Source organism: Nonomuraea endophytica (assembly GCF_014203235.1).
Lineage (GTDB): Bacteria > Actinomycetota > Actinomycetes > Streptosporangiales > Streptosporangiaceae > Nonomuraea > Nonomuraea endophytica.
Genome location: NZ_JACHIN010000001.1, coordinates 1,241,404 through 1,352,571, shown reverse-complemented (window position 1 = coordinate 1,352,571; position 111,168 = coordinate 1,241,404). Strand labels below are relative to the sequence as shown.

The 111,168-nt window shown below is 69.3% G+C and carries 113 protein-coding genes and 3 tRNA genes (2 of these 116 cut by a window edge); 66 read left to right on the top strand and 50 right to left on the bottom strand.

Going from position 1 to position 111,168, the window contains the following annotated elements:
* Positions 1-592 carry the final stretch of an MptA/MptB family glycosyltransferase gene (locus HNR40_RS06505; RefSeq protein WP_246508357.1) on the top strand. Its footprint begins 794 nt before the window's first position, so the window shows 592 of its 1,386 coding nt (coding positions 795-1,386); its start codon lies off the left edge, out of view; its stop codon occupies positions 590-592.
* Here HNR40_RS06505 and HNR40_RS06500 read toward each other — a convergent pair.
* Positions 474-2,672: a hypothetical protein gene (locus HNR40_RS06500; RefSeq protein ID WP_184959001.1), complete on the bottom strand. Its 2,199-nt coding sequence runs from the start codon at positions 2,670-2,672 to the stop codon at positions 474-476. The two genes, HNR40_RS06505 and HNR40_RS06500, sit on opposite strands and share 119 nt — an antisense overlap.
* Positions 2,673-2,732: 60 nt before the next feature.
* Between HNR40_RS06500 and HNR40_RS06495 the strand changes: the two genes are divergently transcribed.
* From HNR40_RS06495 to serS, 4 genes are all read left to right on the top strand, one after another.
* A complete protein-coding gene (locus HNR40_RS06495; RefSeq protein ID WP_184959000.1) occupies positions 2,733-3,914 on the top strand; it encodes a glycosyltransferase 87 family protein in 1,182 nt (393 codons plus the stop codon).
* A gap of 35 nt (positions 3,915-3,949) precedes the next feature.
* The gene (locus HNR40_RS06490; protein WP_221339935.1) at positions 3,950-4,351 is read left to right on the top strand and encodes a DUF4446 family protein; all 402 of its coding nucleotides are present in this window, start codon (positions 3,950-3,952) and stop codon (positions 4,349-4,351) included.
* An 18-nt stretch (positions 4,352-4,369) separates the two neighbouring features.
* The gene (gene pheA / locus HNR40_RS06485; RefSeq protein ID WP_184958999.1) at positions 4,370-5,290 is read left to right on the top strand and encodes a prephenate dehydratase; all 921 of its coding nucleotides are present in this window, start codon (positions 4,370-4,372) and stop codon (positions 5,288-5,290) included.
* Between the two features lie 224 nt (positions 5,291-5,514).
* Positions 5,515-6,777: a serine--tRNA ligase gene (gene serS / locus HNR40_RS06480; protein WP_184958998.1), complete on the top strand. Its 1,263-nt coding sequence runs from the start codon at positions 5,515-5,517 to the stop codon at positions 6,775-6,777.
* Here serS and HNR40_RS06475 read toward each other — a convergent pair.
* The 3 genes from HNR40_RS06475 to HNR40_RS06465 form a co-directional block, all read right to left on the bottom strand.
* The gene (locus HNR40_RS06475; protein ID WP_184958997.1) at positions 6,741-8,195 is read right to left on the bottom strand and encodes a hypothetical protein; all 1,455 of its coding nucleotides are present in this window, start codon (positions 8,193-8,195) and stop codon (positions 6,741-6,743) included. The two genes, serS and HNR40_RS06475, sit on opposite strands and share 37 nt — an antisense overlap.
* On the bottom strand, positions 8,192-9,559 hold the full coding sequence (locus tag HNR40_RS06470; protein WP_184958996.1) for a hypothetical protein: 1,368 nt from the start codon (positions 9,557-9,559) through the stop codon (positions 8,192-8,194). The genes HNR40_RS06475 and HNR40_RS06470 overlap by 4 nt, the downstream gene beginning before the upstream one ends.
* Before the next feature lie 467 nt (positions 9,560-10,026).
* Positions 10,027-10,569 carry a TetR/AcrR family transcriptional regulator gene (locus HNR40_RS06465; RefSeq protein ID WP_184958995.1) on the bottom strand — a complete coding sequence of 181 codons (543 nt, stop codon included), beginning with the start codon at positions 10,567-10,569 and terminating at the stop codon, positions 10,027-10,029.
* Positions 10,570-10,658: 89 nt separating this feature from the next.
* Between HNR40_RS06465 and HNR40_RS06460 the strand changes: the two genes are divergently transcribed.
* A complete protein-coding gene (locus tag HNR40_RS06460) occupies positions 10,659-11,804 on the top strand; it encodes an FAD-dependent oxidoreductase (protein WP_184958994.1) in 1,146 nt (381 codons plus the stop codon).
* Between the two features lie 71 nt (positions 11,805-11,875).
* On the opposite strand, the gene HNR40_RS06455 is transcribed toward HNR40_RS06460, so the two are convergent.
* Entirely contained in the window at positions 11,876-12,079 is a 204-nt protein-coding gene (locus tag HNR40_RS06455) for a cold-shock protein (protein ID WP_157248489.1), read from the bottom strand.
* A 223-nt stretch (positions 12,080-12,302) separates the two neighbouring features.
* Between HNR40_RS06455 and HNR40_RS06450 the strand changes: the two genes are divergently transcribed.
* Complete coding sequence (locus HNR40_RS06450; protein WP_184958993.1) at positions 12,303-13,100, top strand: HAD family hydrolase; 798 nt, start codon at positions 12,303-12,305, stop codon at positions 13,098-13,100.
* On the opposite strand, the gene HNR40_RS06445 is transcribed toward HNR40_RS06450, so the two are convergent.
* Both HNR40_RS06445 and HNR40_RS06440 read right to left on the bottom strand, forming a co-directional pair.
* Positions 13,091-13,603 carry a bacterial proteasome activator family protein gene (locus HNR40_RS06445; RefSeq protein WP_184958992.1) on the bottom strand — a complete coding sequence of 171 codons (513 nt, stop codon included), beginning with the start codon at positions 13,601-13,603 and terminating at the stop codon, positions 13,091-13,093. The genes HNR40_RS06450 and HNR40_RS06445 overlap by 10 nt on opposite strands.
* A gap of 5 nt (positions 13,604-13,608) precedes the next feature.
* The gene (locus HNR40_RS06440) at positions 13,609-14,565 is read right to left on the bottom strand and encodes an NAD(P)H-quinone oxidoreductase (RefSeq protein ID WP_184958991.1); all 957 of its coding nucleotides are present in this window, start codon (positions 14,563-14,565) and stop codon (positions 13,609-13,611) included.
* A 150-nt stretch (positions 14,566-14,715) separates the two neighbouring features.
* Here HNR40_RS06440 and HNR40_RS06435 point away from each other — a divergent pair, with 150 nt between their 5' ends.
* Entirely contained in the window at positions 14,716-16,776 is a 2,061-nt protein-coding gene (locus HNR40_RS06435) for a MinD/ParA family ATP-binding protein (protein WP_312896204.1), read from the top strand.
* A gap of 1 nt (position 16,777) precedes the next feature.
* On the opposite strand, the gene HNR40_RS06430 is transcribed toward HNR40_RS06435, so the two are convergent.
* Positions 16,778-16,864: transfer RNA gene (locus HNR40_RS06430), tRNA-Ser, on the bottom strand.
* 58 nt (positions 16,865-16,922) lie between these two features.
* Here HNR40_RS06430 and HNR40_RS06425 point away from each other — a divergent pair.
* On the top strand, positions 16,923-17,249 hold the full coding sequence (locus HNR40_RS06425; RefSeq protein ID WP_184958990.1) for an STAS domain-containing protein: 327 nt from the start codon (positions 16,923-16,925) through the stop codon (positions 17,247-17,249).
* Positions 17,236-18,084, top strand: a complete 849-nt coding sequence (locus HNR40_RS06420) for a BtrH N-terminal domain-containing protein (RefSeq protein WP_184958989.1) — start codon at positions 17,236-17,238, stop codon at positions 18,082-18,084. Before HNR40_RS06425 ends, HNR40_RS06420 begins: the two co-directional genes overlap by 14 nt.
* 46 nt (positions 18,085-18,130) lie before the next feature.
* Here the strand turns inward: HNR40_RS06420 and HNR40_RS06415 are convergent, their stop codons facing one another.
* The 3 genes from HNR40_RS06415 to HNR40_RS06405 all read right to left on the bottom strand — a co-directional run bounded on the left by HNR40_RS06415 (position 18,131) and on the right by HNR40_RS06405 (position 21,140).
* The gene (locus HNR40_RS06415) at positions 18,131-18,919 is read right to left on the bottom strand and encodes an NUDIX hydrolase (RefSeq protein WP_312896203.1); all 789 of its coding nucleotides are present in this window, start codon (positions 18,917-18,919) and stop codon (positions 18,131-18,133) included.
* Positions 18,920-19,059: 140 nt separating this feature from the next.
* A complete protein-coding gene (locus HNR40_RS06410) occupies positions 19,060-20,340 on the bottom strand; it encodes a tyrosine-type recombinase/integrase (RefSeq protein WP_184958987.1) in 1,281 nt (426 codons plus the stop codon).
* Complete coding sequence (locus HNR40_RS06405; protein ID WP_184958986.1) at positions 20,340-21,140, bottom strand: helix-turn-helix transcriptional regulator; 801 nt, start codon at positions 21,138-21,140, stop codon at positions 20,340-20,342. The genes HNR40_RS06410 and HNR40_RS06405 overlap by 1 nt, the downstream gene beginning before the upstream one ends.
* A gap of 95 nt (positions 21,141-21,235) precedes the next feature.
* Here HNR40_RS06405 and HNR40_RS06400 point away from each other — a divergent pair, with 95 nt between their 5' ends.
* The 11 genes from HNR40_RS06400 (at position 21,236) to HNR40_RS06350 (ending at position 29,629) form a co-directional block, all read left to right on the top strand.
* Positions 21,236-21,460: a helix-turn-helix domain-containing protein gene (locus HNR40_RS06400; RefSeq protein ID WP_184958985.1), complete on the top strand. Its 225-nt coding sequence runs from the start codon at positions 21,236-21,238 to the stop codon at positions 21,458-21,460.
* Positions 21,447-21,698 carry a hypothetical protein gene (locus tag HNR40_RS06395; protein ID WP_184958984.1) on the top strand — a complete coding sequence of 84 codons (252 nt, stop codon included), beginning with the start codon at positions 21,447-21,449 and terminating at the stop codon, positions 21,696-21,698. The genes HNR40_RS06400 and HNR40_RS06395 overlap by 14 nt, the downstream gene beginning before the upstream one ends.
* Positions 21,698-22,024 (top strand): hypothetical protein, encoded by a 327-nt coding sequence (locus HNR40_RS06390; protein WP_184958983.1) that lies wholly within the window; start codon positions 21,698-21,700, stop codon positions 22,022-22,024. Before HNR40_RS06395 ends, HNR40_RS06390 begins: the two co-directional genes overlap by 1 nt.
* Complete coding sequence (locus tag HNR40_RS06385; protein WP_184958982.1) at positions 22,021-23,508, top strand: YfjI family protein; 1,488 nt, start codon at positions 22,021-22,023, stop codon at positions 23,506-23,508. Before HNR40_RS06390 ends, HNR40_RS06385 begins: the two co-directional genes overlap by 4 nt.
* Positions 23,509-24,068: 560 nt before the next feature.
* A complete protein-coding gene (locus tag HNR40_RS06380) occupies positions 24,069-24,560 on the top strand; it encodes a hypothetical protein (RefSeq protein ID WP_184958981.1) in 492 nt (163 codons plus the stop codon).
* Positions 24,553-26,025: a terminase large subunit domain-containing protein gene (locus HNR40_RS06375; protein ID WP_184958980.1), complete on the top strand. Its 1,473-nt coding sequence runs from the start codon at positions 24,553-24,555 to the stop codon at positions 26,023-26,025. The genes HNR40_RS06380 and HNR40_RS06375 overlap by 8 nt, the downstream gene beginning before the upstream one ends.
* The gene (locus HNR40_RS06370; RefSeq protein ID WP_221339934.1) at positions 26,022-26,792 is read left to right on the top strand and encodes a hypothetical protein; all 771 of its coding nucleotides are present in this window, start codon (positions 26,022-26,024) and stop codon (positions 26,790-26,792) included. The genes HNR40_RS06375 and HNR40_RS06370 overlap by 4 nt, the downstream gene beginning before the upstream one ends.
* Positions 26,793-26,834: 42 nt before the next feature.
* Positions 26,835-27,161, top strand: coding sequence for a hypothetical protein (locus tag HNR40_RS06365; RefSeq protein ID WP_184958978.1), 327 nt, complete (start codon positions 26,835-26,837; stop codon positions 27,159-27,161).
* Positions 27,162-27,993: 832 nt separating this feature from the next.
* Positions 27,994-28,206, top strand: a complete 213-nt coding sequence (locus HNR40_RS06360; RefSeq protein WP_184958977.1) for a hypothetical protein — start codon at positions 27,994-27,996, stop codon at positions 28,204-28,206.
* Positions 28,203-28,736, top strand: coding sequence for a DUF6879 family protein (locus HNR40_RS06355; protein ID WP_312896202.1), 534 nt, complete (start codon positions 28,203-28,205; stop codon positions 28,734-28,736). Before HNR40_RS06360 ends, HNR40_RS06355 begins: the two co-directional genes overlap by 4 nt.
* Positions 28,737-28,750: 14 nt before the next feature.
* Positions 28,751-29,629, top strand: a complete 879-nt coding sequence (locus HNR40_RS06350; RefSeq protein WP_184958976.1) for a helix-turn-helix domain-containing protein — start codon at positions 28,751-28,753, stop codon at positions 29,627-29,629.
* A gap of 84 nt (positions 29,630-29,713) precedes the next feature.
* Here the strand turns inward: HNR40_RS06350 and HNR40_RS06345 are convergent, their stop codons facing one another.
* The 5 genes from HNR40_RS06345 to HNR40_RS06325 are packed head-to-tail and all read right to left on the bottom strand — an operon-like array spanning position 29,714 to position 33,326.
* On the bottom strand, positions 29,714-30,424 hold the full coding sequence (locus tag HNR40_RS06345) for a M15 family metallopeptidase (protein ID WP_184958975.1): 711 nt from the start codon (positions 30,422-30,424) through the stop codon (positions 29,714-29,716).
* 23 nt (positions 30,425-30,447) lie between these two features.
* A complete protein-coding gene (locus tag HNR40_RS06340) occupies positions 30,448-30,906 on the bottom strand; it encodes a universal stress protein (protein ID WP_184958974.1) in 459 nt (152 codons plus the stop codon).
* Between the two features lie 13 nt (positions 30,907-30,919).
* Positions 30,920-31,162 carry a hypothetical protein gene (locus tag HNR40_RS06335; protein ID WP_184958973.1) on the bottom strand — a complete coding sequence of 81 codons (243 nt, stop codon included), beginning with the start codon at positions 31,160-31,162 and terminating at the stop codon, positions 30,920-30,922.
* Entirely contained in the window at positions 31,159-31,545 is a 387-nt protein-coding gene (locus HNR40_RS06330) for a hypothetical protein (RefSeq protein ID WP_184958972.1), read from the bottom strand. The genes HNR40_RS06335 and HNR40_RS06330 overlap by 4 nt, the downstream gene beginning before the upstream one ends.
* Positions 31,542-33,326, bottom strand: a complete 1,785-nt coding sequence (locus HNR40_RS06325; protein WP_312896201.1) for an MDR family MFS transporter — start codon at positions 33,324-33,326, stop codon at positions 31,542-31,544. The genes HNR40_RS06330 and HNR40_RS06325 overlap by 4 nt, the downstream gene beginning before the upstream one ends.
* A gap of 85 nt (positions 33,327-33,411) precedes the next feature.
* Between HNR40_RS06325 and HNR40_RS06320 the strand changes: the two genes are divergently transcribed.
* From HNR40_RS06320 to kstD, 4 genes are all read left to right on the top strand, one after another.
* The gene (locus tag HNR40_RS06320; protein WP_184958971.1) at positions 33,412-33,981 is read left to right on the top strand and encodes a TetR/AcrR family transcriptional regulator; all 570 of its coding nucleotides are present in this window, start codon (positions 33,412-33,414) and stop codon (positions 33,979-33,981) included.
* Positions 33,982-34,034: 53 nt separating this feature from the next.
* Complete coding sequence (locus tag HNR40_RS06315) at positions 34,035-34,370, top strand: hypothetical protein (RefSeq protein WP_184958970.1); 336 nt, start codon at positions 34,035-34,037, stop codon at positions 34,368-34,370.
* Positions 34,361-35,290, top strand: coding sequence for a WXG100-like domain-containing protein (locus HNR40_RS06310; protein WP_184958969.1), 930 nt, complete (start codon positions 34,361-34,363; stop codon positions 35,288-35,290). The genes HNR40_RS06315 and HNR40_RS06310 overlap by 10 nt, the downstream gene beginning before the upstream one ends.
* Positions 35,291-35,381: 91 nt before the next feature.
* Entirely contained in the window at positions 35,382-37,109 is a 1,728-nt protein-coding gene (gene kstD / locus HNR40_RS06305; protein WP_184958968.1) for a 3-oxosteroid 1-dehydrogenase, read from the top strand.
* 58 nt (positions 37,110-37,167) lie between these two features.
* Here the strand turns inward: kstD and HNR40_RS06300 are convergent, their stop codons facing one another.
* From HNR40_RS06300 to HNR40_RS06290, 3 genes are all read right to left on the bottom strand, one after another.
* Entirely contained in the window at positions 37,168-37,566 is a 399-nt protein-coding gene (locus HNR40_RS06300; protein WP_184958967.1) for an SsgA family sporulation/cell division regulator, read from the bottom strand.
* 8 nt (positions 37,567-37,574) lie between these two features.
* The gene (locus tag HNR40_RS06295; protein WP_184958966.1) at positions 37,575-37,997 is read right to left on the bottom strand and encodes a hypothetical protein; all 423 of its coding nucleotides are present in this window, start codon (positions 37,995-37,997) and stop codon (positions 37,575-37,577) included.
* Between the two features lie 64 nt (positions 37,998-38,061).
* Positions 38,062-38,457, bottom strand: a complete 396-nt coding sequence (locus HNR40_RS06290) for a hypothetical protein (protein WP_184958965.1) — start codon at positions 38,455-38,457, stop codon at positions 38,062-38,064.
* Between the two features lie 315 nt (positions 38,458-38,772).
* Between HNR40_RS06290 and HNR40_RS06285 the strand changes: the two genes are divergently transcribed.
* Positions 38,773-39,216, top strand: a complete 444-nt coding sequence (locus HNR40_RS06285; RefSeq protein WP_184958963.1) for a hypothetical protein — start codon at positions 38,773-38,775, stop codon at positions 39,214-39,216.
* A gap of 325 nt (positions 39,217-39,541) precedes the next feature.
* Positions 39,542-40,588: a trypsin-like serine peptidase gene (locus tag HNR40_RS06280; protein ID WP_184958962.1), complete on the top strand. Its 1,047-nt coding sequence runs from the start codon at positions 39,542-39,544 to the stop codon at positions 40,586-40,588.
* Position 40,589: 1 nt separating this feature from the next.
* Here the strand turns inward: HNR40_RS06280 and HNR40_RS06275 are convergent, their stop codons facing one another.
* Positions 40,590-40,787, bottom strand: a complete 198-nt coding sequence (locus tag HNR40_RS06275) for a hypothetical protein (protein ID WP_184958961.1) — start codon at positions 40,785-40,787, stop codon at positions 40,590-40,592.
* A 2,062-nt stretch (positions 40,788-42,849) separates the two neighbouring features.
* Here HNR40_RS06275 and HNR40_RS06270 point away from each other — a divergent pair.
* Positions 42,850-43,659, top strand: a complete 810-nt coding sequence (locus HNR40_RS06270; protein WP_184958960.1) for a protein phosphatase 2C domain-containing protein — start codon at positions 42,850-42,852, stop codon at positions 43,657-43,659.
* Positions 43,660-43,919: 260 nt separating this feature from the next.
* On the opposite strand, the gene HNR40_RS06265 is transcribed toward HNR40_RS06270, so the two are convergent.
* Positions 43,920-44,009: transfer RNA gene (locus tag HNR40_RS06265), tRNA-Ser, on the bottom strand.
* 132 nt (positions 44,010-44,141) lie between these two features.
* Positions 44,142-44,702 (bottom strand): YceI family protein, encoded by a 561-nt coding sequence (locus HNR40_RS06260; protein WP_184958959.1) that lies wholly within the window; start codon positions 44,700-44,702, stop codon positions 44,142-44,144.
* 94 nt (positions 44,703-44,796) lie between these two features.
* Between HNR40_RS06260 and HNR40_RS06255 the strand changes: the two genes are divergently transcribed.
* The gene (locus HNR40_RS06255; RefSeq protein WP_184958958.1) at positions 44,797-45,294 is read left to right on the top strand and encodes a MarR family winged helix-turn-helix transcriptional regulator; all 498 of its coding nucleotides are present in this window, start codon (positions 44,797-44,799) and stop codon (positions 45,292-45,294) included.
* Here HNR40_RS06255 and HNR40_RS06250 read toward each other — a convergent pair.
* Positions 45,248-45,757: a SigE family RNA polymerase sigma factor gene (locus HNR40_RS06250; protein WP_184958957.1), complete on the bottom strand. Its 510-nt coding sequence runs from the start codon at positions 45,755-45,757 to the stop codon at positions 45,248-45,250. The genes HNR40_RS06255 and HNR40_RS06250 overlap by 47 nt on opposite strands.
* Before the next feature lie 200 nt (positions 45,758-45,957).
* On the opposite strand from HNR40_RS06250, the gene HNR40_RS06245 reads away from it, so the two are divergent.
* Both HNR40_RS06245 and HNR40_RS06240 read left to right on the top strand, forming a co-directional pair.
* Positions 45,958-46,905: a hypothetical protein gene (locus HNR40_RS06245; protein WP_184958956.1), complete on the top strand. Its 948-nt coding sequence runs from the start codon at positions 45,958-45,960 to the stop codon at positions 46,903-46,905.
* A 6-nt stretch (positions 46,906-46,911) separates the two neighbouring features.
* Complete coding sequence (locus HNR40_RS06240) at positions 46,912-47,694, top strand: MauE/DoxX family redox-associated membrane protein (protein ID WP_184958955.1); 783 nt, start codon at positions 46,912-46,914, stop codon at positions 47,692-47,694.
* A 103-nt stretch (positions 47,695-47,797) separates the two neighbouring features.
* Here the strand turns inward: HNR40_RS06240 and HNR40_RS06235 are convergent, their stop codons facing one another.
* Entirely contained in the window at positions 47,798-48,979 is a 1,182-nt protein-coding gene (locus HNR40_RS06235; RefSeq protein WP_184958954.1) for an ATP-binding protein, read from the bottom strand.
* A 272-nt stretch (positions 48,980-49,251) separates the two neighbouring features.
* On the opposite strand from HNR40_RS06235, the gene HNR40_RS06230 reads away from it, so the two are divergent.
* Genes HNR40_RS06230 through HNR40_RS06220 form a run of 3 tightly spaced genes read left to right on the top strand, consistent with a single transcriptional unit; the run spans position 49,252 to position 51,452 of the window.
* Positions 49,252-49,707, top strand: a complete 456-nt coding sequence (locus HNR40_RS06230; protein WP_184958953.1) for a MaoC family dehydratase — start codon at positions 49,252-49,254, stop codon at positions 49,705-49,707.
* 39 nt (positions 49,708-49,746) lie between these two features.
* A complete protein-coding gene (locus tag HNR40_RS06225; protein WP_184958952.1) occupies positions 49,747-50,223 on the top strand; it encodes a SigE family RNA polymerase sigma factor in 477 nt (158 codons plus the stop codon).
* Positions 50,220-51,452, top strand: a complete 1,233-nt coding sequence (locus HNR40_RS06220; protein WP_184958951.1) for a hypothetical protein — start codon at positions 50,220-50,222, stop codon at positions 51,450-51,452. The genes HNR40_RS06225 and HNR40_RS06220 overlap by 4 nt, the downstream gene beginning before the upstream one ends.
* Before the next feature lie 25 nt (positions 51,453-51,477).
* On the opposite strand, the gene HNR40_RS06215 is transcribed toward HNR40_RS06220, so the two are convergent.
* Positions 51,478-52,110 (bottom strand): response regulator, encoded by a 633-nt coding sequence (locus tag HNR40_RS06215; RefSeq protein WP_184958950.1) that lies wholly within the window; start codon positions 52,108-52,110, stop codon positions 51,478-51,480.
* A complete protein-coding gene (locus HNR40_RS06210; RefSeq protein WP_184958948.1) occupies positions 52,107-53,195 on the bottom strand; it encodes a sensor histidine kinase in 1,089 nt (362 codons plus the stop codon). The genes HNR40_RS06215 and HNR40_RS06210 overlap by 4 nt, the downstream gene beginning before the upstream one ends.
* Positions 53,196-53,378: 183 nt before the next feature.
* Between HNR40_RS06210 and HNR40_RS06205 the strand changes: the two genes are divergently transcribed.
* Positions 53,379-53,454: transfer RNA gene (locus tag HNR40_RS06205), tRNA-Arg, on the top strand.
* Between the two features lie 260 nt (positions 53,455-53,714).
* The gene (locus HNR40_RS06200; protein ID WP_184958947.1) at positions 53,715-54,077 is read left to right on the top strand and encodes a hypothetical protein; all 363 of its coding nucleotides are present in this window, start codon (positions 53,715-53,717) and stop codon (positions 54,075-54,077) included.
* A 27-nt stretch (positions 54,078-54,104) separates the two neighbouring features.
* Here the strand turns inward: HNR40_RS06200 and HNR40_RS06195 are convergent, their stop codons facing one another.
* Positions 54,105-55,394, bottom strand: a complete 1,290-nt coding sequence (locus HNR40_RS06195; RefSeq protein ID WP_184958946.1) for a TIGR04013 family B12-binding domain/radical SAM domain-containing protein — start codon at positions 55,392-55,394, stop codon at positions 54,105-54,107.
* A 54-nt stretch (positions 55,395-55,448) separates the two neighbouring features.
* On the opposite strand from HNR40_RS06195, the gene HNR40_RS06190 reads away from it, so the two are divergent.
* Together HNR40_RS06190 and HNR40_RS06185 are read left to right on the top strand one after the other, a co-directional pair.
* Positions 55,449-56,210, top strand: coding sequence for a MerR family transcriptional regulator (locus HNR40_RS06190; protein WP_184958945.1), 762 nt, complete (start codon positions 55,449-55,451; stop codon positions 56,208-56,210).
* Positions 56,211-56,378: 168 nt separating this feature from the next.
* Positions 56,379-57,203 (top strand): SCO6745 family protein, encoded by an 825-nt coding sequence (locus HNR40_RS06185; RefSeq protein ID WP_184958944.1) that lies wholly within the window; start codon positions 56,379-56,381, stop codon positions 57,201-57,203.
* 220 nt (positions 57,204-57,423) lie between these two features.
* On the opposite strand, the gene HNR40_RS06180 is transcribed toward HNR40_RS06185, so the two are convergent.
* The 4 genes from HNR40_RS06180 to HNR40_RS06160 form a co-directional block, all read right to left on the bottom strand.
* Positions 57,424-57,795: an STAS domain-containing protein gene (locus HNR40_RS06180; protein WP_184958943.1), complete on the bottom strand. Its 372-nt coding sequence runs from the start codon at positions 57,793-57,795 to the stop codon at positions 57,424-57,426.
* Between the two features lie 548 nt (positions 57,796-58,343).
* The gene (locus tag HNR40_RS53490) at positions 58,344-59,273 is read right to left on the bottom strand and encodes a YbaK/EbsC family protein (protein WP_221339931.1); all 930 of its coding nucleotides are present in this window, start codon (positions 59,271-59,273) and stop codon (positions 58,344-58,346) included.
* Positions 59,263-59,565 (bottom strand): ArsR/SmtB family transcription factor, encoded by a 303-nt coding sequence (locus HNR40_RS06165; protein WP_184958942.1) that lies wholly within the window; start codon positions 59,563-59,565, stop codon positions 59,263-59,265. The genes HNR40_RS53490 and HNR40_RS06165 overlap by 11 nt, the downstream gene beginning before the upstream one ends.
* A 182-nt stretch (positions 59,566-59,747) precedes the next feature.
* Positions 59,748-60,398, bottom strand: a complete 651-nt coding sequence (locus HNR40_RS06160; protein ID WP_184958941.1) for a TetR/AcrR family transcriptional regulator — start codon at positions 60,396-60,398, stop codon at positions 59,748-59,750.
* 137 nt (positions 60,399-60,535) lie between these two features.
* On the opposite strand from HNR40_RS06160, the gene HNR40_RS06155 reads away from it, so the two are divergent.
* Positions 60,536-60,997: a nitroreductase/quinone reductase family protein gene (locus HNR40_RS06155; RefSeq protein WP_184958940.1), complete on the top strand. Its 462-nt coding sequence runs from the start codon at positions 60,536-60,538 to the stop codon at positions 60,995-60,997.
* Positions 60,998-61,239: 242 nt separating this feature from the next.
* Here HNR40_RS06155 and HNR40_RS06150 read toward each other — a convergent pair whose 3' ends face one another.
* On the bottom strand, positions 61,240-62,361 hold the full coding sequence (locus HNR40_RS06150) for an epoxide hydrolase family protein (protein ID WP_184958939.1): 1,122 nt from the start codon (positions 62,359-62,361) through the stop codon (positions 61,240-61,242).
* Between the two features lie 281 nt (positions 62,362-62,642).
* Positions 62,643-63,842 (bottom strand): FAD-dependent monooxygenase, encoded by a 1,200-nt coding sequence (locus HNR40_RS06145; RefSeq protein ID WP_184958938.1) that lies wholly within the window; start codon positions 63,840-63,842, stop codon positions 62,643-62,645.
* Between the two features lie 93 nt (positions 63,843-63,935).
* Between HNR40_RS06145 and HNR40_RS06140 the strand changes: the two genes are divergently transcribed.
* On the top strand, positions 63,936-64,568 hold the full coding sequence (locus HNR40_RS06140) for a TetR/AcrR family transcriptional regulator (protein WP_221339930.1): 633 nt from the start codon (positions 63,936-63,938) through the stop codon (positions 64,566-64,568).
* Between the two features lie 17 nt (positions 64,569-64,585).
* On the opposite strand, the gene HNR40_RS06135 is transcribed toward HNR40_RS06140, so the two are convergent.
* Positions 64,586-64,987: a hypothetical protein gene (locus HNR40_RS06135; protein WP_184958937.1), complete on the bottom strand. Its 402-nt coding sequence runs from the start codon at positions 64,985-64,987 to the stop codon at positions 64,586-64,588.
* Positions 64,988-65,156: 169 nt separating this feature from the next.
* Here HNR40_RS06135 and HNR40_RS06130 point away from each other — a divergent pair, with 169 nt between their 5' ends.
* The 6 genes from HNR40_RS06130 (at position 65,157) to HNR40_RS06105 (ending at position 73,827) form a co-directional block, all read left to right on the top strand.
* On the top strand, positions 65,157-65,729 hold the full coding sequence (locus tag HNR40_RS06130; protein ID WP_312896200.1) for an RNA polymerase sigma factor: 573 nt from the start codon (positions 65,157-65,159) through the stop codon (positions 65,727-65,729).
* On the top strand, positions 65,722-66,798 hold the full coding sequence (locus HNR40_RS06125; protein ID WP_184958936.1) for a CU044_5270 family protein: 1,077 nt from the start codon (positions 65,722-65,724) through the stop codon (positions 66,796-66,798). The genes HNR40_RS06130 and HNR40_RS06125 overlap by 8 nt, the downstream gene beginning before the upstream one ends.
* On the top strand, positions 66,779-67,612 hold the full coding sequence (locus HNR40_RS06120; RefSeq protein ID WP_184958935.1) for a CDP-alcohol phosphatidyltransferase family protein: 834 nt from the start codon (positions 66,779-66,781) through the stop codon (positions 67,610-67,612). The genes HNR40_RS06125 and HNR40_RS06120 overlap by 20 nt, the downstream gene beginning before the upstream one ends.
* Before the next feature lie 134 nt (positions 67,613-67,746).
* Positions 67,747-69,690: a GTP-binding protein gene (locus tag HNR40_RS06115; RefSeq protein ID WP_184958934.1), complete on the top strand. Its 1,944-nt coding sequence runs from the start codon at positions 67,747-67,749 to the stop codon at positions 69,688-69,690.
* A 47-nt stretch (positions 69,691-69,737) separates the two neighbouring features.
* Complete coding sequence (ligA, locus tag HNR40_RS06110; RefSeq protein ID WP_184958932.1) at positions 69,738-71,825, top strand: NAD-dependent DNA ligase LigA; 2,088 nt, start codon at positions 69,738-69,740, stop codon at positions 71,823-71,825.
* A 184-nt stretch (positions 71,826-72,009) separates the two neighbouring features.
* Entirely contained in the window at positions 72,010-73,827 is a 1,818-nt protein-coding gene (locus HNR40_RS06105; RefSeq protein ID WP_184958931.1) for an MFS transporter, read from the top strand.
* Here the strand turns inward: HNR40_RS06105 and HNR40_RS06100 are convergent.
* The gene (locus HNR40_RS06100) at positions 73,788-75,755 is read right to left on the bottom strand and encodes an nSTAND1 domain-containing NTPase (RefSeq protein ID WP_376773456.1); all 1,968 of its coding nucleotides are present in this window, start codon (positions 75,753-75,755) and stop codon (positions 73,788-73,790) included. The genes HNR40_RS06105 and HNR40_RS06100 overlap by 40 nt on opposite strands.
* A gap of 238 nt (positions 75,756-75,993) precedes the next feature.
* A complete protein-coding gene (locus HNR40_RS06095; RefSeq protein ID WP_184958929.1) occupies positions 75,994-76,170 on the bottom strand; it encodes an FxSxx-COOH-like cyclophane-containing RiPP peptide in 177 nt (58 codons plus the stop codon).
* Positions 76,171-76,458: 288 nt separating this feature from the next.
* On the opposite strand from HNR40_RS06095, the gene fxsT reads away from it, so the two are divergent.
* Complete coding sequence (gene fxsT / locus HNR40_RS06090; protein WP_184958928.1) at positions 76,459-78,963, top strand: FxSxx-COOH system tetratricopeptide repeat protein; 2,505 nt, start codon at positions 76,459-76,461, stop codon at positions 78,961-78,963.
* Here fxsT and HNR40_RS06085 read toward each other — a convergent pair.
* From HNR40_RS06085 to HNR40_RS06075, 3 genes are all read right to left on the bottom strand, one after another.
* Positions 78,960-80,186, bottom strand: coding sequence for an FxsB family cyclophane-forming radical SAM/SPASM peptide maturase (locus HNR40_RS06085; RefSeq protein WP_312896199.1), 1,227 nt, complete (start codon positions 80,184-80,186; stop codon positions 78,960-78,962). The genes fxsT and HNR40_RS06085 overlap by 4 nt on opposite strands.
* 136 nt (positions 80,187-80,322) lie before the next feature.
* Positions 80,323-80,511, bottom strand: coding sequence for a hypothetical protein (locus HNR40_RS06080; RefSeq protein ID WP_184958927.1), 189 nt, complete (start codon positions 80,509-80,511; stop codon positions 80,323-80,325).
* A 42-nt stretch (positions 80,512-80,553) separates the two neighbouring features.
* The gene (locus HNR40_RS06075; RefSeq protein WP_184958926.1) at positions 80,554-81,012 is read right to left on the bottom strand and encodes a MarR family winged helix-turn-helix transcriptional regulator; all 459 of its coding nucleotides are present in this window, start codon (positions 81,010-81,012) and stop codon (positions 80,554-80,556) included.
* 78 nt (positions 81,013-81,090) lie between these two features.
* Between HNR40_RS06075 and HNR40_RS06070 the strand changes: the two genes are divergently transcribed.
* The 6 genes from HNR40_RS06070 (at position 81,091) to HNR40_RS06045 (ending at position 86,300) form a co-directional block, all read left to right on the top strand.
* The gene (locus HNR40_RS06070) at positions 81,091-81,600 is read left to right on the top strand and encodes a VOC family protein (protein ID WP_184958925.1); all 510 of its coding nucleotides are present in this window, start codon (positions 81,091-81,093) and stop codon (positions 81,598-81,600) included.
* A gap of 101 nt (positions 81,601-81,701) precedes the next feature.
* Positions 81,702-81,950: a hypothetical protein gene (locus HNR40_RS06065; RefSeq protein WP_184958924.1), complete on the top strand. Its 249-nt coding sequence runs from the start codon at positions 81,702-81,704 to the stop codon at positions 81,948-81,950.
* Between the two features lie 86 nt (positions 81,951-82,036).
* Positions 82,037-82,693 (top strand): DUF998 domain-containing protein, encoded by a 657-nt coding sequence (locus tag HNR40_RS06060; RefSeq protein WP_184958923.1) that lies wholly within the window; start codon positions 82,037-82,039, stop codon positions 82,691-82,693.
* 63 nt (positions 82,694-82,756) lie between these two features.
* The gene (locus tag HNR40_RS06055) at positions 82,757-84,913 is read left to right on the top strand and encodes a sensor histidine kinase (RefSeq protein WP_184958922.1); all 2,157 of its coding nucleotides are present in this window, start codon (positions 82,757-82,759) and stop codon (positions 84,911-84,913) included.
* Complete coding sequence (locus HNR40_RS06050; RefSeq protein ID WP_184958921.1) at positions 84,910-85,287, top strand: DUF742 domain-containing protein; 378 nt, start codon at positions 84,910-84,912, stop codon at positions 85,285-85,287. The genes HNR40_RS06055 and HNR40_RS06050 overlap by 4 nt, the downstream gene beginning before the upstream one ends.
* 44 nt (positions 85,288-85,331) lie before the next feature.
* Positions 85,332-86,300, top strand: a complete 969-nt coding sequence (locus HNR40_RS06045; RefSeq protein WP_184958920.1) for a DUF4331 family protein — start codon at positions 85,332-85,334, stop codon at positions 86,298-86,300.
* On the opposite strand, the gene HNR40_RS06040 is transcribed toward HNR40_RS06045, so the two are convergent.
* Genes HNR40_RS06040 through HNR40_RS06025 form a run of 4 tightly spaced genes read right to left on the bottom strand, consistent with a single transcriptional unit; the run spans position 86,297 to position 89,712 of the window.
* Positions 86,297-86,869, bottom strand: a complete 573-nt coding sequence (locus tag HNR40_RS06040; RefSeq protein WP_184958919.1) for a GTP-binding protein — start codon at positions 86,867-86,869, stop codon at positions 86,297-86,299. The genes HNR40_RS06045 and HNR40_RS06040 overlap by 4 nt on opposite strands.
* The gene (locus HNR40_RS06035) at positions 86,850-87,206 is read right to left on the bottom strand and encodes a DUF742 domain-containing protein (protein ID WP_184958918.1); all 357 of its coding nucleotides are present in this window, start codon (positions 87,204-87,206) and stop codon (positions 86,850-86,852) included. The genes HNR40_RS06040 and HNR40_RS06035 overlap by 20 nt, the downstream gene beginning before the upstream one ends.
* The gene (locus tag HNR40_RS06030; RefSeq protein WP_184958917.1) at positions 87,203-87,610 is read right to left on the bottom strand and encodes a roadblock/LC7 domain-containing protein; all 408 of its coding nucleotides are present in this window, start codon (positions 87,608-87,610) and stop codon (positions 87,203-87,205) included. Before HNR40_RS06030 ends, HNR40_RS06035 begins: the two co-directional genes overlap by 4 nt.
* On the bottom strand, positions 87,607-89,712 hold the full coding sequence (locus tag HNR40_RS06025; RefSeq protein WP_184958916.1) for a sensor histidine kinase: 2,106 nt from the start codon (positions 89,710-89,712) through the stop codon (positions 87,607-87,609). Before HNR40_RS06025 ends, HNR40_RS06030 begins: the two co-directional genes overlap by 4 nt.
* A gap of 153 nt (positions 89,713-89,865) precedes the next feature.
* Here HNR40_RS06025 and HNR40_RS06020 point away from each other — a divergent pair, with 153 nt between their 5' ends.
* Positions 89,866-90,633, top strand: coding sequence for an SDR family NAD(P)-dependent oxidoreductase (locus tag HNR40_RS06020; protein WP_184958915.1), 768 nt, complete (start codon positions 89,866-89,868; stop codon positions 90,631-90,633).
* Here HNR40_RS06020 and HNR40_RS06015 read toward each other — a convergent pair.
* Positions 90,614-91,444 (bottom strand): PrsW family intramembrane metalloprotease, encoded by an 831-nt coding sequence (locus HNR40_RS06015; protein ID WP_184958914.1) that lies wholly within the window; start codon positions 91,442-91,444, stop codon positions 90,614-90,616. The genes HNR40_RS06020 and HNR40_RS06015 overlap by 20 nt on opposite strands.
* Positions 91,441-93,408 carry an NAD(P)-binding protein gene (locus HNR40_RS06010; RefSeq protein ID WP_246508355.1) on the bottom strand — a complete coding sequence of 656 codons (1,968 nt, stop codon included), beginning with the start codon at positions 93,406-93,408 and terminating at the stop codon, positions 91,441-91,443. The genes HNR40_RS06015 and HNR40_RS06010 overlap by 4 nt, the downstream gene beginning before the upstream one ends.
* 192 nt (positions 93,409-93,600) lie before the next feature.
* On the opposite strand from HNR40_RS06010, the gene HNR40_RS06005 reads away from it, so the two are divergent.
* The 3 genes from HNR40_RS06005 to HNR40_RS05995 all read left to right on the top strand — a co-directional run bounded on the left by HNR40_RS06005 (position 93,601) and on the right by HNR40_RS05995 (position 95,965).
* Positions 93,601-93,741, top strand: a complete 141-nt coding sequence (locus HNR40_RS06005; protein ID WP_221339929.1) for an NfeD C-terminal domain-containing protein — start codon at positions 93,601-93,603, stop codon at positions 93,739-93,741.
* Positions 93,742-93,750: 9 nt separating this feature from the next.
* Positions 93,751-95,226, top strand: coding sequence for an SPFH domain-containing protein (locus tag HNR40_RS06000; protein WP_184958913.1), 1,476 nt, complete (start codon positions 93,751-93,753; stop codon positions 95,224-95,226).
* 121 nt (positions 95,227-95,347) lie between these two features.
* Complete coding sequence (locus tag HNR40_RS05995) at positions 95,348-95,965, top strand: hypothetical protein (protein WP_184958912.1); 618 nt, start codon at positions 95,348-95,350, stop codon at positions 95,963-95,965.
* Here HNR40_RS05995 and HNR40_RS05990 read toward each other — a convergent pair.
* A complete protein-coding gene (locus HNR40_RS05990; RefSeq protein ID WP_184958911.1) occupies positions 95,955-96,893 on the bottom strand; it encodes a quinone oxidoreductase family protein in 939 nt (312 codons plus the stop codon). The two genes, HNR40_RS05995 and HNR40_RS05990, sit on opposite strands and share 11 nt — an antisense overlap.
* Positions 96,894-96,989: 96 nt before the next feature.
* Here HNR40_RS05990 and HNR40_RS05985 point away from each other — a divergent pair, with 96 nt between their 5' ends.
* Positions 96,990-97,850, top strand: a complete 861-nt coding sequence (locus tag HNR40_RS05985; protein ID WP_221339928.1) for a LysR family transcriptional regulator — start codon at positions 96,990-96,992, stop codon at positions 97,848-97,850.
* Positions 97,851-97,863: 13 nt separating this feature from the next.
* On the opposite strand, the gene HNR40_RS05980 is transcribed toward HNR40_RS05985, so the two are convergent.
* Together HNR40_RS05980 and HNR40_RS05975 are read right to left on the bottom strand one after the other, a co-directional pair.
* Positions 97,864-98,292 carry a MarR family winged helix-turn-helix transcriptional regulator gene (locus tag HNR40_RS05980; protein WP_184958909.1) on the bottom strand — a complete coding sequence of 143 codons (429 nt, stop codon included), beginning with the start codon at positions 98,290-98,292 and terminating at the stop codon, positions 97,864-97,866.
* A 68-nt stretch (positions 98,293-98,360) separates the two neighbouring features.
* A complete protein-coding gene (locus tag HNR40_RS05975; protein WP_246508354.1) occupies positions 98,361-99,101 on the bottom strand; it encodes an SDR family oxidoreductase in 741 nt (246 codons plus the stop codon).
* Between the two features lie 102 nt (positions 99,102-99,203).
* Here HNR40_RS05975 and HNR40_RS05970 point away from each other — a divergent pair, with 102 nt between their 5' ends.
* From HNR40_RS05970 to HNR40_RS05950, 5 genes are read left to right on the top strand one after another with little or no spacing between them, the layout of a single operon-like run.
* The gene (locus HNR40_RS05970; protein ID WP_184958907.1) at positions 99,204-100,061 is read left to right on the top strand and encodes a helix-turn-helix transcriptional regulator; all 858 of its coding nucleotides are present in this window, start codon (positions 99,204-99,206) and stop codon (positions 100,059-100,061) included.
* Between the two features lie 52 nt (positions 100,062-100,113).
* Positions 100,114-100,911 (top strand): DUF1206 domain-containing protein, encoded by a 798-nt coding sequence (locus HNR40_RS05965; RefSeq protein WP_312896198.1) that lies wholly within the window; start codon positions 100,114-100,116, stop codon positions 100,909-100,911.
* Positions 100,908-102,464 carry a phospholipase D family protein gene (locus HNR40_RS05960; RefSeq protein WP_184958906.1) on the top strand — a complete coding sequence of 519 codons (1,557 nt, stop codon included), beginning with the start codon at positions 100,908-100,910 and terminating at the stop codon, positions 102,462-102,464. The genes HNR40_RS05965 and HNR40_RS05960 overlap by 4 nt, the downstream gene beginning before the upstream one ends.
* The gene (locus HNR40_RS05955; protein WP_184958905.1) at positions 102,464-103,171 is read left to right on the top strand and encodes a phosphatase PAP2 family protein; all 708 of its coding nucleotides are present in this window, start codon (positions 102,464-102,466) and stop codon (positions 103,169-103,171) included. Before HNR40_RS05960 ends, HNR40_RS05955 begins: the two co-directional genes overlap by 1 nt.
* Positions 103,164-103,814, top strand: a complete 651-nt coding sequence (locus tag HNR40_RS05950; RefSeq protein WP_184958904.1) for a phosphatase PAP2 family protein — start codon at positions 103,164-103,166, stop codon at positions 103,812-103,814. The genes HNR40_RS05955 and HNR40_RS05950 overlap by 8 nt, the downstream gene beginning before the upstream one ends.
* On the opposite strand, the gene HNR40_RS05945 is transcribed toward HNR40_RS05950, so the two are convergent.
* On the bottom strand, positions 103,807-105,846 hold the full coding sequence (locus tag HNR40_RS05945; protein WP_184958903.1) for a glycosyltransferase family protein: 2,040 nt from the start codon (positions 105,844-105,846) through the stop codon (positions 103,807-103,809). The two genes, HNR40_RS05950 and HNR40_RS05945, sit on opposite strands and share 8 nt — an antisense overlap.
* A 74-nt stretch (positions 105,847-105,920) precedes the next feature.
* Positions 105,921-107,051, bottom strand: coding sequence for a non-hydrolyzing UDP-N-acetylglucosamine 2-epimerase (wecB, locus tag HNR40_RS05940; RefSeq protein ID WP_184958902.1), 1,131 nt, complete (start codon positions 107,049-107,051; stop codon positions 105,921-105,923).
* A 56-nt stretch (positions 107,052-107,107) separates the two neighbouring features.
* On the opposite strand from wecB, the gene HNR40_RS05935 reads away from it, so the two are divergent.
* From HNR40_RS05935 to HNR40_RS05925, 3 genes are all read left to right on the top strand, one after another.
* Positions 107,108-108,772, top strand: a complete 1,665-nt coding sequence (locus HNR40_RS05935; protein WP_312896197.1) for a glycosyltransferase family 4 protein — start codon at positions 107,108-107,110, stop codon at positions 108,770-108,772.
* A 115-nt stretch (positions 108,773-108,887) separates the two neighbouring features.
* The gene (locus tag HNR40_RS05930; protein WP_312896196.1) at positions 108,888-110,165 is read left to right on the top strand and encodes a nucleotide sugar dehydrogenase; all 1,278 of its coding nucleotides are present in this window, start codon (positions 108,888-108,890) and stop codon (positions 110,163-110,165) included.
* 18 nt (positions 110,166-110,183) lie between these two features.
* On the top strand, positions 110,184-111,168 hold the 5' portion of the coding sequence (locus tag HNR40_RS05925; RefSeq protein ID WP_184958901.1) for a glycosyltransferase. Its footprint extends 104 nt past the window's final position; the window shows 985 of its 1,089 coding nt (coding positions 1-985); its start codon is at positions 110,184-110,186; its stop codon lies beyond the right edge, outside the window.

Below are 111,168 nucleotides of genomic sequence, written 5' to 3'. Positions count from 1 at the left end.
ACGGCTGGTCGTGATGGCGGGGGTGGCGCTGGCCGTCGTGGTGGCCGGATACGCGCTGACCGGGCTCGCCGCGCTGGAACCCGTGAGCAGGACCAGCAAGGCGATCTCGCACGCCTCTTACTGGAAGACGTTCCAGGGGATGTTGCAGGCCTTGGTGGGGGAGGGCAGCGCGTACCGGGGCGAGATCCAGGTGGCGTCGCTGCTCGTGCTGGCGCTGCTGGCGTGGGCGCTGTTCCGGGCACTGCCCGGCCGGGACGCCCTGGCCGTGGCCGCGGTGCTGTCGGTGGCCTACGTGTTCGCCACGCCGTACATCCTGCCCTGGTATGACGGGCTGGCCTTCGCGATGGTGGCGATGGCGGGGGCCTCGCTGGTGGACAGGTTCCTGGCGGGGCACCTGGTGATCCTGTCGCTGGCGTACCTGCCTGCCCGGGTCGAGATGCAGCCCACCGACCTGGAGTGGCTGCGGACGGTCATCAGGCAGCAGGTGGCGCCGTGGGCGCTTCTGGCTCTGACGCTGGCTCTGGCGGGGTGGGCGTGGACAACTGCAGCGCGCGCACGGACGCGGCCACAGCCAGCGGCACCGCCACGGTGAGCGCCATGGCCGGGATCGCGATGCCCGAGTCGTTGATCAGGAAGCCGACGAAAGCGCAGGTCAGCGCACCGAAAAGGCCCGCACGCAACGGCGGGGCCAGCTTGTACGCCTGACCGAGCGCCGAGGCGCCCCACCGGGACGGCCGGTTGAGCACCAGGAAGAGGAAGGCCAGCGCCACCAGCGACAGCAGCGTCAGCGACCAGTTGCCGACGGTCACCCCGATCATCGCGCTGAACTTCCTGCCGACCACCGTCCAGGCCTGCCCGTCCAGGATCTGCTGGACGAAGTTCCCCAGATGGGTGCGCTGCGCCGCCGGCCGCATGAAGTCGAACACCATGATCGAACCGATCAGCAACGCCCCCACGACACCCACGACCAGCAGCTTGCCCACCGAGACCCGGCGACCGGACAGCAGGATCAGGAAGACCGCCAGCCCGATCACGAACGCCGGCACCCCGCCGAAGTCCGCCCCCCACGCCGGCCACCCGTCCGCGAACACCGCGAACATCCCGTACGCCGCGCACACCCCCAGAGCCAGCCAGGTACGCGCCCTGAGCAGCCAGGCGACCCCGGCCAGCGCCAGGATCGTGCCGGTGGACTGGATGGCGAAGGCGATGTTGCTGAACCCGTAGAAGCGGCCGCCGGTGACCGGCTCGTAGCCGCTGACCGCGTTGACCTGCAGCCTGGAGCCGGTCATCACGTCGATGAGCAGGGCCAGCGACGTCACGCCCGCGACCACGGTGAGCGGCCCGAGCACCGCCGCCCGCCACGGCCCGGCGAACGCCAGCCCGGTGATCAGCCCGGCCGCCGCCACGATCGTGACGATCAGCGCGACCATCGGCGCCGACAGGCTCCACCAGGGCACGAGCTGGGCCAGGAACGTCGCCACCGCGATCGAACCGGCCAGCACCGACACCACCTGAACGACCACGAGCAGCCGCGAAGCCGCCGCCTCGCCATCCTGTGGAGCGGGCTGGGCGCGACGACGGCGCAGGGCGATGGCGGCGAACAGGTAGAAGAGCAGCTGGACCACGACGAACACGGCGAAGAACGGCCCACGCACCTCCCGCAGCACCTGGCTGGCCAGATCGGCGTCGGCCAGCTGGGTGACGGTCTCCTCGGTGGTCGCGGGCGCGTCGCCGCCGTCGCTCCAGGCCCGCCCGACGACCGCGCGGGGCGCCTCAAGACCCAGCGCGCCGATCGCGGTGGCGGTCAGGTCGGTGATGGTGACGAGCGCGTCCTGCCGCGTCGAGGCCGCGGTGAGGAAGCCACGACGGTACGGCGGGCCGCCGGGAGAAGGCCCGGCGGCCATGGCCACGTGGAGATGGGCGGCCGGGGAGGTGTCGGAGATGCCGCCCACCAGGACCGTGCTCCCCTGGGGAACCCGGGCCAGCAACGTGCCCACCCGCTTGTCGGCCTCGGCCGCGGCGGCCGCGCGCTGCTCGGCGGGGAGCCCGGCGGGCACCCCGGCCTCGTCCTGGGGCATGCGGGCCCAGGCGGCGGCCAGAGCGTCGGCCTCGAAGACGACCAGGGCGTAGCCGGTCAGGTCGCCCAGCCCCTCCACGTTGTCCGCATATTTCTGGATCCGGCCGTTCTTGTCGGCGGCAGCCAGCGCCGCACCGGGACCCACGGCCCCCACGACGCCGCCCGAGTCGGCGACGAGCTGGCCCAGCGTCCCGGGCACCGCGTTGTACCCGGTGCCGGACTGGTAGGCGGCCAGCGACTCCCAGCCCGGGACCCGGGCGCCCGCGCCGTCCGGCTCCGGCCGCGGCATCGGGGCGCAGCCCTTGCCCGCGGTGCCGGAGCGCTGCCCGGCCGAGACCGTCAGCCAGCCCGCGACCGTGCAGGTGACGCCGCGGTCCGGCGGTGGCACAGCACGGGTCGACATCGAGGCGGAGCCGCCCTCGGCCACCAGCTTCCACAGGTTGGGGGTACGCGACGGGTGGAGGTCACCCCATTCCAGACCGGGCACGCCCAGCAGCACGACCCTGCCCTTGGGGGCGGCGGAAGCCGTACCGGCGCCGAGGACGCAGGCCAGGACGGCGCCCAGCATCAGAGCCGCCAGGAACCGACGTGCCATGAGCGCAACCCCCGCAGTGTGCGTCCTCGATCGACTGGAGCCACGGTAACGTGCCAGACCGTGACAGGTGGCAAGCGGCAGTGGTGGACGTGGTTGCCGGCGGTGGCGCTGGTCGTGCTGGCGGCGTGGCCGCTGGTCGACTACTGGCTGACCAACCCCGACGACCAGCGGCTGGTCGACCTCGACGTCTACCGCACCGGTGGCGAGATGATCCGGGAGGGGCGGCCGGTCTACGAGTTCTTCACGCCCGCGCCGCAGCTGCTGCCGTTCACCTATCCGCCGATCGCGGCGCTGCTGGCCGTACCGCTGGCGATGATGTCGTGGACCACCGCGCAGTGGGTGTGGACGATCGGCGTCTTCGCGGCCCTCGCCGTGACCGTCTGGTTCTCCTTCAAGCAGGCGGAGACGGACAGGAAGCCGCTGCTGTTCGCGCTGGCCATGGTCTGCTGCACCTACCTGATGCCCATCCGCGACCAGGTGCGCTTCGGGCAGGTGGACATCCTGCTGGTGGCGTTGTGCGTGGCCGACCTGCTGGCGGTCCGGCCGAAGTGGCCGCGCGGCTTCCTCATCGGCCTGGCCACCGCGGTCAAGCTCACGCCCGGCGTCTTCCTGATCTACCTGCTGATCACCCGGCAGTGGCGCACGTTCTGGATGGCCTGCTTCGTCGCCGCGCTGCTCACGGTGCTGCCCTTCGCCGTCATCCCGCAGGACGCGGCCCAGTTCTGGTTCTCCGCGCTGCTCGACCCCGAACGCCTGGGCTCCAACGCCGCCACCACCAACCAGTCCGTGCGCGGCATGCTCATCCGGCTATACCTGCCCGACCTGCTGACGTCCGCGATCTGGGTGGCGATCATCGCCTTCATCGGCTGGTACGGCTTCCGCGGCGCCTACCGGGCGTACCAGGCGAAGGACATGGTCACCGCGGTCGCCCTCACCGGCCTGATGGCGGTGCTGCTGTCGCCGGTCGCCTGGATCCACCACCTGGCCTGGGTCGTCGTCGTGCTGGGCGCGATCGTCGGCGACGGGCGCGACCGGGTCAGGCTGTGGGTGGCGGCCGGGGTCTGGGTGTACTACGTCGTCCCGGTCCCCTGGTGGGGCGTCTCGCTCAAGGCGCTGGAGATCCCCGTCCTCAGCCCGGTCCTGGGCAAGATCGTGCAGAACGGATACGGGCTGGGCGCGATCGCGCTCGTCTGGCTCCTGGCCGCCTGGTTGCCCAAACGCCGCGGGATCTTGGGCAACTGATTACCCTATGTGTTGTGCTCGTTACCGTATGGGTCATGATCGGCGTCCTCGCGGGCGTCAGCGGCGTCGTCATCGGCTACGTCGCCCTCAAGCAGGCCAGGCTGGCCGTGCAGGACTGCCAGCAGATGCTGGCCAGGCAGTCCACCGTCAGCACCATGGGCGGCGACCTCAAGGCGATCCGCGACGTCGCCGTCTACCGCTACGACGCCCTTGAGGAGATGACCGGCAGGCTCTCGTTCTCGATCGCGATGATCAACGGCCTGGGCGACGGCATCGTCCTCACCTCGATCAACGGCCGCTCCGAGACCCGCACGTACGTGCGGCCGGTCGTGGGCGGAAAGGGGCAGACGCCGCTGGCCCCGGAAGAGGAGGAGGCGGTGCGCGCGGCCAGACTCGGACTCGGCCCGGAGATAGAACCACAGATGGCACGCCGCTGAGCTGGTTACTCTGGTGTCATGCCCAGAATCGCCTATCTCGGACCCGAGGGCACCTTCACCGAGGAAGCCCTGCGGCTCATGGAGCCCGACGCCGACCGCATGCCCTGCGCCACCGTCGGTGCCGCGCTCAACGCCGTACGGTCCGGTGAGGCCGACGGCGCGGTCGTCCCGCTGGAAAACTCGCTGGAGGGCGGCATCACCACCACCCTCGACGAGTTCGCGTGGGGCGAGCCGCTGCTGATCACCGCCGAGTTGCTGCTGCCCGTGCAGTTCTCGCTGCTGGCCCGGCCCGACACCGAGATGGTGCACATCAAGCGCGTCTACACCCACCCGGCCGCCATCACGCAGTGCCGCGGCTACATCAACCGCGAACTTCCCGACGCCTTCGTGGTCTCCGCCCCTTCGACGGCCGCCGCGGCCCAGGAGGTGTCGCTGCCCGGCTCGCCGTACGACGCCGCGATCGCCGCCCGCATCGCCGGAGAGCACTACGGCCTGGTCGAGATCGCCGCCAACATCGGCGACCGGACCGACACGGTGACCAGGTTCGTCCGCGTCGCCCGCCCCGGCACGCTGCCGGAGCCCACCGGCTCCGACCGCACCACGCTCGTGGTCTTCCTGGCCGACGACCACCCGGGCGCGCTGCTGGAGATGCTGACCGAGTTCTCGGTGCGCGGGGTCAACCTGACCCGGATCGAGTCGCGGCCCACCGGCGACGGGATCGGCCGCTACTTCTTCCACTTCGACTTCGAGGGGCACGTGGCCGACGCGCGCGTCGGCGAGGCCATCTCTGGACTGCACCGGATCTGCGGCGAGGTCCGCTTCCTCGGCAGCTACCCGCGCGCCGACGGCATCACCACCCAGATCAAGCCCGCCACCACCGACGCCGCCTTCACCGAGGCCACCACGTGGCTAGCCCAGATCCGTCGCGGTGGATTGTGAGTGCTTGTTCTGTCACAAGCCCTTCTTTCCGTTACAAGCCCTTTTTCCATTACGGCAAGCCGCACCACCGCCACCCGCCGACGTAGGTGACCGCCGATCGTGAGGGTCGCTTCTCCCGTCGGACGGGCTGCCCGCCGCAACGGCCCACGTCGGCCGGTTAGTGGGTTGGGGGCGGTGGTTTTATTTGGTCCTGCCGCAACTGGGGGACCGAGTACGCTTGGCCTGTGATTGACCTGCGGACACTTCGGGAGGACCCTGAGCGGCTGCGAGCGTCGCAGCGCGCCCGGGGCGAGGACGACTCGATCGTCGACAAGCTGCTGGCCCTTGACGAGCGGCGGCGATCCGCGCTGACCTCGTTCGAGACCATGCGCGCCGAGCAGAAGTCCATGGGCAAGTCCGTGTCCAAGGCGCAGGGCGAGGAGAAGCAGGCGCTGCTGCAGCGGGCCAAGGAGCTCGCCGCGCAGGTCAAGGCCGCCGAGGTCGAGGCCGAGCAACTGGGTGCCGAGCTCGACGAGATGGCCCACGCGGTGCCCAACATCGTGGAGGAGGCGGCTCCGCACGGTGGCGAGGACGACTTCGTCGTGCTGGAGACGATCGGCGAGCCGCGGGTGTTCGACTTCGAGCCCAAGGACCACCTGGAGCTCGGCGAGGCGCTCGACGCCATCGACATGGAGCGCGGCGCCAAGGTGTCGGGTTCGCGGTTCTTCTTCCTGAAGGGCGTCGGCGCCCGCCTGCAGCTTGCTCTGCTCAACATGGGCATGCAGCACGCGATCGAGGCCGGGTTCACCGCGATGATCACCCCGGTCCTGGTGCGTCCGGAGACGATGGCGGGCACGGGTTTCCACGTCGCGCACGACAAGGAGATCTACCGGCTGCCCGACGACGACCTCTACCTCGTCGGCACCTCGGAGGTCGCGCTCGCCGGCTACCACGCCAACGAGATCCTCGACGGCGCCGAGCTGCCCCTTCGTTATGCGGGCTGGTCGTCGTGCTTCCGGCGCGAGGCGGGCTCCTACGGCAAGGACACGCGCGGCATCATCCGGGTCCACCAGTTCGACAAGGTGGAGATGTTCACCTATGTCCGCCCGGAGGACGCCGCTGCCGAGCACCAGCGCCTGCTGGCCTGGGAGAAGGAGATGCTGGCCAAGATCGAGGTGCCGTACCGCATCATCGACACCGCCGCGGGCGACCTGGGCATGTCGGCGGCGCGCAAGTTCGACTGCGAGGCCTGGATCCCGTCCCAGGGCCGCTACCGCGAGCTGACCTCGACCTCCAACTGCACCGAGTTCCAGTCGCGCCGCCTGGCGGTCCGTTTCCGTGACAAGGACGGCAAGCCGCAGCACGTCGCGACCCTCAACGGCACGCTGGCCACGACCCGCTGGATCGTGGCCATCCTGGAGAACCACCAGCAGGCCGACGGCTCCGTGGTGGTTCCCAAGGCGCTCCGCCCCTACCTGGGGCTGGACGTGCTGGAGCCGGCCAAGTAACCGATCGCGGCGGAACGCCGGACCGCGTTCCGCCGCAAGATCACCAGCCCGGCCGCGCCGATGCCGAGGCCGAAGAGCCCCGCGAGGACGAGCGCCGCCGTGTAGCCGTCCGGCCAGCCCGCGCTCCAGCCACGGAACGGCAGCGCCACCCCGGCCGAGACCAGCACGGCCACGTACAGCGCTTCCCGCACCGAGTCGACCGCGGCGCCTTCCCGCCAGGTGGCCAGCGCCGCAATCACCAGCGTGATGCCCAGTAGGGTCCCGCCGTTCACCCCCACCGCCGCGCCCACGACGCCGGGCAGGTTGAACGGCGAGTAGTAGCCGAAGAACTCCTCATACCGCCACGGCAGCAGGAGCAGCACCCCGATCAGCCCGCAGCTCAGGATGACCCGGCCGGAGCTGACCACCTCCGGCGTCACGGCCACCAGGCCCGCGAGCAACATCCACAGCCCCGCCAGGACGGCCACGCGCATCTCGCCGTCCACCCGCTCGCCCGGCCCGGTCAGCGGAGTGGCCTCGCCGGTGCTCAGGCCGCCGTCGGCGCCGTAGCCGTGGCGTCGCCAGGTGCCGCCGGTGTCGCGGACCACGATGCCGTCCCGGCCGTTGGCGACGACGACCACGTGGCCGTCCGGGCGTTCCTGGAGGGCGAGGGCGAGCGAGCGCGGGTCCCGGGGACGCCCGTCGCCGACGTGACCCCGCTTCAGCCACTCCGTACGCCCGGGTGACACCTCCCATGCGGACGTCCACGTTCTTTCCCCGTCGGCCGACCGCTCGACCTTGAGCCGGCCGGGGGCGATCCGGTAGCAGAACTCCGCGCCGCAGACGGAGGTCCGCGGCGCGAGGATCTGGGGCTTGGGGGTTGTCCCGTTCCCGGTCACCGCACGCCAGGTCCGCCCGCCGTCAGAGGAGACCGTGCCGAAGGTCCAGCGACCCGTGACCACGATGTGGCCGCCGTCCAGGTAGACGTTCTCGGCGGAGGGCGGCCCGCCCGCCGGCCCGGTGGCCGCCACCGCCAGTACGGCCAGCGGCACCCCCACCACCGCCGACCACCTCCGGGGCGCCTCGTGCTTCCTGATCCACCACGCCAGCCCGAGCGCGGGCAGGGCCAGCAGGTCGGTGGGGTCGGCGAGCACCCGCGATGGTCCGGCGACCAGCGTCCAGGCAGCCGACGCCAGCTCCGCGCCCGCCCCGGTCGTCTTCACCAGCGTGAACACCACCCCGGTGAGCACCGTCGCGGCCAGATCCGCCCGGCGCGCGAACAGCAGGGACACCAGCGGCGCGGCCACCACCAGCCCGGCGACGTCGCTCAGTTTCCCGGTCACGAGGCCGGGCCAGGCCGCCTTGAGCACGTGGTCGTTGATCAGCAGGACCAGTGCCGAGGCGAGCGTCGCCGGGTGGCATAACCAGGCGCGCCTCATGTCCGCTCGGCGGGGTCGCGGACGCTCCGCCGTACCAGGGTCAGCCCGAGGGCGCCGATGGCGACGGCGAAGAACGCGGCCATGGCGAGCGCCACGTCATAGGAGTCGGGCCACCCGAACGCCCACCCACGGAACGGCGCCGCGATGCCCAGCGCGACCAGCACCCCCGTGCCCAGGGCCCGCCAGAGTGCGGTGGAGGGGATCTTCGCGAGGACCGACTCCACGATCGCGAGCACGACCGCGGCGAGCAGGAGCGGCCCACCGGCCAGCCACAGCAGAGCGGGGACGCCGCCCTCCTCCGGATCGAGCAACAGGTAAGGCAGCACGCCCATGGTCGCCAGTGCGGGCGCGACCCAGTGGGTGGCGATCCTGCGCCTGCCCCTGGCCGCGACCATGAGCCCCGTCACGGTCACCCACAGCCCGGCCAGCAGCGCGACGGCGAGCTCGCCGGAGACCTCCGCACCGCCGTCCACCGCCGTGGCGGCCCGCACGGTCAGCTCTCCCGACGGGTCGTACCCGAGCCGCGTCCACCGCCCGCTCTCATCCCGTACGGCCACGCCGTCCCGCCCGTTCGCCACGACGACCACGTGACCCCGCGCCGTCGCCTGAACCGCCAGCGACACCGAGGACACCCGCTCGCCATAGGCCCGTTCGAGTATTTCGAGCCGTCCGGGGGAGAGCTCCCACGACGGTTGCCAGGTCACGCTGGCATCGTCCGACTGCATGACCCTGACGCCGTCGCCGCGCACCCAGTAGCAGCGCCGCGGCTCCCGCGGCACGCACATCGACCTCTGCCCCTTCGTGTCATGGGCGTTGTCGGGCGCGAGCCGCCAGGTGCGCCCGCCGTCCGTGGAGACGTTGCCGGACGCCCAGGTCCCCGTCACCGTGATCCGCTCGCCGTCGACCCGCACCACGTCCGCCGCGGGCGGACTCTCCACCGCGCTGGTGGCGGTCACGGCCAGTACGGCCAGCGGCACCCCCACCACCGCCAGCCACCTCCGGGGCGCCTCGTGCTTCCTGATCCACCACGCCAGCCCGAGCGCGGGCAGGGCCAGGAGGTCGCTGGGATCGGCCAGAACATGCGAGGGCCCCGCGACGAAGCTCCAGGCAAGGGAGGCGGCCTCCGCGCCCGTCTCGGTGGTTTTCACGAGGGTGAACAGCGCACCGGTGAGCAGGGTGGCCGCCAGGTCCGCCTTGCGCAGCAGCAGGAGGGACAGCAGGGGAGCGGCGACGACCAGCCCGGCGACGTCGCTCAGCTTGCCGGTGACGAACCCCGGCCAGGCCTGCTTGAGCAGGTGGTCGTTGACGAGTAACAGCAACGCGGCGACGAGCGTCGCGGGATGGCACAGCCACGCGTACCTCATGCACTCATCGACGGCTCCGGATTTGCGGTTGTTCGGCCGGCAAGAGCTTCGAGTCACAGTCGTGATCCCCCCGTAACGCCCCCACCCACCCCAAACCTCCCCCAGCCCCCCTCCCAGCCACTCCGGCCACCCCTTCCAGCCCGCCTCTCCCGATCGCCCTCGCCGCCCTCCTCGCAGCCCCCCGGCCCGCCCCCGGCCCGCCCCCGGCCCGCCCCCGGCCCGCCCTCGGCCCGCCCTCGGCCCCCTCTGCCCTCCTCGCCTGCCCAGCGTCCTGTCCGCCGGCCTCTGAGCATTCGGCCGGTTGGCGATCCCCTACGCCCGCCCTGAGCGCCTCAGGCCGAGGCTCTCGTGACGCTGACGGATCGGGCGCGCCTGACGGGGTGTCCGCGCGGGCGTGCCTCACGTGTGGGTCGCCCCGAGGGTGCCGCTGGGCCGGGGCGCGTCGTGTGGGGAGGGCGGCCGCGGGGTCAGTCGCAGAGGTAGCGCTGGATGGTGGGGGCTATCCAGTGGATGAGGTCGTCGCGGGGCATGGCCACGATGGGTGGAAATTTCAGGATGTATCGGGCGAGGGCCAGCCCCAGGATCTGGGAGGCGGCCAAACCGGCGCGGATGGGGGCCTGGTCGGGGCCGGTCAGGGTGGCTATGACGGGGGCCAGCTGGGTGGCGAAGATGTCGCGCATGCGTTCGGCGGCCGCCTCGTTCGTGACGCCGGTGCGCAGGAGCACCTGGAGGGCCTCGTTGTGCTCCCACAGGCCGAGGAAGTGGGCTACGAGCCGGGCGCCGATCTGGTCCCGCGGCACAGCCGAGAAGTCCGGAAATTTCAGGTCGATGTGTGCGGCGGCGGCGAACAACTTCTCCTTGTTGCCGAAGTAGCGCATCACCATCGCCGGATCGATCCCGGCGTCACCGGCGATTGACCGGATCGTGGCCTTCTCGTAGCCGTCGGCGGCGAAGCGTTCCCTGGCCGCGGCCAGGATGACGGCCTTGGTGTCCGCGGAGCTCCTTCTCATGTCAACGATTGTAGGCCAACAAGTGTTGACATCGCCAGCACGCCGGGCGCAGACTGATGCCAACAAGCGTTGACAAAGAGGAGAACGAGATGCTTCCCACCGCCACCGACGTCCTGGTCATCGGCGCCGGCCCCACCGGCCTCACGCTGGCGATCTCGCTCACGCTCAAGGGCCTCGACGTCACCGTCGTGGACAACCAGGCCGAGGGCGGCAACACTTCCCGCGCCGCCGTCGTGCACGCCCGCACCCTGGAGCAGCTCGAGCCGCTCGGCGTCACCGGGCCCATGGTCGAGCGGGGCATCCACGCCAAGCGCTTCACGATCAGGGACGGGGACCGGGTGCTGGTGCCGGTTCCGTTCGGGAACCTGCCGACGGACTACCCGTACACGCTGATGATCTCCCAGGCGGAGACCGAGCGGATCCTGCTGGACCGGCTGGTCGCGCTGGGCGGGCGGGTGGCGAGGCCGTACACGCTGACAGGGCTCAGCCAGGACGGCGCGGGGGCGACGGCGGTCTTCGCCGACGGAAGCAGCGTGCGCGCCCGTTATGTGGTCGGCGCCGACGGCATGCACAGCACGGTCAGGGAGCAGACCGGGATCGGGTTCAGCGGCGCTTCCTACCCGGAGTCGTTCTCGCTGGCGGATGTACGGCTCAGCGGCGGCGTGCCCAGCGAGGAGGTCGTGCTCTACTTCTCGCCGGCCGGGCTGGTCGTGGTGGCGCCGTTGCCCGACGGGACGTTCAGGATCGTGGCCACGGTCGACGAGGCGCCCCAGGAGCCCGACGTGGCCTATGTGCAGCGCCTGCTGGACGAGCGCGGCCCGCGGCGCCGGAAGGTCGTGGTGAGCGAGGTCGTGTGGGGTTCGCGCTTCAGGGTCCACCACAGGGTCGCGGACGCCTATAGAAGCGGCAGGGTCCTGCTGGCTGGGGACGCGGCGCACGTGCACAGCCCGGCGGGCGGTCAGGGGATGAACACCGGCATTCAGGACGCCGTGGAGCTCGGTACGGCCCTGGCGGAGACGCTCAAGACCGGGCACGAGGCGCCCCTGGACGCCTACGCGGCGGCCCGCCGCCCGGTCGCCCAGCAGGTCGTGGCCTTCGCCGGCCGGCTGACCCGCCTGGCGACGATGAGCCGGGCGCTGCGGCCGGTCAGGAACGTGGTGCTGCGGCTGCTGGCCACCCTGCCCCCGTTCCGCCGGGCGCTGGCCTGGCGGCTGTCGGGGCTGATCTACCGGTGACCCGGAGCCTGGACAGCGGAAAGGGCGAGGTCCGCTGGAAGCGAACCCCGCCCTACTTCGCTTACTTCAGATCAGATGGCGCGGACGGCAGAAGCCTGCGGCCCCTTCTGTCCCTGCGTGATCTCGAACTCGACCCGCTGGCCGTCTTCGAGGCTGCGGTAGCCGTTGCCCTGGATCTCGGAGAAGTGCACGAACACGTCCGGTGCACCGCCGTCCGGAGCGATGAAGCCGAAGCCCTTTTCAGCGTTGAACCACTTGACGGTTCCCTGAGCCATAAAAGCTCTCCCTCAGGATGTGAATCTATGGGACCCACACCTCATGGGTCCCGGTGTGTCGTACAGCAGCAACCCGGGGTGGCTCAGACAAAGTCATGCTGGTTTTCACTACGGGATCAGCTAATACAACGCCATCACATCTAACACCATTCCACCGCCTTGGTGTTCCCCTCGCTAGGAAGATTTCTGTTGGACGGCATCACCGGGCAAACTGGAACCCGTTATGAACACCCCTCGCCTTGTGGCCACCGACCTCGACGGAACCGCCCTGCGCTCCGATGGAACGGTCTCTTCCCGAACCGCTGCTGCCTTCGCCAGGGTAGAGGAATCCGGGGCTGTGCTGGTACTCGTCACGGGCCGCCCGCCTCGGTGGATGAGGGAGGTGGCCGAGGTGGTCGGGCACCGCGGGGTGGCGATCTGCGCGAACGGGGCGCTTGTCTACGATCTCCACACCGAACAGATTCTTGAATCCCACCTGATCCAGGCCGACGTGCTCGTGGAGGTCGTGGATCAGCTAAGAGCGAACATCCCCGGACTGGCATTTTCGGTCGAGTACGAAGGTGGTTTTGCGCACGAGTCAGATTTCCGGCTCGGCGGGCTGGACCGAAGGAGCGGCCGCGGCAGCGGCGTCGCGCCGGGGATCCTCACCTCGCGGCCGTGCGCCAAGCTGCTCGCCCTGCACCCGGAGATGGACCCGGACGGGCTTCACGGGGCCGTGCACGAGCTCGTGGGGCATCTGGTGACCGCCACCCACTCCAGCCGCAGCGCGCTGGTCGAGATGAGCGCGCACGGCATCACGAAGGCCACCGCGCTGGCGGCGCTGGCCAGGCGGCACGGCATCGGCCCCGAGGACGCCGTGGCGTTCGGTGACATGCCGAACGACCTGCCCATGCTCGCGTGGGCGGGCAGGTCGTACGCGGTGGCCAACGCGCATCGCGACGTGCTGGCCGTGGTCGGCCAGACGACCGAGGCCAACGACGAGGACGGCGTCGCCCGCGTGCTCGAAGAGCTCTACAGGTAGGGGCCGGAGCCGCCGGGCTGCTGCTGGCCGTCCTGCGGCACTCCGGGCAGCGCCCTGCGCATCTGCTCCAGCTGGGCCCTGGCCGCCATCTGCTGGGCGAACAGCGTCGTCTGGATGCCGTGGAAGAGCCCTTCCAGCCAGCCGACCAGCTGGGCGTGCGCGATCCGCAGCTCGGCCTCGCTGGGCGGGGCGCCGTTGTCCTCGGTGAACGGCAGCGACAACCGCTCCAGCTCGTTGACCAGCTCGGGGGCGAGGCCGTCCTCAAGCTCCTTTATGGAGGACTCGTGGATCTCCTTCAACCGCTTGCGGCTGGCCTCGTCGAGGGGAGCCGCGCGGACCTCCTCGAGAAGCTGGCGGATCATGCTGCCGATGCGCATCACCTTCGCGGGCTGCTCGACCAGGCCCGCCACCGAGCGCTCTTCTTCGCCGCCGTCGCCCTGCTGCCCCTGGAAGTCAGGCCCGACCACCACGATGTGGGGGGTGTTGTTCTCCTCAGCATTCATACGTCTCACCGTACTAGCAGGATCTTGCCGACGTGTTCCCCGGAATCGAGCATTTCGTGCGCCCGCGCGGCCTCGGCGAGCGGCACCTCCGCGTAGATCACCGGCCGCACCGCACCCGCGCTGACCAGCGGCCACACGTTGTCGACGACCCCGCGCACGATGACGCCCTTCTCGTCTGTGGGGCGCGAGCGCAGCGTGGTTCCGTGTACGGCCGCGCGCTTGTTGAGCAGCATCCGCAGATCGAGCTCGGCCGAGATCCCGCCCTGCAGGCCGATGATCACGAGCCGCCCACCCGTCCGCAAAGCTTTGATATTTCGGGACAGATACTTTGCGCCCATGATGTCCAGGATCACGTCGGCCTCCGCCTTCTCGGCGAAGTCCTCCTCCCGGTAGTTGATCACCTCGTCGGCGCCCAGCTCCCTGAGCCGCGCCAGCTTCTCCGCGGTGCCGGCGGTCGCGATCACCCGCGACCCGAACGCCTTCGCCAGCTGGATCGCCATCGTCCCCACGCCGCTGGCCCCGCCGTGCACCAGCAGGGTGTCCGAGCGCCGCAGCCGCGCGGTCATGAACACGTTCGACCACACCGTGCAGGCCACTTCGGGCAGCGCGGCCGCTTCGGTCAGGGAGACGTTGTCGGGCACCGGCATCACCTGCTGCCACGGCACTGTCACCTGTTCGGCATATCCGCCGCCGCCGAGCAGCGCGCAGACTCGGTCGCCGACCTGGAAGTGCTCCACGTCCGCGCCGACCTCGGCCACGACGCCCGAGCACTCCAGGCCCGGATACTCCGAGTCGCCGGGAGGCGGGTTGTAGAAGCCGAGCCGCTGGAGGACGTCCGCCCTGTTCACCGCCGAGGCGGCCACGTCGATGAGCACTTCTCCCCGCCCGGGGCGGAGATCCGGCACCTCGCGCCACTCCAGAACCTCAGGCGCGCCGTTCTTGGAGATCACAATCGCTCGCATGCTGACCAAGATAGGCGCGTGGCGCTCCGCCGAGCCTCTGAGAGCGGGTGCCGGGCAAAGAAGTTGAGGGTTGCCGCCGTCCGGCGCGACGCTTGACGTTAACCTGCAATGTATTTGCTGCCCCTTTAGACCCACCCGAGGGGGAACACGGTGGCAAGGCACGATCGCGAAGAATCTCTCGAAGAGCAGCTGGCCTGGCTCGACGCCATCAAGGAAACGGAAGAGGCGCCGGTGGCTGTGAGCGCCACCGCCGAGGCCGCGGCTTCGCCGTACCCGAAGGACCCATGGCTGTCGGTGCCGTCCGCGCAGGAGACGCCGACCCCGCCGCTGTTCCGCGCCGCCGTCGACTCCGTGTATGGCTCCGCCGCCGCGGAAGAGCTGCCCGCCACCGAGAGCGAGGCCGCCGAGTGGCTGGGTGAAGAGGCCCCGCCGGGCAAGGAGGCGGTCGGGTCGGTGACCGACGAGGCCGAGAGCTTCCTGGCGCCGCTGAAGCCGCTGCCGAGGCCGGACGACACCGACAGCTACACGCCTTCCCCGGCTCCCGCCCCGGCGGAGGAGGAGACGCCGCCCAAGGCTGAATACTCCGAGGCCGACACCCAGCCCGACAACCCGTGGCCGAAGCCGCCCGAGTGGTCCAGGTCCGCGTTCGACCTGCCCAAGCCCGCGTTCGACGAGCCGAAGTCCGCCTTCGACAAGGACTTCGACAGTCCCTTCACGCAGGACCTTCCCCTCGACTTCGAACGTTCCCGCGCCGCCGTGGACCTGCCCGAGACGGACCCGCCGGAGATCCCCGAGGACGCGGCGGAAGAGGAGCGGCTGCAGAAGCGCTTCGAGGCGTTCAAGCCCGACTGGTCGCCGCGCAACGACCCGTTCGGCCAGCCCCCCGACCGGCCCGCCACCGAGCGGCCGGCCCCGGAGCAGCAGCCCGCCGAGCCGCGGCAGCCCTTCAACGAGCGGCCCTTCGACGAGCGCTCCTTCACCGAGCGGCCGCAGCCCGCCGACCGGGGCTTCGAGCGCCCGGAGCCCGCCCGTTCCGAGCACGCGCGCACCGAGCCCGCTGCCCGCACCGAGCCCGCCCGCGCTGAAGCAGCTCGCGCTGAGGGCGCCCGCGCTGAGTCCGCCCGCGCTGAAGCAGCTCGCACTGAGCCTGGCGTCCGGCCCGAACCCGCCGTCCGTCCCGAGCCGACCGTGCGGCCCGCCTCCGAGCGGCCCGCGGCGCGACGCCGGGCCGCGCCCGTGCCGGTGTTCACCTCGCCGCCGCGCCCGCCGGTCACCGGCCGTCCCACCGCCGACAGCCTCGACCCTGAGTCGCTGCTGCGCGGCCGCCGCAACGCGCCGTCCAAGGGCTGGCGCAGGCTGGTGTACAAGGCTTCCGGCGGCTGGATCAAGCCCGGCGAGCCGGCCGAGGTGCGCCGCCGCCGCGAGCTGCTCAACCGGGCCCGCACGCCGGTGGCCACCGGTCACCACCGCGTCGCCGTACTGAGTCTGAAGGGCGGGGTCGGCAAGACCACGACCACGGTCGGGCTGGGCGCGACGCTGGCGCAGGTGCGCGGTGACCGGGTGATCGCCGTGGACGCCAACCCCGACCGCGGCACGCTGTCGGACAAGCTGGAGCTGGAGACCTCCGCGACCGTGCGGGACCTGCTGAACGAGCGCGACCAGGTCAAGCGCTATGTGGACATCAGGGCCTTCACCTCGCAGGCGCCCTCCCGGCTGGAGGTGCTCGCCTCCGACCGCGACCCGTCGGTCTCCGAGGCGTTCAGCGGCGCCGACTACCAGGCCGCGGCCCAGGTGCTGGAGAACTTCTACTCGATCTGCATCACCGACTGCGGCACCGGCCTGCTCCACTCGGCCATGGGCGGCGTCCTGGGCCTGGCCGACCAGATCGTGCTGGTCAGCTCGCCCTCCGTGGACGGCGCCAGGGCCGCGTCGGCGACGCTCGACTGGCTGGAGGCGCACCACTACGGCGACCTGGTCAGGGACGCCACCGTGGTGCTCTGCAGCGTACGGCCGCGCTCGAAGTCGGCCGTCGACATCAAGAAGCTGGAGGCCCATTTCGCGGCACGGTGCCGGGCGGTGGTCCGCGTGCCGTACGACCCGCATCTGGAGGAGGGCGCGGAGATCGACCTGGACCGGCTGCAGGAGGCGACCAGGGAGTCTTATCTCCAGCTGGCGGCCAGCGTGGGGGACGGCTTCGCCGGCCAGGAGTGAGCGGAGGGTGTGGGATTCGAACCCACGAGACCATCGCTGGCCTGGCCGCTTTCAAGGCGGCTGCACTCGTCCACTATGCGAACCCTCCAGTGCGCACACCACCTTAGCGGCTGTTCCGGTCCTGACGCTCGCGGTAAGTTCGGTGGGTGGATCTCAGGGTCGCGGTCGAACGCGCCGGTAGGGACGCCATCGTGCGTCTTGAGGGGGATCTCGACAAGCTGTCGGCCCCCCGGCTGAAACAGCGGCTCGTGGAGCTGTCCGATGACGGCTGCCACGGGCTCGTGCTGGACGTTGCGCTGCTCGACTTCTGCGACTCCAGCGGGTTGTGGGTGCTGGTCGAGCACCACCGGCACCTGACCGCGCTCGGCGGGACCATGCGGCTGAGCGGCGTGCACGGCATCCTGCAGCGTGTTCTCGACATCACGGGCCTCAGGGCCGTCTTCCACCCGGTGAGGGCACATGACCCACTATGAGGCGGCGCTGCTGCGCCGCGTGCTCGGCGAGGAGCTGTCCGAGGCCATGTGGTTCGGCCTCGGCGGCGGGATCGGCTTCATGTACTTCGTCTTCGAGTACTCCGGTGAGCCGCCGCACCTGTCGATCATCGCCCAAGCGCACCCGGAGCCGATGGTCGCGCGAGCCCTGGACCGGGCGGGGGTGCAGCATGAGATCCGCCACACCGGCTCGGCCAAGGTGGCCGAGCGGAACCTGCGGGCGGCGCTCGGCGCCGGGCACCGGGTGGTCTGCCGGGTGGACCGGCACCGGCTGCCCTGGCGGCCAGACTTTCCTTTCCCCGAGCCCATCGACGTGGACGTGCTCGGCCTCGACGGCGACCGGGTACGGCTCGGCGACGGCGACCTGCCGCTGGAGGCGTTCCTCGACGCCTGGTCGGCGGCCAAGAAGGAGCGCCACCAGCTCATCGAGATCACCGGGACCGGCGGCGGGCGGCCGGACGTCGCTGGGGCGGTCAAGGAGACGGCGGCCAGGCTGACCGGGCCGGTGCTGGGCAACAACTTCGACGTCAACTTCGGGCTGTCGGGCATGCGCAAGCTGGCCGACCAGCTCGGCGACACCTCGACCAAGCAGGGCTGGACGCGCCGGTTCACCGACGCCGAGGTGGCGCTGGGGCGGTTGGCGGCGTGCCTGGACGTGGAATACACGGCTCCGGCGGCGTCGCGGCCGCTGTTCGCGGAGTTCCTGGCTGAGGTGGGGGGAGGATGCCGCTGCCCGGATTTATCGGGCGTCGGGGGAAATCTGGGCGGATGTGGTGAGTGCGGCGCGGGCCGGGGAGTCCTACCCGCGCATCGGTGAACTGGTGGCCTCCGCCGTACGGGAGGAGGAGCGTGGGGTCGCCCGGCTATGAGCTGAGCTGGGAGAGCAGCCATCGGGGTCCGGACGTCTCGGCGCCGAGGGCTGCCACGCGTTCCTTGAGGCCCCGGTCGGCGGTGACCACGCGGTAGCGTTCCCACGGTCTGGCCTGCCGTACCAGCTCGACGATGGTGTCGTCGCCGCTGCCGGCGGCCGCGACCACCTCGACCTCGCCGGCGGGCGGCGTCTGCCTGGCGGCGCCTTCCACGACCGCCACGATCCGCGGGTACCACTGCGTGAGCAGCGGGTGCGTGAGGCCGCTGCGGGCGGCCACGTCGCGCACCAGGCGGGTGGCGGCGCCGAGGCGGTCGTTCCACCAGCCGTGCTCGGCGCGGGCGCCGACGATGTTGGCCACGTCCAGCACCACGGTCTCGGGGACGAGCACGCCCTGGACCTCGTCCCACGTCTCGGCGAAGCCCGGGTGCAGCTTCCTGGCGGCGATCTCGGGCAGGGGCAGCCAGAGGAGTTCCGAGCTCTCGGAGTTGGCGGGCGCCGCGTCCAGCAGCGCGCCGGCCTCGGCGATCACCGTCTCAAACGTCCATCCGCCGTGGTCGTCGAGGTAGACGCCGCGCACCCGCAGGCCGTCGGCGCCGAGCGCCGCCTCCTCGTGGGCCTCGCGCAGCGCGCTGACGATCGCGTCCTCGTGGCTGTCGCGGGCGCCGCCGGGCAGGCCCCACGTCCCGCCGTGATGGCTCCACCACACGCGTTTCTGCATGAGGACGTGCGGGGTGCCCTGTTCGTCATGGTGTACGGCCAGCAGCCCCGATGCCCCGTGCACCCCCCAATGCCGGTGTCCACGCGCGCATTGGGCCCATCCGTCACCATCTTTCGCCGCCATACGAATATTCTGTCAGCCCCCGCCCTTGCTGAAATGCTGGTAGTCGCGCTTCAGGCTATTAATAACGCCCTGACCTGTGGTTAAGCTTCCCGGTTGCCCGCTGCGGGCACAATCAGGGCACTTGCCGGGGAATTGTGTGCCCCGAAAACCGCATCGACGGCCTTGCGAGTACGGTCCTCGCTGGACGGCATCAGGTGCGTATAGGTACGCAAGGTGAAGCCTGGGTCATGGTGGCCGAGATACTCGCTCAGGGCCTTGATGGACTCTCCGCCGTCCAGCAGAACCGAAGCGTAGAAATGCCGGAGAGCGTGCATACCGTGCTCCCGGTACGACTTGCGCTTCTCGCCCTTGGCGGGCGGCGGAACGACGCCAGCGGTGACGAGGCCGGGTCGCCAGAACGTTTCGTTGAAGTAGTCGCGGTGGACCGCCTTGCCCGTGACCGTAGTGAAGATCAGGCGGTGCTGCTTGTGCTCGCCGTCCAGGCGATCCCACGGCAGATCGACTTTCACGGCAGGAGTCGCGGCCAGGTGCGCCGACAACCGCAGCGCGACCGACTCCGGGAGGGGAACATCCCGTTCCTTGTCACCCTTGGGCAGCCCGTAGACCAGCCGTCCACGGATGACCTTTACCTGTCGCCGCACGTGGACCACACGGCGCAGAAAGTCCACGTCATCCACCGACAAGCCGAAGATCTCGCCTTGCCGCAGGCCGAGCCCCGCCCCGATGTCTGTCATAGCCTCGTACCGCTCGGGGAGCGCGGCCCGCATGGCGTCCACCCACTCGAACAACCAGGGCTGGACCTTGCCCTTGACGATGGGGGGCAGCTTCATCCCCTTGGCCTGGCATGGATTCCGGGGGATGACCCTGTCCTCCACGGCGGCGGAGAAGACGGCGGAGACGTGGGCGAACAGGACCTTGATGTAGGTCGGTGCGAGCTTTCCCTGAAGGCTCTTGATCCACTTCTGGATCAGCGACGGCTGGTTAGCGAGGATGCGCATCTCCAGGTGGCCGAAGGTCGGGTAGATGTGGACCCGGAGCCGCATGGCGATGTGGTCGGACACGGCCTGCCCGAAGGTGGCGGAGGCTAGCCACATGTCGCCCCGTTGGCGGAAGGTGACCTTGCCCGCCTTGGGATCGACGTAGTCGCCGGTCTTGAGGTCGTTCCTGACCTTGGCGTCGTAGGCGTCGGCTTCGGCCTTCTTCTCGAAGTTCCGCTTCTTCTGGTCGCCCTGCTCGTCACGCCAGCGGACCTGCCAGCGTTCGCCTTTGCCGTGGTCGGTGGTGGGGGGCTTGTCGTGCTCCTTGCACGTCGGATCGCCGGGCTTGGCGCGGGACTTGTGCCAGCGGTCGTAGACGGCCATCAGATCTCCTTGGAGAGGGTGGGGGTGCGCTGCTCTTCGAGCCTGCGGATTACGGGGTTAAGTTCGTTGATCAATTCGCGGGTGACGTGGCCACGCGCGGCCTGGAGGGCGCGGCGGTCGGCGGGGGTGTCCGGGCGTCGGTTGAGCCGGGTGTCTCGCTCTTCGGTAAGGCCGTGGCCCCACGTCATGCGGGCCGCATAAGCGACGTAGTGCGGGGTGGTGTCCAGACGCTTCGCGGCCTTCATTTCGGCCTCGTCCGGGGTAGCGATGTGGGCGGCTACGGCCTCCAGCGGCCAGGGGTTGGGCTTGTCTAGCAGGGCTTGGACGAAGCGCCCAACGCGCTCCTCTTGCCCCTTGAAGTGGAAGCGTCCAGGCCGGTGAAGCGGGCCGGAGCCCGGCTGGTCCCACACCTCGCCCGTGATCGCGAAGGCTACGAGGTAGCTGATATTCGCGGCGGTCGTGTCGGTCAGATGGGTTACCTCGCTCGGCAGGAGCTTCACGAGCGGTTCGCCGTACAGAAAGGGCAGCATCAGTAGCTCGATGGCGCTTAGAGCGCGCTTGCCCAACTCGATTTGCCCGACCGTCGTGCGGTGCCAGCCAAGACCGTACCCCTGGGCAGATGTGGCGATGTCCTCCGTCGTCCAGCCCTTCCTCTCTCGGACCGTCCGGAGCTTCTGGCCCAGGGCGACGGAGAACGGTGGAGCTTCCGCCACTGCATTGCGCCACTCCTCCTTCGACCAGCGACGCGGCTTGTCCTTCAAGCCGGTATCGCGAGTGCTTTCACCTCGTGTTTTGCTCATGAAGCGAAGCCTAGCCTCTCGCTTGACTTGAAGCCAGCCTTTCGAGACCCTTAGGGATGAAGAGAGAGAAATTCATCCGTTTCAAACGAAAGGTGATGGCGATCCGTAAGACCTCAATCAAGGAGCCGAGTGGCCCACTCCCCGGGACTCCGGAGGTGGCCGACTACCTGGGCATCCCGCAGAAGACTCTCGTCCAGTGGCGCTGGCGTGGTGTCGGACCGAGGTACATCAAGGTCGGCAGGCACATCCGCTACCGCTGGGTGGACATCGAGAAGTGGCTCGACCAGCATCAGGGCGGCGGTGCCGATGTCGTCGCCTAAGAAGCAGTGCGGCCCCGGGAGCTCCACCTCCCAGGGCCGCCAGAACGTCGCTGCGCCCAGCAAGCTCAACGACAACGAGGCCAGGGTAGCCCGTACGGCCAAGCCGGGCACGGCTCATCTCCTCGCCCGGCTCCACCCGCGCGACCGTGACCGCCTGCTCCGTCGCATGAACGAGCTGGCCGCCCTGAACCGCCTCCTGCGGGAGCCCGGCTCCCTGGCCATGCCGGAGGTGGCGTGATGGGCGACCTGGAGGAGATGCGCAAGCTGGTCAACGACCTCGACGGCCAGCACAAGCGTGAGGCCCAGATGTACGCCGGTGGCTACCGCGCCGGCCACCTGTCGGGGTGGGAGGTCGGCTACACCCACGCCCACCACGAGATCGCCCAGGTGTGGAAGGCGCTGGCCGAGCGGGTCCGCCGAACGGCCAGCCAGCCGACCTACGCCGAGCTTCAGGCCCGCCGCCTCGTGGTCCTGGTCCGCCCGCGCGGTGACCACGAGGGCGGTCCGGTCTGGTGGGGCGCCGAGCGTCCCGCCGTGGTCGGTGCCGTCGAGGAGGGCAAGTGAGTAACCCGTTGGACCACGTCCCCGGCTTCGAGGCCGGGGACGTGGTTCCCGCCGAAGGCTGGGAGGAGCCCGTCCCGCTCGGTACCCGTCAGGCGCTTCCGGCTTTCCCCACCGATGTCTTCCCCGACTACATCGCCGAGATGGTCCGAGGTGTGGCCGAGGAGGTGCAGGTTCCCGAGGATCTGCCGGGTGGGCTGGCTCTGGCGGTGCTGGCCACTGCTGCGGGTGGCCGCGCGGAGGTGGAGGTTCGTGGGCAGTGGCGTGAGCCGCTGAACCTCATGGTGGCCATCGCCATGCCGCCGGGGTCGGGCAAGTCGCCCGCCTTCCGGTCCATGCTCGGACCGGTGTTCGCTGCGGAGACGGCTCTGAAGGAAACCGTCGAGGAAAAGGTCAAGGAGGTGGCGCGGGAGAAGCGTAAGGCTCTCGCCCGCGCGGAAGCGGCTCGGAAGAAGGCCAAGAACCCCGACGAGGTCGAGACGGCGGTGGACGCCGCGGGCATGGCCGAGGAAATGGAGATCCCCGTCCTGCCGCGCCTGAGCGCTGACGACATCACCCCCGAAGCCGCCGCGACGCTGCTGGCCGAGCAAGGAGGTCGTCTGGCGATCCTCAGCGCGGAGGGCACGTTCTTCGAGGTGATCATGGGCCGCTACACCAATGGTCATCCCAACCTTGAACTCGTGCTCAAGGGCCATGCCGGGGACAGGCTGGTGATCGACCGGCGAGGCCGCAAGGAGTTCGTGGAGCGGCCCGCCCTGACCATGGGTATCTGCCTTCAGCCGCAGCTCCTGCGTGACATCGCCGCCAAGAAGCAGATGCACGGACGAGGCGCTCTCGCGCGGGTCCTGTTCGCCGTGCCGCCGGACATGGTGGGGTGGCGCAAGCTCTCTCCCGACCTGCTGGATCAGGAGGTGCTGGACCGCTACCGCGACACCGTGATGGGCCTCGTCATCGGCCTGTCCCACTGGACGGACCCCGCCGTCCTCAGCCTGACGCCTGGGGCGCTGAAGCTGCACACCGAGTGGCGCGCGGAGATCGAGCCCAGGCTCCGGCGCGGTTCGGGAGACCTGGAGAACCTCCAGGAGTGGGCCGCCAAACTCCTGGGCCACACGGTCCGGCTGGCGGGCCTGCTCCACCTCGCTGACAACCCGACGCAAGGGGTGCAGACCGCGATCAGCGAGGTCATCATGAGCCGCGCCATCGAACTCGCCCGCTACTACACCGAACACGCCATGGCCGCCTACGGCGTGATGCGCGCCCACCCGAGGCTGGAGGACGCCCAGGCGGTCCTGACGTGGATAGGGGAGCGCAAGGACTTCACGCAGCGCGAGGCGCACCGAGGCATGCACCGCAAGTTCAAGACCGCTGCCGACTTGACGGCGGTCCTGGCTCTGCTGGAGGACCACGGCTACATCCGCCGCAAGGTGGAGCCTTCGACCGGGGGCCGTAAGCCCACCCGGTACGAGGCCAACTCGAAGGGGTGGTGACACGGTGACAGAAGTGTCGGATACCGCTCCTGAGCTGGTCAGGCAGGCGTCACCAGCCAGCGGTGACAAGCGGCTGACAGAAGGGATCGGCGGTGATGCATCGGCGGATCGGGGTGCATCTCCCCGGCCGGTGACAGATGTTTCCGCAGATCACGGTATGAATTCTTGGTTCTGTCATCTAAGTGTCCACGCCCGTAATGACAACGAACTTGCAGGTCACGAGGGCGAATCGTGGCTCTGTCACCACCGTCACCGCTCCGAGGTCGGGAAGGGCCGGGGTCAGTCCCACCCGAACACCCGTGGGCGGGTGAAGCGGCGGGGGCGTGCCGTCCGGGTGATCGGTAGAAATGCCGCGCGCGCGAGGAGACGAGACGAGTCCTCGTTGATCGAGGTTCCTCATAAGCCGCTGAGCTGCGAGAACATGCTGTGGCACTTGCGTAGGTGCCCTACCTGTGCCCTCGTCCTCATGGGTCAGCAGTGTTTGCCCAGTTCAGAAGCCATGACGACGCCATGTTCAGGGAGAACTCCATGTTCTCCATGGACCTGGGGAGGGGACCGTGATGACTGAGGGATGGACGCCCCGGTTTCCCGGGCAGCGTCCCCCCTTCCAGCCAGGACACGAGCTGTCGGTCAGGCACGGGGTCTACTCGCTGCGCAAGGTCGATCCGGTGGCGCGGGAGTTGGTGGCCGAGGTGCTGGCCGACCCGGAGTGTGCCTACCTGGGTAAGCCGCGTTGGCGGGGTGCTCTGGAGGCGTGGGCGCGGGCGGAGGCTCAGGTCCGGTTGCTGATGGCCTACCAGGAGGGGCTGGCCGAGGTGTCCGGCGATGGGGTCGGGGACCTGGCAGACGAGCGCGTACGGGCCGCCTACGCGCTGCTGCACCGGGCGGAGAACCGGGCGGCCCGCGAACGGTCCCGGCTGGGGCTGGACCCACTGAGCGCCGCGCGGTTGGGGCGGGACGTGGCCGCCGCCGGGGTGGACATGGCCAAGCTGCTGTCCGGCTTGGACCACGAGGGCAACGACAACGACGACAAGGGGGTGAAGCATGGTTGACGGACTGCGGGACGTCCGGGTGTTCGCCGAACGGCTGATTGGGGAGCCGTTGTGGCCTCACCAGGCGCAGGTGGCGTTGAGCCCGGCACGGACGCGGGTGATGTGCTGCGGGCGGCAGGCGGGTAAGTCCAGGACGCTGGCGGTGATCGCTCTGCACGGGGCGTTCACTCAGGCGGGTTACCGGGTGCTGGTCCTGAGTGCCGGGGAGGACGCGGCCAAGGATCTGATGGCCGAGATCTCCGGGCTGGCCTCTTCGCCGTTGCTGGCGGGGTCGGTGGTGGATGACAACGCCTCGCGGGTCACCCTGACCAACGGCAGCACGATCCGGTGCGTACCGGCCAGCGAGAAGCAGGTGCGGGGCAAGTCGGTGGACCTGCTGATCCTGGACGAGGCCGCCCAGATCCCGGACGAGCTGTGGCGGGCCGCCCGGTACTCGATCATCGCCCGGCCGGAGTCGCGGGTGGTGCTGGCCTCTACCCCGTTCGGGGGCCGTGACCGGTTCTTCGCCCAGCTTTACCACCTGGGCACCAACGGCGCGGAAGGATACGCCTCCTTCCACTGGCCGAGCACCGTCTCCCCGCTGGTGGACGCCGCCTTGCTGGAGGACTGGCGCAGGCAGGACCCCGAGTGGGTGTTCCGTCAGGAGGTGCTGGCCGAGTGGGTGGAGGACGAGGCGGCCTACTTCACGGCCGAGGAACTGCTTGGTGCCGTCGCCGACTACGAGCTGTGGTCGCCGGAACGGGTGAAGGCCGCCTACGGCCATCACCGCCCGCTGGGCGGAGCGGCGGGGCTTGACTGGGGGTTCGCGCAGGATGCCAACGCCGTGGTGCTGATGGCTCCGCTGGACGACCGGGGGTGGAACCACCAGGTTCTCGGGGAGGATGTGCCGTTCTACCTGCCGTGGCTGGAGTCGCATGCGCGGATGCCGTACGGCGACTTCATCGACCGGCTGGTGACCATCGGGTCGGCGTTCGACGTGCGGTGCTGGGCATCGGAGACGAACGGGGTCGGCGGTGCTCCCACCCAGACGTTGACGGAACGGTTGTGGCGGGCCGGGGTCCAGTCCTGGGTTGCTCCGGTGTGGACCGACACGCGTCGCAAGCAAGCCGGGTTTGGCGCGATGAAGGTCCTCCTCCAGCAGGGCCGCCTGGTGCTGCCCCGGCACCCGGAACTGCTCCGTCAGCTCCACGGTCTCCAGTTCACCCACAGCGCGTCGGGCATGGTGCAGATTTCGGTGCCTGCCCGCATCGGTCATGACGACTTGGCGATGGCCGCCATGCAGGCAGTGAGCTGCCTGAGCACCACCTACGCCCGCAGGTCCGTCCGCCGGGTACGGCGGCCGGAGGAGGACGCGCTCAAGACCGGCTACGGCCTCCTGATTCCGCAGGAGGCCGTGCCGCTGGCCATGCCCGCCGCCATCACCGCGCCCAGCGGGGGCGAGAAGTCGCCGGAGAACGCCTGGTGACCGACACGACGAACCACATGAAGGAGATCAACATGTCCACGCAGATCCACGCCCAGGCCAAGAAGATGGATCTCGACCTGCTGCCCGGTCGGGTCACCGCCGTCCGGCAGGACCTCGTGTCTGCCCTGGGCAAGGTTGCTCGGGACGACCGGTACGCCCCCGACTACTGTGCCCAGCAGGCCGCCCGGCTCCGTCAGGAGGCCATGGCACAGCTCGACCAGATCGAGCAGGAGGCTCGCCGTGCCCGTGACGGGGTGGAGGAGTGGGTCACCGCTCAGCCCACCGCCGACGACCCGCAGACCGAGACGCTGCGGGAGATGCAGCGGCAGGCGGCATGGTCGCGCGTACGCCAGCAGCTCGACCACGGCGACCACGTGGACGACCTGGTGAAGGCCGCCGTCCAGGCGGGCGACCTGGCGACGCTGGCCGCGATCAAGACCGAACTGCCCACCTACGCGCGCGGCAGCAGGGAGATGTCGGCCCCGGCCCTGAACAAGACCATGGACCAGGTGGAGCGCGGCCTCGCGCAGGCCACCCCGGGCGAGCGGGGCGCGGCGGCTCGGCTTCAGCTCCAGGCCGGCGAGTCGTGGGAGGCCCTGACCCGCGCCCTGTCGCAGGTCCGCGAGCAGGTCCGTCGCCTGGAGGAGGACCCCGAGCGAGCGCTCCGTAAGGCGGAGCTGATGGCCGACATCGAGGCCAACGGCAGCGGCAGCACGATCGTGGACGGCCAGGTGGTCAAGACCGGGCGGGCCGGTAGCCGTGCCTGACTCCCAATCCGCCACGCAGGATCAGCGAGGAGAAGAGGCTTCATGACCACGGGCAAGACCATCGGCGAGGTTGTAGCCGAGCTTCGCCAGAACCTCCATCAGGCCCACGCCAGCGGCGACCCGATGCGGGCCGCGTCCGTCAGGGCGAACGCCAAGCAGGTGCTCGACCGGCTGGCCGCCCTCCTGGACGAGGCCGAGCAGGCGCGCAGCAAGATCGAGCTGTGCCGGGAGTACCTGGACCGCCTGGAGACCGCCGCCGCCCGGCAGGAAGCTTCGCGCGACAGCGGCGCTGCCGGGCGCTCCGGCGGAGACTTCACCGGCGGGCAGGACAGCCGCAGCGTGGACGACTTCCGCAAGGCCCGCCAGTAGTCAGTAACCCCGTGTTCCGCCCTCCATGGCCAAGAACACGGGGTCACCAAGCGCGGCGGATGCCGGGTGACGCCGTACCCCCGCGCGGCTATCGGGCTTGACCGCCCACGATCATCTGCCACCACCGCCGAGCTTCGCGGCGCGGCCAAGGTCCCGCCCACGTGTGAGTCGGTGGTTCGCCCTGCACGGTCTTGCGAACCCAGTACGCCCCACCAGTGTTGGCCAGCTCGAACACGAGGGCTTGGCAGTGGCAAGTCCACTCGACGGTCCGCCACCGGTCTGGCCCTCCCTGGTTGCACCAGTGAACCTGGGTGTACCCCGCCATGGTGCGCGCCGGATGTGACGCCAACTCGACACCGGGACACTCATGCCCCGGGACCTCGGCGGAGCCGCGCACGATGCCGACGTTCATGGGGTCCACGCCGTTCACCGGTCGTCACTTGCTGCGCGCCAGGTGTGGACCACGCGCTTGGCCAGTGCCCGTAGGGCGAGTTGGCGTGGGCATTCTGCACGGATGAGCGCGCCGGACTCACGATGCCGACCATGCAGCTTGCCGTCATCACCAGGCCAGGTATCGAACTCCGACACCGCTAGTGGGTCAGAGGATGATTCAACGATGGCCAGCGTGCGCTCTGGTGGGGGCGAGGGAGGCGGCATAGCCGTGACGCTAGGTAGAGACCGTTAATTGTCTCAACGAGGTTGCCCGCCTTTGCGGGGCTCACCCGAGAGAACGAGAATTCCGGGAAAGGCTGGCAAACTTCGGCAATCTTCTTGATCGGGGTGTCGGGCGGACGCAAACTCAGGCACAGAAACCGCGACCATGGAGGAACCAATGGCGCTTCAGTTCCTTGGCCAGGACCCCCTAAGCCCGAACGGCGGCTCGCCTACGTTCTGGCTCGACACTGAGACCGGTGACATTCTCGCTCAGGGATACACGAGCATCGCCCACGCCACCCTCGCGGAGATCGGCAGCATCCCGGAAGGCGAGGCCATCATCCGATTCCCCCAGCGAATGATCCAGTTCCTCCCGGCGGTGCCCGAGTGATCCAGGCCGTCAGCCCGGCGTCACAGATCGACCGCGCGCTCCGCCAGTGCCGTGAGTCTGCGCTGCACCTGGAGATGCGCGACGGCTACATGCTGGACGATCCCGACTATGACGCGTGGCAAACCGGGCACAGGTTCGATCCCGACGACCGCTCATCCTGGTGGAGGCCCTGGCTCCAGAACATCGTGGACGCCGTAGAACGCGGCGTCGCGGTGAGACGGGCGCGCATCGTCTCCGAGCCCATCAGTTCCTACATCCACTACGAGTACGACATCACGTTCCCCAACGTCCGTGTGGGCGAGGACGTGCGGTGGCTCCCTCGTCGGCACGCCACCGACCTGTTGCTGCCAGGCAACGACTTCTGGCTCTTCGATCATGAGACGCTGCTGGTCAACCACTTCAACGGCAACGGCGACTGGATCGACGTGGAGCCCGTCACCGACCAAGACGTGATCGACCGGTGTGCTTCGGCATTCGAGGCCGTCTGGCAACGCGCCATCCCACACGGCGACTACAAGCCCGCCGTCTGAACGCCCCACCGCTCGTGCCCTTCTCATCCTCCAGCGCCCAGCAAGCACTCGACGTTCTCGCCACCCGCCTCCGCCAGATCCGGCTTGATGCTCGACTGACGGGCCGGGATCTAGCGCGGTTGGCGGGCTGGCACTCCTCCAAGGTCAGCCGCATCGAACACGGCCATCGCCCACCCTCGGCTGAGGACATCACTACGTGGTGTCTGCACTGCAACGCCCCTGATCAGGCCGTCGATCTGGTCGCCTCTCTCCAGTCGATCCAGGGCATGTTCGTGGCATGGCGGGACATGGAGCGCACCGGGCTGAAGGTCGCACAGGAGGCCGTGGTGCCCCTGTGGGAACGGACTCGGCACTTCCGTATTTACTCCTCGCAACTCATCCCCGGGCCGTTGCAGACAGGGGCATACATCGCCGCTCTCCTGACTGCGCTCATGCGTCGGCGCGGTATCCCGGACGACATCGAGGAGGCCGTACGAGTCCGTCTGGAAAAACAGCGGATCATCGAGACGGGTGACCACCGGTTCGCGGTGGTGCTGGAGGAGAGCGTCCTCCGTCACCCGATCGGCGGAGCTGAGGTCATGGTCGGACAACTCGGCAACCTGCTCACGATGAGCACTCTGCCGTCGATCTCTCTGGGCATCATCCCGCTGGGCGCAGACCGTACCTCTATGTGGCCTCCCGAGGGCTTCTTCATGTTCGACACCGCCGAAGTGACGGTTGAGCTCGTATCAGGCCACCTGACGATCACGCAGCCGCACGAGATCGCTATGTACGCGATGACGTTCGCCGAACTGGCCGAGCTTTCGGTGTACGGCAAAGCCGCCCGCGCTCTGATCACGGCCGCGATCCAGTCACTGGACGAGGACGGGCCAGGGCACAACCAGGGCACATGAGGTCGAGATCACGGGGGAATCGGTGAGACCTAGCGAGACAACAAATACCAGGTCAGGGCCAAGACCAGAAGATCGTTCCTGGTCTCAGCCCCCGCCCTTGCTGAAATGCTGGTAGTCCTTGGTGCCCGACCAGTAGCCGCCCCACTCCCATCCGACGGCGGCGAAAGCCTTCACCACCTTGTCACGGGGATTTATGGCGCCTTTACCATCCATTGGCCGCTCGGTGAATTTCTTCGCGTTTAGGTGGGCTGTGCCGCCGTCTGCGGTGACGTATGGGTTTTCGCGGGGATTGATGTCGATTGCCTGGCCGTAGGCGTGCTTCGACCAGTTGCTCGACCCGGTGGCAGGACGGCAGTTGAAGGCCGAGGTGTTGTCGGCGTCGATCGAGTCGTAGTCGTCGCCCTTGTAGGCGTCGACCAGCTCCATCTTCTTGATCGGCCAGCGCTGGGCGTACAACTTCTCGAAGACCGTGACGATGTCGTCGGTGACGTTCGCGCGCACGATCAGCTCGCCGGTGTGCGCCTTGTCGTCGAAGCCCCAGTAGGTCATCGTGATCAGCCGCAGGTCGCCGAGCGGCACCGGGCAGCCGGGCCGCCACGAGTACGGGACCTGGTCGCGCGAGACCTTGGAGACCTTGGCGGTGAACTCCGGCGGGCCGGGCGGCGTGCTGGGGATCTCCGTCGGTGGTGCGGTCGTAGGCGGAGTCGGAACCTGCGCGGCAGAGGCGACCGGTTTCTGCTGCCCGGCGCACGCTGCCGCCGCAAGCACCATGACCAGGGCTGATACACGCTTCATCCAGCCACGATACGTGCTTTCCGCTAAGGCACGATGAGGACGGTACGCCGCGAGCGCCTGGCGAGTCCCACCGAGACCGAGCCGGTGAAGCCACGCCAGACCGAGCGGGAGCGGCCGACCACGATCGCGTCGGCCATGCTCGCGTCGGCCAGCGACTCCAGCGCGCGGGTGGCGTCGCCGCGCATGGCGATGAACTGCCAGGGCACGCCGACGCCGCGCATCTCGTCCCGCAGATCCTCGGCCAGGTCGCCGGCCGGATCGGGGACGATCGGCGAACCGGCGAAGAACCAGAGCGTGGCGCTGTTCAGCGACTCCACGAACGCCACCAGCAGTCCGGCGTTGTCCCGGCGGGCGAGCCCGGCCGCGTACGCGAGCGCGTTGCGGCTCGGGCCCGAGCCGTCGTAGCCGACCACGATCAGGCCGGCGCCGTCCTTGCCGATCTCGAACCCGGGGTCGGCCAGCGGCTCCCCTTGGGGAAACACGGCACGTCCCTGGTCAGCGCTTCTCGGCCACGTGGCGGCCGCGGCGGGCCAGGTCGCGCAGGGCGTCGGCCGCGTAGGCCACCAGCGCGGCGAACGACAGGCCGGCCAGGATGCCGCCGAGCCACAGGTCGTTGACGGTCGCGTCGGTGTACGCGGCGCCGCGCGGCTGGTAGCCGACCGCGAACGGGGCCGCGACCAGCCAGAGGCCGCCGAGGAACAACAACACCAGGGCGCTCACGCCCAGCTTCGCCTTCATCGCTTCTCCTCCACCAGGGAGCCGTTCTGCCGGGTCCTCATGTCCTCGCGCAGCGCCTCGACCAGCGGGGCCAGCATGGTGGCCAGTTCCGCTGAGGAGGCGCCGGCCGGGGCCGCGGGGGCGGGCTCGGGTTCGGCGGGGCGCTGCCGTACCGTCACCAGACCGCGCGCGACGAGCTCTTCATAGATCGCGGCGATGAACGCGCCCGCGCCGGCCAGCGCGACGACGGCCAGGCCGAGACCGGTGAAGAACTCAGAGTTGGTGGTGTTCGTCCAGTCGGTGCCCTCGGGCTGGGTGCCCAGGGCGAACGGGGCGATCATCAGCCACAGCCCGGCGAGCAGCGCCAGGGCGGCCGTGACCGCGCCCACGAACTTGCGGATCATAGGGTGACTCTCTCTTTCTCGGGTGGCGCCGCCTGTGCGATGAGCGCCCGCGAGGTCGGGCGGAGCACGTCGTGGGCCACGGATCTGGCGCGCTCGCGTTCCGGGCGCTCGTCCGGCGGCGCCATCCTGGCGACGGCGCTCAGCAGGGCGGAGGGGTGGCCGTTGGTGTTCTCGACGCGCTGGGCGATGAGTTCGAGCAGCAGACCGGCCAGGACCATGTCGTCCTTGGTGAGCGTCTGGGGGGCGGCGACGGGCTGGTTGGTGCGCAGCGGGAGTTCCTTGAGGAACAGCGTGGCCACGAAGCCGAGCACCGCGATCGGCACGCCGACCAGGAACACGGTCTCCAGGCCGCGCGTGAACGACTCCAGCACGATGCCCTTGACCGGCTCGGCCAGGTGCTGGATGGCCTCGGGACTGCCCAGCTTCGGCGTGCCTCCGGCGGGCAGGTTGATCCCGGCCGCCTGAAGCATCCGCGCCATCTCGTCCTTGAGGCGGTTGGTGAGGATCGCGCCGAACGCGGCCACGCCCACAGCGCCGCCGAGCGAGCGGAAGAAGGAGACGCCCGAGGTGGTCGAGGCCATGTCGCGCGGCTCGGAGGCGTTCTGCGCGGCGAGGATGAGCATCTGCATGGACAGGCCCAGGCCGATGCCCAGCACCGCCACGTCGAAGCCGATCAGCCACTCGCTGGAGTCGACGTGCAGCCGGGACAGCAGGAAGAGCCCGATCGCCACGATCAGCAGTCCGGCGACCGGGAAGATCTTCCACTTGCCGGTCTTGGTGACGATCTTCCCGGAGATCACGCCGGACAGGAACAGCGCGACCACCATGGGCAGCGTCATCAGCCCCGAGTTGGTCGGGCTGAGCCCCTTCACGATCTGCAGATACTGCGGCAGGTAGATCATCGCCCCGAACATCGCCATGCCGACCAGCAGCGAGGCGATGCTGGTGAGGACGAACGTGGGGTTGCGGAAGAGCCGCGGCGGCAGGATCGGGTCGCGCGACTTCTGCTCGGCCAGTACGGCCAGCGCCAGCATCAGCAGGCTGATCGCGGCCAAGGCGTAGGTCCAGAAGGAGTTCCACTCGAACTCCTGGCCGCCCAGCGTCAGCAGCAGCATGAGCGCGCTCGCGCTCGCGGTGATCGTGAAGGCGCCCCAGATGTCCACGGTCGTGTCGCGCCGGACATGCTCGATCTTCAGGAACTTCTGGATCACGAAGAACGCGACGGCGGCGAACGGCACCACGACGTAGAAGCACCAGCGCCAGCCGAGCCAGTCGGTGTCGACGATGAAGCCGCCGAGCAGCGGCCCGGCCACCGTGGACAGCCCGAAGACCGCCCCCATGTAGCCGGAGTAGCGCCCGCGCTCGCGCGGGGAGACGATGTCGCCGAGGATCACCTGCGACAGCGCCGACAGACCACCCACACCGAGCCCCTGTACGGCTCGCGCCGCGATGAGCTGGCCCATGTCCTGGGAGAGCCCGGCGGCCAGCGACGCGGCGACGAACAACGCCAGCGACGTCTGGAAGAGCAGCTTCCTGCCGAACAGGTCGGACAGCTTGCCCCAGAGCGGGGTCGAGACCGTCATCGTGAGCATGGTGGCCGAGGCCACCCACGAGTACTGATCCTGGCCGCCGAGCTCGCCGACGATCGTCGGCAGGGCGGTGCCCACGACGGAGGTCGAGATCATCGAGGTGAGCATCGCGAGCATGAGCCCGGCCATCACCTCGAGGATCTCGCGATGCGAATACTGCCGCCGTTCGGCCTGGGCTACCAAGCGCCCCACCCCCTTCAACGTGTGAACACCAGGCGAGTATACGCTCGTTTACTAGCCGCGCGGCAAGTGGCCCTTCCGCGGGTAGAGTTCGGTCATGAACGCCGAGGCGGCCACCGAGGCCAAGCCGCGTGATCGCGAGGCCACCCGGCAGCGCCTCCTGCGCGCCGCGCGCTCACTGTTCGCCGAGCACGGCTACGAGCAGGTGACCGTCCGCATGATCGCGGCGGCGGCCGACGCCAACATCGCGCTGGTGGGGCGCTACTTCGGCTCCAAGGCGGGCCTGTTCGGCGAGGTGCTGGCCGGCGAGCCCACCGTCGCCCGGGTCATCGAAGGCGACCCGGAAGGCCTGGCCAGACGGCTGGGGGAGTATGCGGCCGAACGGATGTACTCCGACCCGGAAAGCCCGATCCTGCGCTCCCTCGAACGCTCGGCCGGAGACCCGGAGATCCAGGAGCTCGTCCGCGAACGGCTCCGCAACGCCATCATCGCCCCGATGACCGCCGGGCTCGACGGGCCGGACGCGCAGGCGCGGGCACGGCTGGCGACCGCGGTCTTCCTGGGCATCGGGACCATGCGGCGCCTGCTCGGGCCCGAGGTGCCCACCCCGGCCGACGTCGACCGGATCACCGCCGTCTTCGAGCTCTGTCTACGCCCGCACACGTGATCGTTACCTGGGTGAGGCGGTAGCCGTAACATCTGGGCCGCAGCATGTCCGGCATGCGAGACACGTCCATCGCGCACGAGCAGCTCACGAAGCAGTCGGCGCCCGCCTTCACGGACCTGGCCGACGACCTGGCCGGCGCGGTGCGGCGAGCCGAGGACATCCTGGGACGGCTGGGCTCCTGGCCCGTGGGCGAGGAGGCGGACGAGGCGTTCGTCGCCTGGTACGCCCCCAAGCGCCGGGAGATGCCGGAGATGATCGACGAGTTCGCCAAGGCCTACCGCGACCTCGCCGAGGGCCTGCTGCTGATGCGGCGCAACGTCGCCACCGTCGACTGGGGCATCGCCGACGACCTGCGCATCACCGACGTCCCGGTCTACCGATGGCCGTGAACGCGCTGCTGCTGGCCCTCATGGCCGGCGGCACGGGCTCACTGGTCGCCCTGCGCGTCTACGCGGGGGTGACCGCGCCGGAGATCCCGCCCGGCGAACTGCGCAAGGCCGCCAAGGCCTTCCGCGAGCTGGCCGACGACCTGGACAAGGGCGACGAGGCCATCGCCACCAGGGCGAACGCCGCCGCCTCCAAGGTCTGGCTCAACAACTCGGGCGAAGGCGTGGACGCCTTCTCGAAGCTCTACCTCACCAACCTCAGGTTCTTCCCCTACGCCTTCGCCAACGACTGCCGGGTGATCGCGGTGGGCTGCGAGGCGTACGCGCGCATGGTGGAGGACGTGCGCGAGCGGTTCGTCGCGCTGGAGAAGGCCATCATGCAGCTGCTGTGGCTGGTCGCCTTCCAACCCCTCACCACCGCCCTGTACGGCGTGGCCCAGGCGATGGCCGCCGCCCAGCTCGCCCGCCTGATCAAGCTGGCCCAGACGCTGAAGTCCGTCTTCCTCCTCAACGTGGCCAAGATTCTCCAGCTGACCTTCCCGAAGTACGTGCTGACCACCCTGAACTACGCCGTGGTGGACGGCGCCGCCTACGCCGCCGGCTCGATGGCCGCCGACGCCTCCGTGGACGTGGCCCACGGCAAGGACGTGGACCTGTCGGCCACCGAGTTCGGCAAGATCGTGACGGCCAACACCGGCTACATCCTGGGCTACGACGCCGCCAAGCTCGCCATGCCCGGCCCGGCGACGCGCGGTGGCGAGCTGGTCGCGCGGTTGTTCGGCTCCGGGTTCGGCTACACGCCGGTGAAGAGCGCGCTGGACGGCGATGGCACCATCCTGCCGACGGGCGACGAATGGATCAGCAAGCTGGAGGGCCACGGCATGCGAGCCCTCATCTTCCCGCCGGGCTGGAGGTACCGCTGACGGTTGACAGGTGATCGAACCAAACGCATGCTTGGGTGGCTGTGGCCCTTGGCGCGAGGCCGTACTCGTCTCCGTTGCGAAGGGTTTCGCCATGCCTGCACACCCCCACCCCACCCGCCGGACCGTCTTACGCGGCACCGCGGCCGGAGCCGGGCTGCTGATCCTCGGGGCCAACGCCGCCCACGCCGACGCCACCCAGGAGTTCGACGTCGTCGTGGTCGGAGCGGGAGCCGCCGGGATGACGGCCGCGCTCACGGCCGCCAAGCGCGGGCTGAGCACGCTCGTCGTGGAGAAGGCAGCGACGTTCGGCGGCTCGGCGGCCAGGTCGGGGGCGGGGATCTGGGTTCCCAACAACGAGACGATCCTGGCGGCGGGCGTGCCGGACACCCCGGCCAAGGCGGCGGCGTACCTGGGAGCCGTGGTCGGGCCCAGCGGGGTGCCGGCGGACAAGCAGGCGGCGTTCCTCGCCAACGGGCCGGCGATGATCTCCTTCGTCACCCGCAACAGCCCGCTGCGCTTCCGCTGGATGGAGGGCTACTCCGACTACTACCCCGAACTCCCCGGCGGCCTGCCCAACGGACGCTCCATCGAGCCCGACATGTTCGACGGCAACCTCCTCGGCGCCGAACTGGCCAACCTGAACCCCGCCTACATCCCCGTCCCCGCCGGCGAGGTCATCTTCAGCGCCGACTACAAGTGGCTCAACCTCGCCCTCGTCAACGCTCGCGGCGCCGCCGTGGCCCTGGAAGGCGCGGCCCGCTGGCTGGCCGCCAAGGCCCGCGGCATCGAGCCCCTGACGATGGGACAGTCGCTGGCCGGCGCCCTCCGCGTCGGCCTGGCCCAGGCCGGAGTCCCCGTCTGGCTCAACACGCCCCTGATCGACCTGCGCGTGGAGAACGGCCGCGTGACCGGCGTCCTCGTCACCCGCGACGGCACCCAGACGCTGGCACGCGCCCGGCGCGCGGTCATCCTGGCCTCCGGCGGCTTCGAGCACAACGACGCCATGCGCGACCAATACCAGGAACAACCCGTCGGCACCGACTGGACCGTCGGCGCCGCCGCCAACACCGGCGACGGGCACCGGGCCGGGCTCCAGGTGGGCGCCGCCGTGGAGTTCATGGACGACGCCTGGTGGGGACCGTCCATCCCGCTGCCCGGCGAGCCGTACTTCTGCCTGGCCGAACGCACCCTGCCCGGCAGCCTGATCGTCAACCAGGCCGGGCGGCGGTTCGTCAACGAGGCGGCGCCGTACAGCGACGTCGTGCACGTCATGTACGAACGGGACGCGATCCCCGCATGGCTCGTGATCGACCAGAACTACCGCAACCGCTACCTCTTCAAGGACATCCCCCCGACACTGGACTTCCCCAGCGCTTGGTACAACGCGGGCGCGGTGGTGAAGTCATGGTCATGGAACGGCCTGGCCGCCAAGATGGGCGTCCCCGCCTCCGCCCTGAGCTCGACCCTGCTCCGCTTCAACGGCTTCGCATGGACCGGCCGGGACCTGGACTTCCGCCGCGGAGACAGCGTCTACGACCACTACTTCACCGACCCCGCCGTCATCCCCAACTCCTGCCTGGCCCCCCTGCTCCTCCCGCCCTTCTACGCCCTCAAAATCGTCCCCGGCGACCTGGGCACCAAGGGCGGCCTGAAGACCGACATCCACGCCCGAGTCCTGAACACCACCGGCGCCGTCATCCCCGGCCTGTACGCCGCGGGCAACGCCTCATCCCCGGTCATGGGCCGCAGCTACGCCGGCGCCGGCTCAACCCTGGGCCCCGCGATGACCTTCGGCTACATCGCCGCCCGCCACCTTTGACCTGGGAAGATCACACACATCTCGTCGTCCTCCTCGGAGCGGTAGACCTGCGCGGCCCTCAGGGCGACTCGGTTCGCTCTATCAAAAGGTCGTACTCCTGATCCCACTTGATCTGCTCGTCCTCTTGACCTGCCGGAACCACCGCATATGTCTCCGCGAGGAACACGCCGAGCGACTCGCGGAGAATCAGGAACGTCAGAGCTGAGTCCGCGGGCATCTCGATGAACAACAAATCAGGGTCGTCGGACGGGGCAACCCGGACATCCTTGGATTCAACCGACCGATTGAGCCCTTCCGACAATACGGATCTGGCGATATCAAGGTGCCCTGGGACGCCGGGAATCTCGATACGGATGAAGTGTGGATCCCGTGAGTGATACTGCAGAAATACGGTGAGGACGTCTTGGTGATTCGCTCCGCCGTACAGCTTGGCGTAGTGGACGATGCTGGGGGACATGTCAACTCCTAAGGATCGGTGATTGCTACCGGGGCGCTAATGACTAGAACGTCCAGCGGTTTCACTGCTCTGGTGCCCTTTTCGAAGCCCTGCTCGTACGCGTCCCGCAGGGCGTCAGGCTCTTCGGCATCTGCGGTAGTGCCGTACATCGTCGTGAGGTTGTCGAAGAAGGGGATAGAGATGTCGTCGACAAGCTCGCTGCGCGAGACGGGCTCCTTGGTCTCGCCGGAGATTGTCCGCAGATCCTCAATGGACGCGGTCTTTCTGGCCCACTTGATGCCTGGCCTCGAACCGGGATTGCATGATCTCGGCGACCGCGCTGATGTCCCCATGACCTTCTCCCGGAGCTGCGCTCGCTCTATGGCGACTTGGAATGCTGCCTGAGCTCCTTCTGAGATTGAGATCCCGTACGCCTTGATCTGCTCAGCCATGGCATCCGGGATGTAGAGCGAGGTGCGCATGTCCGGGCCGCGGATACTTCGACCAATCGCCTGCTCACTCCGGGCGGACCGTCTGGAGCCAGACGCGAGGGCCGCCTCCGTTGTCGATCGCCCAGAACATCCAGCCGTTGCGGCTGTCGTTCACCTCCGGCTGGTAGTGCCTGACGACGGCCCGGGCCGCCCCGGTGGGGGACTTGTAGGACTTCCCTTCGAGGGGACCGTCGACGATCTCGACACGGGCAGGGGCAATGAACCGTGCACGAGTTCGATGCCCTGCGTAGTCGGCATAGATGCGGATGCCCTCTCCCTCTACCCGGGGGGATGCGGCATCCTCGCCCTCCGAAAAGTCGGTGATCAGGCGCCGCACGATCTCCCCTTCGGAGATGCCTGCCATGCGCGCGGCGAACGCCACCATTTCCTTGGTTTCCTGCGATACGTCGATGAAGGCCATCAGTGATCCCCTTTCCAAGTAGAGCATACAGAGGAAAGTGAGTGCTGTACACAGCATTCACAGCAAAACCAAGCATCCAGGCGGAGGACCTTCTGCGGGCGAGGTTGCGCGCTTCCACCTCGGTCGGCGTGCCCATGGCGTGATGCGGTTGGATGCACTGGTGCAGGTGCCGGTGGCGAGCGAAGAGCACTCGCATGTGATCTGGGCGTCAGTGGCGGCCAGTATGCGCCCTTTGTTCTTCCAGAAAGCCCACGTCAACCTACCTGCAGGCGTCCACGCCCACACTCCGTCCCTGGAACAATCCAAGGAGTGATCATGCGGTGCCTCGCCCCCCTTTGTGGCCTCGCCCTCGCCGCCGCGCTGGTCTCCGGCTGCGGTCAGATCGACACAACAACTGCGGTCCGGGCCGACCCCACCACGTCAGACAGCTTCACGCCCCTCGCTCCCACGCCGACGCCTGACTCGATTCCGCCCAAGCCCGAGGACTTCAGCCTTCGTGTGAAGACGCTCAAGAAGGAGTGCTTCGGCTCCGCCGGTTGCAACGTCACGTACTCGATCAGAGTGACGCTCCTCAACGAGATCGAATCCGAGGACACCGAGTACGAGGTGACCTACAAGGTGACCGGCGGCGAGGATCCGGTGATCAACACCTTCACGATCCAGGGCACGGAGGTCTCGTACGAGGAAGAGGAGTTTGTCGGGACCTCCAGCTCATCCTCGAAGCTCAAGGCCGAGGTCATCGAGGTCGAGGAGAGTTGAATTCGCAACTGTAGGCGCATTCGGCCATCCGTGACGTCTTCTCGGTAGCGGCAGCCACGGTCTCACCGTGACCCACCACAAAAGGATAAATAGCACCGTTGCCCGGACATTCGGCGCAATTTCCACTCTCCAAGATTTCACCTTTGACAGCCTTGACCTCCTCACCGCAACAAATGATTGTTGATGTGCGCATCTCGGAAATGAGTAGGCGCATACAGGGAGGTCAAGGCGGACCTTTGGGTGGGATGCGCAAACTCGGGCCACGCTCGAAGTGGGAGTGACTGAGAAATTTAGCCAAGAAACTCGGACAAGAAGGACATCACGGATGGCTCACGATAATTTCGGGACAGCAAGAAAGCGCTTCTTCGTCATCCTCGGCGTGCTGAGCCTCGCCATAAGCACAGTGAACGCCACCGCCGCGACCGCGAGCAGGGCCGACCCGGACCAGGCAGCCGTCAAACAGGCCGGCCAGACCGCGGCACAGCTCACCGCGTACTGGACCCCGGCCCGCATCAGAGGCGCGAAAGAGACCAAGCCCACGACCCGAGGCGCCGGCAACAGAAGCACCTCAGCACCGAAAACCAGCCTCCCGTCCCTCTCCTCCGCCGGCACGCGACCCGCCAGAGCCTCCAGGCCGGGCCCCCGCGACGTCCGCGCCGCCATCGTCAAGGCGCAGCGCTGGAACAGCCACGGCGTGATGCCGGCCACCACGATCGGCAAACTCTTCTACACCAACGACCAGGGCGCGGACCGCTACTGCTCCGCCTCCGTGATCAACGCCAACAACCGCAACACCATCTGGACCGCCGGCCACTGCGTCCACCGCGAAGGCGGCGGCGGCGCCCAGGGCTGGTTCACGAACTTCCTGTTCCGCCCCGACTTCGACGCCGGCAGCTCCCTGGGCGCCTGGGGCTGGCGCACCGCGTCCTCACCCCGAGGCTGGACCGAGAACGGCGACTGGGCCTACGACATCGGCGCCATAGCCCTGGCCCCGAACTCCCAGGGCAACGTCCAGGACATCACCGGATCCCAGGGATACCACTTCAACAGCGGTCGGCACGACTACCAGGTGCACGCCTTCGGCTACCCCGAGGACGCCGCACCGGAGGACCGCCCGGAAATGGACGGCCAGCGCCTCTGGTACTGCACCGGAGCCACCTGGAAGCCCGCAGGAGACAGCCGCATGGGCTTCCACTGCGACATGTTCCACGGGGCCAGCGGCGGACCCGTACTCTACGATCTCCAGTTCCCGCGCGGCTGGGGCTACATCATCAGCGCCAACAGCTGGCACTTCTTCGCCAACGACGAATGGCGAGACCCGTATCTGGGCGACGCCGCCGTCAACGTCTACAACACCGTCAAGGACCGCTAGCTCACCCTCCGGTGGCGTCGCGCTGCCGCTCTTCCGTCCAGTAGTCCAGCACCTGTCCGGGATCCCCGTCGTTCTCCAGTACGGCCGGCAAGACAGGAGACCTGGAGTCGGCCTGAGCGGCCAACACCACCCGATGCACCCCGAACCCGACCGCGACGGCCACCACGAACACCGCAACAGCCCTGACGGACACCTTCATCGACATAAGCGTCACTCCCCGCCTCAATCCTCCGACGCTGAGTGACCAATGGCAACCGCCCCTGCCGAACCGGTCTAACAAGACCCCAACCAACCACCGCCCCAAACGAGCTCAGCCAGCCACATGTGGGCCTGGCTGAGCTCACCAAGCCCGAGGCGAAACGCGCCGATCACCCACGCGAACCAGCGCTCTAGGCACGTCCGCGCAACGACCATCGAGCGCTGTATCCGCGTGGCGAGCCCCTGATGCGCGACACCGGCGAACGACCCGCGCCAGCCCTGTGAGGCGACAGTTGCAACGAGGTCTGCAACCACGACATCCAGGAAGATCAAAAAGGCCCTCCCTCGATGATCGGAGAAGGGCCTCTGTACTGCGGAGGCTCGGGGATTTGAAACCCTGGATGGGCGGTAAACCCAACCCGCATTAGCAGCTCGGGGCCTGCCTCGCGGGACCTGCGTCAGCTCGGCAAATGCTGAATCCGCACCACATAGGACGCCTATGAACCGACCCGGATTGCAACTAGCGCTGCAACTGAAACACCTTGTTCCCCAGGCCGCCAGCGTCGTCGGCCTTTGAACTCCAGCGCGGACACACACGCTCCTCCCCCGCCTGATCATCCCGTCTGCCGTCGACCCGCCCAGACGAGTCCCGGTCTGCTCGGCTTGTCCCAGGTCGACGGCCGACGGGATGATCAGACTTCTTACTCCAGCCACTTACGAGCCCGAGGTCTGTGCGGCGATCGTCCTGGAGCCGGAACGCCTCCCGCCGGAGGCATGGTTGGTGTCCGTGGAGACGGGTACCGGTACCCATTCCACTGACCTGCATGGACTCTCCAGGACATGGCTTGCCAGGACTCTGCGCACTCGTCGCTCGGCTGAACTCACGGTGGACGGTCTCTGTCTGCGCTGTCCAGCAATATTCCGAACCTAGATTCGGCGCGCAGCCTGCAGATAGAGATCCAATTCGAACCAAGATCTTGTGGTCGAAACGAGCGCTTGATCCATTGGGTGGTCGGTAATGAAATTACATCTCTGTCATTCATGGCTCGGTCTAGGAGGACCCGGTTTGCTGAGATATAAGGAAGAGTGGATCACTAATCGGCTGATCGCGAACAGGGAGTGCACTGCAATTGAGTGCATAAAGAAGAACACTAAAAGGAATTCAGCCTTCTTCGTCCTAATAGTCGAAGCTCTCGCCATCGCCCTTGGTGTATATTTTGTTGGTCGGCGTGATTGGACGAGCGCTATCTGGTCCTTATCTACTGCAGTAGCAATTCCACTCTGGATCGCTGGATTCAAGGTCCGCACACGCTGCAGAGTTATCACCGCCAAAGGGCGTCGTTGCCCGAATCCCACAACGGGAGTTGTGTTCGGTTGCAGTCAGGCCAACCATACGTGGGCCAAGCTTCTCGCCCGTTTCGGGTTAGATCGGAGGCCGACAGTTATGCATGCTGAGGATAGCGAACCACGCTCAACTGCTACTGCTAGCCCTGCGGGTGTGTTCGATGAATCGGCGCCGCCTATCCGAGTACAAGTGGAGAATGGTCGCAAAGATACGGTGCTGTTCTGGTTCGCGACTTGCGCCACCGTGTCTGGCTTTGTGTCTGCCACGGTCGACGTTACGGGACTATTGGCCAAATAGGAGTCACCAATGTGAAGCGGGAGCGTGATTAGTAGATCCTGGTGTGGATGTCGCTCTACATTAACTGCGGAGAGCCTCGCTAAATAGATGCTCTTCAATGCTTTGCAGGAGAGTAATTACCTCGACGGCCGACCTCGAAAAGGCTTCTCTTGCCTCAACTTCGTTCCTATCGCGCCATTTCTTCACCTTGTTTACGAGAGTCCTCTTTGCCTTCCGCTTCGCATCGTGAGACATTGAGAGCGCGGCAGTGGTCTCATCGGTAAATCTGGCCGGAAAGTAGTATTCGAAGTCGGTAGCCTTGAAGGTTTGAAAGTGTTTCTCCGGCCACTTTGCACCGTAAGTTTCACAGAGCTGTTCAACGAGAACCCGTGAAGGCAGAGCTGGCCAAAGTCCGCTCTACCTACATGAGGAGGCATAGCTGGTGCGGGTCACCTTCGCCACCGAAGCCGCTCCCGGTCGTTCGAACGAGGACTTCGTCGCTGCGACGCCCGAAGCTGTCGTGCTGCTCGACGGCGCCGGCACACCAGCGGGCTCTGACTCAGGCTGTTCGCATGGAGCGGCCTGGTTCTCCCGGACACTCGGCTCCGCAGTGCTCGCCTCGATGACCCAATGCAAGGATGCCCTGGCAAGCCTGCTGGCCGAAGGGATCAAGTCGGTCGCCTCACTGCACGACGGCACCTGCGACCTGTCCCATCCCGGCTCACCGTCCGCGACCGTGGTCATGCTCCGGCGTACGGCTGACGCCGTGCAATGGCTGGTCCTGGCCGACTCCGTGCTCGTCCTGGACGCGGGGGAGCCCATGGTCATCTGCGACGACCGCGAAGCCCAGATCGGTGCCTCCCATCGGGCAGAGATGGACGCTCTACCATCTGGCACCCCGGAGCACACCCAAGCCCACCGCCACTACGTCGAGACCCTGCGCTCCTACCGCAACCGCGACGGAGGCTTCTGGGTGGCGGCCACCGACCCGCACGCGGCCGACCAAGCCCTCACCGGCAGCATGCCACTAGACAAGGTCCACGCGGCGGCGCTCCTCAGCGACGGCGCATCCCGGCCGGTCGACCGCTTCGCCATCACCACCTGGCCCCACACCCTCGACCTCCTCGCCGACCAAGGTCCCCAAGCCCTGCTCAGGCAGGTCCGAGACGCCGAACACTCCGACCCCGAAGGCAAACGCTGGCCGCGAGGCAAGGCATACGACGACGCCACGGCGGCGTACTGCCTCATATAGGAAATGGGTCCAAGATTCGTCACCCGGAGAGCCGGCCGACCTTGTCGGTGTGCCCCCCGCGTAGGAGCGGTGGGCGCAAGCGACACAATGAAAACGCGCGGAGCACCTTTGACCAGGGCGGGATCCAACTGCCCAACCACTTGGCCGGGCAACGGGCGGTCCAGAAAAAGGGCGTCCGACCGAAAGGAGGCCCTTTCGACTGGAGAGACAGCCATGCCCCCCACGCGCGAAGCGCGCATGAGGGGCAAGACCATGCCGTGCGGAGGCTCGGGGATTTGAACCCCGGATGGGCGGTAAACCCAAACCGCATTAGCAGTGCGGCGCCATAGACCTGACTAGGCGAAGCCTCCCGGTAGCCACGTGGCTTCCGACAGCGTACCGGCCTTCTGCCGAGGCAGCAAAGCGGTTACGCGACGCATGTTGTCCACCGCCTGTGGATAACCCTGTCCACACCTGTGGACAGGGTCGCGAGGGGCGTCGGCTCAGGCAGGATTGGCCTCGCCCTCGATCTCGATCTTGACCTTCTTGCCCACCAGTACGCCGCCGGTCTCCAGGGCCTGGTTCCAGGTCAGGCCGAAGGTCTCGCGGTCGAACTCGGCGCTGATGCTGAAGGCCCACACCTGCTGGCCCCACGGGTTGGTGCCGGCGCCGTTGTACTCGACCTTGAGCTCGATCTCCTTGGTCACGTCGCGGATCTTCAGGTCGCCGACGACGGTGAACTCCTCGCCGGAGTGCCCGGTCACGCGCGTGGTCCGGAAGGTGAGCTCGGGGAACTTCTCGGCCGCGAGGAAGTCCTCGCTGCGCAGGTGGCCGTCGCGGTCGGGCTGGCCGGTGCTGATGCTGGCGGCCTTGATGGTGATCTCGGCCGAGGATTCGAGCGGGTTCTCCGCGATCGTGACCGAGCCGTCGAAGTCGGTGAACTGGCCGCGTACCTTGCTGACCATCATGTGCTTGGCCGTGAAGCCGACGTTGGTGTGGGCGACGTCGAGCTTGTAGGTGCCGGCGGCGGGGATGTCGAGGCCGTCCCAGGTACGAGTGCTCATTGGGGTCTCCTTGAGATCAAGTCAGTGCGGATGCTTGCGCCAACAAATGTCTACACGAGGAATATTCCTCGCGTCAACTATCGTCAGATACAGTATGAGCGTGAGCCCCTTTGATGACCCCCGCCTTACCGCCATGGGCCTGATCGCCGAGGTCCATGCCGGCCTGTCCGCACGGATGAACCCGGTCTTCCAGGCGGCCGGGCTGTCCTGGATCGACTTCGAGACGCTGATAAGGCTGTCGCGATCGCCCGAGCAGCGCCTGCGTATGACCGATCTGGCGACACAGACCGGTCTGTCCACGAGTGGGGTCACCCGCGTGGTCGACCGGCTGGAGCGTGAGAGCCTGGTCGCGCGGATGGCCTGCCCGACCGACCGCCGCGCCTCCTACGCGGTGCTGACCGACGCGGGCCGTGAGCGGCTGAGCGACGTGCTGCCGCGGCACCTGGCCGACATCGACGACTGCTACACCACCCTTCTCGACGACGACGAGCGCGCGACCTTCCTGTCCGCCCTGCGCAAAATGCGCGATGTCGTACGGCCCGGCGCTACGGCTGGGGCGGCGGCTGAGCGGGAATGCACAACTCCAGCCTGAGCTTGGCCATCGCCCGGGAGACGGTGCTCTTGACCGTCCCCACGCTGATCCCGAGCGCCCTGGCGATGTCGGGCTCGCTCATGTCCTCGTAGTACCGCAGCACGATCGCCTCCCGCATCCGCGCGGGCAACTGGTCAAGCGCCTGTTCGAGCCGCACGTGGACCTCGCCGCAGGACTCGGCCTCGGAGAAGGTCTCCGGCAGTTCGTCGGAGGGGTACTCCTCGAGCTTCCGCCGCCGCCACTGGGAGATGTTGATGTTGACCATGGCCCGCCGTACGTAACCGTCGAGGGAAGCACGGTCCTGGATCCGGTCCCACGCCAGGTACGTCTTGGCCAGCGCGCTCTGCAGCAGATCCTCGGCGTCACAGGCGTGCCCGGTGAGCTGGTGGGCGGTGCGCAGGAGGGCGGGACCGCGAGACGTCACGTACTCGCGGAACTCCTCTTCCCGGCTGGCAGTCTGCATCGTGGCCAGAATCGCAGGGTGCGGGCCTGTTCGGGCTGAACCGGAATTCAGGATTCGGTCTACCAAACATAAAGGTCGGGACATGCCGGTGGCAGTTTGTTCGTCACCGGGTGTCTACACCTTCCCCCGGGGTTGCGTATTTTGCTCTCATCTGGGGTGTCCGGTGCCTGCCGTACCGGATCTCGTGTGAGGCTATGCGCGTGGGGTTTCCGAGTGCTGAGCGGCGCAGAGCGCTCGCCGCGGCCGCGTTGGGCCGGGAGGCGGGCGTGCCGGGCCCGGATCCCGGAGACGGCGCGCCGTTAACCGCCGTGGCCGGCGAGATCCTCGACGTGAGCCCGCATCTGATCATCATCGAGACCGTGGACGGCGAGGAAGAGCGGCTGGTCATCGCGCCGTGGGCGACGGCGTGGCGGGGCGGCGACGTGGCGCCGGCCGATCTGCCCGTGGGCGGCCGGGTCATCCTGCGCGCGCTGCGCGACGGCCGGGTCGTCGAGCGGATCTGGGGTGATGTGACCCGGATGACCGGCACCATCGTCTCCATCGACGGTCGTAGGGACCTGTCCGTCGAGCTCGACTGCGGCGCCCACCGCGGCCGTCGCACCATCGTCATCCCGTATCGCACCACCGGGCGGTTGCGGGTACGGCATCCGCAGTTCGAGCCCGGCTACCTCTTCGACGCCATCGGCATCAGGGACGAGGGCGAGACCCGCGCCCTGCTGCCCGCCACCTCGCAGCCCGCCTACCCGGCCAGGTCCGTGCCGTCGCCGCCGCCGGCCTACGCCGGGCAGCAACCGCGCATCTCGGGCACCGCGACCTGGGCCGACGCCTTCGACGAGGACGAGCGGGGCGCGGCCTATCCCATGCTGGAGCGTTCCGACGCCGGATGCCCGGACGCGGCGGTGTCCTGCGTCGGCCTGCCGTACCTGGCGATCGGATCGTTGTTGCAGGTCAAGAACCTGTGCACGACGCGTAGCGCGAACGTGCCGATCGTGGCGTGCGGCTGCCTGGCCGGCCGCTTCTGCGACCGGTGCGTGGAGTGCGGCACCTCCCCGCGGGGGCGGATCACCGAGCTGTCGCCCTCGTCCTTCGTGGAACTGGGGGGCGAACTGACCAAGGGCTGCTTCAATGCCCAGATCGGATTGGGGTGACCGCACATGCTCGAATCACAGCTGCCGGTGCTGATCGTCCTCCTCGTCATGGGTACGGTCGCCAAACTCGCCACGGTGTACACCGGCGGCGAACCTGGCGCCCTCAGCCGCCTCGGCCCCGCCGTGCTGGTCCCCGAGAGGCTGCAGTCTTCCGCGCTGGTGTGCTGCGCGGTCGGTGAGCTGGTGCTGGTGGCCGGCCTGCTGCTGACCACGCACCCGCTGTTCCGCTGGGGAACGGTGCTCTTCTTCGCGCTGTCCACCTATGTGCTCATGGAGCTGCGCCGGCGCCGCCCCGACGCGGGCTGCGGCTGCTTCGGCGAGGTCAGTTCGGCGCCGGTGGGCCTCCGGTCGATCGGGCGCACGCTCGTGCTGACCGGGATGGCGTTGATGTCGGTATGGGCGCCGGTGCCGGGCTGGATGGCCTTCGTGAACCCTTCGTGGTTCATCCTCGCCGGCGTGGCGGTGCTGGCCGTGCTCTCGCCCGAGATCGAGGAGGCGGTCGACCGGATCCGGTATCGGGCGCCGTGCGAGCAGCGTCCGGCGCCACCTGAGGGCCACACGCTCGCGCGGCTGCGCGCCTCCGGTGCCTGGCGTGCCCACCGAGACGGGCTCGTGGTGGCGGAGCCGTACGACAGCTGGCGTGAGCTTTGCTGGCGCTTCTTCGCCTTCCAGAACCAGGCGGGTGACGACGTGGTCTTCGCCGTCTACCTCAGCGGACGCCGACCGGCCGTGCGCATGGCAGTGGTCAGCACGGACTCCATGCCGGAATATACGCCAGTCTCGGCCTGACGCTAGACCGCCCTATAAAGCGGTAGGACGGCATGACGATTTGGCTCTATTGGGTTGTCTAGCTTCCCCACTAGACAACCCAATAGAGGACTAGGAGTGCCGGTTAGATCGGTTGTGCACGTAGGAACCTCCCGAAATGCGGCACTGTGAACGCGATCTGACCGCGTTCGGCGCTGTAGATGAGACCCTTCTTGATCAAACTGTCGCGGGCCGGTGAGAGGCTGGACGGCTTGCGGCCCAGGGCGTCGGCCACGTCGGAGGTGGCCACCGGCTCGTCGCCGATCTGGGCCATCGCATGCATGTAGTCGCGCTCGGCCGGCGTCGCCCGCTCGTAGCGGCTGCCGAAGAAGCCCACCGCGAGTTCCTCCTCGGCCTCCGGCGCCGCGACCTTGACGTCGTCGGCGGTGATCGGGCTGCGCGGCGCGAGGTCCCACGCCACCTTGCCGTAGGCCTGCACGAAGTACGGGTAGCCGTCGGCCGCCTCGTAGAGCGCGTCGAGCGCGTCCTGGGTGAACTCCACCTCTTCCTCCCGGGCCGGGAGGATCAGCGCCAGATCGGCGGCGTCACGGTCGAGCTTGTCGATGCGGGCATAACGGAAAAGCCGCTCGGAGTAGCTCTTGCTGGCCGACAGGACGCTCGGCAGGTGCGGCAGCCCGGCGCCGACCACGATCAGCGGCCCGCCGGTCTGCGACAGCTCGTGACAGGCGGCGCACAGGGCGGAGATGTCGGCGGCCTGCACGTCCTGCATCTCGTCGATGAACAGCGCGACGCCGACGCCGAGGTCGGTGGCGACGCTGGCCGCGTCGACGAACAGCTCGGTGAGGTCGATCTCCAGGTCACCGGAGTCGGCCCGGCCGCGGCTGGCCGGCACCTCGATGCCGGGCGACCAGTGGGAGGTGCCCTTGGCGGCGGCCGGGTCGCGCATCGCGAACGCCTTGAGCACGCCGAGGAACTCCTCGATGCGCTCGGGCGCGCGGTGGCGCGGGGCCAGCTCGCGGATCGCCATGTGCAGGGCGGCGGAGACGGGGCGGCGGATCGACTGGTCGGGCCTGGCCTCGATCTTGCCGGTGCCCCACAGCCGCTGCATCGCCATGGACTTGAAGGTGTTGAGCAGGACGGTCTTGCCCACGCCGCGCAGGCCGGTGACGACCATGCTGCGCTCGGGGCGGCCGCGGGCCACTCGCTCCAGCACCACCTCGAACTGCTGCAGCTCTCGATCACGGCCGGCCAGCTCTGGGGGACGCTGTCCGGCACCGGGGGCGTAGGGATTGCGCACGGGGTCCACGCTCTCGGACTTTATTGCCGGGTATAGCGGTCGTCGTAGATTTGGGAAGAAACAGCTACGGCGTGTCTGGACGAGCATGGCACCCCCTCTCACCTGGCCGAACCCGTGTTCGATTCGATACCCAGAACTGTAGCGCGCACTCGAACACCTGCGCGATGCTTTCGAGTAAAGATCTTCGCAACACCACCCCCGACGCAAGGAAGTACTCACCCGCGAGCTAGCAAGTGGTTGAACTTGGCAGCCACGCCGACCGCCCAATAGCGTTCCGACCCATGCGGACCTTCGCGAACCTTCAGGAGCTCAAGGCGAGCGCCGGCGAGACCTTCGGCCCGACCGAGTGGCGCACCGTCACCCAGGAGCAGGTCAACCTCTTCGCCGACGCCACCGACGACCACCAGTGGATCCACGTCGACGTCGAGCGGGCCGAGCAGAGCCCGTTCGGCGGCACGATCGCCCACGGCTACCTCAGCCTGTCGCTGCTGCCGTCGTTCCTGGAGGAGCTGGTCGAGGTCCAGAGCATCGCGATGGCGGTCAACTTCGGCCTGAACAAGGTCCGCTTCCCCAAGCCCATCCCGGTCGGCTCGCGCGTGCGCGCCACGGCCGAGCTGGCCGCGGTCAAGGGCAGCCCCGCCGGCCAGCTCACCACGCTGAACGTCACGATCGAGGTCGAGGGCGAGCGCCGCCCGGCCTGCACCGCGGAAGTGCTCTTCCTGTACGTCCCCGAATAGCCGTGCAACAGAAGCGCGCGTCCGCCGCTCCTTGGATACGTGGACCACACAGCTGATTTCGACGAGTTCGTCCGAGCGAGGGGGGACGCCCTCCTCCGGTACGGCTATGTGCTGTCCGGAAACTCGGAGGACGCGGCGGATCTTGTCCAGGAGGCACTGGCGCGCCTGGGTGACGCCTGGCATCGCGTGCAGAACAAACAGAACCCCGAGGGGTACGTTCGCACGACGATGACCAGGCTGCACATCAGCGCCTGGCGTCGGCGGCACCGGGAGGACCTTGTCGCCGACGTACCGGAAGAGGGCAGGTCCGACAGGTACGGCGACGCCGACCTGTGGGCCGAGCTCCAGGAGCTGCCGCGCAAACAACGAGCCGTGCTCGTGTTGCGCTACTACGAGGACCTCGCCGACGCCGAGATCGCCGAGATCATGGGCGTCTCGCGGGGGACCGTACGCAGCCAGGCGGCCCGCGCCCTGGACAAGCTCCGCATCAAGCGAGTGCTTCAGGAGGCGCGATGAGAAGCGAAGAAGACCTGGTGCGGACGCTCCGAGCGGCCGCCGACCAGGCCAAACCCCTACCGGGCGGACTGACGGAAGCGGTGGCCGCCCGCCGCCGAGGGCACAAGAAGGGGCAATGGGCGCGGATGGCGCTGGCCGCCGCGGCGGTCGTCGTCCTCGTCGGGGGTACGGCTTTCGCCCTGTCCAGCGGGGGCGGACAGGCCGGACCGGCGACCCAGATCACCACGACCAGCACAACGAGCCCGATCGAACACGTCACCGTCGTCTGGCCGGAGGCGATCGCCAAGGTCCCGCGCGTAGCGTCCAACGGGTGGAAATACCGCCCGGTCGCCACGATCAGCCCGACGGAGATCCTGCTGGCCGCGGACAAGTCATTCGAAAAGGCCGGCCGCGTGGTCGTCTACGACATGACGACCAAGACCACACGCGAACTGGGCGAGGTACCCGAACCCAGGCGCGGATACTTCGTCCAGGAATGGGGGTCCAACGACCAGCAGATCGTCTGGTACGGCGAAACGCCCAACAACAAGGACGTCTGGGCCGACATCTGGGTCATGCCGCGGGCCGGCGGCGAGCCCCGCCGGCTCACGGAACTGACCGGCGACCAGGCGCGGATCGAAGTCCTGAGCGTCACCGCTGACCACGTCGTCTGGTCGGTACGCGCCGGCGGCGTCTACCGCATCCCGCTGACCGGAGGCGAACCGGAGAAGATCCAGGGCACCGACGACCTCCACCTGAACGCCTGGCCATGGGCGTACGCCTTCGGCCCCGGCCCGCAGGGCAAACGCAACCAGACCCGGCTGGTCAACCTGGAGACCGGCAACTCCATCGACATCTCCGTGGACAAGGGTGACGAAGGCGTCCTCTGCAACGAGCACAAGTGCATCGGCACCCGGGACGACCGCATGTTCTCGCAGGGGCCCCAAGGCGACTCGCGGAAGCTTCTCCCCAAGGGGATGGCCATGCACACGCCCGAGGAGCGGCTACAGGACGACGTTCTCAGCGTCGTGGGCGGCGGCTCGAATGGGCAGCAGGCCTACGACCTCAGGAGCGACCGGCTGGTCTCCTTCGGCAAGGAAGGGCTCGGCTACTGGACCCTGCCCGGCCTCCTCGCCTGGGACGACGACGCCGAGGGCGTCCAGAAGTGCGAGAACGACTCGTGCACGACCGAGGAGAAGGGCGGCGGCAAGGAGTTGACCGTCGTCAACCTGAAGGCCATCCGCAGGTGACGCTGAGGCGCGTCCCTGACGCGCCTCAGCCACCCTCCGAGTAGTAGATCGCCGCCTGTACGCGGCTGCGCAGCCCCAGCTTGTTGAGCACCCGGCTGACATGGGTCTTCGTGGTCGCCTCTGCCATGTCGAGCTCCTTGGCGATCTCGGCGTTGGACAGACCGCGCGCCACGCAGGCCAGCACCTCCCGCTCGCGTGGCGTCAGGGTCTCCAGTTCCTGGGGCTCCCGCCGTTCCGGCTGCTGGGCGAACGCCGAGATCAACCTGCGCGTCACCGACGGCGAGATCAGCCCGTCACCCTTCGCGACCAGCCGCACCGCGGCCACCAGCGCGTCGGCGTCGGTGTTCTTCAGCAGGAACCCCACCGCGCCCGCCCGCAACGCCCCGAAGACATACTCGTCGAGATCGAACGTGGTCAGGATCAGCACGTCACTGACCCCGGCCAGCTCGCGGGCCGCCGAGATCCCGTCCATCCGCGGCATGCGCACGTCCATCAGCACCACGTCCGGCCGCAACTCCCGCGCCATCGCCACGGCCTCGACGCCGTCGGCCGCCTGACCGACCACCTCGATGTCGTCGGTGCCGCCGAGTATCAGCACGATCCCCGCCCGGACCGCCGCGTGATCGTCGGCCACCAGCACCCTGATGCCGCTGCTCATCCACTCTCCTCAATCGTGGGCAGTCTGACCTGTACGCGCCATCCGTCGGCACGCGGACCCGCCTCGATCTCCCCGCCCACCAGCGCGGCACGCTCGGACATCCCCACCACCCCCGCCCCGGCACCGGGCAGCCGCGCCTTCCGCCCGTTGACCGGATTGTCCACGGTCAGCACCACGTGCTTCACTTCATAGACAACGCGCACGGAAGCCGGCGGATCGCCATGCTTGAGCGCGTTCGTCAAAGCTTCCTGAAGAATCCGATAGCCCGCCAGATCCACCGAAGCAGGCAACTCCCGAGGCTCCCCGACGACCTCCAGCTCGGCCGGCATGCCCGCCTGCCGCGACCGCTCGACCAGGCTCTCCGCGTCGGCCAGCCGCAACCGCATCGCCTCGGTCTCCTCCCCTTCCTGCCGGAGGAGGCCGATCATGGTGCGCATCTCGTCCAGCCCCTTCACGCTGTTTTCCCGGATCGACTCCATGATCGTGCGGATCGTCTCCGCGTCGAGATCGCGCCGCGACAACGCCGCCGTGGACTGGATCGCGATGGCGCTGAAGTGGTTGGCGATCATGTCGTGCAGCTCGCGCGCCATCCGGTTGCGCTCGGCCGAGATCGCCGCCTGCCGATCCAGCTCGACCAGCCGCGCCACCTCTTCGGCCCTGGCCCGCTCGGCGGCGGCCAGATCCCGCTGCTGCCGCAGCACCATGGCCGTCGTCACCGGGATGACCAGCAGCAGCCCAAGCTGGATGGAGATCACCACCAGCTGCCAGAGGTTGTCGACGAAGAACCCCGCCCCCAGCCCGGCGGTGATGGCGATGCTCGCCGTGATCCCCAGCAGCCAGCGCGCCAGCCGCGCCGGCCCATAAAGCGCCGCCGAATACAGATTGTCGGTGAACACCAGCACGGTCCCCAGCGAAGGCCCGACCGCGATGTCGATCCCCACCCCCACCAGCCCGAGCACCAGCGACCAGATCGGCGCGTGCGTCCGCACCACCACCCCGGCACACACGAACGCCAACGGAATGAACAGCAGCCACGTGGGACCCCGCTGGACGTGCGCACCACCCGCGATCAGCGCCGCGCCCATGGCGAACGCCAGGACCGCCCCAAGTGCCGCACGCTTCATTGCCCTATCTCATCACTCTCCGTCGCCCCTTCCCTCCTTCGCCCGGCCAACCTGTGGATACACACTTCGATGTATCCACAGGGCCGAATCGACCATCCGGTTCTGGGCACCCCACGGGGTCCGCTATGCTTTCTTACGAAGCGAGCGGCCGTAGCTCAATGGATAGAGCATCTGACTACGGATCAGAAGGTTGGGGTTTCGAGTACCTCCGGCCGCACCACAGCTCAAAGGCCCTCCGGGATCATCCCAGAGGGCCTTTTTCCATCTTGTACAGCTACTGGGGTCCGCAGGCTGTCGTTGATGTCCATGGGCATGGAGATCTGGCTGTGGCGGAAGATCTGCATCGCCACGCGAGGGTGCACCCGAGGGCGGCCAGGAGTGACGCGCGGGTGTCGTGGACGTGGATGCGCGGGACGTCTGTCCGGTGAACATCTCAGCCTCAGCGATCCGGCAACGCTGCGAGCGGTACTAGCCACCACCGTGCGTAAGCGGCCCGCCGGGGTCTATGACGGCGTGCCCACAACCCTCCACGAGGGGAGCATCACCTTCGCCCAGCTTCACAAAGTGAACCCGGGCATGCGCATCGGCTACCGCAACGTCCCGCCCACCGGCAAATACGCCTCCTGGAAGGTGTCCTGGCGGTTGTGGATCGGCCGTGACCAACTCGTCCGCAGGGCGTCGAGCTCCTGGCGCGAGCCGAACGACAGCCCCGGCAGGACCGCCAACGACGAGCCGTACTTCACCTTCACTAAGGACCTCCAGCTGTCACGCTGGGGGATGAAGGTGAACATCCAACCACCACCCGCAGATGAGACGGTGGCGTCGAAGGACCTGCTCAACTGACTCGGCCTGCGCCGGCCGCGCCGGCGGTCAGGTGCGGCGGCGGGGGGTTCTTCGGGGGTATGACTTGGCGGTCTCGGCCAGGCGGGTGGCGTGTTCGGCCTGTTTGCGCCAGTGGCCGTAGGCGTCGCCGCGCTGGGCCAGGCGGTCGAGTTCGGTCATGGTCGAGATGGGGATGAAGGCGGGCTCGGCGTCGCGCCATGGGGTGCCGGGCAGGGGCATGAAGGTGTGGGTGTGGATGCGGGCGCCCATTCCGGCCAGGTCGGTGGCCAGCTTCAGGGAGTCGGACTGGTCGGCCGCCGACTCGCCGGGCATGCCGAAGATGAAGTCGACGTTGGGGCGGAAGCCGTACTCCATGGCGATGCGCACCGCGGCGCGCACGGGCTCCACGCCGTGGCCGCGGCCGGAGGCGTCGAGGACGCGGTCGGAGCCCGACTGGGCGCCGATGATGATGTTGTCGTTGGCCACGTACCGCTTCAGCAGGCGCATCGACTCCGGCGTCACGTGCTCGGGGCGGATCTCGGAGGGGAAGCTGCCGAAGAAGACGCGGCCTTGGGCGGGCAGTTCGGAGTGGACGCCGTCTAGGAGCTCTTCGATCCGGTCAAGGTCGGGGTTCGGGCCTTGCGTGCCGTACGAGAGAGAGGTGGGGGTGATAAAGCGCACGTCCTTCAGGCCGTGCGCGGTCATCAGCCGGACGTGCTCGCGCACCGACTCTACGGAACGGTGGCGGAACTGCGCGCCGAACATGAACGGCGTCTGGCAGAACCGGCAGGTGTAGCGGCAGCCGCGGGTGATCTCGATGGGGCCGAAGTTGCGGCGCCGGTCGGGGAAGGACGGGTAGGCGTCCAGGGGGAGTTGCGGGGCCGGGCGGGTGCGCAGGGCCACGCCGTCGTGGTCGCGCAGGGCCAGGCCGGGTACCTCGCGCAGCGGCGTGTCCGCGCGCAGCGCCGCCACCATCGCCACGATCGTGGACTCGCCCTCGCCGATCGCGGCCAGGTCCCAGCCGGCGTCGATGACCTGCTGGGGTTCGGCGGTGGCGTGGACGCCTCCGGCGATGTGAAGGGCGCGCGGGTCGTCGGCCAGCTCGCGCACGACCGCGAGCTCGGCGGCCATCGCCTCGGCGTCGGGGGAGTAGAACGACCACAGCACCAGCACCCGCTCGCCGCCGCTCGCGGCGATCAGCGCCGCCGTCTCCGCCGCGGTCGCGCCGAAGTGGATCTCGCACTCCGCGCCCGCGCGCTCCAGCGCGGCCAGCAGCGCGTGCACGCCGTAGGTCACCGCTTTGCGGTAACGCACAACCACGCTCACTCGGTACGGCATGCGGCCAGGCTAGTCGTTTGACCCTCACGTAGCGTGAGGCCGCAGACTTCTGCCATGAGCTACTCCGTCGGCCAGGTCGCGAGGCTCGCCGGTGTCACCGTGCGCGCCCTCCACCACTACGACGAGATCGGGCTGCTCAGCCCGGGTGAGCGGACGGCGGCGGGGTACCGCAGGTACACGGAGTCCGACCTGGACCGCCTGCAGCGGGTGCTGTTCTACCGCGAGCTCGGGTTCCCCCTGGAAGAGATCGCGGTCATCCTCGACCGGCCGGACGCGAGCGCGATGACGCACCTGCGGCGCCAGCACGAACTGCTCGTGCGCCGCATCGACCGGCTCACGAACCTGACCGCGGCCATCGAGAAGGAGATGGAGGCACGGACGATGGGCATCAACCTGACGCCCGAGGAGCGTTTCGAGGTGTTCGGGGACTTTCGCCCCGAGGACCACGCCGAGGAGGCGGAGCAGCGCTGGGGCGGCGGCGCCGCCTTCGAGCAGTCCCGCGAGCGCATGGCGAACATGACGAAGGCCGACTGGGTGAGGTTCACCGAGGAGGGCGGGGCCGTGGCTCGGGCGCTGGCCGAGGCGTACACGTCGGGCGCGCCCGCCGACGGGCCTCGCGCCATGGACCTGGCCGAGGAGCACCGGCAGCACATCAGCCGCTGGTGCTACGACTGCACCTTCGAGATCCACCGCGGGCTCGGCGACATGTACGTGGCCGACCCCCGGTTCGCGGCCAACTACGAGCCGCTGGCCGAGGGTCTGACCGAGTACGTCAGGGACGCCATCCACGCGAACGCGGCGCGGCACGACTCCTAGGAGCGGCCGGAACTCTTGCCTGACCTGTGACAACGGCTGCTCTCTCAAGGCGGCGGGGGACCTGGGCCGCTGACTACCTTGTCGCGGCGGCGGAGTTTTGTCGTATCCAGGCGACATTGTTCGTAGCCAGGATGAGAGGCCGCTGCCACGACCGGAGGAGATCCGACCATGCCGCACCCACAGGTCAAGATCCACCGCATGTTCGAGCTCGTCGAGCCGATCGCCACCGTCACCTTCTCCGAGGCGCCCAACGAGGCGTTCCTGGCCGTCGGCATGCGCAACTACTGGGACGGGTATTTCGCGGGCCGGGCCGCGCCGCTGGGGACGGCACCGGCCGAGGTGGTGCACGCGGTCTTCTACAACTTCGCCGACGGTGAGGTGGCGCGCCACATCCCCTGGGTGTGGGGGAAGATCACCCCGCGGGAGGCGATCGCCGTACGCGAGCGGGGCAGCGCCACCGCCCTGCGGCAGATGCTCGGGGAGCTCGCCGCCTCCCCCACTCTGGTGCGGGCCGCCGACCTCGCCACCCGCGCGGCGGTCAGCGCGCCGAGCGAGGGCCGAGTGCTGTACGCCGGGCTGCGCGCGCTCGACGTGCCCGAGGAGCCGGTCGCCAGGCTCTGGCACGCGGCGACGCTGCTGCGCGAGCACCGCGGTGACGGCCACAACGCCGCCCTCCTCGCCCACGGCATCGGCGGCACCGAGTCCCACGTCCTCTTGGCCCTGTCCATGGGGATGAGGGCGGAGGAGTTCGGCCGGATCCACCACCTGCCCAAGACGCGCCTGGCCGCCGTCGTCGACGGGCTGCGCGGCCGCGGCCTCGTGAACGCCGCCGGCGGGCTCACCCACGCCGGCCGGGAGACCAGGCAGCGGATCGAGTCCCTCACCGATGAGCTGGCAATCCCGGCGTACGACGTGCTCAGCGCGGACGAACTCGACGAGCTGATCGCGGGGCTCGACCCGATCGCCGCCGCGGTACGGGCCGCCGGCGACTGAACGGCCCGTCACGGGGTTGAACTCAGATGCCGACTCCTTCCTGCCGCTGTTCCCGTGCCGGACAACGTGATGATCCCCGAACCGTAACCGAGACCGGAATTGGCGGCAGGCGAGGGAACCGCATCGGCCCCGGGCACCCCCAGCAGCTCGGCGAACCGGTCACGGGCCGTCGGTGCCCTGGACCGGGGGGGTCCTGCGCTGAACGGCTGGTATCTGGTGCTCAGGCGCCGCGGGCCGATGAGAGGGTGAGGCGGGCGGCGGTCAGGGCCCGCTGCAGCGAGGGGTGGGTGTGGAACAGCCGGTCGGTGCCGGTGATCTGCAGGAGGCGGCTGACGCGGGCGTGCGGGGCGGCCAGGTGCAGGCGGCCGCCGTGTTCGTGCTCGCGGTGGTGCAGGCCGATGAGCAGGTGCAGGCCGGTGCTGTCCATGAAGGTCAGCGCGGCCAGGTCCAGCACCAGCGGCAGCGCCCACTCCGGGTGCTGTCCTTCGATATAGGTGCCGAGGTCGGCGGCGTTGGTGGCGTCGAGTTCCCCGGCCACGCCAACCAGCGTGAGCCCGTCGAAGGGGCGGCAGGTCAATAGAAGGGTGGGCATGACGCCCTCGTCTCCAGCCGGAACCCCGGCGGCCGCGGGCGACAGAATCTCGGCCGTGCCTCCTGCCGCCGAGGTGTTCGCAGGCGGCGGGAGCTCCCGCTACGACCGACACTACGCCAGAAGTGCATTACAGGAAAGACACTTCCTTAAACGAGGGGGACGTCACCCAACCGGTACTGTCCGTCACGACGGGCAGTGGGGAGGGTGCGAGCCCTGACCTGCCGGAATCTGCGGTATCCGGTGAAAGGTCGGCTCGGCCAGGGGTCACTCGATGACGTCGTCAACCCAGGGCAGCAAGAACGAGACCCCCGCACCGCTATGTGCTACGTCAGCTCGGGCCAGAGACCATCGCCAAGGTCACCGGGCACCTCGCGCCGCCGTACAGACTGAACACGCAGCTCAACCCTGAACGGCGGCTGGTGCGAGCCCGCGGTGACGATGCCACGAGGGCATGGCTCCGGAAGCGCGCATCCTGCTTGGGCTCAGCAGAAAGAACGTCGCACGTGCGGTCGGGCCTGGCGGCAGTTGGGCGTTCAGGATGGCGGGGGTCAGTCGCCGGTGGCGATGACACCGGCCTTTTCGATCATCAGGACGGCGCTGCGGACCGGGACGACGGGACGGTGCAGCATTCCCGCCGGAACGGTGAACGCTTGCCGCGGGCCGAGTTCGACGGTGTCGGTGTGCTCCAGTTCGATATGGAACAGTCCGTCCAGGACGAAGAAGAACTCATCCTGTTCATCGTGCTTGTGCCAGTGGAACTCGCCCTGCATGACACCCAGCCGGACCAGCACGTCTCCCACCTGGATGAGGGTCTGGTTGTACCAGGGGTCGTCGGTTTGGTCGATCAACGCTTGGACGTCCATGGTCTGCAGGGTGGTGAACAGGGGCTGGTAGTGAATGGCGTAGTCGCTCTGTGACATGGATTTCCTCCTGGCGGAAGGCTCTCGAAGCTGCACAGCGGTGATGGGGGCGAGGCGAGGGGCGGCCAGGCGTTGGTAGTCGTCGGTGGCCAGGGCGATCGAGCGGTCCAGCCGGGCGGCGTTGAAGAACAGCTCCGGTGCTCGCAGCAGTGCCGGATCGGCGATCACCTCCAGCCGGGGGTGGTAGCTGAAGGGCAGCACGGTGCCGCTGACGCTGCCGGCCAGTTCCTCGGCCTTGGCACGCTCGGCGAAGGCGGCGTAGCTGCCCTCCAGCAGGGTTTTGACCGCGTGTAGATCCAGGCGGGCATCTCCGGGCACCACGGCCAGCACGTACCTGGTCCGCTTCTTGCCGATCTTGACCATCACGATCAGGCACTTGGCGGCCTGCGCGACATCGTGTCCGCGCAGCGCGCTGACCACCTCGGTGCGGCCCTCGGGCGGGTGGTCGATCAGGCGGTAGCGCGCTCCAGCTGCTTCCAGATCGGCGATCAACCGCTCGTAGAGTCCTGCGTCCAGACTCTGGGGCGCGGCGACGGCGCCGCTCGACTCACCACTCACCGCTCAGCAACTCCTTCGCCTCGCCGATGCGGTCCTCATCGCGCTGGTAGAACACCCACTGTTTGATCTTCTTGCCGCGCACCAGCCCCGCCTGTGCGAGCACCTTGAGATGTTCACCGCAGGTCGGCTGGCTCACCCCCAGCTTCTGGGCGATGAACAACGAGCAGACCCCGTCGTCCACCAGATCGCCGTCACGCTGCGGCGGAAAATGGCGTTCCGGGTCGCGCAGCCACTCCAAGATCAGCAAACGCTTGTCGCTGGCCAGCGCCTTCACAAGATCCACGTCCAACACAAAGGCATTATGGCAATTAGCTAACTACCTGTCTAGAGCGACGGCCGTTGCTCGGCTGACGAACCATCCACCGTTGTCGGGTGGTGAGCGCCGAACTCATCCCCGAACGCCCGGAGTCGGGCACTGCAGCCGCTGTGGCCTGCGGCAACCCGAGTGCCGGGCCTTGTCGACGGGGTGGGGTTTCAGCGCGGTGCGGTGTCGGTGGGTGGTGGCAGGTGGCGTTGGAGGCCGGTCCAGCAGAAGTCGAGGAGACGGTCGACGAGTTCGTCGCGGGGGGTGTCGCGGTGCTCGTACCACCAGACCGCGAGGCCGTGCTGGGCCATCTTGAGCATCTGGGCGAACATCTCGATGGCGCGGTCGCCTTCGGGCCGCCCGTGCGCGGAGGGCGCGTGGGACTTCAGGAACGCCACGATCGCGTCGGTGGCCTGTTGGTGGATCCGGTCGTGGCAGGCGGCCACGGAGGGCTCGCCCGGGGGGTCGCGGAAGAGCATCCGCCAGGCGTAGGGATGTCGCTCGACGAAGGCGAAGAACGCGTCCGCGCCGGCGCGCACGCGCGGGGCGAGGCCGGCGGGCGCGGCGGCGACGGCGGCCTGGGTGGACTGAAGCAGCTCAGCGGCCTGCCCTTCCAGCAGGGCGACGTGCAGGTCCGCCTTGGACGGGAAGTGGTCGTAGATCACCGACGCGGCGATGCCGGCATCGGCGGCGATCTCGGCCATTGAGGCCGCGTGGTAGCCGCGCTGGGCGAACACCGCCATGGCTGCCTGCAGGATCCGGCGCCGCCGGTCCTCGGCGGACAGCCGGCGCCTCCTCGGGGCGGGCCGTTGGGTCGTCATCGACGCCAGCCTAGTTGACCGAATGGCCATTCGGTACGTAGCCTGCCCACTAACCGAATGAGCATTCGGTTGTACGGCGTGCCGTCGCGCCTGACCATATGGCCGACCTGCGGAATCAAACGAAGGCGATAGCGTTGATGACCACAGCCAAGACGCCCCCGACAGTGTCACCGGCCGCCAATCTCGTGGTGCGGGCCCTGCTGCGCTCGCCCCTGCACCGCGTCATGAGTGGCGCGACCATGATCCTGTCGCTGACCGGGCGCAAGACCGGCAGGGCCTACACCTTCCCGGTCCGCTACGAACGCCACGGCGACACGATCACGTGCTACACCGACAGCGCTTGGTGGAAGAACCTCCGCGGCGGAGCCCCGGTGACCATGCTGGTCAAACGCCGACGACTCCACGGGATCGCGGAGCCGGTCACCGACGAGCAGGCCGTCGCCGACAGCCTGCTGGGCTTCCTGCGACGCACGCCCCGCGACTCCAAGTACTACGGGGTGCGACGCGACCCCACCGGCCGACCGGACCCCCACAGCGTCGCGCGGGCGGCCGGGCGCACCGTGATGGTGACGATCCAGCTCACCAGCCCAGCCCCCTAGGGGGCCGGTAACAAGGGGCGAAATCCACCGGATACATCCCTGAGCTGTGGCAATTCGGCCGTCGCCGAGGAGGCGGTCGCCCTGGAACCTGCCGCCTGACCCCGAGGTACGGACGCGCCAACCTTACTTGCCTCACATGGCTGACTACTGAGAGTCCAAGGCAACCCGCCGCCGAATCGGACAACGTTCGCCCCATTGCGCCGCCCCACAACGTGATTTGCCGGTAACCCGGGCACGGGCAGTCAGCGGAACAGGCGGAAGAACCCGCGTACCTGCTCGACCAGCGACTCCGGCTGCTCCAGCGCGGCGAAGTGGCCGCCATGCGGCAGCTCCTCGAACCAGCGCAGGTCGGTGAACCGCAGCTCGGCCTCCCGCCTCGACGGGCGGGTTATGTCGCGCGGGTAGATCGACAGCCCGGATGGCGCGGTCACCTTGTCCCGGAAGTGGGCGAAGCTCTCCCAGTACAGGCGCGCCGACGACGTGGCCGACGCGGTGAACCAGTAGACCGAGATCTCGTCGAGGATCGTCTGCCGCGACAACGCGTCCTCGGGATGGCCGTCGTTGTCGGTCCACGCCCAGAACTTCTCGGCGATCCAGGCGGCCTGCCCCGCCGGGGAGTCGGTGAGGCCGTAGCCGAGCGTCTGCGGCCGGGTCGCCTGGATCGCCGAGTACCCCCGGCCGGTGCGCCGCATCTCCTTCTCGGCCTCGAGATTCGCCAGCTCCGCGGGCGTCGGGTCGTCGAACGTGCCCGCCGCGACGGATCCCAGGTTCAGGTGCACGCCGGCGACCCGCTCGGGCGCCTCCTCACCCAGCGCCGCGGACACCGCCGAACCCCAGTCACCGCCCTGCGCGCCGTACCGTTCGTAACCCAGCGAGACCATCAACGTGTCCCAGGCGCGCGCGGTGCGAGTGATGCCCCACCCGGTCGTCGACGGCTTGTCGCTCCAGCCGTACCCGGGCAACGACGGCGCGACCACGTGGAACGCGTCCGCCGGGTCACCGCCGTGCGCGCGCGGGTCGGTCAGCGGGCCGAGGACCTCCAGGAACTCGAGCACCGAACCCGGCCAGCCGTGCGTGAGCACGAGCGGGAACGCGTCCGGCTCCGGCGAGCGGACGTGCAGGAAGTGGATGCCCAGCCCGTCGATGGTGTCGCGGTACTGCGGGAACACGTTCAGCCGCTCGGCGAACCCGAAGTCGTAGTCCTCGGCCCAACTGCGGCACAGCTCCTGCGCATACGCCAGCGGCAAACCCTGTGACCAGTCGTCCACCGGCTCGCGCTCGGGCCACCGTGTCCGTCGCAGTCGTTCACGCAGGTCCGCGATCTCGGCTTCGGTGATGCTGACCTCGAACGGCTCGGCGGACATGGCAAGGCTCCCTACTGGTCAAGGCGTTATCGGATCAGATGCGGGTGGATCGTCATCGCGGGCTCCCTCGGGTGGCGTCGGGTTCGAGGCGGCGGTCGGCGGTAGGGCGCCGGGACAGGCTGAGGTCGAGTCCGGCCAGGGGAGTGCCGCGAGCGCGGGGCTGCGAGGCCGAGATCCAGGGTGGCCATGTCGATGGTGTCGTAGAGGTGCCCATCCGCGGGCGGCATCTAACCGAATCCCGGCCGCTGCTGTAGGCGCCGGGCATCCGGGCGCCGGTTCGGTCAGGGGGTGGGGGGCTGGTAGTCGCGTACGGGGAAGGTGTCGAACAGCCGCACTCCGCCGGAGTTGAGTGTGGCCAGCCACCGGGTCATGCCGCTGGGCAGGCGGGTGGCCAGTTCGGTGCCGTTCACCAGCAGTGACAGGCCCAGCCGGTTCGAGGGCAGCAGGGTCTTCGCCATCCCGCGCGCGAAGGCGCGGCTTCGCTGGACGAATTCTTCCAGCTCGCTCTGGTAGGCGGCGTACGCGCGAACGTGGTCGCCTGCGGCCTCGGCCAGCTGGCCGGCGAGCACGTACGCCGACAGCACCGCCAGGCTGGTGCTGGCGCCGATCGCTGGGCCGGGCGAGAGGCCGGCGTCGCCGACCAGGGCGACCCGCCCTCGCGACCAGGTGTCGAGCCGGACCTGGGTGATCGAGTCGAAGTAGAAGGACGGGGTCTGGTCCAGTTCGGCGAGCCAGCGCGGGACGTGGCCGGCGAAGTGTTCGCGCAGCAGGGTCTTCTGCCGGTCGGCGTCGCGGTGGTGGTAGTCGAGCGGACGCTCGGTGCGGAACAGGAACAGCACGCGGGCGTCCTGCAGGTGCGGCGCCGTGTACATCATCGCGGTCCTGCCGACGTCGAAGTGGGCGATGATGACGCCGTCGCGGGCCATGTCCCTGGGCACCGAGGCCACCGCGAGGTAGGCGCCGACCCAGTCGGTGAACCGCGACTCGGGGCCGAAGGCCAGGCGCCGGACGGTGGAGTGCAGCCCGTCGGCGCCGATCACGAGGTCGAACCGTCGTGGCCGGCCGTGTTCGAAGGTGACGTCGCCGCTTTCGGAGATGGAGGCGAGGGAGTCGGCGAAGACGTACTCCGTGGTGTCGCGGGTGGCGTCGTAGAAGATCTCGCTCAGGTCGTCGCGCATGATCTCGAGGTGCCGGTCGGAGACGGCCGTGAAGATCTTGGTGTTGTCGATCGAGGCGGGACGGCGGACGCCGGGGCGGTAGGCGAGCGTGCGTTCGGTGGTGATGGACCGTTGCCGGACGGCCGAGAGGAGGCCCATTCGCTCGACGATGTCCAGCGCCGGGCGCCACAGGTCGACGGAGTGACCGCCGGTCTTGCGCGGTTGCGGCGCGCGTTCCACCACGGTCACCTCGTGGCCAAAGCGGGTGAGCCAATAGGCCAGCACGGGACCGGCGATGCTCGCGCCGGAGATCAGGACTCGCATGGGTGCCTCCGTCAGGGTCAGCCAATAAGTGAAAGTAGATCCGCCACTTAAGCTACATCAAGCGGAGTAGTTTCTCCCACATATACTGTTGTCGTGAACCCTGACCCGAAGCTGCGCGCCGACGCCCGCATGAACCGCGAGCAGATCATCGCGGCCGCCCACGTCCTCATCGCCGAGCACGGAGCGGAGGTGCCGATGGAGGAGGTGGCCCGGCGTGCCGGCGTGGGCACCGGCACCCTCTACCGGCGGTTTCCCAACCGGAACGCGCTGATCCGCGGGGTGGCCCTGGACAGCTTCCATCGCGTGATCGCCATCGCCAGGGCGGCCGAGGACGAGGAGCCGGACGCCTGGACGGCGCTGTCGCGGTTCGTCCATCAGGCCGGCGGCGACCTGCGCCTGGCCGCGGGCCTGGCCATGCGCTTCGCCGGCACGTGGGCCGCGCTCCGCGACGACCCGGAGAACCTCCGGCTGCGCGGGACCCTGCTGAAGATCCTCGACCGGCTGGTCCAGCGCGCCCAGGCCGACGGCATGATGCGCGACGACGTCGGCACCGCCGACCTGTCGATGATGATGGCCCTGCTTCTACGGCCGATGCCCGGCCTGAGAGAGGACCTCACCCCCGCCGGCGCCGACCGCTATCTCACGCTCATGCTCGACGGCCTGCGCCCCCACCCGGGCGCCGGCCCCCTCCCCGCCCCGGAGGTCACGCGCACCGACCTGGCATGAACCGGATCGTCGGTACGTCATCCGCGCCCATGCGGCATGGCACGAGCAGTAGGGCAGTTCTTGAGGAAGATGTCGCCGCCGGCCAGCTTGATGTTGTCGATCGACATCCAGCCGTTCGTCCGGGTGCCCTTGACCCGGGCGTAGACCCACCTGTTGCCGTACTCGTTGGTCGTCCAGCACTGGAAGTACAGGGTGGTGCCCTTGGCCAGCTTGGTGATCGTGGCGCAGCGGGGGCCCTGGTAGGGGCCGCGTTTGAGGTTGGCGGTGACCTTCATGACGGCCGCGCCGTGGTCCACGTTCGCGGTCGGAGGGGCGACGCAGCGCTTGCCGTACCCGGTGGCGGCCGAGGCGGCGGGGGCCACGGTGAGCGTGAGGGCGGCGACGGTTCCGGCGATCGTGATGATCCGGTGAAGTGTCATGCCGGGTGTGACGCCCGGGGTTGGATCTTTGTTCGCCCCAAGGGCCAAAGCGGGCATGCTATGAAATTTCTATGAAAAAAGCGTGAAGGCGAATCGGGGGTTCGGCGGAATACCAGGTGTAACCCACAGAAGGGACACCATGCGAATGGCCGCTCCCCCGGACGTGCCTGTGACAGTCGATGACGCGGCACTCATCGAGCAGTCGTGGCGCCGCCCGGACGTGTTCGCGGTGCTCTACGACCGGTACTTCGACGAGATCTACCGCTATCTCGCCGGCCGGCTCGGCCCGCACATCGCCGACGACCTGGCCGCCGAGACGTTTCTCGTCGCCTTCAGGAAGAGGCGGAGCTACGACGCGGCCCGCGGAGCCGTACGGCCGTGGCTGTACGGCATCGCCACCAAGCTCCTCGCCCAGCACCGCAGGAGTGAGACCCGCCGGCTGTCCGCCTTCCAGCGCGCCCCGGTGGACGTGTTGGCCGACGACGGCCCGGAGGACAGGGTGACCACGCGGGTCGCCGCCGCGAACGCACAGGGGCGGCTCGCGTCGGCGCTGGAGCGCCTGTCCCATGGGGACCGTGACGTGCTGCTGCTCATCGCGCTGGCCGATCTCAGCTACGAGGAGGTCGCCCAGGTGCTCGACATTCCCTTCGGGACGGTCGGATCGCGCCTCAACCGGGCCCGCAAGAAGTTGCGCGCGGCTCTGGGCGGCACCAATCCCATGATCGGAGGGTCCGATGGATGACGACCTGACCGCGGTGCGCGATCTGCTCTCCGCTCCGGGTCCCACCCGGGAGACGGCCGACAAGGGTCGCGCGCGCCTGCGTGACGAGCTGTCGCGCCGGCCGAGGAGGTGGGTCACGCCGCTGCGTACCGGCATGGTCGCGGCCGCGCTGGCCACGGCGCTGGGGGTGGCGGTCATCATGCCCTCGGACGACCTGGTCCTGCTGACCCCCGACCCGACCACCGCCTCCACCGCGCCGACCGCCAGACAGATCCTGCTCGCCGCCGCCACGGCCATGGCCAGGACGCCGTCGGACGGCGACTACTGGCGGGCGCGCACGGTGACCGGCAAGCTGATCGTCAGCCCTGATCGCGGGTACGTGCTGCGCCGCGACTCGGCCAGCGAGACCTGGCTGACCCGGGCGGCGGGCGGGCGGAGCGGGTCGTTCAACCAATATCTGGGCGCGAGGCCGGCCACGGAGAAGGACAAACTGGCCTGGCAGGCGGCGGGCGGCCCGGTGAGCTGGCGATACCCGGACGACGTCACCGGCATGGGCTTCATCGGCGCGGGCGAGACCGTGCAGTCGGCGCCGGGGGCGCGGGTGGGCGGAGCGCCGAAGGAGCCGGTCGACTGGGACGAGGTCAACCGGATCCCGGCGGGCGCGGCGCCGCTGCGCTCGTACCTGGAGGCCAGGATCGGGGCGGTCAGCCCGCGGGAGCTGGATTCGCGGCTGCGCAAGAGCTGCATGGAGATCCTGTCCGGGTTGCCGGTCTCGCCGGAGGTGCGCGCCTCCGCGTACCAGGTGATGGCTTCGCTGCCGGGGATGACGGCGGAGGGAGAGGTGACCGATCCGCTGGGCCGTACGGGACAGGCGCTGCGCTACCAGGTCAACCGGCCGGAGGGGCAGGTCAGCGACGCCCGCTTCGTGGTCGATCCGGACAGCGGCTTCCCGCTGGCCAACGAGACCAAGGGCGTGGGGCGGCTGGCCGACGGCCAGAGCGTGGAGGTCAGCTCCTTCACCGCCTACCAGCAGATCGGCTGGACGGACGAGGAACCGGACTGGGGGAGCGATGGCGTTCACGCTGAATGAGGTCAGGGAGCGCACGTACAAGCCGCGCGACGCGTGGTGGACGGTGTTCCTCGTCGATCCGCTGGCCGGGCGGCTGGTGGTGGCCGCGTCCAACCGCACCTCGATCACCCCGAACCAGGTGACGTGGGCGGCGTTCGTGCTCGGGCTGGGGTCGGCGGCCTGTTTCGTCATGGGCGACTGGAGCTGGCTGGCGGCCGGGGCGGTCATGTACCACCTGAGCTTCGTCCTGGACTGCGTGGACGGCAAGATCGCGCGGCTCAAGGGGACCGGGACGGTCTTCGGCGGCTGGCTCGACTACGTCTTCGACCGGATCCGGGTGCTGGCGTGCGCCGTGGCGCTCATGTGGGGGCAGTACCGGCTGACCGGCCAGGACCTCTACCTGATCCTCGGCATCCTGGTGGTCTTCCTCGACATGCTGCGCTACGTCGACGCCTTCCAGGTGGCGAAGGTACGCCGGGCGATGCGCCGCCAGCTCGACGAGGCGATCGGCGGCCCGGACGAAGAGCACGACGAGGAGCACCACGTGGAGCCGGAGGAGCTGATCGATCTGCAGCGCGGCTTCCGCAGCCGGTTCTCCTGGTACCTGGTGGCGCGCGATTGGCTGCGCGACCACCGGGTGCGCACGCACCTGATGAGCGGCATCGAGTTCCAGATGGCGGTGTTCATCGTGGGGCCGCTGCTGGGGCTGGTCGTGCCGGTCACGCTGGCCGCGGCCGGGCTGCTGCTGGTCTTCGAGGTGGCGATCATGTACAAGCTCTGGCTGTCCTCGCGTGACCTGACCAAGGTGCTGTCCGGCATGAGAGCAGGGGGTTAATTGCGTTGAGGGTAGGGGTGGCCGTCTGCTCTACTCGAACGGACGGCCGCCCAGCTCAAGGAGCCCCAAGATGCGCGAAGCGTACATGTTTCCACAAAAGGTAACTTTCACCTCTTCTAGGGACATGACGCTTCGTGAGAATGCTCAACTTGGGGATTTTGGCGCATGTAGACGCCGGTAAGACCAGCCTGACCGAGCGGCTGCTCTACGCCGCCGGGGTCATCGACGAGATCGGCAGCGTCGACGACGGCAGCACCCAGACCGACTCGCTCGCTCTCGAACGCCGCCGCGGCATCACGATCAAGTCCGCGGTCGTGTCCTTCGCGATCGGCGATGTCACCGTCAACCTGATCGACACCCCCGGCCACCCCGACTTCATCGCCGAGGTGGAGCGGGTGCTGAGCGTGCTCGACGGCGCCGTGCTGGTGATCTCCGGCGTGGAGGGCGTGCAGGCCCAGACCCGCGTGCTCATGCGTACGCTCAAACGCCTGCGCATCCCGACGATCCTGTTCGTCAACAAGATCGACCGCCGCGGCGCCAGGACCGACGCCGTCCTGCGCCAGATCGCCGAACGCCTCACCCCCGCCGCCATCCCGCTGGGGACCGCGCGCGACCTCGGCACCCCCGCCGCCTCCTTCCATCGCATGTACGGCGGAGCCGACGTGCTGGCCGACAACGACGAGGCCCTGCTGGCCGCGTACGTGGCCGACGCCGTCCCTGAGGACCGCCTGCGGAGCGCGCTGGCGGCCCAGACCGCCGCCGCCCTGGTCCACCCGGTCTTCTTCGGCTCGGCCATCACCGGCGCGGGTGTCGACGAGCTGAGCGACGGCATCCGCGAACTGCTCCCGCCGGCGAAAGGCGCGCCCGACGCCCCGCTCTCCGGCACCGTCTTCAAGATCGAACGCGGCCCGGCCGGCGAGAAGATCGCCTACGCCCGGCTGTTCACCGGCGCCGTGCGCGTACGCGACAAACTGCCCTTCCGCACCGAGCAGGAGGGCAAGGTGACCGCCGTCGCCGCCTTCGAAAGCGGCGCCGCGGTCCCCAGGCAGGAGGTGCGCGCGGGCCAGATCGCCAAGCTCTGGGGCCTGGACGACATCAGGATCGGCGACCGCATAGGCGAGCCGGCCCCGGGCACGGACGCCCACCACTTCGCCCCGCCCTCCCTGGAGACGGTCGTCATCCCCGACCGCCCCTCGGAGAAGGGCGCCCTGCGCGCCGCGCTCGCCCAGCTCGCCGAGCAGGACCCGCTGATCAACCTGCGCCAGGACGACCTGCGCCAGGAGATCTTCCTGTCCCTTTACGGCGAGGTGCAGAAGGAGGTCATCGAGGCCACGCTGGCCGACGAGTTCGGCCTCGCGGTCACCTTCCGCGAAACCACCACGATCTGCGTCGAACGCCCGTCCGGCGCCGGCTCGGCGGTCGAGTTCATCGCCAAGGCCCCCAACCCCTTTCTGGCCACGGTCGGACTGCGGGTGGACCCGGCGCCGGTGGGCAGCGGGGTGGAGTTCCGGCTGGGGATCTCGCTGGGCGACATGCCGTACGCGTTCTTCAAGGCGGTCGAGGACACCGTCCACGAGACGCTCCGGCAGGGGCTCCATGGGTGGCAGGTCGTGGACTGCACGGTCACGATGACGCACTCCGGCTACTACCCGCGCCAGAGCCACGCGCACCAGAGCTTCGACAAGAGCATGTCGAGCACCGGGGCCGACTTCAGGGGGCTGACGCCGCTGGTGCTGATGAGCGCGCTCAGGCGGGCGGGGACGCGGGTGTGCGAGCCGCTGCACCGCTTCCGGCTGGAGATCCCGGCCGACGCGCTGGGGCCGGTGCTGCCCTTGCTGGCGCGGCTGCGGGCCGTGCCCAGGACACAGGGCGAGGGCGTGATCGAGGGAGAGATCCCCGCGGCCAGGGTGCACGAGCTGCAGCAGCAACTGCCCGCGCTCACCCGCGGCGAGGGCGTGCTGGAGAGCTCCTTCGAACGCCACCACGAGGTCTCCGGCCCGCCACCCGAACGCGAGCGCACCGACCACAACCCACTCAACCGCAAGGAGTACCTGCTCCACGTGGAACGGAGGGTCTGAGCAGCTCAGGGCGTGGAAATGTCGGTGGCGAACGGCATGATGAACCCATGAGCGACGCGCCTCCCCTCACCCTCATCGCCGACCACGCCGCCTACGCGGAAGCGGTGCAGCTGGCTCTCGACGCCTCCGCGGCCTACTACGCCGACGGCACATCCACGCTCGACGACGACTCCTACGACCGGCTGCTGCGCGGCATCGTGGCCTACGAGGAGGAGCATCCCGACGAGGTGCTGGCCGACTCGCCCACGGGCAAGGTGGCGGGCGGCGCCGTGGTCGGCGACGTGCCGCACAGCGTGCCCATGCTCAGCCTCGACAACGTCTTCGGCGCCGAGCAACTGGCCGAGTGGGCCGCCTCGGTGGAGCGCAGGATCGGCAGGCCGGTCGCGGAGTGGAGCGTGGAGCCCAAGCTCGACGGCCTGGCGATCGCCGCCCGCTATCGCAGGGGCCGCCTGGTCCAGCTCATCACGCGCGGCGACGGCACCGCGGGCGAGGACGTCAGCCACGCCGCGGGCACGATCGTCGGGCTGCCCGAGCGGCTGGCCGAGCCGGTCACGGTGGAGTTGCGCGGCGAGGTCATGATGACCGCGGCGCAGTTCGAGGACGCCTGTGCCAAGCGCCAGGCCCACGACGGCACCACGTTCGCCAACCCGCGCAGCGCCGCCGCGGGCACCCTGCGCGCCCAGGACCGGCCCTACACCTGCGAGCTGACGTTCTTCGGCTACGGCGCGCTGCCCACCCCCGATGACGTCTCCGAGCTGGCCGTGCGTCTGCGCGAGCTGCCGCACAGCCAGGTCATGGAGTGGGTGGCCGCCCAAGGTGTGCAGACCACGGCGGCCACCTCGGTCGCCGGGGTCGTCGCGCACACCCTGGAGCGGGTTCAGGAGCGCGTCGAGCAGATCGCCGCGGCGCGCGCCGAGCTGCCCTTCGGCATCGACGGCATCGTGATCAAGTGCGACCTGGCAGACGACCAGGCGGCGGCGGGCTTCAGCTCGCGCGCCCCGCGCTGGGCCATCGCCTACAAGCTGCCCGCCACCGAGAAGATCACCAAGCTGATCGCCGTGGAGTGGAACACCGGGCGCACCGGCATCATCGCGCCCCGCGCCGTGCTGGAGCCGGTCGAGCTCGACGGCTCCGTCGTCACCTACGCCACCCTCCACAACCCGGCCGACATCGCCCGCCGCGGCCTGATGCTCGGCGACTCGGTCGTCGTCTACAAGGCGGGCGACGTGATCCCGCGCGTCGAGGCCCCCGTCGTGCACCTGCGCACCGGCGACGAGCAGCCGATCGCCATCCCGGAGGTCTGCCCGTCGTGCGGCGACGCGATCGACGCCTCGCAGGAGCGCTGGCGCTGCGTGCGGGGCCGCGCCTGCCGCGCGATCGCCTCCATCCAGTACGCCGCCGGCCGCGACCAGCTCGACATCGAGACCCTGGCCGAGCAGCGCATCCAGCAGCTGCTCGACGCCGGCTTCATCACCGACTTCGCCGACCTGTTCTTCCTGACCCGCGAGCAGGTGCTCGGCCTGGAGCGGATGGGCGAGACCAGCACCGACAACCTCCTGGCCGCCATCGAGCAGGCCAAGTCCAGGCCGCTGAGCCGCGTCTTCTGCGCGCTGGGCGTGCGCGGCACCGGCCGTTCGATGAGCCGCCGCATCGCCCGGCACTTCGCCACGATGGAGGCCATCCGCGCCGCCGACGCCGAGGCGATCCAGCAGGTCGAGGGCATCGGCCCGGAGAAGGCGCCGGTGGTGGTGGCCGAGCTCCTGGAGCTCGCGCCGCTGATCGACAAGCTGGTCCAGGCGGGCGTCAACATGACCGAGCCCGGCGCCACCCCGCCCAGCGCCGCCGCGGAAGACGGCGCGCAGGAGAGCCAGGGCGAGCAGGGGCCGCTGTCCGGAATGACGGTGGTGGTGACCGGGGCGATGTCCGGGGTCCTGGAGTCGTTGTCGCGCAACCAGATGAACGAGCTGATCGAACGCGCGGGCGGCAAGTCGTCGTCGAGCGTGTCGGCCAAGACGTCGTTGCTGGTGGCGGGGGAGAAGGCGGGTTCCAAGCGGACCAAGGCCGAATCACTGGGTGTGCGGGTCATGTCGCCGGAGGAGTTTGCCGCTCTGGTGGAAGGGGTTTACCCGGGGTAGGGAGCAGTTCCCAATCTGATGAAAGGGGTTTGCCAGGGGGAGAGACCAGTTCCCAAGGGCTCCGGGAATACAGTAGATTGACGCCCGTCTATCGGGGCGCTACGTCTTTGGGCCGCTGCGTAATCACGCTCCAGGGGCACTTTTACGGCAAATGTGGCGTTTTGCACCTGGAGCGGGGATTGAGGTGGCCGACAGCACCAGAGGCGTACAGTCCGGCACCGCTCGCGACTCCGCCTGGAAACGTGATTTCCGGCTGCTCTGGACCGGCTCGGCCTTCTCCCAGTTCGGCACCGTCAATGCCACCCTCGCCGCTCCGCTGCTCGCGCTCGCGCAGACCGGATCGCCGGTCTTCGCCGGCTGGGTGACGGCCGCCGGCACGCTTCCGCGCCTGCTGCTCTACCTCCCCGCCGGGGTGATCGTCGACCGGTCCAACCGCCGGGCGATCATGGTGATCAGCGCGTTCCTGCAGATGGCGCTGGCGGTGGTGCTGGTCGTGGGGGTGTTCAGCCGCGGCGACGTGACCCTGCTGCTGCCTCTGGTCGCCGGCGCGCAGGGTGTCTGCGCGGTGTTCTACTCCACGGCTGAGCTGGCGGTGGTGCCGCGGCTCGTGCCGGAGGAGAGCCTGCCTAAGGCGGTGTCGCGCAACGAGGCGCGCATCCACGGGGCGGGGCTGCTGGGGCGGCCGTTCGGCGGGCTGCTGTTCGATCTGATGCACGGACTGCCGTTTCTCCTGGATGCGGTCTCCTCCGCCCTTTCCGCTTTCTTCCTCCTGAAAATGGACAAGAAGGCATTCAAGCCACCGGTGACGCATCGATCCGCCATGACGAGTGATTTGAGGGAAGGCGTCAGCTTTCTGCGTGGTGATGCGTTCCTGTTCCTTGTGGTGATTGTTTGCGCTCTTGCTAATTTTTTCTTCCAGATTGTCGGACTTTCTCTGGTGCTGCTGGCTCACGCGCAGGCGCTGCCGTACTGGCTGACGGGGGTGCTGATCGCCGCCTCCGGGTTCGGCGGGGTGCTCGGGTCGCTGGTCGCGCCGCGGTTTCTGACCGGGCGGCAGCCGCGCAGGGTGATCGTCATCTGCGTGTGGGCGTGGTTGTTCCTGTGCGCGGCGCTGGCGGTCAGTGACCATGGCTCGGTGCTCTACGTCGCCGTCCTGCTGCCGATGGCGTGGGCCGGGATCGGCTTCACCGGGGCGTGCCTCAACGTGGCGCTGTCGGTCCACTACGCCAGGGAGGTGCCGGTCCACCTGCACGCGCGGGTGGTCAGCGTCAGCCGGTTCTTCTCCGGCGGGGCGGTGCCGCTCGGGGCGCTGGCCGCCGGGTACGTGATCGCGGGGCTCGGCACCAAGGCGGCGGTCGTCATGGTCGCCGGCGTGATCCTGGTCCTGGCGCTGGCGGTGTCATACGGCTCGCTCGCCTGGGGGCTGCTCGTCCGGGTCCGGGTGTGGGCCGCGCTGTGGAAAGACCGCGTCGCTGAGGGCGTAGAGCTCGTTCTCGAGGCGGGAGCGGACCGGCTGCGCGATCCCTTTGGGGCTTTCGAGCTCGCCGTGCGCCGCGGCCCAGCTGAGCGATTCACCCAGAGCCTCGATCCGCGCGTGGCACTCGCGCGGGCACAGCGGCCGCAGCCTGGCCATCGCGGTCTTGGCGGCGACGGTGTCGTGCCTGACCTGCCAGACCTGTTTGGCGAGATCGGCGGGGTCGAAGCGCGTTGTGCCGCCGCGGCGGAGCTGCTGCGCGTACTCGACGTTCAGCGCCAGGTTCATCACGGCCTCCGCTGTGGTGGCGAAGGTCTCCCTGAGCTCGCGATCGCGGGCGTCCCGCCGGTCGTCGGCCCGCTGCTCGGCCGCGGCGAGCCGGGTGTGCCGCGAGCGGGTCCGCTCGGTGAGGACCGCGGTGAGCGAGCCGGTCAGTGCGCCGAATACGGCGGCGCACGCGGTGATGACGGCGACCATGACGAGCTGGTTCAGGGCTCCTCCGACAGGCGCCTGGCCGTGCCGTGCTGATGGGGCGGCAGCGGAGGATGGATCGCCAGGATCGCCAGCTCGGCGTACCTGGCCGCGTCCGAGGAGTCGCCGGAGATCATGCGGACCCTGGCCGCGCGCAGATAGACCGGGCCGCTGTCACCGGCGTCGGCGACCGCGCCGGCCAGCTCCCTGTCGGCTTCCTCCGTACGTGACAGCGTCGCCAGCGCCAGCGCCCTGGCCGCGCGGGCCGACGGCTGCGGCCAGCGGCTGCTCGCCTGCCCGATGTCGCGCAGCGCCGACTCCGCGTCGCCGAGGTCGGCCAGCATCTCGCCGCGGGTGCGCCTGGCCTCGGGCACGTTGCCCTCGCGGTTGATCACATTGTTGAGTACGGCCAGCGCCGCCTGCGGCTCCCCGGCCATCCAGAAGTTCTGCCCGAGGCTGGTCTGCAGGGTGACGTCATGGGGGACCCGCTCGACGGCGGCGCGCAACATGCCGGTGGCCTGGCGCTGCCTGCCCTGGTCGAGCGCGACCCGGCCGGCCGCGGCCAGCAGCCAGCCCACCGCCGTGTTGTCGCGCAGCGCCTCGTAGAGCTCGCAGGCGCGCAGGTAGTGGTCGGCGGCCTCGTTGAGCCGGTGCTGCTCGTAGGCGATGCTGCCGAGCAGCGACTCGATGGCCGCGCCGGCCCGCAGTTCGTCGGGGGAGCAGGCTTCGGCGGCTTTGCGGGCGAGGCTTCTGGCGCGTTCCGGCTCGCCGTCGAAGGCGGCCTCCATGGCGGCGCGCAGCCGGTCCGCGGTGCCGAGGGCGGGGCGGGGCCACAGGCCGGGATCGAGCCGTCTGAGGGGGGCCATGAGCCTCGGGTGGCGCAGGATGTACATGCGCAGGCCGTACTTCTGCGGGGCCCTGATGAGGTGGCGGTCCTCCAGGGAGCGCACGACGGCGGCGGTGATCCGCTCGGACGAGCCGAGCTTGCGGGCGACGCCGGACACGACGGTCTGGTGCAGCCATGCGTGGAAGGCGGCGGGCAGCAGCTCGAAGTCGGCGGCGATCGAGGCGAGCGTGGCCGAGCAGTAGTCGGTCAGGGCGGCGTCGACCTCGTCCTCCATCCGCGCGATGGGGTGGTCCTGGCCGGGCGGACGGCTCCACAGCCGGGTGCCGGTGACCTGGAGCAGCATCGGGTCGACGGTGGACACGGGGCGGTGCGGCCGGCCCATGGCATCCCTGATCGTGCGGAGCTCGTCGAGCAGTTCGCGGGTGCGGGAGGGGGCTGGGCGGTAGCCGGAGCTCTCGATCGAGCGGCGGACGACCTCGGCGGCGGCCTCCGGGGTGAAGGGGCTGAGCGCGAACTCCTCGTACTGCAGGTCCGCGAAGCCCTTCACCACGCGCAGCAGCTCGTCGAGGTAGTCGGTGCGCACCGACAGCAGCAGCCGCAGGCGGGGCCGCTTGGCGGCGGTGGCGAGGAGCTCGCTGAGGAAGGCGCAGCGTTCGTGCTCGTTGTCGCCGGCCGGGCGCAGGAACAGCTCGACCTGGTCGATGGCGGCCAGCGTCGGCGCGGGGCGGCCCTGCCGGTCGACCTCTTCGCGGCGTTGCAGGAAGTCGTCGATGGACAGGCCCGGGACGTGGGTGTGGGCGTTGGCCGCGTGCCAGGACGACAGCAGGGCGAGCACGTACCTGTTGTGGTCGGGCAGCGCGGCGACCGGCCACACGCGGGTGGGCGCGGTCAGGCCGATGGGGAGCACGTGGGCGTTGCCCGCCTTAAGGGCCGGCACAACGCCCGCGCGCAGCAGCGAGGTCTTGCCCGCGCCGGCGTCGGAATGGAGGATCGTCAGCCGGCGCTGCTGCCATGTCCGGGTTAGTTTTCGGACCTCTTCGGTTCGTCCGAATAACAGCATCTCATCGTGGGCTTCGAAAGGCCGCGCTCCAATGAATGGTCCGCGTGGAGCTGCGGGAACCGCTGAGAAAGCTGTCATTAGCCAGACCTCGCTCATGGAGGACGGTACGGATCAACCGCCTTGAGATCGCGCCGCTGTCGCCTGGCGACGATGCTGCCGATTGTGGCGAGACCGAAACCCTCTCACCGTCGCGGCACGCCCATCAAGGGGTTCCGCAATAATACGGCAATTCCTCGATTTCGAAAGAGCTCGATTTGGGTGGCCGAAATCGCCTATTAGGCATGCACGTCCGACGACTTTGGTGCTTCGAGATCCGCTAGAGAGCGGTGCTGTTGTCGAAGCGCGCGAAGCCCTCCCCTTCTTCGAGATCAGGTTCGAGCAGCTCACGTAGGGCCTGCGCGAGGACCGTGTCCCCGAGTCGGTCCAGGTCGGGATGGGAGAGCAGGGAAAGATCGACGAAATCGCTGCGGTGCTCGGCAAGCTGTGGTCGCACTGACATTCCCCTATCGACGCCTGCATACGGCCTGCTGTGTCGCCGCCCGGATCACACTCCTTCCGCCCCGGCGCGGCCGTTCCGGTGAATGTTCTCAACTGGCATGTATCACATTCGCGGGCCGCGGTATACCCTTCACAAACGCAAGGCCTTTTTTGCGACGCCGAATGTGCGGATAGGGCCGTCACTGAGCCTGTCCGCCCACCGGCGTTGCGCTATCGTTTCCTTGCTTGTCCATTCTCTGCGGACGGGAGGGCGGAGCGCGTGACCGATTCGGAACGTCCCATCATGCGGGGGGCGACCGGCGGCTTTCCTGAGGTTTGGAAAGTCCCCCCGCGCAACACGAACTTCACCGGGCGCGACGAGCTCATGGGCAGCTTGCGCTCCAGCATCACGAAGAAGACCACGGCCGTGGTCCCGCACGCCCTGCAGGGTTTCGGCGGCGTCGGCAAGACCCAGATCGCCATCGAGTACGCCTACCGCTTCCGCGGCGAGTACGACGTCGTCTGGTGGATCCCCTCCGACCAGCCCGGCCTGGTCCGGTCCACGCTGGCCCAGCTCGCGCCGAAGCTGGGCCTGCCCGACCCGACCACGACGGGCATCGAGGAGGCCGCCAACTCCGTGCTCGACACGTTGCGCAGCGGCAAGCCGTACGACCGATGGCTGTTGATCTTCGACAACGCCGACGAGCCCGAGGACATCAACGACATCCTTCCCCAGGGCGCAGGCAACGTCCTGATCACCTCGCGCAACCACCGCTGGGCCAGCCTGTACGAGACGGTGGCCGTGGACGTCTTCCCGCGTCCGGAGAGCGTGGAGTTCTTCATCAAGCGCATGCGGCGCTCCATCACCGAGAAGGACGCCGACCGGCTGGCCGGCGCGCTCGGTGACCTGCCGCTGGCGCTGGAGCAGGCGGCGGCCCTGCAGACCGAGACCGGCATGTCGGCCGACGACTACCTGCGCATGCTGACCGAGCGCACCGCGATCCTGCTGGGCGAGGGCAAGCCGAGCGAGTACCCGCTGCCGATGACGGCGGCGTGGAGCCTGTCGGTGAACGAGCTCAAGGACAACCTGCCCGAGGCGATGGAGCTGCTGCGCTGCTGCGCCTTCTTCGGTCCCGAGCCGATCCCGCGCTCGATCTTCGCCTCGGTCGAGGGCCCGGTCCGCCCGGTCATCGCCGATCTGCTGGCCGACCCGATCCGGCTGGGCACCGCCATCAGGCGCCTGGGCAAGTACGCGCTGGTGCGCATCGAGTCGGAGCCGTCCAGGCCCACCACGCTCCAGGTCCACCGGCTGATCCAGGCGCTGCTGCGCGAGGAACTGGAGGCGGGGACCCAGGAGGAGATCCGCTCTGAGGTGCACTCCCTGCTGGTGGGCGCGGCGCCGGAGTCGCCGGACAACCCGACGGACTGGGTGACGTACGACGCGCTGCTGGCCCATCTCGAACCGGCGAGGCTGGCCGACAGCGTCCGCGACGACGTGCGGGGATTCGCGCTCAACGTGCTCACCTACCTGAACGCCTCGGGAAACCACCAGGGGCTGCGCGACCACCTCGACACGTTCCTGCAGAAGTGGACCGACGAGTTCGGCCCGGACGACCTCCACGTGCTGCGGGCCCGGCGCGTGCAGGGCGACCTGCTGCGCAGCATGGGCCAGTACACCGACGCCCACCGGCTCAACACCGCGACGCTGGCGAAGATCCAGGCGAACGTGGGCGTGGAGCACCCCGACAGCCTGGTCCTGCTCAACGGCATCGGCGCGGACCTGCGCGCCCAGGGGCTGTTCGCCGAGGCGCGCGACCACGACACCGAGTCCGTGCGCCTGCACCGCAAGGTGTTCGGCGCCGACCATGTGAGCACGCTGCGCGCGGTCAACAACCTGGCGCTCGACTACGGCCTGACCAGTGACTACCTGGGCTCGCGGACCCTGCTGGAGGAGGCCCTGCGCTCGGGCGGCAACGCGGTCAACCGGATCACGCAGCTCAACCTGTGGGCCGGTCTCGGCCGGTCGGTCCGGCTGTGCGGCTTCTACAGCGAGGCCTGCGACCTCGGCGAGGACGCCCTGGCCTTCGGCCGCGAACTGCTGGACGCCGACCACCCGCGCGTCCTGCTGACGCAGAAGGACCTGTCGATCGCCCTGCACCGCTACGGCGAGCACGAGCGGGCGCTGGATCTGGCCCAGGACGTCCACGCGCGGTACGTGCGCCTGTACGGCCTCGACCACCCCGGCACGCTGGCCGCGGCGACGTGCCTGTCCAACGCGCTGCGCGTGAACGGCCTCATCCAGGAGTCGTTCGACCTGGCCAACGACACGATGCAGCGCTACCCCAAGCTGTACGGCCCCGAGCATCCCTACAACTACGGCTGCGCCAGCAACGTGGCGCTGATGTACCGGGTGCGCGGCGAGCCGCTGGAGGCCCGCCGGCTCAACGAGCGCGCCATGGAGGGCCTGGACCAGCGGGTCGGGCGCGACCACCACTTCACGCTCACGGTGGCCGTCAACCTCGCCAGCGACCTGGCCATGCTCGGCGAGCTCAAGGAGGCCTGCAAGCTGGGCACCGACGCGCTCGAACGGCTGCGCCGCCTGCTGGGCGAGGACCATCCCACGACGCTGGCCGCCTCGGCGAACCTGGTCGTGGACCTCGCGCAGTCGGGCCAGACGGAGAAGGCCGAGATCCTGTCGGCCGACACCATGGACCGCTACCGGGACACGCTGGGCCTGGATCACCGCGACGCGGTCGTGGCGATGGAGGGCCGGCATCTCGACTGCGACTTCGACCCGCCGCCGATCTAGGCGCGGGGCTGCGACAGCAGCGACACGTCCTCGACCATCACCCGCCGGATGTGGGAGATCAGCCGGTACAGGTCCTGGCAGTAGACCGACGGATTGCGGAATCCGCTGCCGGGCCGGTACCGGTGCGGGTAGAGGCCGCCGCCGCACACCCGGACGAGGTCGCAGGACAGGCACGCGCCGGACATGGCGCGCATGCCGATCTGCCGCGCCGCGATCGCCGGGAGGGTCAGGACCGCGTCGAAGGAGTCCTTGAGCACGTGGAGCAGGGTGCCGGCGGCCCCGTCGTAGGCGGACTTGAGCGTGTCGACCTGCTCGACGGCGCCGCTGGTCTCCACCACGACCACGGCCACCGGTGAGAGCCCGATGGCCTCGCTGCGCGAGGTCCTGCCGCACAGCAGCCGGATGATCTCGCTGAACAGCCGGATCTGCGTCTCCCGCTCCGGCGCCGAGTACCAGCGGTCGAAGACGGCGGACAGGTAGTCGCCGTAGGGCGTGACGGTGTCGGACCAGCCGGGCGGCGGGCTCTCCCAGTTGCCGTGCGGCAGCAGGAAGTCGACCATCGGCGGCCGGAACTCGACCAGCGCCTCGTAGGTCTTGACCGGGTCGTTGGCCAGTTCGAGCGTGCACAGCAGGCCGCTGAACAGGTGGCGGTATTCGGGGGCGGCCAGGCGTTCGATGCCGGCCCGCACCTCGTCGTAGGTGCCGCGGCCCGAGGAGCGGCGGCGGTGGCGGTCGTGGCCCTCGGCGTCGCCGTCGAGGCTGACGCCGACGTAGACCTCGTGCTCGGCGAACAGCTCCAGGAACGCCTCGTCGATGAGGACGCCGTTGGTCTGCACCCGCAGGACCAGTTCGGTCTCACCGAGGGCGGCGCGCAGCGCGGTGACCGCGTAGCGGGTGTGCTCGACGCCGGCCAGCAGCGGCTCACCGCCGTGCAGGATGACCTCGACTCCGCTCAGGCCGTGGCTGGACGCGTGCTCGGCGATGCGGGCGGCCACGCGGTCGATGGTGGCCTTGGCCATCCGCCTCGGCTGGCTGCGCCAGCCCTGGTCGGCCATCTCGTAGACGTAGCAGTAGTCACAGGCCAGGTTGCAGCGGCTGTGAAGCTTGACGATGAACTGCCGGAACGGCGTGGGACGCCATCCGGATTCGAGGAGACCCTGGACGTCGAGCGGCCCAGGCCACTCGCGCTCGCCGGGCATGATGTCCCCCGCGCCTTCTCCCACGCTGATCAGCTCCCACGGATGAGATTAGAGCGCAGAGATTGGCCCCGGTATGCCCCGTTTCAGGGGGCGGCAAACTCATGTTCACGAACGAGCAAAGGCCGACCGGAGATCCGGCCGGCCGCATGCCCCGCGGGTCTCACAGGCCCGAGGGATCACGTCCCACGCTGATCTCCTCGGCGATCCTGCGGATCTCCGAGATCTCCAGGCCGGGCGCCTTGGGCAACTGCCGCAGCAGCGCCTCCATCACCACCGGCACCGGCTGGCCCGCCAGGCTGCCCGCGATGCCGTGAACGGCCTGGAACAGCGCTGCGTCCGTGTCTTGCATGCGACCCCGTCTCATCGTCGACAGATTTTCCCCGGGGTCACGCTACGACGAGCCGCCGACAGTTTTGCTCCGCACCGCCGTACAGATCTCGTCGAGGGTGTGGAGTTGAGCGGGGGTGAGGGCGTCGAACAGGCTCTGCCGTACCTCTTCGACGTGGCCGGGGGCGGCGGCGGCCAGGGCGGCGAAGCCGTCGTCGGTGAGGACGGCGATGTTGCCCCGGCGGTCGTCGGCGCAGGGGGCGCGGCGGACCCAGCCGCGCTCCTCCAGGCGGGCCACGGCGTGGGAGAGGCGGCTCTGTGAGGACTGGGCCCGGTGGGCGAGGTCGGTCATGCGCATGGAGCGGCCCGGCGCCTCCGAGAGGGCCACCAAGATCATGTAATAGGTGTGCGGCATGCCGGCGTCGCGCTGGAGCTGGCGGTCCAGGCGCTCGTTGACGAGCTGGGTCGTGGCCAGGAAGTTGCGCCAGATGCGCTGCTCTTCGTCGTCGAGCCATCGGGTCATGCCGGTCAGTTTACTTGAACTCTCATATAAGCCGGGGTATCTTTGCTTGAGAGTTCAAATTTCCGAGGAGGGATCGTCATGCCGGTCCAGCGGCTCAACCACGCGGTGCTCTACGTCCGCGACGTCGAGCGCAGCGTCGCCTTCTACCGCGGCGCGCTCGGCTTCGAGATCGTCATGGAGATGCCGGGCGCCGCCTTCCTGCAGGCGCCGGGCTCGACCAACGACCACGATCTCGGGCTGTTCCAGATGGGCGCGCAGGCCGGTCCCACGACCGCCGGGCGTACCTCCGTCGGGCTCTATCACCTGGCATGGGAGGTCGACACGCTCGACGAGCTGGGGCGCATCGCGGCCAAGCTGAGCGAGCTCGGCGCGCTCGCGGGCGCCTCCGACCACTCCACCACCAAGGCGCTCTACGCCAAGGACCCCGACGGGCTGGAGTTCGAGGTCTCCTGGCTGCTGCCCGCCGCGCTCATCACCGACGAGGTGATCGCCGCCCGCTCCGGCATCCGCCCGCTCGACCTCGCCAAGGACATCGAGAGGTACGGCGGGCAGACCCGAGGCGGCGTGGGCGTCTCCATCCCCGCGTAGAGGAGCGGCCAGGTCCCCAGGACGCTACGGACACTTTCCTCGAACTTGCCATTTTCCGGGTTACCGTGGCCATAAGAGACTGACCCGCCCGGGAGAAGGTCATGCAGAGCGACCCTGAGCACATCGTCGACGTCATCGACGGGGTGGTCGACGACTGGGAGGCGATGAGCGCCGACTCGATGCGCTGGGCGCCTCCGGAGACCAAAGAGCCCGACCTGTTCGACGAGCTGACCGAGATCGTGGCGCCGCTGGTCAACGCGGCGGCCGACATTTTGCGCCCGGTGGGAGAGGCCATCGAGCGCGTCATGGACCACCTCATCGAAGGCGGCCCTGACGACCGCGACCGCTGACCCCGGGAATCCCTGAGACGGGATCAGGGTCAGGTCAGGGGTATGGCCCGATGCCTGCGCTGGCCCACTCCGGGCAGTCTTGAGATATGGCCGCAGTAAAGAGGTTCTATCCCCACATCGCGTTCTTGGCGATCACCTTCTCGGTGATCGCCGTCGTCGTGGGCCAGATCGTGCCCGATCCGTATCTGGACCCGATGAACGTGACCGTCAGCGAGTACGCCGTGGCCGACCGCGGGGGCGTCACGGAGCTGGGGATGGCGATCCTGGGGCTGGGGTCGTTCGTGCTGCTGGCGGGGCTCCGGGCGGCGGGGGCGCCGATCAAGGGGCTGCCGCAGTGGCTGCTGGGGGTGTGGTCGGGAGCGCTGATCGTCGCCGCGGCGGTGCCGACCACGCCCATCGGGATGGACATGAGCACGACGGCGCTGATCCACCGCTACGTCTCGGTCGCGGCGTTCGTCAGCCTGCCGGCGGCGGCCGCGCTGCTCGTGCCGAGGTTCTCGGCCGACGCCCGGTGGAAGCCGATCGCGCGGACCATGGAGTGGCTGGCCCTGGCGGGCGGGCTGGGCGTGCTGGCGATCGCCTACGTGGCGATGCCCGGCGACCGGGTGCTGATCGGGCTCGTGGAGCGCGTGCTGCTGGGCGCGGAGGTCGCGGTGCTAGGGGTTCTGGCCGCGTGGTTGGTCAGGCTGGCCTGGGGAAAGCGTGTCCAAATCCTGACATATCACAAGTTTCTCACGAATTGATCATAATCGCCTACTACTTCGGTGCTATCCTCTCCCGCGATCTTCTAACCGGGAGCAGGTGTCATGACATCGGGCAGATCCATCCGATTCAAGATCTCGGCGCTGCTCGTGATCCCCTTGGTCTCCCTCGTGGGGCTCTGGGGATTCGCCGCTGGGACCACCTCCGGTGACGCACTCAACCTGCTGAAGATCGACACTCTGTGGCGCGGCGCGATCGACCATGCCGACACTCTGGTCAGCGCCCTTCAGCAGGAACGGCTCGCCTCGGCCGAGAAGGTGGCCGGAAACCAGAGCGACCCCGCGGCGCTGGCCGCGAGCCGGGCCAGGACCGACAAGGCCCGCAAGACCTTCACCGAGCAGGCCTCTTCCGAGGACACCGTCGCCGCCCTGAGCCCCGACATGGCCCGCCAGCTCAAGGAGACCCTCACGGCCGTCGGCGAACTCGCCGACGCCCGGCGGCTGGTCGACGGCGGCTCCGCGACCCCGGCCGAGCTGATCGCCGCCTACGGCGAGATCTCCGACTCCGTCCACCGGCTGTACGCCGCGTTCGCCCTCGGCACCGACCTGCAGCTCTACCAGCAGGCCCGCGGCCTCATCGGCGCCGACCAGGTGCGCGAACTGCTCAACCGCGAGCACGCGCTGATCGTCGCCGCCGCCGGCGCGCCGTCGGAGGCCGACCGCCAGCTGCTGGCCCGCCTCGACGGCGCCAGGTCCTACCAGTACCCCAGGGCGATGGCCGACCTCGAACCCGCGTCGCGGGTGCCGTTCCAGAAGGTCGACACGACGGTCCTGGACCGCATGGTCACCGGCTACCTCGCGGGCGGCAAGAACGACGTCGAGCTCTGGCGCGGCGTCGCCGAACCGGTGATCAAGGGCTACGACGAAGCCGTCTGGAAGAACGGCGACGCGCTGCTGGCCCGCATGGAGCCCGCAGGATACGCCATCATCCTGCGGGCCGTCGCCGCGGGCGTGCTCGGCCTGGTGGCCGTGATCTTCTCCATCATCGTCTCGGTCCGGGTCGGCCGCCGGATCACCCGCGAGCTGGCCACGCTGCGCCGCGGCGCGCTGGAACTCGCCGAGCTGAGGCTCCCCGAGCTCGTCGGCCGCCTGCGCAAGGGCGAGAGCGTCGACCTGGTCGCCGAGGCGCCGCCCGTCGCGGTGCAGGCGGGCTCCACCAGCGAGGTGGTCGACCTGGCCGCCGCCTTCGACAGCGTGCAGAGCACCGCGATCGACGCCGCCGTCGAGCAGGCCAGGCTCCGCCAGGGCATCGCCGAGGCGCTGCGCAACCTGGCCCGCCGCAGCCAGTCGCTGGTCCAGCGCCAGCTCAAGCTGCTGGATGAGATGCAGAGCCAGACCGAGGAGCCGGAGGCCCTGGAGCGCCTGTTCCGCCTCGACCACCTGACCACCCGCATGCGCCGCCACGCCGAGGGCCTCGTGCTCCTGTCAGGAGGTACGGCGGGCCGCAGGTGGCGCTCCACCATCCCGGTCGAGGACGTCCTGAGCGGAGCCGCGGCCCAGGTCGAGGAATACACCCGGGTCCGCGTCTACCCGATGCCCGAGTGCGGCGTCGCCGGAGCCGCGGTCGCCGACCTCATGCACCTGTTCGCCGAGCTGATGGAGAACGGCGCCGCCTTCTCCTCCCCGGGCAACGAGGTCTCGGTCCGCGGCGAACTGGTCGGCCGGGGCTTCGCCGTCGAGATCGAGGACCGCGGCCTGGGCATGCCGGAGGAGGCCAGGCAGGCGGTGAACGAGCGGCTGGCCAGGCCGCAGGAGTTCGACCCGTCGCAGACCGAGCGGCTCGGCTTCGCGGTCGTGGGCATGCTCGCGGCCAGGCACGGCGCGGTGGTGACGCTCAAGCCCTCTCCCTACGGCGGCACGACGGCGATCGTGCTCCTGCCGACGTCGCTGATCGAGCCGCTGCCCACGGTGGCCGACGCGCCGCCCGAGCTGGAGTCGGTCTCCGTGTCGGTGGTGCGCACGACCGAGACCGGGTTGCCGCGCCGTACGCGGACGACGACGAAAAACACGGAACTGCCCCGCCGTACAAGGCAGGCAAATCTTCCGCAACGGGGGAAGCAGGAACAGGCCGACGAACGGGTAAGACAGGAACAGACGGAGGAACGCTCGCCCGAGGAGACGAGGGCGCTGCTCTCCTCGCTGCAGTCAGGCTGGCAGCGCGGACGCCAGGACAGCGAGAAGGACGGGGGATCTGAATCGTGAGTCGCGAGGACGAGTGGGTGGATGAGGAGGCCGGGCCGGTGGTGCGGCCGTACGCGGTGGCCCGCGGCCGCACGCGTTCCTCTTCGGCGGCTCTCGACCTGCTGGCGACGGTGGCCGCGACCGGGCTGCCCGTGCCCGCGCAGGCGGAGCTGAGCACGCAGCACCGCAGGCTCCTGGGGCAGATCTCGCAACGGCGGGGCGCGCCGGTGGCCGAGGTGGCGGCCGAGCTGGGCCTGCCGGTCGGCGTGGTGCGGGTGCTGCTGGGCGATCTGATCGACCACGGGCTGGTCCAGGTGCGCCAGCCGCTGGGCAAGGTGGGCTCTCCGACGGAGAACCTGCTCAGAGAGGTCATCAGCGGCCTCAAGGCCTTGTAGAAATCCTGGGATAACGCAGAGGCGGGCCCGGGAACGAGCGGGGCATGTCACATCACCTGAGCGGCCCCAACCTGCGCCCGCCCGCGGGGGACGCCCGTCTCGACCTCACCGACCTGTTCGCGTTCCAGTCGCCGGATCGGCGGGAGCACACCGTGTTGATCATGGATGTGAACTCCTTCGGCTTCGACCCGTCGGCCGGTCCGCACCCGTACCCGGGCGCCGTCTACCGGCTCAACGTCGACACCGACGGGGACAACCGGCCCGACGTGGCGTTCAGCTTCGTCTTCTCCGAGCCGGACGCCCAGGGCGGTCAGAAGGTCACCCTCTACCACGCCACCGGCGAGCAGGCCGGAGAGCACCACGCGAGCGGCGAGGTGGTCGTCCGCGACGTGGACGTGAGCTTCGGCGCCGACCCGAACATCGTCAGGGAGGGCTGGCTGACGCTCTCCGTGGGCCTGCGCAGCGACCCGTTCTTCGCCGACCTCGAAGGCATCGGCAACGACTTCACGTGGACCGGCAACGACACCATGGCCGGCAACAACGTGATCAGCATCGCGATGGAGATGCCCGACCGGGTGCTCGGAGACGAGCCGCTGATCGGCCTGTGGGGCCGCGTGGTCGTCGAACGGGACGGGCGGTGGGTCTCGGTGGACCGGGGCGCCCACCCGTCGCTCACGGCCTATTTCAACGCCGAGGACGCCAAGGACGCGTACAACGCCGGCGAGCCCGTAGACGACGTCCGGAAATATCGGGACACGTGGGTCAAGGTGCTGGAGCACACCGGCGGCTACACCCCGGAAGAGGCCGCCAAGGCCCTGGAGGCGGTCCTGCCCGACGTGCTGCGCTTCGACCGTTCCAAGCCCGCCCGCTACCCGAACGGCAGGCGGCTCGACGACGACGTCACCGACATCCGCCTGCAGCTGGTCAGCAACGGCAAGATCCAGGGAGACGGGATCGGGCCGCACACCGACCTGCAGCCCGGCTTCCCGTACACCGGGCCGCCGCACACCTAGCCGGCGGCGGTGAGCGTGCGCAGCGAGTGCTCCACCAGCGAGACCATGACCTCCTTGGCCGAGGCCCGCCGCCGCACGTCACAGAGCAGCACCGGCACGTCGTCGTCCAGGTCCAGCGCGATGCGCACGTCCTCGACGCTGTGCCTGGAGGCGCCGTCGAAGCAGTTGACGGCGACCACGAACGGCGTGCCGCGCTGCTCGAAGTAGTCCACCGAGGGGAAGCAGTCCGTCAGCCGCCGGGTGTCGGCGATCACGACCGCGCCCAGGGCGCCGTGGGAGAGCTCGTCCCACATGAACCAGAACCGCTCCTGGCCGGGCGTGCCGAACAGGTAGACGACCAGTCCCTCCCTGATCGTGATGCGCCCGAAGTCCATGGCCACGGTCGTGGTCGTCTTCTTCTCGACCCCGTCGAGGTCGTCCACCCCGATGCCGATGTCGGACAGCACCTCCTCGGTCCGCAGCGGCTTGATCTCGCTGATCGAGCCGACCAGGGTGGTCTTGCCGACGCCGAAGCCGCCCGCGATGAGGATCTTGAGCGCTACGGGGTCGTCAGAGAGCTCGGAGTCCATTGATCACTTCCTTGAGAAGTCGCTCACTGGGCCGCGGCCCCGCCGCGTTGGGAGCGGTCACCGAGATGAGTCCGTGGTCGTGCAGGTCGCTCAGCAGCACGCGGACGACGCCGACCGGGAGGTCGAGCTCGACGGCTACGTCGGCGACCGAGATCGGCGAGCGCGCTGCCCGCAGGATGGCGAGTTGCTCGGGGCCGAGACCGCCCGGCGGGTCGCCCACGGCGCTCACCATGGCGATCAGGTCGAGCGTCTCACCCGAGGCGGACCGCGTCCTGCCCCGGGTCAGAGCGTAAGGACGGACCAGCGGCCCGGCCTCGTCGTCCATCCACATCGTCATGACAGGCCCGATCGGGGGTTGGTCGTGATGTGCTGCCCGACCCGTTTGACCAGCATCGCCATCTCGTAGGCGATGTGGCCGACGTCCACGTTCGCCTCGGCCATCACGGCCAGGCAGGTGCCCTGGCCGGCGGCGGTGACGAACAGGAACGCCTGCTCCATCTCCACGATGGTCTGGCGCACGTCGCCACCCTCGAAGTGGCGGCCGGTGCCGCGGGCCAGGCTGTGGAAACCCGACGCCACGGCGGCCAGATGCTCGGCGTCCTCGCGGGTCAGGCCCTTGGAGTAGCCGACCGCGAGGCCGTCGGTCGACAGGATCACTGCCTGCCTGACGGCTGCGACCCTGGTCGCCAGGTCGTCGAGGAGCCAGTTGAGCTCCCCGGTGTTCGTGATGGGCGTGCTCATGAGTCGTCCCCCTCGTTGTCTGCTTCTTCTCGGGCGCGCTGGGTTCCCCGCTGGAACGCGGAGAATAGGTCGCGTACCTCGTCGGGAGAGCGTTCAGTTGTGGGCGGCGGCGGTGGATCCGGCGGCTTGCTGAGCTGGGCGGGCAGGTTGGCCTGCCGTACCCGCCTGGGCAGGCCGTCGTTCGGCAGGCCCACCACGGCGAGTGGTTTGGGCCTCCTGCTCGAACGGCTCGGCAGCTCGAGCGGCTCCTCCTCCGGCGCGGGAGGCAGCGCTTCCCGCTCGGTGACGAGCCGCTTCGGGATGAGCACGATCGCGGTGGTGCCGCTGAAGGGGGATGCGCGCAGCGTCACCTGCAGCCCGTGGCGCTGGGCCAGCCGCGCCACGACGAACAGTCCGAGCCGGTCGCTGTCGGCCAGGTCGAACTCGGGCGGGTCGGCCAGCCGGGCGTTGATCTCGGCGTACTCCTGAGGGCTGAGGCCGAGCCCCCGGTCCTCGACTTCCAGCACGTAGCCGTTGCTGACCAGGTCGCCGCGCACCTGCACGGCGGTCTCCGGCGAGGAGTAGATGCTCGCGTTCTCGACCAGTTCGGCCACGAGGTGGGTGAGGTCGGCCGCGGCGCCGCCGTCGAGGGCGGCGGCGGGCATGGTCTCGACGTTGATCCGGGCGTAGTCCTCGACCTCGGCGATCGCGGCGCGCACGATGTCGAGCACCGGCACCGGCTTGCGCCAGGCGCGGCCCGGGGCGGCGCCCGACAGGATGATCAGGCCCTCCGCGTGCCGGCGCATGCGGGTGGTCAGGTGGTCGAGGCGGAACAGCTCGTCCAGCCGGTCCGGGTCGTGCGTACGGCGCTGCATGGCGTCGAGCAGGGAGAGCTGGCGGTGCAGCAGACCCTGCTTGCGCCGGGCGAGGTTGAGGAAGACCTGGCTGACGCCCTGGCGTACGGTCGCCTGGCCGACGGCGGCCTCCACCGCGGTGCGCTGCACCGAGCCGAAGGCGCTGGCCACGTCGGTGATCTCGGCCGAGCCGCTGACCTTGAGCGGCTTGGCCTCCTTCTGGACGTCGATCTCGTCGCCGTCGCGCAGCCTTTGGACCAGGCGCGGGAGCCGTACCTCTGCCAGGTCCAGGGCGGCGGTGCGCAGGCCGGCGAGCTCGGCGGCGAGGCGGCGGCCGAAGCGCACGGAGATGAGAATGGAGGCGATGACGGCGATGAGACCGACGCCGCCCGCCAGCGCGATGCGCACGATGATCGCGGTGGCGCCGTCGGTGGCGCGCTCGGCGATGACCCCGGTGGAGCTGGCGCCGATCTTGTCGAGCTGGTCGGCGAGCTTGGTGACCGCGGAGTCCCACTCGTCGGCGTTGGCCGGGGGCCGGCCGGTCTTGACCACGCTCAGCTCGACGGCGCTGAAGCTCAGGAAGGCCTCCCCGCCGAACACCTCCTCGTACGGCTGCCGCAGCGACACGTCGAGTCCGGCCAGCCCGCGCGCGTGCATGAACTTGCGGGCGGCCACGTACTCGGTCATGGCGGTGACCTCGGCGGGGCTGAGGTCGCCGCTGATCACGGCGCCGCCGACGAGCGCCTGCTCCCTGGCGATGAGCTCGCGGGCGTTGCCCATGGACTGCAGCGAGGAGGCCTGCTGGAACAGGGCGAGGTCGGGCACGGTGACGAGGTGGTCGTAGAGGCGGAAGAGCGCGTCGAGCACCCGGTTGTACTCGTTCATGCCGGTCAGCCGGGAGCTGTTGCCGGTGTCGATGTCGCCGCGGATGGACGTGATCCGGGCGAGTTCGGCGTTGAGCGCGTCGAGGGCGGGGCGCATCTCCTCGGTGACGGCGTCGCCGGCTTCCACGGCGGCCTTCTGGAACCGGGTGACGGAGGTGTCGGTGCGGGCCCGCTGCTCGCCCAGGTCCTCGGTGAGCCTGCGCGTGGTGGCCGCGGCGACGGAGCGCGTACGTTCCGCCTGAAGCTGGAGTCCCAGATCGGTGGAGGTCACGCCGATCGTCTGGTAGAGGGTGTTGGCCCGAAGAAGGTTCTGTCCGTCACCGACGGTGAGGTTGAGGACGAACCCCCAGAGCGCGCTCAAAGACAGCAGGGGGAGCAGCAGCAATAAGAAGATCTTGAACCGAATTGACCGGTTTCGGGAGCCCATGTTCCAACCTCGGGGTCGAGGCGTATATCCACACTTTGTGTAAATACACCTCCGGAAGATCGCACAGGAGACTAGCACCTATTAAGGTTCCGGCGCAGTGGGAGGAACGTGATGATTACCGTGATAACTGGGGCCAGTGCCGGGATCGGAGCCGCCGCGGCCGGGCGGCTGTCGGCACTCGGGCACGAGGTCGTGCTGGTGGGCCGCGACGCGGTCCGGCTCAAGGCTGTGGCCGGCGGGTTGACCGGACCCAAGGCCGAGGTCCTGACCTGCGACTTCACCTCGCTCGACGACGTACGGCGGCTGGCCGGGGTGCTGCGCGAGCGCTACGAGCGCATCGACGTGCTGGCCAACAACGCCGGAGTACACAGCAAACGGCGCCAGGTGACCGGAGACGGCCACGAGCTGATGTTTCAGGTCAACCATCTGGCGCCGTTCCTGTTGACCCATTCTCTGACCGACCGGGTTGACAAGGTCGTCACGACGACCTCCATGGCGGGCAACACCGGCCGCCTGGATCCCGGCGACCTCAGCAGGGAGCGGCGCCGGTGGAACGCGTGGATGCAGTACGGCGACACCAAGCAGGCCAACATGCTCTTCACGCAGGCGCTGGCCACCCGCGGAGTGCGGGCGACCTGCTTCCATCCGGGCATCATCCGCACCGGCTTCGCGGGCGACACGCTGCTGATGCGCTTCTACCTGGCCATCCCCGGCGTCGCCAAGCCGCCGGAGGCGGGCGCGCGCACGCTGGTCCACCTGGCCTCGTCAGAAGGCGAGGCGGGCCGCTACTACGTCAAGGAGAAGCCGGCCCGCGGCAGGGCCGACCACGACCTGGCCGAGCGGCTCTGGACGGCCAGCCTCAGCGCGCTCGGCGGCTGATCGACCGCAGCCAGAGCAGCGCCAGGGCGGAGATGACGATCAGCCCGCCCCAGTTCAGCACCGTGTAGAGGTGGACCTGCCCGTCGGTGACGCCGGGCACCTTCCCGATCCGGATCAGCTGGAACTGCCACGGCTGCCCGGTCAGCAGCAACGTGATCGCGATCGCCAGGCCGCTCATCGAGTCCCAGAGCGCGTGCAGAAGGGAGACGCCCAGGTACGCCAGGATCACCCTGCCGGCCAGCCTGCCGCCCGCCGAGAACAGCACGCCGCCGACGATCGCGGTCCACAGGCCGTGGCCGACGGGCGCGAGCACGCCCCGAAGGATCTCGGTCTCCACCACCTGCACGACCGAGAGCCCCTCGTTGGTGAACAACGCGTTGAAGGCGTATCCGGCGCTCTCGAAGGCGGCGAAGCCGAAGCCGACCGTGGCGCCCAGGACGACGCCGTCCCAGACGTCGTGCCGGCGCAGGCCGCGGGTCAGCAGCATCAGGGCCGCCAGCTTGACGCCCTCCTCGATGAGGCCGACGCCGGCGTACATGATCAGCGACGGCTGGAGGTAGCTCTCCAGGATCGAGGCGCCGAGCACGCCGAGGACGCCGCCGATCACGAACGCCTTGAACAGCAGCTCGACGGTCACCTCCGACGAGCGTTCCCGGGTGTAGGCCCAGACCACGAACGTCACCGGCACCAGGAAGCTGCCGAGCAGCACCACGGTGGGGATGAGGTTGGAGTTCTCGGTCCAGATCGTGACCAGGACGGAGGCGGCCCACAGGGCCAGCCCGATCAGGAAGATCTTCAGCCAGGCTCTCATGTGGACAGCTCCGCGACGGCTCGGTGGGCGGCGGTGATGGCGGCGTCTGCGTAGGCGGCCGGGATCGAGTCGGAGTTGGCGATCGCGATCCTGCCGTGCCGCCTGCGCGCGGTCTCGGCGGGGAAGGGGCCCTCGGGGTAGAAGGCGTTCCAGGGGCGGCAGTACTCGGGGGCGTAGCCGTGGCCCCAGCGGTTGACGGTGATCGCCTCGATGTCCTTGCCGGGGTCGAAACCGCCGGCGCCGAGGAGCCTGGCCAGCTGGTCGCGGATCGTGTACTCGAAGAAGGAGAAGTCCGTCTTGAGCAGGTTGTGGCGGCCGGCGATCGCGCCCTCGCTCGGCCCCATCGCCGACACGCACGGCGTGGCGATCATGTGCACGTTGATCGGCTGGGATGGGTCCTTCGGGCACTCGTAGCCGGGCATGCTGACCGGGTAGTCGAGCTCGGAGACGCACCAGTAGGCGCCGGTCCAGCGGGTGTGGTTGATGCCGACCTTCCGCCAGGCCTCCCAGTTCCGCAGCTGCACCATCGCGTAGAGCAGCGGCATCTTGACCGCCTGGTGCATGGCCTGCTTCTGCGCCGGCGGCAGCGACGGTACCAGGTAGGGGATGACCATGTTCCAGCAGGCCATGACGACGGCCCCGGCGCGTACGGTCCTGATCTGGTGGCCGTCGAAGTAGCCCACGGTGGCGGTGGTCGCGGTGTCCGGGTCGCCGTCGTTGGACGCCGTCACCACGGGGCTGGACAGCCGGAAGCGCACCCGGTTCGAGGGCAGGTCGAGCTTGCCGTAGTCGAAGGAGGCGGTGGTGATGCCGTCCATGTCGGTCGCGCTGGCGAAGCCGGGGATCATCCGGCCGACCATCATCCTGACCAGCGCCTGGTTGCCCTCGGGGAAGTGGTAGATGTACGCGTCGTCGGCGTCCCATTCCTTGATCATGCTGGGGGAGTTGAACTTGGACGGCTTGCCGGCGTCGAGCTTCAGGCCCTGGAAGCCGGGATACTCCCACTCCTCCGCGCTGCCCCAGGCGTCGATCGCCCCGAACGCCTGGGTGCTGTAGGCCCATTCGTCGCTGGACTGCGTGCGCAGGAACAGCTCCGCGTCCGGGTGGACCTTGCACACCTCCAGCAGGAACCGCGAGTACGTCAGGTCGGCGAGCCTGCGCTCCTTCTCGGCCTGCGGCATGCCGGGGAACCAGTCGGGCGGGTTCTTGTACAGGCGCAGCAGGTCCTTCTTGGCCTGTTCCGCCACCGGGAGCTGGGCGATCCACTCCTCCGCCTTGATGCCCGGCGTGTACTTGACCAGCCGCTCCACCGGGAAGGTCTCCCGGTCGCACATGACGCTGTCGTACATCTTGAGGTTGGTGTAGAGCTTCTGGTCGAAGTACTTCTCGAACTTCTCGACCTTGACGCTGAGCTGCTGGAGGAGGTTCTTGCCCTCGGGCGTCCAGACGGACGGGGCCTCGATCGACTGCGAGCCGCCGTAGCCGATGAGCGGGCCCTTGCGGGCCTGCGGAGTGAACTCGTTGCGGCGCGCGTGGCCCCCGATCTCGTCGTGGTTGTCCAGGATGAGGATGCGCCCGCCGGGGTTGGTCCGCAGCCATTCGAAGGCGGCGCTGACCCCGCTGATGCCGCCACCGACCACGACGAGGTCGTAGTTCTCGCCGGTGAACTCGGGCGTGCCGGCGTACTCCCAGAAGCGGTCGTCGCGCAGGGCGTGCGGCACGCTGAGCGCCTGCGGAGTGTTGCCCTGCAGCCCGGTGAGCGTGGGCGGGAACTTCACGTCGGTCGGGACCTGGAGTTCCGGGGTGCCGATGACGCCCGGCTCACCGGAACTCGGCCCGCATCCCGCCGCGGCGCCGAGCGCCGCCACCCCCGCGGCCATCGCCACGCCGTCGAAGAAGTCCCGGCGCGATATAGGCCGTCCCATCCCGAGCTCGTGTGCCCTGCGGGGGTTGATGTCACTCATGGGCGCGATCATCACTACGGGCGGTAAATGCCGCTCTAAGGCGCGCAGCCCCTGGAGGAACATTTTGCGACGCCTATTACCGCGAATGCCTGATTGGAGTAGCGTCCGGAATATCACCGACGGGGGGAGACCGATGGTCGGCAAGCAGGGGCGGGTCACGGGGAGGATCGGCCTGGTCTGGTCGGCGAGGTGATGGTCCAGGTGAGGGGCGGCGTGGAGGCCTTCTACGCCCATCCGAGCGTGGCCGACGAGGAATTCCCGGTCGGGACGATCGTGGTGGTGGTGGAGTACTTCCCGCCGCGCACGGTCTACGTGGCTCGCGCACTGGTCTAGGGAGGCCTGATGTCCCCTGAGTTCTTCATCGCCGGCGGGGGAATCCTCGTCGCGGTCGTCGCCGTCATCCTGCTGTTCAAGGCGGTCTGGCGGGTCGCCGAGCCCAACGAGGCGCTGATCATCTCGGGCCTCGGCGCCCGTCGCCGAGGTGACGGTCTCGACTCGTTAGGCTTCAAGATCATCACCGGCAAGGGTACGGCGGTGCTGCCCGGCTTCCAGACGGCCAGGCGCCTGCGCCTCGACACCAGATCCGCCAACCTCCAGGTCTCCTGCGTCACTCAGCAGGGCATCCCCGTCCACATCAGGGGCGTGGTCATCTACAAGGTCGGTGACGACCTCACCTCCATCGCCAACGCCGCCCGGCGCTTCCTCGACCAGCAGGACTTCATGACGGGCGCGATCCACGAGCTGTTCACCGGCCACCTGCGCTCGATCATCGGCGGCCTCACCGTCGAGGACCTCATCCTCAACCGCGAACGCCTGACCAGCGAGACCAGGGCCTCGGCCGCCGACGAGATGAGCAAGCTCGGCCTGATCGTCGACTCGCTGCAGATCCAGGAGATCGACGACGAGACCGGCTACATCGCCAACCTGGGCAAGCCGCACGCCGCCAAGATCGCCGCCAGCGCCCGCATCGCCGAGGCGCAGCGCGACCAGGAGGCCACCGAGGCCGAGCAGGTCGCCGCGGCCAACAAGGCGGCCGCCTGGCGTGACGCCCAGATCAAGCAGGCCTCCTACCAGGCCGAGATCGACCGCGCCCAGGCCACCTCCCGGCAGGCGGGACCGCTGTCGGAGGCGAGCGCCCGCCAGGAGGTGGTCGTCCAGGAGACCAGGGCCGCCGAGCTGGAGGCCCAGCTGTCCGAGCAACGGCTGCAGTCGCAGGTGCGCAAGCCCGCCGACGCCAAGGCGTACGAGACGGTCACGCTCTCCCAGGCCGAACGCGACGCCCGCATCGCCCAGGCCGAGGCCGAGGCCAGGGAGACCGAGCTGCGCGCCGTGGCCCAGGCCTCCCAGGTTAAGCAGGCCGCCGCGGCCGACGCGGAGTCCGTACGGCTGCGCGGAGAGGCGGCCGGCGCGGCCACCAGGGTCGCCGGCGAGGCGGAGGCCGCCGCGGCCAAGGCGCGCGGTCTTGCCCAGGCCGAGGCGGCCAGGGCGCTGGGCCTGGCCGAGGCGGAGGCCGAGCAGGCCAAGGGCCTGGCGGAGGCGGCGGCCATCAGGGCGCGCGCCGAGGCGCTGGCCGACAACCAGGAGGCCGTCATCGCCCAGCAACTGGCCGAGCGCTGGCCGGAGGTGGTGCAGGCGGGCGCCCAGGCGTTCGGCAACGTCGACCACATGGTGGTGCTCAACGGCGCGCAGGGCGTCGAGGAGCTCCTGGCCAAGGCGCTCACGCTGGGCGGTACCGGACTGGGACTGGCCCGCGCCATTCTCAACGGCGCGACGCCCAATGGAACCGAAGAAAAACCACAAAAGCCCGTGAAACCGTAAAGGCGGGGCGTTCCGTCAAGGGCGGAAAACGCTCGCTCCGATTCGTCTAGCGTTATGAAAAATGCCGCTGGTGCGAATTGGGGAATTCATGCATAAGGCTTTTTCCGGAATATTTCTCGTCATGGCGGTCGGCGTCGGCTGCTCCAGCGGGCAGGCCGCCAGCCCCTCCCCTTCCGCGAAGAAGCCCATGGACGCGGCCAGGCTCGGCGCGGGCCTGCTGTCCGCGCCCAACGGCATGAGCGTGGCCTACGGCCCCGAGAGCGGCGCCTACGGCTCGCTCAAGGCCACCAAGCAGGGCATGGCCGCGCTCAAGGAGGCCAAGGTGTCCGAGCCGGACTGCGCCGGGGTCGGGCAGCTCGACCCGGCCAAGCTCGGCGACGCGCCCGCGGCCGTCGTCGCCTACTCCTCCAAGGACGGCTCCATCACCCAGGCCATCGTGGCCACCGACACCTTCCCCGGCCCGGTCCCCGCGCGGTGCGCCAAGTACAAGGCCGAGGTCGCCGGCGCCAAGGTCACCTACCGGACCGTCGCCCTCAAGATGCCCGCGCGCGGCGAGCGCTCGCACGCCTTCGTCACCACCGCGGTCAGCGACGGCAAGGCCGCCCAGATCGCCGCGATGGTGATTGCCAGAAAGGGCGTGGTCACCACCCTGCTGGTCATCGGCACCAAGGTGAAGAAGGAAGGGCTGAACGAGCTCGCCCGCCTGGCCGACGAGAAGCTGACCAGGATCACGGCCTGACGACCACCTTCCCCACCGTACGGCGGGCCGCCAGGTCGGCCAGCGCCTCCCCGGCCCGCTCCAGCTCGTACTCCCCGCCGGTCAGCGGCCGCAGACGACCGGCGGCGGTCAGGGCGATCAGCTCGGGCAGCGGTTGCGCGGCGGTGCTCCCGGGCTGGCGGAGCTGGGCGCCGAGCCAGTAGCCGCCCACCGAGACGTTGTGCTGGAGCAGCTGCCCAAGTGCGATCGGGGAGGCGGCCACGCCGCTCGACGTCCCGTACGAGATCAGGCGGCCGAACGGGGCCAGCGCGCCGAGCGCCGCGTCGAAGACCGGGCCGCCCACCGCGTCCAGGACGATGTCCACCGGCCGGCCGTCGTTGGCGGCGAGCACCCGGTCGACGTAGCCGTCCGCCTCGCCGTCGATGGCCGCGTCCGCGCCGAAGCCCATGACCAGCTCGCGCTTCTCCTTGGTGGACGCCGTGCCGATCACCCGGCCGGCGCCGAACTCCTTGGCCAGCTGCACCGTCAGGTGGCCCACGCCGCCGGCCGCCGCGTTGACCACGACGCTCTCGCCCAGCGCCAGCCGCGCGGCCGTACGCAGGAGGTGCCAGGCGGTCAGCCCCTGCACGAGCAGGGCCAGCGCGGCGCCCGCCTCCAGGTCGTCGGGGATCTCCACCGCCTGCTTCACCAGCGCCTTCGTCGCGAAGGCGCCGTCGGCGAAGGCGAGCACCCTGCGGCCGTCCGGGGTGCGGCCCACCACCTCGCTTCCCGGCACGAACGGCAGCTCGGGCGGCTGGTAGGTGCCGCTCAGCCGGCCGAGGTCGGCGAAGTTCACGCCCGCAGCCTCGACGTCCACCAAGGTCTCGCCGGGGCCGGGCACCGGATCGGGGACCTCTGCCAGGGTCAGCACCTCGGGTCCGCCACGCCGTTCCGCACGCATCGCTCTCATGACCTCGACGTTAGGAGAGGGGTGCCCGCGTAGCCAGCAGGCGGCGTTCGCGGGAGTGGCGGAATGCATGAACGTCCTTCATACGTTGTCGCCGCCGTGAACGATCTGAGCGCGGCCGAGCTGCGCGTGCTCGTCGCCGTGGACGGCGAGGGCAGCGTGTCGGGGGCGGGGGCACGGCTCGGCCTCACGCAGTCGGCGGTCTCGCACGCCCTGCGCGCGGCCGAGCGGAAGATGGGCACGGTGCTGTTCCGGCGCGGGCGCGGCGGGGCCACGGCCACCGCTGCCGGGTCGGCGGCGGTCGGGCACGCGCGGCGCATCCTGCGGCTCATGGAGGTCATGCGGACCGACACCCACACCGCCGCCCGCGGCGAGGCCACCGGGACCATCCGGCTGGCCGCCTTCAGGAGCGCCGCCTTCCATCTGCTGCCGGGGGTGCTGGTGCGGTTCGGGCGGCGGCATCCTCGGGTGACCGTGGACGTGCGGATCCTGCCGGACATCGGGCGGGGGATCGCGGGCGAGGTCGCCGACGGGCGCGCGGACGTGGGGGTGGTGTCGCTGCCGGTGTACGTGGACGGGCTGGTCAGCAAGGAGCTGTACGCGGAGCCGTACGTGCTGGCCCATCCGTCGGGACACCCGGATCCGCGCGCGCTGCCGATGATCGACTGGCACGAGAACTGCTCCGGCGAGACCAGGCGGTGGCTGGCGGCGCAGGAGTGGATACCGCCCGGCGACATCACGGTCGAGGACGACGGGGTGGCGATGTCGATGGTCGGGCACGGGCTGGGGGCGGCCATCGTGCCCCGGTTGTCGGCCGTGGGGGCGCCGCCGAAGGTGGCCACGGTGGAGCTCGGGGACGGGGCGCCGCTGCGGCGGGTGGGGTACGTGACCACCCGCGAGCTGGCCGGATCTTCGGTGATCAGGGATCTGCTCACCGAGCTCCGCACGATCAGGCCCTGACCTCCCCGAGGGGTCAGGTGGTGCGGTGCATGGAGGCGCGCAGGGCGGTGACGGTGTCGGCCAGGCCCTCCTTGGCCGCTCTGTCCAGGGCGGCGGTGAGGGTTTCCTCGTAGGCAGGGGCGGCGCCGTCCTTCCTGGCGCGGCCCTCGTCGGTGATGAGGGTGTAGACGCCCCGCCGGTCCTGGTCGCAGAAGTCGCGGCGGCTCAGGCCGCTGCTCTCCAGGCGGCCCACCAGGCGCGTCACCGAGCTCTGGTTGAGGCCCAGGAGGTCGGAGAGTTCCTGCATGCGCAGGGAGCCGCCCTCGGCGGCCGACAGGTGGCACAGCGCGCGGTACTCCGACAGGCCGAGGCCGTGCTTCTGCAGGGCGGCGGCCACCTCGTGCTCGACCCTGGCGTGCAGGCGGATCACGCCCACCCACATGTCGTCGTCGTCCGTCGCCATCAGGCGCCTCCCTCCGAGCGGAACCCCATTGTACATGCACGTACAGAATATGCATGTACATAGAAGGTCTACACCTGGCGGGTCGGCACCACGGTGATCTCCGGGAGGCTCACGTGGATCGGGCGGCTGACCGCGAACGCCACCACCTCCGCCACGTCGGCGGCGGCCAGCGGGTCGATCTTCGTCTTCATGTCCTCCAGCCAGGCGGTGCCCAGTTCGGAGGCGGACAGCAGTTCGGTGACGACGACGCCGGGTTCGAGGTTGGTGACGCGGATGTTCCTGGGCGCCAGCTCGTTCCGGAAATTTCGTGACAGGTGGCTGACGGCGGCCTTGGTGGCCGCGTAGACCGCCGCGCCCGGCTCGATTCTGGCGGCCGCGACCGAGGAGACGTTCACCAGGTCGGCGGGTCCGCCCGCGGCGGCCGCAGCCTGGAGGTCGGGCAGGAACGCGTGGAAGACGTTCAGCAGGCCGGAGACGTTCACGTCGAGCTGACGCCGCCAGTCCGCGGGGGTGCCGGGTCCCGGCGTGTCGAGCAGGCCGGGGACGAGGATTCCCGCGGCGTTGACGACGAGGTCCACCCGGCCCAGCTCCGCGGCGACGCGGCTCCTGGCCGCCTCGACCTCGGCGGGGTCGCTCACGTCGGCGGCCACGGCGATGGCCCGGTCGCCGATCTGGTCGCGGAGCGCTTCGACGCGGTCCTTCCTGCGGGCCACGAGCGCGACCCTGGCGCCGCGCTCGGCGAGTTTGACGGCTACGGCGGCGCCGATCCCGGAGGAGGCGCCGGTGATGACTGCGATGCGGTTGTCCATGGCTCTCATCCTGGGAGGGCGCCGATGGGCCAGCCAGGACCGTGCTGAGGGTGGTACTCGCAGGGTCAGGCGCCGCGCGGGGAAATGTCCGACAATGGGGTCATGGCCAATGACCTCGGGGAGTTCCTGCGATCCCGCCGCGCCAGGGTGCGGCCCTCCGAAGCGGGCCTGCCCACGTACGGCGAGCGCCGCCGGGTGGCCGGCCTGCGCAGGGAAGAGGTCGCGTTGCTGGCCGGGGTCAGCGTGCCGTACTACGTCCGGCTGGAGCAGGGGCGTGCGGGCAACGTCTCGGCCGAGGTGCTGAACGCCATCGCCCGCGTGCTCGGCCTGGACGACACCGAACGTGCCCACCTGCACGACCTCGCCCGCCTGATGAGCGGCAAGGTGAGCGGCAAGGCGGTGAAGGCCCCGGTGGACCGGGTCCGTCCCACGGTCAGACGGGTGCTCGACGCGATGTCCGACATCCCGGCCTTCGTCATGGGCCGCAGGACCGACATGCTGGCCTGCAACCGGCTGGCCTCCCTGTTGTTCTGGAACCGGCCCACGCCGCCGGACGGCCCGTTGAACTGCGCCCGCCTGGTCTTCCTCGAAGAGCAGACCCGGTCGCTCTTCCGCGACTGGGAGCACAAGGCCCGCGAGACGGTGGCGTTCCTGCGGCTGGACGCGGGCCGCCACCCCAACGACCGGGCGCTGGCCGCGCTGGTGGGCGAGCTGTCGGTCAAGAGCGCGGACTTCCGCGGCCTGTGGGCCGAGCACGAGGTCCAGGAGCGGTCGGCCGGGCGCAACATCCTGGACCACCCGCTGGTCGGCGAGCTGGTCCTCGATTACGAGAGCCTGCGGCCGGGCGAGCAGGGCGACCAGGTTCTGGTCACCTACCTGGCCGAACCGGGCTCGCGTACCGAGGAAGCGCTGCGGTTCCTGGCGAGCTGGCACGCGGTGGAAATCGTGCGGGACGTCTAAAGCAGCTCATCTCGGGCACTTGGGGGGTCTCAACAACCCCTCAGGAGGAACGGTGAGCCAGGCAGAGACCGCGGCCCGCCAAGCGGCCGACAGTCCGGCCATGGTACGGCTGGCCCGCATCGGGCTTGCCTGCCGTGGTGTGCTCTATGGCCTCATCGGAGTGCTCGCCGTCCAGATCGCACTGGGCGACGGCGACCGGGAGGCCGACAAGAACGGCGCCATTGGCATGATGGCCGACCTGCCCTTCGGGGCCGTGATCCTGTGGATCATGGTCGTCGGGTTCGCCGCGCTGGCGCTCTGGCAGCTGTCGGAGGTCTTCTTCGGCAGCAGGAAGACCCTGGACCGCGCCGAGTCGGCGGGCAGGGTGGCGGTGTACGTGTTCATCGTCTTCACGCTGCTGACCGTGCTGCTGTCCGGGAGCGCGAAGTCGGAGGACAAGAAGTCGCAGGACGTCACCGGCGACCTGCTCGCGCTGCCCGCCGGGCAGGCCATCGTGGCCCTCATCGGGCTCGGGCTTATCGCGCTGGGCGCGTACTGGGTGTACCAGGGCGTCAAGAAGAAGTTCCGCGAGGAACTGGACATCGGCCGGATGTCGCCGCGCGCCCGCCAGGTGATGGACCGACTGGGCCTCGCCGGATACACCGCCCGCGGACTGATCGCCGGGCTGGCCGGGATCTTCGTGGTCCAGGCGGCGCTGACCTTCGACTCCGACAAGGTCAGCGGCATCGACGGCACGCTCAGGGCCTTCGCCAAGACCCCGGTGGGCCCGTGGCTGCTCGTGGCGATCGCGCTCGGACTGCTGCTGTTCGCCGGCTACTGCTTCGGGGAGTCGCGCTGGCGCCGGACATGAGACTCGACGACTGGTTCCTCACCGAGGACGAACGCGGGAACCCCGAGACCAAGCTCGAAGCCTGGACCCGGGGCAACCTCGTCCGCCCGCTCATCCACGGCGCCACCTACTTCGCCGAACTCCGTGACCGTCTGGCCGGCCTCGGCCGCGACGACCTGCTGCTGTTCGCCGACTGGCGCGGCGACCCGGACGAGCGCCTGGCCAAGGACGGCCCGTCCGTGGCCGAGGCGATGGCCGCGGCCGCGGAGAGGGGCGCGCTGGTCAGGGGCCTCATCTGGCGTTCGCACCTGGACTTCCTGCGCTTCAGCGCCGAGGAGAACCGCCACCTGGGCGAGCGGATCGAGGCCGCGGGCGGCCAGTGCCTGCTCGACACCCGGGTACGGTACGGCGGCTCCCACCACCAGAAGTTCGTCATCCTGCGCCACGACCGCGACCCGGGCCGGGACGTGGCCTTCGTCGGCGGCATCGACCTGTGCCACAGCCGCCGCGACGACGCCACTCACCAGGGCGACCCGCAGGCCGCCCCGATGCCCGGCGCCTATGGCGAGCGCCCGCCCTGGCACGACGCCCAGGCGGCGATCAGCGGCCCGGCGGTGGCCGAGGTGGAGAAGGTCTTCTGCGAGCGCTGGGAGGACCCGGCGCCGGAGACCCGCCACCCGCTCAGGCGCCTGCGCGACCGCCTGGGCAAGATGGACGACGCGCCCCCGCTGCCCGAGCCGGGCCCGCCGCCGGAACCCGCCGGCACCCACGCGGTGCAACTGCTGCGGACCTACCCGCATCTGCGCCACGCCCTGCCGTTCGCGCCGGAGGGCGAGCGCAGCGTGGCGCGGGCCTACCTCAAGGTCCTGGCCCGCGCCCGTTCGCTGATCTACCTGGAGGACCAATATCTGTGGTCCACGGAGGTCATCGAGCCGTTCGCCGAGGCGCTGGAGCGCGAACCGGACCTCCACATGATCATCGTGGTGCCGCGCCACCCCGACCAGGACGGCTGGCTGGCGGGGCCGGCCAGCCTGATCGGCCGTGCTGAGGCGCTGGAGCGGCTGAAGCGCGCGGGGGACGGCCGCATCGCCATCTACGACCTGGAGAACCACGAGAGCACGCCCGTCTACGTGCACGCGAAGGTCTGCGTGGTGGACGACGTCTGGGCCACGATCGGCTCCGACAACGTCAACCTGCGCTCCTGGACGTTCGACTCCGAGCTGAGCTGCGCGGTGGTCGACGAGGAGCCCGACCCGCGCCCACCGGCCGGCGCGCGGCGCTTCGCCCGCGATCTGCGCCTCATGTTGGCCGCCGAGCATCTGGACCGCGACGAGGACGACGTGCTGGACCTGTGCGATCCGAAGACGGCCTTCGAGGCGTTCGCCGAGTCCGCCGCCCGCCTGGACGCCTGGCACGAGAACGACCGCCGCGGCCCGCGCCCGCCCGGCCGCCTGCGCCGCCACGGCCCGCCTGAGCTGGGACGGGTGAGCAAAACGCTGGCGATGCCCCTCTACCGTCTCGTCGTCGACCCGGACGGCCGGCCGCCTCGGCTGCGCCGTACCAAGGACTTCTGATGCCTCGTTTCGGTCTCAGGCTCACGATCGCCGCCGTCATCGCCCTCTGCGCCGGTGCGCTCTTCGCCGTGCTCGCGCTGCTGGTGGAGACGGCTTTCCCGCCGGTGTGGGAGCTCGACCGCGCCGCCGCGTACGGCCTGCACGCCGTCGCCACGGCCAACCCGGAGCTGACCCGGTTCATGCTGACCTGGACGGACGTGTTCGGTCCCTGGCCGTGGCGGCTGGCGGTGATCGCGGCCGCGGCCTGCCTGGTCTGGCGGGGCGCCTCCCGGCCGGCGCTCTGGGCGATCTTCACGATCACCGCGGGCGGGGTGCTCGGCCTGCTGCTGAAGATCATCATTGGCCGGATCCGGCCGGAGCTGCCCGACCCGGTCTCGATCGCGCCCGGCGAGGCGTTCCCCTCCGGGCACGCGCTGACCGCCACGCTCGGCGCCGGGGTGCTCGTCTTGTTGCTCCTGCCCCGGCTGCGCGGGGCGGGCAAGGCGCTGGCGTGGGGGATCGCGGCGTTCCTCGCGGTGTCGGTGGCCGCCACGCGCGTGGCGCTCGGCGTGCACTGGTTCAGCGACGCGGTGGGCGGGGTGCTGCTCGGCCTGCTGGTGGTCGCCGCCACGACGGCGGCCTTCGAGGGCTGGCGCCGCGACATGGGCAGAGAGCCGGCGGAGCCGCTGGTCGAAGGCGTGGAACCGGAGGAGGCGCGACGTGCGTGAAGTGATCGACCGGTTATGGCCGGCCGTCGTGTGGCTGCTGTTGATGACGGCGGCCACGTTCACGCTGGGGGAGCTGGTCGAACGTTCCGACTGGGCTGAGCCCGGCGTCATGGCGGACATCGCCGCCGAGCGTGTGCCGCTCCTGAACCAGGCCACCCACATCGGCAGCAGCCTGTCCGACACGCCGGTCATCGTGGTGCTCACGGCGCTGGCGGCGATCGCGTTCCGGCTGGCGCTGGGGCGCTGGCGGGAGTCGGTGTTCCTGGTCGCGGCGGTCTGGTCGCAGTCGCTGGTGTTCCTGGCGACCAGCGCGCTCGTGGCCAGGAGCCGTCCGCCGGTGGCGCACCTGGACGCCGCGCCGCCGACGAGCAGCTGGCCGTCGGGGCACGTCAGCGCCGCCGTCTGCTTCTACGCCGGTCTGGCCGTCCTGCTGACGATGCGCCTGCACGGGCACCGGGTGCTGACCGCGCTGGTGTGGGTGGTGGGCGCCGGGGTGCCGCTGATCGTGGCGGCCTCCCGGCTCTACCGGGGCATGCACTTCGTCACCGACGTGGTGTGGGGGCTGGTGCTCGGGGTGTTCTGCCTGGCGGTGATGATCCGCCAGGTACTCAGACGGGGAAGCGCGGGCGCGGCGCTCAGATGAGGACGTGCGGGCCCGGGTGGCCGACGAAGGAGAACTGGGCGTTGCGGGTCAGCTTGATGTGGTCGGCCTGCCAGGTGTGCATGCTGGCGTCCGCGCTGCGCCAGTAGACGAAGTTGAAGCGGTCGGCCGAGTAGATCTTGACGCCGTCCTCCTTCAGCCTGCGGACCAGGTGGGTGTCCTCGCCGCGGGTGATGTCGGCGAAGGGGTAGGCGCGGAACATCTCGGCCTTGCCGAGGAACGTGCCGCCCTGGACCAGGAAGGAGTAGCGGTGCTCCAGGCCGGGCAGGCGGAGCATCGTGGTGTTGGAGCCCTCGAAGTAGCTGTAGTGGGCGCCCTTGCCGACGAGCTGGGCGTCGGTGTAGTCGAAGGCGCGGGCCAGGTCGGACAGGTAGTGCTCGCCGTACAGGTTGTCGTCGTCCATCTTGGCGATCAGCTCGCCCTCGGCGGCGGCGATGCCGAGGTTCATGCACGCGCCGAGCGACAGCTCGGCGGCGGCCGGCAGCACGGTCACGTCGGTGATGCCCGCCATGCGCGCCTTGTCGGCCACGACGACGGGGTCGATGTCGAGGCCGTGCAGCACCATCACGAGCTGCAGCGGGCGGTGGATCTGCTTGGCCACCGAGGAGATCGCGTGCTCGATCTGGGAGGCGCGGTTGGTGGGCAGCACGACCGAGATCGAGCGCTCCCCGGTGCTGACCGGGCGGCCCAGCAGCCGCAGGATCTGGTCGACGCGGTGGGAGAACAGGTGCTTGTCGAACACCTCGCGCATCGCCAGGTGGCCCATGCGGGCGCGCAGCTCGGGGCTGTTGATGAGGTGGAGCACCTGGTTGTAGGACTCGATCGGCTCGCGGGCGATCGGGATCAGCTCGCCGAACGTCTCCTCGATCGCGCGTGACCAGCCGGTGACGACCGGGGTGGAGCAGGCCGACAGCTCGAAGACGCGGCGCGCGCACATGGTCGGGGAGCCGAGCACGGAGTTGACGTTGAGGAAGACCTTGTACATGCGGTACGCGGCCAGCATCTGGTCGTAGGGGAGCTCGCCGACGATGTGCGGGCGGTACTTCTCCGGCCAGGCGTACTTCTCGTCGACCTCGCCGTTGCGGGCGAAGATGTGCAGGCCCAGCTCGCGTACCGGGTCGAGGACGGTCTCCATCTGCTCGCGGCGCTCGGGGTGCTTGTCGCGGAAGTACATGCCGGCGAAGACCACGTCGTGCAGGCGGCCCTGCTTCTGCTGGATCGGGTTGTGCACGCGGGGCTGGGCGGCGAACTGCAGCACGTCCACCCGGTCGTGTCCCAATGTTTCCCGATATTTCGGCAGCATGTCACCGTCGCAGGTGAACACGTAGTCGAACAGCTTGGCCGTGTCGATGAAGAAGTCGAAGTTCGGCGGGTCCTCCTTGTTCCAGAAGACCGTGGGGATACCCTCCTGCTTGCACCAGGCCACGAGCTCGCGCAGCGGGTCCTTGGGAGCGTTGGTGCCGGTCATCTGGTAGCGCCAGCGGCCCTGGTTGCCGTGCCAGGCCGACTCGCAGAACAGCAGGTCGGGCCGCTTGTCGGCGAAGATCTCCGGCCAGTCCTTGAGCCCGAACTCGATCTGGTCCCACTCGTAGCGGAAGGCCATCCGGGAGAAGTCGTCCAGGATCACGGCCACGCGCAGGTCGGGACGGTTCACCGGGCCCAGCGGCCACTTGATCGCGGGCACGTCGACCAGCGGCGTGCGCTTGTTCGCCCGCTCGATGATCTCGGTGACCGCCTGCTCGGGGGCCTTGGGCGCCTTGTCGTGCGAGCGGACGGCCTTGATGATCTGCCCCGGGCTCTTCGCGCCGAGTGCCTCACCCAGCTTGAACGTCCGCTTGGCCTGCGTGGCCTCCAGCTTCCAGGTGGCGTAGGCGGCCTTGGCCTCGGCGATCTCCAGCCGTCGCCGCAGTTCCCTGATGTCGGCCTCGTAGCGCTCGACGAGCTTGCGCTCCTCCGGGAGCCAGTTGACGGGACCGAGCCGCTGGTAGGTCGGCTCTTCTGGGGTTTCGGCCATGGTGCTCGCCTATCGCTTCGCGGGGGTCAGTCGATGGTACGGCCGCGCCGTACCCCTTGTCCGGGTATGTGGGGTTATTCGCCCCGAGTGCCCTGAGCAGCCGGAGACAGGTTGTCCCCCTTGAGCCACGCGGCCACGACCCGGGCGATCCGCGGGCCGGCGGCGCCGTCCCACAGCGGCGGCAGCTCGCCCGAGGGCGTCGTCGCGCCGTCGGCCAGCGCCTTGTCCGCGGCGGCCGGCAGCGAGGCCGGGGTGACCAGGCGGTTGGTGCCGTGGGTGATGGTGACCGGGCGCTCGGTGTTGGGCCGGACGGTCAGGCACGGGACGCCGAGCATGGTCGTCTCCTCCTGCACGCCGCCCGAGTCGGTCACGACCAGCGCGGCCCCGCGCACCAGCGAGAGGAACTCGACGTAGCCGAGCGGGTCCACGACCTTGACCGCCGGGCCGTCCACGAGACCGGCCTCGGCCAGGCGGGTACGCCCGCGCGGGTGGATCGGCACCACGAGCGGGAGGCGCTCGGACACCTCCAGCACGGAGTCGACCAGCTCCTTGGCCGCGGCCGGGGTGTCGACGTTGGCCGGGCGGTGCAGCGTGGCAACGGCGTAGCGCTCCGGCAGGCCCAGCCGCGCCACGATCGGCGCCGGGTCCAGCCTGGGCAGCGCGGAGAACAGGCTGTCGATCATCGGGTTGCCGACGAAGTGCACCTTCTCCGGCGCGACGCCCTCGCGCGCGAGGAACTGCAGCGCGTCCGGCGAGGTGGTGAACAGCAGGTCCGACAGCGAGTCGGTGACGATCCTGTTGACCTCCTCCGGCATGCCGCGGTCGAACGAGCGCAGGCCCGCCTCGACGTGCGCGGTCTTGACGCCGAGCTTGGCGGCCACCAGGATCGCGGCCAGCGTCGAGTTGACGTCGCCGTAGACCACGACCAGGTCCGGATCGTGCTCGGTGAAGACCTCTTCGAGGCCGATCAGGAGCGCCGCGGTCTGCTTGGCGTGGGTGCCGGAGCCGACGGCCAGGTTCGCGAGCGGTTCGGGCAGCGCGAGGTCGCGGAAGAAGACGTCAGACATCAGCTCGTCGTAGTGCTGACCTGTGTGGATGATGCCCTGGCGCACACCGAGTTCGCCGAGTGCTCGGACCACCGGGGCGGCCTTCACGAAGTTGGGCCGGGCGCCCAGGACGTGAAGGACCAGGGGGTTCTCCCGCATTGACCTCGCCTTTCATTGCGAATAGGGAAAAACGTTGCCTATGGTACGGTCACCGCGTGGTATCCGACGCCAGACGCAAGGTTTCCGCCAAGTCGGCCCGTGCGGGCGTCGGCGGACTACTCAAAGGCTTCGTCCAGCACCCGATCATCGTCTCCCGCGTCGTCGTGACGAAGGTGAAGTCGGATCCGGTGCGGGTGGCCCAGGCAGCCGCGGACGCGCTTCCGCCGGTGCTGCGTCCCATCGTGGGCAAGGTCGCCTGGCCCGCCGCCCGCAAGGTGCGCTGGGCGGTGCGGAAGATCAGCATGCGCGCGGTCCAGGGCCCGTGGAACGAGGCAAAGGACCACTGGGACGCCGGCCGCATCACCGAAGCGGCCCAGGTGCTCGATCCCCACGTCAAATACCCCTTCGTCAAGCGCAGGGCCGCCTACTACCGGGGCGAGCTGGCCGCGATCAGCCCCGATCCGATCCCGCCGAAGCCGGCCGTGGAGGTCGGTGAGCGGGTTCCCGGGCGGGTTCTGCACTGTGTCACCAACGCCCTGCCGTACACGCAGGCCGGATACACCGTGCGCACCCACCGCATCGTCACCGCGCAGAAGGCGGCCGGGCTCGACCCGCACGTCGTGACCAGCTGGGGCTGGCCGATGCTCCAGGGGCACGCGGACGCGACGCCGTTCGACGAGGTCGACGGCATCCCGTACTACCGGCTCCTGCCGGACGGGCGGGGCGAGATGCCCTTCGAGACCACCGGGCGGATCATCAGGGGCGCCGACGAGGTGACCCGGCTGGTCGAAAAGTTGCGGCCCCAGGTTCTGCACGCGGCGACCGACCATCGCAACGGGTCGGTGGCCCACGCCGTACGTCAGCGGACCGGCACGCCCTTCGTCTACGAGGTGCGCGGGTTCCTGGAGGAGACCTGGGTCTCGCGTGATCCCGGCGTGCGTACCGGCAGCCAGCGCGCGGTGCTGCAGCGCGAGCGTGAGGCGTTCCTCATGCGCGAGGCCGACGCGGTCGTCACGCTGGCCGAGACGATGGCCACCGAGATCGTCGAGCGCGGGGTGCCGCGCGAGAACATCTACCTCGCGCCCAACGCCGTGGACGACTCGCTGCTGAGCGTCTCCTACGACGGCGGCGCGTTCCGCCGGGACATGGGGATCGCCGACGGCGAGATCGTGGTCGGCTCGGTCTCCAGCATCGTCGGTTATGAGGGGTTCGCCACCCTGCTGCGGGCGGCGGCGTACCTGCGCGACCAGGGCACCCCGGTGCGCGCGCTGATCGTCGGCGACGGCAGCGAGCGGGAGAACCTCCTCGAACTGGTCAAGGAGCTGCGCCTGGACAGCGCGATCCTGCCCGGCCGGGTCGATCCTGAAGAAGCGCTGAAAGCTCAGGCGGCGATCGACATCTTCGTCTGCCCTAGGGAGGACCTGCGGGTTTGCCGACTCGTTACGCCATTGAAACCCGTCGAGGCGATGGCGCTCGGGAAGCCCGTCGTACTCAGCGATTTGCCCGCTCTGTCGGAGCTTGTCGGCTCGGACGGCGCCGGCCTGCTCGTGCCGCCCGGAGACCCGGAAGAGCTCGCGAAGGCGCTTGCCGCGCTCCGCGAGGACCCCGCCAGACGTGCTGAGATGGGTGAGGCAGGACGGGCTGAAGTGGCCGCCAAGCGGACCTGGAGCCGCGTTGCGGAGACTTATCGAACGCTCTACCGATCCCTTGACGAACGATGACCCGGGATTTGCCTGCCGGTTGTGACGGGTTCGCTCGCATTAGGCGTGAGCTGAGTGGACTTGAGATAACCTTTGCGACCATGAAGTGTTGTTTCCGGCTCGCCAAGGTACAGCTGTGACAGAAATCGACCGGCCTGTCATCGATCTGGCTGTCATCGGCCTGGGATACGTCGGCATGCCGCTGGCCAAGGAGGCCGTGGCGGCTGGACTGCGGGTCGTCGGCGTCGACGTCGACCCCCGCAAGGTCGACGCGCTCAACGCCGGTCAGTCCTACATCGATGATCTGACGGACGCCGATCTCGAGCACATGCTGGACAACGGCTTCAGCGCCACGCTCGACGAGTCCGTGCTGGCCAAGAGCAACACCATCGTCATCTGCGTGCCCACCCCGCTGGACGAGGACCACCGCCCGGACCTGTCCGCGGTCGAAGGCGCCACCGGCACGGTCGCGCGCAACCTCACCAAGGGCACGCTCGTCGTGCTCGAGTCCACGACCTACCCGGGCACCACCGACAACGTCGCCCGCCCGCTGCTCGAAACCTCGGGTCTCATCGCCGGCCAGGACTTCCACCTGGCCTTCTCGCCCGAGCGCATCGACCCGGGCAACCCAAAGTTCGGCCTGCGGAACACCCCGAAGGTCGTCGGCGGCTACACCACCCCGTGCCGCGACCGCGCCGCCGCGTTCTACGCGCAGTTCATCGAGCAGGTCGTGCCCGTCAGCGGCACCCGCGAGGCCGAGATGGCCAAGCTGCTCGAGAACACCTACCGGCACGTCAACATCGCCCTCGTCAACGAGATGGCGATCTTCTGCGACGAGCTCGGCATCAACCTCTGGGAAGCCATCGAGGCCGCGGCCACCAAGCCGTTCGGATTCCAGAAGTTCCTGCCAGGACCGGGCGTCGGCGGGCACTGCATCCCCGTCGACCCGTCCTACCTCTCGTACACGGTACGCAAGCTCGGCTACCCCTTCCGGTTCGTCGAGCTGGCCCAGGAGATCAACGAGCGGATGCCGTCGTACGTGGTGGCCCGCGCGCAACGCCTGCTGAATCGGCATAAGAAGGCCGTCAACGGCGCCAAGGTGGTCATGCTTGGCGTGACCTACAAGGAAGACATCGCCGACGAGCGGGAGACGCCGGCCCTGCCGGTGGCGAGGGCCCTGCTGGAACTGGGCGCCGACCTCTCCTACGTCGACCCGCACGTCAAGGAATGGCTCGTGGACGGCACTCCGGTGCCGCGTGAGGAGGATCTGGCCCAGGCCGTAGTGGAAGCGGACGTGACCCTGCTGCTGCAGAAGCACGCCGCTTTCGACCTCGGGATGATCGAGGAGAAGGCCCGGCTCGTGCTGGACACCCGCGGTGTGCTCACCGAGGGTGAACGCGTCGAGCGGCTGTAGCGACGGAGGCTGCGCGCAGTGCACGTGCTCGTCATGACGGTGGTGCATCACCCCGAGGACGCCAGGATCCTGCACCGGCAGATCCGCGCGCTCGTCGATGCCGGTCATGAGGTCACGTACGCCGCGCCGTACACGGCGCGCGGAGTCGTTCCCCGCTCCTGGGTGAACAGCGTCGACCTGCCGCGCGCCGCCGAGCGCAAGCGGATCTCGGCCGTGCTGGCCGCCCGCAAGCTGTTCAAGCGGATGCGGTCCAAGGTCGACCTGGTGCTGATCCACGACCCCGAACTGCTCTTCGCGGTCTGGGGTGTGCGCAAACGCCCGCCCGTGGTCTGGGACGTGCACGAGGACACGCCGGCGACGCTCTCGCTCAAGCACTGGCTGCCGTCGTTCCTGCGCCCGCCGGTCCGCTTCTTCGCGAGGCTCCTCGAGGGTACGGCGGAGCGGCACCTTCACCTGCTGCTGGCCGAGACCGCGTACGCGGGCCGGTTCAAGCACGCCCACCTGATCGTGCCCAACGAGACCTGGGTGCCCGACACCGTCACCGCCCCCGGCGGCGACCGGGTCGTCTACCTCGGCTGGCTGTCCTGGGCACGCGGCGTACGCGAGGCGGTCGAGGTGGCCCGCATCCTGCAGCCGTACAAGGTGTCGGTCGAGCTGATCGGCTACGCCGACCCGCAGAGCCGTCCCATGCTCAACGAGGCCGTGGCCGAAGGCGTGCTCGAATGGCGCGACTTCATGCCCAACGACGAGGCGCTCAAGCGGCTCGACGGGGCGCTGGCCGGGCTCTCGCTGCTCCACGACGAACCCAACTACCGCCACTCCATGCCCACGAAGATCGTGGAGTACATGGCGCACGGCATCCCCGTGATCACCACCCCGTCGCCGCGCGCGGTGGAGCTGGTGGAGCGATACGACAGCGGCGTCGTCGTGCCGTGGCAGGACCCCAAGGCCGTGGCCCAGGCGGTGCTGACGCTCCGCGACGACGTGCGCGAACGCCAGGGGC

Bases quoted from the DNA above. Each gene is read 5' to 3' on its own strand.
- HNR40_RS06500 (WP_184959001.1), bottom strand. From the start codon at position 2,672: ATGGCACGTCGGTTCCTGGCGGCTCTGATGCTGGGCGCCGTCCTGGCC.
- HNR40_RS06490 (WP_221339935.1), top strand. From the start codon at position 3,950: ATGATCGGCGTCCTCGCGGGCGTCAGCGGCGTCGTCATCGGCTACGTC.
- pheA (WP_184958999.1), top strand. From the start codon at position 4,370: ATGCCCAGAATCGCCTATCTCGGACCCGAGGGCACCTTCACCGAGGAA.
- HNR40_RS06475 (WP_184958997.1), bottom strand. From the start codon at position 8,195: ATGAGGCGCGCCTGGTTATGCCACCCGGCGACGCTCGCCTCGGCACTG.
- HNR40_RS06470 (WP_184958996.1), bottom strand. From the start codon at position 9,559: ATGAGGTACGCGTGGCTGTGCCATCCCGCGACGCTCGTCGCCGCGTTG.
- HNR40_RS06465 (WP_184958995.1), bottom strand. From the start codon at position 10,569: ATGAGAAGGAGCTCCGCGGACACCAAGGCCGTCATCCTGGCCGCGGCC.
- HNR40_RS06460 (WP_184958994.1), top strand. From the start codon at position 10,659: ATGCTTCCCACCGCCACCGACGTCCTGGTCATCGGCGCCGGCCCCACC.
- HNR40_RS06455 (WP_157248489.1), bottom strand. From the start codon at position 12,079: ATGGCTCAGGGAACCGTCAAGTGGTTCAACGCTGAAAAGGGCTTCGGC.
- HNR40_RS06450 (WP_184958993.1), top strand. From the start codon at position 12,303: ATGAACACCCCTCGCCTTGTGGCCACCGACCTCGACGGAACCGCCCTG.
- HNR40_RS06445 (WP_184958992.1), bottom strand. From the start codon at position 13,603: ATGAATGCTGAGGAGAACAACACCCCCCACATCGTGGTGGTCGGGCCT.
- HNR40_RS06440 (WP_184958991.1), bottom strand. From the start codon at position 14,565: ATGCGAGCGATTGTGATCTCCAAGAACGGCGCGCCTGAGGTTCTGGAG.
- HNR40_RS06420 (WP_184958989.1), top strand. From the start codon at position 17,236: ATGACCCACTATGAGGCGGCGCTGCTGCGCCGCGTGCTCGGCGAGGAG.
- HNR40_RS06410 (WP_184958987.1), bottom strand. From the start codon at position 20,340: ATGGCCGTCTACGACCGCTGGCACAAGTCCCGCGCCAAGCCCGGCGAT.
- HNR40_RS06405 (WP_184958986.1), bottom strand. From the start codon at position 21,140: ATGAGCAAAACACGAGGTGAAAGCACTCGCGATACCGGCTTGAAGGAC.
- HNR40_RS06400 (WP_184958985.1), top strand. From the start codon at position 21,236: ATGGCGATCCGTAAGACCTCAATCAAGGAGCCGAGTGGCCCACTCCCC.
- HNR40_RS06395 (WP_184958984.1), top strand. From the start codon at position 21,447: ATGTCGTCGCCTAAGAAGCAGTGCGGCCCCGGGAGCTCCACCTCCCAG.
- HNR40_RS06390 (WP_184958983.1), top strand. From the start codon at position 21,698: ATGGGCGACCTGGAGGAGATGCGCAAGCTGGTCAACGACCTCGACGGC.
- HNR40_RS06380 (WP_184958981.1), top strand. From the start codon at position 24,069: ATGACTGAGGGATGGACGCCCCGGTTTCCCGGGCAGCGTCCCCCCTTC.
- HNR40_RS06375 (WP_184958980.1), top strand. From the start codon at position 24,553: ATGGTTGACGGACTGCGGGACGTCCGGGTGTTCGCCGAACGGCTGATT.
- HNR40_RS06365 (WP_184958978.1), top strand. From the start codon at position 26,835: ATGACCACGGGCAAGACCATCGGCGAGGTTGTAGCCGAGCTTCGCCAG.
- HNR40_RS06360 (WP_184958977.1), top strand. From the start codon at position 27,994: ATGGCGCTTCAGTTCCTTGGCCAGGACCCCCTAAGCCCGAACGGCGGC.
- HNR40_RS06345 (WP_184958975.1), bottom strand. From the start codon at position 30,424: ATGAAGCGTGTATCAGCCCTGGTCATGGTGCTTGCGGCGGCAGCGTGC.
- HNR40_RS06335 (WP_184958973.1), bottom strand. From the start codon at position 31,162: ATGAAGGCGAAGCTGGGCGTGAGCGCCCTGGTGTTGTTGTTCCTCGGC.
- HNR40_RS06330 (WP_184958972.1), bottom strand. From the start codon at position 31,545: ATGATCCGCAAGTTCGTGGGCGCGGTCACGGCCGCCCTGGCGCTGCTC.
- HNR40_RS06320 (WP_184958971.1), top strand. From the start codon at position 33,412: ATGAACGCCGAGGCGGCCACCGAGGCCAAGCCGCGTGATCGCGAGGCC.
- HNR40_RS06315 (WP_184958970.1), top strand. From the start codon at position 34,035: ATGCGAGACACGTCCATCGCGCACGAGCAGCTCACGAAGCAGTCGGCG.
- HNR40_RS06310 (WP_184958969.1), top strand. From the start codon at position 34,361: ATGGCCGTGAACGCGCTGCTGCTGGCCCTCATGGCCGGCGGCACGGGC.
- kstD (WP_184958968.1), top strand. From the start codon at position 35,382: ATGCCTGCACACCCCCACCCCACCCGCCGGACCGTCTTACGCGGCACC.
- HNR40_RS06300 (WP_184958967.1), bottom strand. From the start codon at position 37,566: ATGTCCCCCAGCATCGTCCACTACGCCAAGCTGTACGGCGGAGCGAAT.
- HNR40_RS06295 (WP_184958966.1), bottom strand. From the start codon at position 37,997: ATGGCTGAGCAGATCAAGGCGTACGGGATCTCAATCTCAGAAGGAGCT.
- HNR40_RS06290 (WP_184958965.1), bottom strand. From the start codon at position 38,457: ATGGCCTTCATCGACGTATCGCAGGAAACCAAGGAAATGGTGGCGTTC.
- HNR40_RS06285 (WP_184958963.1), top strand. From the start codon at position 38,773: ATGCGGTGCCTCGCCCCCCTTTGTGGCCTCGCCCTCGCCGCCGCGCTG.
- HNR40_RS06280 (WP_184958962.1), top strand. From the start codon at position 39,542: ATGGCTCACGATAATTTCGGGACAGCAAGAAAGCGCTTCTTCGTCATC.
- HNR40_RS06275 (WP_184958961.1), bottom strand. From the start codon at position 40,787: ATGAAGGTGTCCGTCAGGGCTGTTGCGGTGTTCGTGGTGGCCGTCGCG.
- HNR40_RS06260 (WP_184958959.1), bottom strand. From the start codon at position 44,702: ATGAGCACTCGTACCTGGGACGGCCTCGACATCCCCGCCGCCGGCACC.
- HNR40_RS06255 (WP_184958958.1), top strand. From the start codon at position 44,797: ATGAGCGTGAGCCCCTTTGATGACCCCCGCCTTACCGCCATGGGCCTG.
- HNR40_RS06250 (WP_184958957.1), bottom strand. From the start codon at position 45,757: ATGCAGACTGCCAGCCGGGAAGAGGAGTTCCGCGAGTACGTGACGTCT.
- HNR40_RS06240 (WP_184958955.1), top strand. From the start codon at position 46,912: ATGCTCGAATCACAGCTGCCGGTGCTGATCGTCCTCCTCGTCATGGGT.
- HNR40_RS06230 (WP_184958953.1), top strand. From the start codon at position 49,252: ATGCGGACCTTCGCGAACCTTCAGGAGCTCAAGGCGAGCGCCGGCGAG.
- HNR40_RS06220 (WP_184958951.1), top strand. From the start codon at position 50,220: ATGAGAAGCGAAGAAGACCTGGTGCGGACGCTCCGAGCGGCCGCCGAC.
- HNR40_RS06215 (WP_184958950.1), bottom strand. From the start codon at position 52,110: ATGAGCAGCGGCATCAGGGTGCTGGTGGCCGACGATCACGCGGCGGTC.
- HNR40_RS06210 (WP_184958948.1), bottom strand. From the start codon at position 53,195: ATGGGCGCGGCGCTGATCGCGGGTGGTGCGCACGTCCAGCGGGGTCCC.
- HNR40_RS06195 (WP_184958946.1), bottom strand. From the start codon at position 55,394: ATGCCGTACCGAGTGAGCGTGGTTGTGCGTTACCGCAAAGCGGTGACC.
- HNR40_RS06190 (WP_184958945.1), top strand. From the start codon at position 55,449: ATGAGCTACTCCGTCGGCCAGGTCGCGAGGCTCGCCGGTGTCACCGTG.
- HNR40_RS06185 (WP_184958944.1), top strand. From the start codon at position 56,379: ATGCCGCACCCACAGGTCAAGATCCACCGCATGTTCGAGCTCGTCGAG.
- HNR40_RS06180 (WP_184958943.1), bottom strand. From the start codon at position 57,795: ATGCCCACCCTTCTATTGACCTGCCGCCCCTTCGACGGGCTCACGCTG.
- HNR40_RS06160 (WP_184958941.1), bottom strand. From the start codon at position 60,398: ATGACGACCCAACGGCCCGCCCCGAGGAGGCGCCGGCTGTCCGCCGAG.
- HNR40_RS06155 (WP_184958940.1), top strand. From the start codon at position 60,536: ATGACCACAGCCAAGACGCCCCCGACAGTGTCACCGGCCGCCAATCTC.
- HNR40_RS06150 (WP_184958939.1), bottom strand. From the start codon at position 62,361: ATGTCCGCCGAGCCGTTCGAGGTCAGCATCACCGAAGCCGAGATCGCG.
- HNR40_RS06145 (WP_184958938.1), bottom strand. From the start codon at position 63,842: ATGCGAGTCCTGATCTCCGGCGCGAGCATCGCCGGTCCCGTGCTGGCC.
- HNR40_RS06135 (WP_184958937.1), bottom strand. From the start codon at position 64,987: ATGACACTTCACCGGATCATCACGATCGCCGGAACCGTCGCCGCCCTC.
- HNR40_RS06125 (WP_184958936.1), top strand. From the start codon at position 65,722: ATGGATGACGACCTGACCGCGGTGCGCGATCTGCTCTCCGCTCCGGGT.
- HNR40_RS06120 (WP_184958935.1), top strand. From the start codon at position 66,779: ATGGCGTTCACGCTGAATGAGGTCAGGGAGCGCACGTACAAGCCGCGC.
- ligA (WP_184958932.1), top strand. From the start codon at position 69,738: ATGAGCGACGCGCCTCCCCTCACCCTCATCGCCGACCACGCCGCCTAC.
- HNR40_RS06100 (WP_376773456.1), bottom strand. From the start codon at position 75,755: ATGACAGCTTTCTCAGCGGTTCCCGCAGCTCCACGCGGACCATTCATT.
- fxsT (WP_184958928.1), top strand. From the start codon at position 76,459: ATGCGGGGGGCGACCGGCGGCTTTCCTGAGGTTTGGAAAGTCCCCCCG.
- HNR40_RS06080 (WP_184958927.1), bottom strand. From the start codon at position 80,511: ATGCAAGACACGGACGCAGCGCTGTTCCAGGCCGTTCACGGCATCGCG.
- HNR40_RS06075 (WP_184958926.1), bottom strand. From the start codon at position 81,012: ATGACCCGATGGCTCGACGACGAAGAGCAGCGCATCTGGCGCAACTTC.
- HNR40_RS06070 (WP_184958925.1), top strand. From the start codon at position 81,091: ATGCCGGTCCAGCGGCTCAACCACGCGGTGCTCTACGTCCGCGACGTC.
- HNR40_RS06065 (WP_184958924.1), top strand. From the start codon at position 81,702: ATGCAGAGCGACCCTGAGCACATCGTCGACGTCATCGACGGGGTGGTC.
- HNR40_RS06060 (WP_184958923.1), top strand. From the start codon at position 82,037: ATGGCCGCAGTAAAGAGGTTCTATCCCCACATCGCGTTCTTGGCGATC.
- HNR40_RS06055 (WP_184958922.1), top strand. From the start codon at position 82,757: ATGACATCGGGCAGATCCATCCGATTCAAGATCTCGGCGCTGCTCGTG.
- HNR40_RS06045 (WP_184958920.1), top strand. From the start codon at position 85,332: ATGTCACATCACCTGAGCGGCCCCAACCTGCGCCCGCCCGCGGGGGAC.
- HNR40_RS06040 (WP_184958919.1), bottom strand. From the start codon at position 86,869: ATGGACTCCGAGCTCTCTGACGACCCCGTAGCGCTCAAGATCCTCATC.
- HNR40_RS06035 (WP_184958918.1), bottom strand. From the start codon at position 87,206: ATGACGATGTGGATGGACGACGAGGCCGGGCCGCTGGTCCGTCCTTAC.
- HNR40_RS06030 (WP_184958917.1), bottom strand. From the start codon at position 87,610: ATGAGCACGCCCATCACGAACACCGGGGAGCTCAACTGGCTCCTCGAC.
- HNR40_RS06020 (WP_184958915.1), top strand. From the start codon at position 89,866: ATGATTACCGTGATAACTGGGGCCAGTGCCGGGATCGGAGCCGCCGCG.
- HNR40_RS06015 (WP_184958914.1), bottom strand. From the start codon at position 91,444: ATGAGAGCCTGGCTGAAGATCTTCCTGATCGGGCTGGCCCTGTGGGCC.
- HNR40_RS06010 (WP_246508355.1), bottom strand. From the start codon at position 93,408: ATGAGTGACATCAACCCCCGCAGGGCACACGAGCTCGGGATGGGACGG.
- HNR40_RS06005 (WP_221339929.1), top strand. From the start codon at position 93,601: ATGGTCCAGGTGAGGGGCGGCGTGGAGGCCTTCTACGCCCATCCGAGC.
- HNR40_RS06000 (WP_184958913.1), top strand. From the start codon at position 93,751: ATGTCCCCTGAGTTCTTCATCGCCGGCGGGGGAATCCTCGTCGCGGTC.
- HNR40_RS05995 (WP_184958912.1), top strand. From the start codon at position 95,348: ATGGCGGTCGGCGTCGGCTGCTCCAGCGGGCAGGCCGCCAGCCCCTCC.
- HNR40_RS05990 (WP_184958911.1), bottom strand. From the start codon at position 96,893: ATGAGAGCGATGCGTGCGGAACGGCGTGGCGGACCCGAGGTGCTGACC.
- HNR40_RS05980 (WP_184958909.1), bottom strand. From the start codon at position 98,292: ATGGCGACGGACGACGACGACATGTGGGTGGGCGTGATCCGCCTGCAC.
- HNR40_RS05975 (WP_246508354.1), bottom strand. From the start codon at position 99,101: ATGGACAACCGCATCGCAGTCATCACCGGCGCCTCCTCCGGGATCGGC.
- HNR40_RS05970 (WP_184958907.1), top strand. From the start codon at position 99,204: ATGGCCAATGACCTCGGGGAGTTCCTGCGATCCCGCCGCGCCAGGGTG.
- HNR40_RS05960 (WP_184958906.1), top strand. From the start codon at position 100,908: ATGAGACTCGACGACTGGTTCCTCACCGAGGACGAACGCGGGAACCCC.
- HNR40_RS05955 (WP_184958905.1), top strand. From the start codon at position 102,464: ATGCCTCGTTTCGGTCTCAGGCTCACGATCGCCGCCGTCATCGCCCTC.
- HNR40_RS05945 (WP_184958903.1), bottom strand. From the start codon at position 105,846: ATGGCCGAAACCCCAGAAGAGCCGACCTACCAGCGGCTCGGTCCCGTC.
- wecB (WP_184958902.1), bottom strand. From the start codon at position 107,051: ATGCGGGAGAACCCCCTGGTCCTTCACGTCCTGGGCGCCCGGCCCAAC.